Annotated in this window: 102 protein-coding genes and 2 tRNA genes (2 of these 104 running past the window's edge); 61 read left to right on the top strand and 43 right to left on the bottom strand. The window is 61.2% G+C overall.

From position 1 onward, the window contains the following. The 14 genes from hscA to P3S72_RS24970 all read left to right on the top strand — a co-directional run. On the top strand, positions 1-1274 hold the 3' portion of the coding sequence (gene hscA, locus P3S72_RS25035; RefSeq protein WP_276194729.1) for a Fe-S protein assembly chaperone HscA. It extends 589 nt beyond the left edge of the window; the window shows 1274 of its 1863 coding nt (coding positions 590-1863); its start codon lies off the left edge, out of view; it ends in the stop codon at positions 1272-1274. Positions 1275-1277: 3 nt separating this feature from the next. Beyond that, positions 1278-1619: an ISC system 2Fe-2S type ferredoxin gene (fdx, locus tag P3S72_RS25030; protein ID WP_247399833.1), complete on the top strand. Its 342-nt coding sequence runs from the start codon at positions 1278-1280 to the stop codon at positions 1617-1619. Positions 1620-1633: 14 nt separating this feature from the next. Then, positions 1634-1834 carry a Fe-S cluster assembly protein IscX gene (gene iscX / locus P3S72_RS25025; protein WP_276194727.1) on the top strand — a complete coding sequence of 67 codons (201 nt, stop codon included), beginning with the start codon at positions 1634-1636 and terminating at the stop codon, positions 1832-1834. Between the two features lie 88 nt (positions 1835-1922). Beyond that, complete coding sequence (ndk, locus tag P3S72_RS25020) at positions 1923-2348, top strand: nucleoside-diphosphate kinase (protein WP_017846179.1); 426 nt, start codon at positions 1923-1925, stop codon at positions 2346-2348. Positions 2349-2376: 28 nt separating this feature from the next. Then, complete coding sequence (gene rlmN, locus P3S72_RS25015) at positions 2377-3525, top strand: 23S rRNA (adenine(2503)-C(2))-methyltransferase RlmN (protein ID WP_276194724.1); 1149 nt, start codon at positions 2377-2379, stop codon at positions 3523-3525. A 12-nt stretch (positions 3526-3537) separates the two neighbouring features. After that, positions 3538-4296, top strand: a complete 759-nt coding sequence (gene pilW, locus P3S72_RS25010) for a type IV pilus biogenesis/stability protein PilW (protein WP_276194723.1) — start codon at positions 3538-3540, stop codon at positions 4294-4296. Further along, positions 4296-5303, top strand: coding sequence for a RodZ family helix-turn-helix domain-containing protein (locus tag P3S72_RS25005; protein WP_276194722.1), 1008 nt, complete (start codon positions 4296-4298; stop codon positions 5301-5303). The genes pilW and P3S72_RS25005 overlap by 1 nt, the downstream gene beginning before the upstream one ends. Positions 5304-5305: 2 nt before the next feature. After that, on the top strand, positions 5306-6415 hold the full coding sequence (gene ispG / locus P3S72_RS25000; protein WP_276194721.1) for a flavodoxin-dependent (E)-4-hydroxy-3-methylbut-2-enyl-diphosphate synthase: 1110 nt from the start codon (positions 5306-5308) through the stop codon (positions 6413-6415). Positions 6416-6438: 23 nt separating this feature from the next. Then, positions 6439-7728, top strand: a complete 1290-nt coding sequence (gene hisS, locus P3S72_RS24995; protein WP_247403069.1) for a histidine--tRNA ligase — start codon at positions 6439-6441, stop codon at positions 7726-7728. A 41-nt stretch (positions 7729-7769) separates the two neighbouring features. Further along, positions 7770-8411, top strand: coding sequence for a tetratricopeptide repeat protein (locus tag P3S72_RS24990; RefSeq protein WP_247403067.1), 642 nt, complete (start codon positions 7770-7772; stop codon positions 8409-8411). After that, positions 8404-9555 carry an outer membrane protein assembly factor BamB gene (gene bamB, locus P3S72_RS24985; RefSeq protein WP_017846172.1) on the top strand — a complete coding sequence of 384 codons (1152 nt, stop codon included), beginning with the start codon at positions 8404-8406 and terminating at the stop codon, positions 9553-9555. Before P3S72_RS24990 ends, bamB begins: the two co-directional genes overlap by 8 nt. Positions 9556-9694: 139 nt before the next feature. Beyond that, the gene (gene der / locus P3S72_RS24980; protein ID WP_247403065.1) at positions 9695-11164 is read left to right on the top strand and encodes a ribosome biogenesis GTPase Der; all 1470 of its coding nucleotides are present in this window, start codon (positions 9695-9697) and stop codon (positions 11162-11164) included. A 114-nt stretch (positions 11165-11278) separates the two neighbouring features. Then, the gene (locus P3S72_RS24975) at positions 11279-12427 is read left to right on the top strand and encodes a pyridoxal phosphate-dependent aminotransferase (RefSeq protein ID WP_253398716.1); all 1149 of its coding nucleotides are present in this window, start codon (positions 11279-11281) and stop codon (positions 12425-12427) included. Beyond that, positions 12415-13206 (top strand): amidohydrolase, encoded by a 792-nt coding sequence (locus P3S72_RS24970; protein WP_276194720.1) that lies wholly within the window; start codon positions 12415-12417, stop codon positions 13204-13206. The genes P3S72_RS24975 and P3S72_RS24970 overlap by 13 nt, the downstream gene beginning before the upstream one ends. A gap of 179 nt (positions 13207-13385) precedes the next feature. On the opposite strand, the gene leuA is transcribed toward P3S72_RS24970, so the two are convergent. From leuA to P3S72_RS24950, 4 genes are all read right to left on the bottom strand, one after another. Then, positions 13386-15065 (bottom strand): 2-isopropylmalate synthase, encoded by a 1680-nt coding sequence (leuA, locus tag P3S72_RS24965; RefSeq protein WP_276194719.1) that lies wholly within the window; start codon positions 15063-15065, stop codon positions 13386-13388. Between the two features lie 323 nt (positions 15066-15388). Further along, positions 15389-16210 carry a M23 family metallopeptidase gene (locus P3S72_RS24960; protein WP_276194718.1) on the bottom strand — a complete coding sequence of 274 codons (822 nt, stop codon included), beginning with the start codon at positions 16208-16210 and terminating at the stop codon, positions 15389-15391. Positions 16211-16213: 3 nt separating this feature from the next. Further along, the gene (gene xseA, locus P3S72_RS24955) at positions 16214-17593 is read right to left on the bottom strand and encodes an exodeoxyribonuclease VII large subunit (RefSeq protein ID WP_276194717.1); all 1380 of its coding nucleotides are present in this window, start codon (positions 17591-17593) and stop codon (positions 16214-16216) included. 30 nt (positions 17594-17623) lie between these two features. Beyond that, complete coding sequence (locus tag P3S72_RS24950; RefSeq protein WP_276194716.1) at positions 17624-18514, bottom strand: LysR family transcriptional regulator; 891 nt, start codon at positions 18512-18514, stop codon at positions 17624-17626. 99 nt (positions 18515-18613) lie between these two features. On the opposite strand from P3S72_RS24950, the gene P3S72_RS24945 reads away from it, so the two are divergent. From P3S72_RS24945 to guaA, 4 genes are all read left to right on the top strand, one after another. Then, positions 18614-19381: a sulfite exporter TauE/SafE family protein gene (locus P3S72_RS24945; RefSeq protein WP_276194715.1), complete on the top strand. Its 768-nt coding sequence runs from the start codon at positions 18614-18616 to the stop codon at positions 19379-19381. A gap of 162 nt (positions 19382-19543) precedes the next feature. Continuing rightward, the gene (locus tag P3S72_RS24940) at positions 19544-20092 is read left to right on the top strand and encodes a sugar ABC transporter ATPase (RefSeq protein WP_247402678.1); all 549 of its coding nucleotides are present in this window, start codon (positions 19544-19546) and stop codon (positions 20090-20092) included. A gap of 104 nt (positions 20093-20196) precedes the next feature. Continuing rightward, positions 20197-21666, top strand: a complete 1470-nt coding sequence (gene guaB, locus P3S72_RS24935) for an IMP dehydrogenase (RefSeq protein WP_247402674.1) — start codon at positions 20197-20199, stop codon at positions 21664-21666. Between the two features lie 82 nt (positions 21667-21748). Then, the gene (gene guaA / locus P3S72_RS24930; protein ID WP_247402671.1) at positions 21749-23326 is read left to right on the top strand and encodes a glutamine-hydrolyzing GMP synthase; all 1578 of its coding nucleotides are present in this window, start codon (positions 21749-21751) and stop codon (positions 23324-23326) included. Positions 23327-23413: 87 nt separating this feature from the next. On the opposite strand, the gene treR is transcribed toward guaA, so the two are convergent. Further along, positions 23414-24118, bottom strand: a complete 705-nt coding sequence (treR, locus tag P3S72_RS24925; RefSeq protein ID WP_276194714.1) for a trehalose operon repressor — start codon at positions 24116-24118, stop codon at positions 23414-23416. Positions 24119-24355: 237 nt separating this feature from the next. On the opposite strand from treR, the gene treP reads away from it, so the two are divergent. From treP to P3S72_RS24900, 5 genes are all read left to right on the top strand, one after another. Continuing rightward, positions 24356-25798 (top strand): PTS system trehalose-specific EIIBC component, encoded by a 1443-nt coding sequence (gene treP, locus P3S72_RS24920; RefSeq protein ID WP_247402663.1) that lies wholly within the window; start codon positions 24356-24358, stop codon positions 25796-25798. A gap of 117 nt (positions 25799-25915) precedes the next feature. Then, positions 25916-27562: an alpha,alpha-phosphotrehalase gene (treC, locus tag P3S72_RS24915; RefSeq protein ID WP_276194713.1), complete on the top strand. Its 1647-nt coding sequence runs from the start codon at positions 25916-25918 to the stop codon at positions 27560-27562. A 111-nt stretch (positions 27563-27673) separates the two neighbouring features. Beyond that, complete coding sequence (locus P3S72_RS24910) at positions 27674-28894, top strand: carbohydrate porin (protein WP_276194712.1); 1221 nt, start codon at positions 27674-27676, stop codon at positions 28892-28894. Between the two features lie 122 nt (positions 28895-29016). After that, the gene (gene ptsP / locus P3S72_RS24905) at positions 29017-31545 is read left to right on the top strand and encodes a phosphoenolpyruvate--protein phosphotransferase (protein WP_276194711.1); all 2529 of its coding nucleotides are present in this window, start codon (positions 29017-29019) and stop codon (positions 31543-31545) included. 2 nt (positions 31546-31547) lie between these two features. Further along, positions 31548-31844, top strand: coding sequence for a PTS transporter subunit EIIB (locus P3S72_RS24900; protein ID WP_276194710.1), 297 nt, complete (start codon positions 31548-31550; stop codon positions 31842-31844). 127 nt (positions 31845-31971) lie between these two features. Here P3S72_RS24900 and mltF read toward each other — a convergent pair whose 3' ends face one another. Next, complete coding sequence (mltF, locus tag P3S72_RS24895; RefSeq protein WP_276194709.1) at positions 31972-33432, bottom strand: membrane-bound lytic murein transglycosylase MltF; 1461 nt, start codon at positions 33430-33432, stop codon at positions 31972-31974. A 286-nt stretch (positions 33433-33718) separates the two neighbouring features. Here mltF and purL point away from each other — a divergent pair, with 286 nt between their 5' ends. After that, positions 33719-37615, top strand: coding sequence for a phosphoribosylformylglycinamidine synthase (gene purL, locus P3S72_RS24890; protein WP_276194708.1), 3897 nt, complete (start codon positions 33719-33721; stop codon positions 37613-37615). Between the two features lie 4 nt (positions 37616-37619). Then, complete coding sequence (locus P3S72_RS24885; RefSeq protein WP_247404083.1) at positions 37620-37931, top strand: NGG1p interacting factor NIF3; 312 nt, start codon at positions 37620-37622, stop codon at positions 37929-37931. Between the two features lie 180 nt (positions 37932-38111). On the opposite strand, the gene nagE is transcribed toward P3S72_RS24885, so the two are convergent. The 7 genes from nagE to P3S72_RS24850 all read right to left on the bottom strand — a co-directional run bounded on the left by nagE (position 38112) and on the right by P3S72_RS24850 (position 46621). Beyond that, positions 38112-39818, bottom strand: a complete 1707-nt coding sequence (nagE, locus tag P3S72_RS24880) for an N-acetylglucosamine-specific PTS transporter subunit IIBC (RefSeq protein ID WP_276194707.1) — start codon at positions 39816-39818, stop codon at positions 38112-38114. Between the two features lie 26 nt (positions 39819-39844). Further along, entirely contained in the window at positions 39845-42355 is a 2511-nt protein-coding gene (gene ptsP, locus P3S72_RS24875; protein WP_276194706.1) for a phosphoenolpyruvate--protein phosphotransferase, read from the bottom strand. 36 nt (positions 42356-42391) lie between these two features. Beyond that, positions 42392-43414, bottom strand: coding sequence for an SIS domain-containing protein (locus tag P3S72_RS24870; RefSeq protein WP_276194705.1), 1023 nt, complete (start codon positions 43412-43414; stop codon positions 42392-42394). Beyond that, positions 43395-44501, bottom strand: a complete 1107-nt coding sequence (gene nagA, locus P3S72_RS24865) for an N-acetylglucosamine-6-phosphate deacetylase (RefSeq protein WP_276194704.1) — start codon at positions 44499-44501, stop codon at positions 43395-43397. The genes P3S72_RS24870 and nagA overlap by 20 nt, the downstream gene beginning before the upstream one ends. 36 nt (positions 44502-44537) lie before the next feature. After that, positions 44538-45269 (bottom strand): GntR family transcriptional regulator, encoded by a 732-nt coding sequence (locus tag P3S72_RS24860; protein ID WP_276194703.1) that lies wholly within the window; start codon positions 45267-45269, stop codon positions 44538-44540. 262 nt (positions 45270-45531) lie between these two features. Further along, positions 45532-46035, bottom strand: a complete 504-nt coding sequence (locus tag P3S72_RS24855) for a L,D-transpeptidase family protein (RefSeq protein WP_276194702.1) — start codon at positions 46033-46035, stop codon at positions 45532-45534. 37 nt (positions 46036-46072) lie between these two features. Next, entirely contained in the window at positions 46073-46621 is a 549-nt protein-coding gene (locus tag P3S72_RS24850) for an NUDIX hydrolase (protein WP_276194701.1), read from the bottom strand. 146 nt (positions 46622-46767) lie between these two features. On the opposite strand from P3S72_RS24850, the gene P3S72_RS24845 reads away from it, so the two are divergent. The 5 genes from P3S72_RS24845 (at position 46768) to purT (ending at position 50036) form a co-directional block, all read left to right on the top strand. Further along, the gene (locus P3S72_RS24845) at positions 46768-47370 is read left to right on the top strand and encodes a CoA pyrophosphatase (RefSeq protein ID WP_247405466.1); all 603 of its coding nucleotides are present in this window, start codon (positions 46768-46770) and stop codon (positions 47368-47370) included. A gap of 35 nt (positions 47371-47405) precedes the next feature. Next, positions 47406-47930 carry a gamma carbonic anhydrase family protein gene (locus P3S72_RS24840; protein WP_276194700.1) on the top strand — a complete coding sequence of 175 codons (525 nt, stop codon included), beginning with the start codon at positions 47406-47408 and terminating at the stop codon, positions 47928-47930. After that, positions 47927-48142, top strand: a complete 216-nt coding sequence (locus tag P3S72_RS24835; protein ID WP_276194699.1) for a DUF1289 domain-containing protein — start codon at positions 47927-47929, stop codon at positions 48140-48142. Before P3S72_RS24840 ends, P3S72_RS24835 begins: the two co-directional genes overlap by 4 nt. Positions 48143-48317: 175 nt before the next feature. Further along, entirely contained in the window at positions 48318-48785 is a 468-nt protein-coding gene (locus P3S72_RS24830) for a VUT family protein (RefSeq protein ID WP_276194698.1), read from the top strand. A 69-nt stretch (positions 48786-48854) separates the two neighbouring features. Further along, on the top strand, positions 48855-50036 hold the full coding sequence (purT, locus tag P3S72_RS24825; protein ID WP_276194697.1) for a formate-dependent phosphoribosylglycinamide formyltransferase: 1182 nt from the start codon (positions 48855-48857) through the stop codon (positions 50034-50036). A gap of 107 nt (positions 50037-50143) precedes the next feature. On the opposite strand, the gene P3S72_RS24820 is transcribed toward purT, so the two are convergent. The 3 genes from P3S72_RS24820 to ccsA all read right to left on the bottom strand — a co-directional run bounded on the left by P3S72_RS24820 (position 50144) and on the right by ccsA (position 53730). Continuing rightward, a complete protein-coding gene (locus tag P3S72_RS24820; protein ID WP_276194696.1) occupies positions 50144-51454 on the bottom strand; it encodes an MFS transporter in 1311 nt (436 codons plus the stop codon). Between the two features lie 221 nt (positions 51455-51675). Beyond that, positions 51676-52914, bottom strand: a complete 1239-nt coding sequence (locus tag P3S72_RS24815) for a transporter associated domain-containing protein (protein WP_276194695.1) — start codon at positions 52912-52914, stop codon at positions 51676-51678. Positions 52915-52926: 12 nt separating this feature from the next. Next, on the bottom strand, positions 52927-53730 hold the full coding sequence (gene ccsA / locus P3S72_RS24810; protein WP_276194694.1) for a cytochrome c biogenesis protein CcsA: 804 nt from the start codon (positions 53728-53730) through the stop codon (positions 52927-52929). A 228-nt stretch (positions 53731-53958) separates the two neighbouring features. Here ccsA and ffh point away from each other — a divergent pair, with 228 nt between their 5' ends. The 9 genes from ffh to thrC all read left to right on the top strand — a co-directional run bounded on the left by ffh (position 53959) and on the right by thrC (position 62450). Further along, positions 53959-55335: a signal recognition particle protein gene (gene ffh / locus P3S72_RS24805; protein WP_276194693.1), complete on the top strand. Its 1377-nt coding sequence runs from the start codon at positions 53959-53961 to the stop codon at positions 55333-55335. Between the two features lie 251 nt (positions 55336-55586). Continuing rightward, the gene (gene rpsP / locus P3S72_RS24800) at positions 55587-55838 is read left to right on the top strand and encodes a 30S ribosomal protein S16 (protein WP_003175899.1); all 252 of its coding nucleotides are present in this window, start codon (positions 55587-55589) and stop codon (positions 55836-55838) included. Positions 55839-55843: 5 nt separating this feature from the next. Further along, on the top strand, positions 55844-56380 hold the full coding sequence (gene rimM, locus P3S72_RS24795) for a ribosome maturation factor RimM (protein ID WP_276194692.1): 537 nt from the start codon (positions 55844-55846) through the stop codon (positions 56378-56380). After that, the gene (gene trmD, locus P3S72_RS24790; RefSeq protein WP_024077235.1) at positions 56362-57135 is read left to right on the top strand and encodes a tRNA (guanosine(37)-N1)-methyltransferase TrmD; all 774 of its coding nucleotides are present in this window, start codon (positions 56362-56364) and stop codon (positions 57133-57135) included. Before rimM ends, trmD begins: the two co-directional genes overlap by 19 nt. A 45-nt stretch (positions 57136-57180) precedes the next feature. Further along, positions 57181-57531 (top strand): 50S ribosomal protein L19, encoded by a 351-nt coding sequence (gene rplS, locus P3S72_RS24785; RefSeq protein WP_003175895.1) that lies wholly within the window; start codon positions 57181-57183, stop codon positions 57529-57531. A 223-nt stretch (positions 57532-57754) separates the two neighbouring features. Beyond that, the gene (xerD, locus tag P3S72_RS24780) at positions 57755-58651 is read left to right on the top strand and encodes a site-specific tyrosine recombinase XerD (protein ID WP_276194682.1); all 897 of its coding nucleotides are present in this window, start codon (positions 57755-57757) and stop codon (positions 58649-58651) included. A 156-nt stretch (positions 58652-58807) separates the two neighbouring features. After that, complete coding sequence (locus P3S72_RS24775) at positions 58808-59539, top strand: thioredoxin fold domain-containing protein (RefSeq protein ID WP_010207987.1); 732 nt, start codon at positions 58808-58810, stop codon at positions 59537-59539. Between the two features lie 129 nt (positions 59540-59668). After that, positions 59669-60973, top strand: coding sequence for a homoserine dehydrogenase (locus tag P3S72_RS24770; protein ID WP_247396790.1), 1305 nt, complete (start codon positions 59669-59671; stop codon positions 60971-60973). A gap of 67 nt (positions 60974-61040) precedes the next feature. Beyond that, positions 61041-62450 carry a threonine synthase gene (gene thrC, locus P3S72_RS24765; RefSeq protein ID WP_253398599.1) on the top strand — a complete coding sequence of 470 codons (1410 nt, stop codon included), beginning with the start codon at positions 61041-61043 and terminating at the stop codon, positions 62448-62450. Between the two features lie 97 nt (positions 62451-62547). Here thrC and P3S72_RS24760 read toward each other — a convergent pair whose 3' ends face one another. After that, the gene (locus P3S72_RS24760; RefSeq protein ID WP_253400439.1) at positions 62548-62769 is read right to left on the bottom strand and encodes a hypothetical protein; all 222 of its coding nucleotides are present in this window, start codon (positions 62767-62769) and stop codon (positions 62548-62550) included. Positions 62770-63082: 313 nt separating this feature from the next. Between P3S72_RS24760 and P3S72_RS24755 the strand changes: the two genes are divergently transcribed. Next, positions 63083-63367 carry a DUF3509 domain-containing protein gene (locus P3S72_RS24755; RefSeq protein ID WP_276194681.1) on the top strand — a complete coding sequence of 95 codons (285 nt, stop codon included), beginning with the start codon at positions 63083-63085 and terminating at the stop codon, positions 63365-63367. Between the two features lie 170 nt (positions 63368-63537). Here P3S72_RS24755 and P3S72_RS24750 read toward each other — a convergent pair whose 3' ends face one another. Both P3S72_RS24750 and P3S72_RS24745 read right to left on the bottom strand, forming a co-directional pair. Continuing rightward, positions 63538-64407 (bottom strand): TIGR02285 family protein, encoded by an 870-nt coding sequence (locus P3S72_RS24750; RefSeq protein ID WP_276194680.1) that lies wholly within the window; start codon positions 64405-64407, stop codon positions 63538-63540. A 16-nt stretch (positions 64408-64423) separates the two neighbouring features. Further along, positions 64424-65623 carry a CaiB/BaiF CoA-transferase family protein gene (locus P3S72_RS24745; protein WP_276194679.1) on the bottom strand — a complete coding sequence of 400 codons (1200 nt, stop codon included), beginning with the start codon at positions 65621-65623 and terminating at the stop codon, positions 64424-64426. Between the two features lie 148 nt (positions 65624-65771). On the opposite strand from P3S72_RS24745, the gene P3S72_RS24740 reads away from it, so the two are divergent. Then, entirely contained in the window at positions 65772-66314 is a 543-nt protein-coding gene (locus tag P3S72_RS24740; RefSeq protein ID WP_276194678.1) for a YaeQ family protein, read from the top strand. A gap of 57 nt (positions 66315-66371) precedes the next feature. Continuing rightward, the gene (gene recJ, locus P3S72_RS24735; protein ID WP_276194677.1) at positions 66372-68081 is read left to right on the top strand and encodes a single-stranded-DNA-specific exonuclease RecJ; all 1710 of its coding nucleotides are present in this window, start codon (positions 66372-66374) and stop codon (positions 68079-68081) included. A 137-nt stretch (positions 68082-68218) separates the two neighbouring features. On the opposite strand, the gene P3S72_RS24730 is transcribed toward recJ, so the two are convergent. The 4 genes from P3S72_RS24730 to P3S72_RS24715 form a co-directional block, all read right to left on the bottom strand. Beyond that, complete coding sequence (locus tag P3S72_RS24730) at positions 68219-69499, bottom strand: AcvB/VirJ family lysyl-phosphatidylglycerol hydrolase (protein ID WP_276194676.1); 1281 nt, start codon at positions 69497-69499, stop codon at positions 68219-68221. Then, positions 69499-72141 (bottom strand): bifunctional lysylphosphatidylglycerol flippase/synthetase MprF, encoded by a 2643-nt coding sequence (gene mprF / locus P3S72_RS24725; protein ID WP_276194675.1) that lies wholly within the window; start codon positions 72139-72141, stop codon positions 69499-69501. Before mprF ends, P3S72_RS24730 begins: the two co-directional genes overlap by 1 nt. 267 nt (positions 72142-72408) lie before the next feature. After that, a tRNA-Met gene (locus tag P3S72_RS24720) sits at positions 72409-72485 on the bottom strand. A gap of 194 nt (positions 72486-72679) precedes the next feature. After that, positions 72680-72756 (bottom strand) — tRNA-Met (locus P3S72_RS24715). A gap of 281 nt (positions 72757-73037) precedes the next feature. Here P3S72_RS24715 and dinB point away from each other — a divergent pair. Continuing rightward, positions 73038-74096 carry a DNA polymerase IV gene (gene dinB / locus P3S72_RS24710; protein ID WP_276194674.1) on the top strand — a complete coding sequence of 353 codons (1059 nt, stop codon included), beginning with the start codon at positions 73038-73040 and terminating at the stop codon, positions 74094-74096. 68 nt (positions 74097-74164) lie between these two features. Here the strand turns inward: dinB and P3S72_RS24705 are convergent, their stop codons facing one another. From P3S72_RS24705 to P3S72_RS24690, 4 genes are all read right to left on the bottom strand, one after another. Further along, positions 74165-75118, bottom strand: coding sequence for a hypothetical protein (locus tag P3S72_RS24705; protein ID WP_276194673.1), 954 nt, complete (start codon positions 75116-75118; stop codon positions 74165-74167). 20 nt (positions 75119-75138) lie between these two features. Continuing rightward, the gene (locus P3S72_RS24700) at positions 75139-76854 is read right to left on the bottom strand and encodes a proline--tRNA ligase (RefSeq protein ID WP_276194672.1); all 1716 of its coding nucleotides are present in this window, start codon (positions 76852-76854) and stop codon (positions 75139-75141) included. 207 nt (positions 76855-77061) lie between these two features. Continuing rightward, the gene (locus P3S72_RS24695; protein WP_276194671.1) at positions 77062-78594 is read right to left on the bottom strand and encodes an AmpG family muropeptide MFS transporter; all 1533 of its coding nucleotides are present in this window, start codon (positions 78592-78594) and stop codon (positions 77062-77064) included. A gap of 43 nt (positions 78595-78637) precedes the next feature. Further along, positions 78638-78952: an MGMT family protein gene (locus P3S72_RS24690; RefSeq protein WP_276197994.1), complete on the bottom strand. Its 315-nt coding sequence runs from the start codon at positions 78950-78952 to the stop codon at positions 78638-78640. Between the two features lie 191 nt (positions 78953-79143). Here P3S72_RS24690 and P3S72_RS24685 point away from each other — a divergent pair, with 191 nt between their 5' ends. The 5 genes from P3S72_RS24685 to groL all read left to right on the top strand — a co-directional run bounded on the left by P3S72_RS24685 (position 79144) and on the right by groL (position 83768). Beyond that, on the top strand, positions 79144-80151 hold the full coding sequence (locus P3S72_RS24685; RefSeq protein ID WP_276194670.1) for a DUF481 domain-containing protein: 1008 nt from the start codon (positions 79144-79146) through the stop codon (positions 80149-80151). A 101-nt stretch (positions 80152-80252) separates the two neighbouring features. Continuing rightward, a complete protein-coding gene (locus P3S72_RS24680) occupies positions 80253-80984 on the top strand; it encodes a DUF2470 domain-containing protein (protein ID WP_276194669.1) in 732 nt (243 codons plus the stop codon). A 67-nt stretch (positions 80985-81051) separates the two neighbouring features. Next, on the top strand, positions 81052-81528 hold the full coding sequence (locus P3S72_RS24675; RefSeq protein ID WP_017846113.1) for an FxsA family protein: 477 nt from the start codon (positions 81052-81054) through the stop codon (positions 81526-81528). 247 nt (positions 81529-81775) lie between these two features. Continuing rightward, positions 81776-82072, top strand: a complete 297-nt coding sequence (locus P3S72_RS24670) for a co-chaperone GroES (RefSeq protein WP_094953007.1) — start codon at positions 81776-81778, stop codon at positions 82070-82072. 49 nt (positions 82073-82121) lie between these two features. After that, positions 82122-83768 carry a chaperonin GroEL gene (gene groL, locus P3S72_RS24665; RefSeq protein ID WP_247399719.1) on the top strand — a complete coding sequence of 549 codons (1647 nt, stop codon included), beginning with the start codon at positions 82122-82124 and terminating at the stop codon, positions 83766-83768. A gap of 115 nt (positions 83769-83883) precedes the next feature. Here the strand turns inward: groL and P3S72_RS24660 are convergent, their stop codons facing one another. Beyond that, a complete protein-coding gene (locus P3S72_RS24660) occupies positions 83884-85833 on the bottom strand; it encodes an LTA synthase family protein (RefSeq protein ID WP_276194668.1) in 1950 nt (649 codons plus the stop codon). Positions 85834-86036: 203 nt separating this feature from the next. Here P3S72_RS24660 and colR point away from each other — a divergent pair, with 203 nt between their 5' ends. The 5 genes from colR (at position 86037) to P3S72_RS24635 (ending at position 89806) form a co-directional block, all read left to right on the top strand. After that, positions 86037-86720, top strand: coding sequence for a two-component system response regulator ColR (colR, locus tag P3S72_RS24655; protein WP_046382217.1), 684 nt, complete (start codon positions 86037-86039; stop codon positions 86718-86720). Next, on the top strand, positions 86710-87990 hold the full coding sequence (locus P3S72_RS24650) for a HAMP domain-containing sensor histidine kinase (RefSeq protein ID WP_276194667.1): 1281 nt from the start codon (positions 86710-86712) through the stop codon (positions 87988-87990). The genes colR and P3S72_RS24650 overlap by 11 nt, the downstream gene beginning before the upstream one ends. Before the next feature lie 187 nt (positions 87991-88177). Beyond that, positions 88178-88858, top strand: coding sequence for a class I SAM-dependent methyltransferase (locus tag P3S72_RS24645; protein WP_276194666.1), 681 nt, complete (start codon positions 88178-88180; stop codon positions 88856-88858). Between the two features lie 4 nt (positions 88859-88862). Then, the gene (locus P3S72_RS24640; RefSeq protein WP_276194665.1) at positions 88863-89582 is read left to right on the top strand and encodes a lipopolysaccharide kinase InaA family protein; all 720 of its coding nucleotides are present in this window, start codon (positions 88863-88865) and stop codon (positions 89580-89582) included. Then, positions 89579-89806 carry a hypothetical protein gene (locus P3S72_RS24635; RefSeq protein ID WP_276194664.1) on the top strand — a complete coding sequence of 76 codons (228 nt, stop codon included), beginning with the start codon at positions 89579-89581 and terminating at the stop codon, positions 89804-89806. Before P3S72_RS24640 ends, P3S72_RS24635 begins: the two co-directional genes overlap by 4 nt. Before the next feature lie 104 nt (positions 89807-89910). On the opposite strand, the gene P3S72_RS24630 is transcribed toward P3S72_RS24635, so the two are convergent. From P3S72_RS24630 to P3S72_RS24620, 3 genes are read right to left on the bottom strand one after another with little or no spacing between them, the layout of a single operon-like run. Beyond that, on the bottom strand, positions 89911-91008 hold the full coding sequence (locus P3S72_RS24630; RefSeq protein WP_276197993.1) for a DUF1513 domain-containing protein: 1098 nt from the start codon (positions 91006-91008) through the stop codon (positions 89911-89913). Positions 91009-91010: 2 nt separating this feature from the next. Beyond that, entirely contained in the window at positions 91011-92075 is a 1065-nt protein-coding gene (locus P3S72_RS24625) for an imelysin family protein (protein ID WP_247399748.1), read from the bottom strand. Positions 92076-92106: 31 nt separating this feature from the next. After that, a complete protein-coding gene (locus tag P3S72_RS24620) occupies positions 92107-93534 on the bottom strand; it encodes a di-heme oxidoredictase family protein (RefSeq protein WP_276194663.1) in 1428 nt (475 codons plus the stop codon). 140 nt (positions 93535-93674) lie between these two features. Here P3S72_RS24620 and P3S72_RS24615 point away from each other — a divergent pair, with 140 nt between their 5' ends. Continuing rightward, positions 93675-94238 (top strand): nitroreductase family protein, encoded by a 564-nt coding sequence (locus P3S72_RS24615; RefSeq protein WP_276194662.1) that lies wholly within the window; start codon positions 93675-93677, stop codon positions 94236-94238. Positions 94239-94283: 45 nt separating this feature from the next. Here the strand turns inward: P3S72_RS24615 and P3S72_RS24610 are convergent, their stop codons facing one another. The 7 genes from P3S72_RS24610 to gap all read right to left on the bottom strand — a co-directional run bounded on the left by P3S72_RS24610 (position 94284) and on the right by gap (position 103200). Continuing rightward, positions 94284-96422: a methyl-accepting chemotaxis protein gene (locus P3S72_RS24610; protein ID WP_276194661.1), complete on the bottom strand. Its 2139-nt coding sequence runs from the start codon at positions 96420-96422 to the stop codon at positions 94284-94286. A gap of 135 nt (positions 96423-96557) precedes the next feature. Then, positions 96558-96959, bottom strand: a complete 402-nt coding sequence (locus P3S72_RS24605; RefSeq protein WP_247399755.1) for a YbaN family protein — start codon at positions 96957-96959, stop codon at positions 96558-96560. A gap of 99 nt (positions 96960-97058) precedes the next feature. After that, positions 97059-97667, bottom strand: a complete 609-nt coding sequence (locus P3S72_RS24600) for a biliverdin-producing heme oxygenase (RefSeq protein ID WP_276194660.1) — start codon at positions 97665-97667, stop codon at positions 97059-97061. Between the two features lie 141 nt (positions 97668-97808). After that, complete coding sequence (locus P3S72_RS24595) at positions 97809-100376, bottom strand: TonB-dependent receptor (RefSeq protein WP_276194659.1); 2568 nt, start codon at positions 100374-100376, stop codon at positions 97809-97811. 116 nt (positions 100377-100492) lie between these two features. Further along, positions 100493-101461, bottom strand: a complete 969-nt coding sequence (locus tag P3S72_RS24590; RefSeq protein WP_276194658.1) for a FecR domain-containing protein — start codon at positions 101459-101461, stop codon at positions 100493-100495. 74 nt (positions 101462-101535) lie between these two features. Beyond that, on the bottom strand, positions 101536-102054 hold the full coding sequence (locus P3S72_RS24585) for a sigma-70 family RNA polymerase sigma factor (protein WP_247406377.1): 519 nt from the start codon (positions 102052-102054) through the stop codon (positions 101536-101538). Between the two features lie 144 nt (positions 102055-102198). After that, positions 102199-103200 (bottom strand): type I glyceraldehyde-3-phosphate dehydrogenase, encoded by a 1002-nt coding sequence (gene gap, locus P3S72_RS24580; RefSeq protein WP_046490029.1) that lies wholly within the window; start codon positions 103198-103200, stop codon positions 102199-102201. Between the two features lie 221 nt (positions 103201-103421). Here gap and edd point away from each other — a divergent pair, with 221 nt between their 5' ends. The 4 genes from edd (at position 103422) to P3S72_RS24560 (ending at position 108521) form a co-directional block, all read left to right on the top strand. Next, the gene (gene edd, locus P3S72_RS24575; RefSeq protein WP_276194657.1) at positions 103422-105248 is read left to right on the top strand and encodes a phosphogluconate dehydratase; all 1827 of its coding nucleotides are present in this window, start codon (positions 103422-103424) and stop codon (positions 105246-105248) included. Beyond that, complete coding sequence (locus P3S72_RS24570; protein WP_276194655.1) at positions 105245-106204, top strand: glucokinase; 960 nt, start codon at positions 105245-105247, stop codon at positions 106202-106204. Before edd ends, P3S72_RS24570 begins: the two co-directional genes overlap by 4 nt. A gap of 123 nt (positions 106205-106327) precedes the next feature. After that, positions 106328-107062: a response regulator transcription factor gene (locus P3S72_RS24565; RefSeq protein WP_253398529.1), complete on the top strand. Its 735-nt coding sequence runs from the start codon at positions 106328-106330 to the stop codon at positions 107060-107062. A 31-nt stretch (positions 107063-107093) separates the two neighbouring features. Continuing rightward, positions 107094-108521, top strand: coding sequence for an ATP-binding protein (locus P3S72_RS24560; protein WP_276197992.1), 1428 nt, complete (start codon positions 107094-107096; stop codon positions 108519-108521). 138 nt (positions 108522-108659) lie between these two features. Here the strand turns inward: P3S72_RS24560 and P3S72_RS24555 are convergent, their stop codons facing one another. Beyond that, positions 108660-109589, bottom strand: coding sequence for an AraC family transcriptional regulator (locus P3S72_RS24555; protein ID WP_276194654.1), 930 nt, complete (start codon positions 109587-109589; stop codon positions 108660-108662). Between the two features lie 327 nt (positions 109590-109916). Between P3S72_RS24555 and P3S72_RS24550 the strand changes: the two genes are divergently transcribed. Both P3S72_RS24550 and P3S72_RS24545 read left to right on the top strand, forming a co-directional pair. After that, complete coding sequence (locus P3S72_RS24550; RefSeq protein WP_276194653.1) at positions 109917-110258, top strand: antibiotic biosynthesis monooxygenase family protein; 342 nt, start codon at positions 109917-109919, stop codon at positions 110256-110258. A 41-nt stretch (positions 110259-110299) separates the two neighbouring features. Beyond that, positions 110300-110545, top strand: coding sequence for a hypothetical protein (locus P3S72_RS24545; protein WP_247404446.1), 246 nt, complete (start codon positions 110300-110302; stop codon positions 110543-110545). Positions 110546-110670: 125 nt separating this feature from the next. Here P3S72_RS24545 and P3S72_RS24540 read toward each other — a convergent pair whose 3' ends face one another. After that, a complete protein-coding gene (locus tag P3S72_RS24540) occupies positions 110671-111303 on the bottom strand; it encodes a flavin reductase family protein (protein WP_276194652.1) in 633 nt (210 codons plus the stop codon). A 193-nt stretch (positions 111304-111496) separates the two neighbouring features. Here P3S72_RS24540 and P3S72_RS24535 point away from each other — a divergent pair, with 193 nt between their 5' ends. After that, positions 111497-112252, top strand: a complete 756-nt coding sequence (locus P3S72_RS24535) for a hypothetical protein (RefSeq protein WP_276194651.1) — start codon at positions 111497-111499, stop codon at positions 112250-112252. A 116-nt stretch (positions 112253-112368) separates the two neighbouring features. On the opposite strand, the gene P3S72_RS24530 is transcribed toward P3S72_RS24535, so the two are convergent. From P3S72_RS24530 to P3S72_RS24520, 3 genes are all read right to left on the bottom strand, one after another. After that, positions 112369-113688: an MFS transporter gene (locus P3S72_RS24530; RefSeq protein ID WP_276194650.1), complete on the bottom strand. Its 1320-nt coding sequence runs from the start codon at positions 113686-113688 to the stop codon at positions 112369-112371. Between the two features lie 216 nt (positions 113689-113904). Continuing rightward, positions 113905-115230: a sigma-54 dependent transcriptional regulator gene (locus P3S72_RS24525; protein ID WP_276194649.1), complete on the bottom strand. Its 1326-nt coding sequence runs from the start codon at positions 115228-115230 to the stop codon at positions 113905-113907. Next, positions 115224-115343, bottom strand: the end of a protein-coding gene (locus tag P3S72_RS24520) for an ATP-binding protein (RefSeq protein WP_276194648.1). 1647 nt of this gene lie beyond the right edge of the window; 120 of the gene's 1767 nt are visible here — the last part of the coding sequence; its start codon lies off the right edge, out of view — the gene reads right to left on this strand; its stop codon occupies positions 115224-115226. Before P3S72_RS24520 ends, P3S72_RS24525 begins: the two co-directional genes overlap by 7 nt.

Below are 115343 nucleotides of genomic sequence, written 5' to 3'. Positions count from 1 at the left end.
AGCATGCCGAAGGCTTGGTCGCAATTTACGACCTGGGCGGCGGCACCTTTGATATTTCAATCCTGCGCCTGACTGGCGGTGTCTTTGAGGTGTTGGCCACTGGTGGTGATACGGCCCTGGGCGGCGATGACTTCGACCACGCGATCGCCGGTTGGATCATCAACAGTGCCGGTTTGTCCGCTGACCTAGACCCCGGCGAGCAGCGCCATCTGCTGCAAACCGCCTGTGCCGCCAAGGAAGCCCTGACTGGCGCGGTCTCTGTTGACGTTTCCTACGGCAATTGGTCGGCCCAGCTGACCCGTGAAGCCTTCGATTCGTTGATCGAGCCGATGGTCGCCCGCAGCCTCAAGGCTTGCCGCCGCGCCGTGCGTGATTCCGGTGTTGAGTTGGAAGATGTCGCTGCCGTGGTGATGGTCGGTGGTTCGACCCGTGTGCCGCGCGTTCGCGACGCTGTTGCCGAAGCGTTTGGCCGTCAGCCGCTGACTGAAATCGATCCGGATCAAGTGGTGGCCATTGGTGCCGCGATCCAGGCCGATACCCTGGCAGGCAACAAGCGCGACGGTGGCGAACTGCTGCTGCTCGACGTGATTCCGTTGTCCCTGGGGCTGGAAACCATGGGTGGCCTGATGGAGAAGGTGATTCCACGCAACACCACCATCCCCGTCGCCCGCGCCCAGGACTTCACCACTTACAAAGATGGCCAGACGGCCATGATGATTCATGTGCTGCAAGGCGAGCGTGAGCTGATCAGCGACTGCCGCTCCCTGGCACGCTTTGAATTGCGCGGTATCCCGGCGATGGTTGCGGGTGCGGCGAAAATTCGCGTGACCTTCCAGGTCGACGCTGATGGCCTGCTCAGCGTGGCTGCGCGTGAATTGGGCTCGGGCGTTGAAGCCAGCATCCAGGTCAAGCCGTCCTACGGTCTGACCGATGGCGAAATCGCCAAGATGCTCAAGGATTCGTTCCAGTATGCCGGTGACGACAAGGTCGCCCGCGTACTGCGTGAGCAGCAAGTCGATGCCCGGCGCCTGCTCGAAGCGGTGCAGGGCGCACTGGAGGTCGACGGCGAACGCCTGCTGGATGCTGAAGAGCGCATGGTCATCGACCTGCAGATGCAGGAGCTGGCCGAATTGATGAAAGGCTCCGATGGCTATGCCATCGAGCAGCAGACCAAGCGCTTGTCGCAAGTGACCGATGCCTTCGCCGCCCGCCGCATGAACCAGACGGTAAAAGCCGCCCTGGCGGGCCGCAACCTGAATGAAATTGAGGAATAATTGATGCCGCAGGTCATTTTTCTGCCACACGCCGAGCATTGCCCGGACGGTATGGTCGTGGAGGCTGAGACCGGCAAGTCCATCCTCGAAGTTGCCCATGAGCACCACATCGAAATCGAGAGTGCGTGCGGTGGTGTCTGCGCTTGCACCACTTGCCACTGCATTATTCGCGAGGGTTTCGACTCTCTGGAAGAGGCGGACGAGTTGGAAGAAGACTTTCTTGACCGTGCCTGGGGCCTGGAGCCGACTTCTCGCCTAAGCTGTCAGGCCAAGGTCGGGACTGAAGACATCACCGTCGAAATTCCGAAATATTCGCTCAACCATGCGGCCGAAGCGGCGCACTGACTGGTGGTACTGTCATGAGTTACGGTTGGAATGATGTGCAGCGCATTGCTGAAGAACTGGCTGAAGCCAAGCCGGATGTGAGCCCGCTGATGGTCAACTTCGTCGACCTGCAGCAGTGGATCATGGAGCTTCCCGATTTCGACAATACTTCTGGCCGTTGCGGCGAGAAGGTCTTGGAAGCGGTCCAGGCTCTCTGGATCGAAGAAATAGACTGATCATCCCCGCAGGTTAGGCAATACCCAAGAACCCGCGTATAATTCGCGGGTTTAATTTTTCGTAAATTACCGTTTCTGGAGTTACACCATGGCTGTTCAACGTACTTTCTCCATCATCAAGCCTGACGCTGTTGCAAAAAACGTCATCGGCGAGATCACCACTCGTTTCGAAAAAGCCGGCCTGAAGGTTGTAGCTTCGAAACTCAAGCAACTGTCCAAGGCTGAAGCTGAAGGCTTCTACGCTGAGCACAGCGCTCGTGGCTTCTTCGGCGACCTGGTTGCCTTCATGATCTCCGGTCCTGTTGTTGTTCAGGTTCTGGAAGGCGAAAACGCTATCGCTCTGAACCGTGAGCTGATGGGCGCTACCAACCCTAAAGAAGCCGCTGCCGGCACCATCCGTGCTGATTTCGCTGATTCCATCGACGCCAACGCTGTACACGGTTCTGACTCCGAAGCCGCTGCTGCTCGCGAAATCTCGTACTTCTTCGCAGCTACTGAAGTAACCACTCGCTAAGCATTGGCTTAAGAGTGAAGGTGAATCCATGACTACATCGACTGTAAAAACCAACCTGCTGGGTCTGACTCAGCAGGAAATGGAAAAATTCTTCGACTCAATCGGGGAGAAGCGTTTCCGTGCCGGTCAGGTAATGAAGTGGATTCACCACTTTGGTGTCGACGATTTCGACGCCATGACGAACGTCAGCAAGGCCCTGCGCGACAAGCTCAAGGTTATTGCCGAGGTCCGTGGTCCCGAGGTTGTCAGCGAGGACATCTCCAGCGACGGCACCCGTAAGTGGGTGGTGCGCGTGGCGTCCGGCAGTTGCGTCGAGACCGTCTACATTCCCCAGGGCAAACGTGGCACCTTGTGCGTTTCGTCCCAGGCAGGCTGTGCCCTGGACTGCAGTTTCTGCTCCACCGGCAAGCAAGGCTTCAATAGCAACCTCACCGCCGCCGAAGTCATCGGCCAGGTGTGGATTGCCAACAAATCCTTTGGCAGCGTCCCGGCAACCGTCGACCGTGCCATCACCAACGTGGTGATGATGGGCATGGGTGAGCCGCTGCTGAACTTCGATAACGTCATCGCCGCCATGCACCTGATGATGGACGACCTGGGCTACGGCATCTCCAAGCGCCGTGTGACCCTGTCGACTTCCGGCGTGGTACCGATGATCGATGAGCTGTCCAAGCACATCGACGTCTCCCTGGCGTTATCGCTGCACGCACCCAATGACGCATTGCGTAACCAATTGGTGCCGATCAACAAGAAGTATCCGCTTAAGATGCTGCTCGAGTCTTGCCAGCGTTACATGGCGACCTTGGGCGAGAAGCGCGTGTTGACCATTGAGTACACTATGCTCAAGGACATCAACGACAAGGTCGAGCACGCGGTCGAGATGATCGAACTGCTCAAGAACACCCCGTGCAAGATCAACCTGATTCCTTTCAACCCGTTTCCACATTCTGGCTACGAGCGGCCGAGCAACAACGCCATCCGCCGTTTCCAGGATCAACTGCACCAGGCCGGCTACAACGTCACCGTGCGCACCACCCGTGGTGAAGACATCGACGCCGCTTGTGGCCAATTGGTAGGACAGGTGCTGGATCGCACCCGTCGCAGCGAACGTTATATCGCGGTGCGCGAACTGAGCGCCGCCGACGATATGCCGCAAAGCACTGCGACTCGAACCTGAGAGAGGATCTCTATGCCCTTGCGCCTTGCGCTGCTATTGCTTGTTACCGGTCTCGCGGCCGGTTGTGTTTCTTCGGGCCATGACAGCCCTTTGCAAACCGGCAAGGGTCGTGAAGAGGCGCGAGTGGCTTATGTGCAACTGGGCTTGGGTTACCTGCGCCAAGGCATGAGCGAGCAGGCCAAGGTGCCGCTGAAGAGGGCTCTTGAGCTGGATAGCGACGATGCCGACGCCAATGGCGCACTGGCCCTGGTGTTCCAGGCCCAGGCCGAGCCTGAGCTGGCCGATCAGTATTTCAACAAGGCCCTGGCTTCGCGCCCTGCCGATCCACGGCTGCTGAATAATTACGGCAGCTTCCTGTTCGAACAGAAACGCTATGAACAGGCGTCCCTTTATTTCCAGCAAGCCTGCGCCGATACCCTCTACCCAGAGCGGTCGCGGGTGTTCGAGAACCTTGGGGTGGCTTCCAAGCGTCTCGGCCAGCGTGATATCGCGCGCCAGCACCTGGAAAAAGCCCTGCACCTGAACAGTCGCCAGCCTCGCGCCTTGCTCGAAATGGCTGAGTTGTCTTACGAAGACAGGCATTATGTGCCGGCACGTGACTATTACGAGCGTTTTAGCCTGCTCAGCGGGCAAAATGCACGTAGTCTATTGCTCGGAGTGCGCCTGGCGACGGTTCATGAAGAACGCGACACGGCCGCACGTTATGGCCAGCAACTCGAACGACTCTATCCCGGTACCCCGGAATATCAGCAATACCTGTCGGAGCAATGATGAAAGCGGCGCACCCGGAAGTTGTAGCAGCTAATCGCGTAAACCCAGGCGACACCTTGCGTCAGGCCCGCGAAAGCAATGGTTGGTCTCTGGCGGAAGTGGCCCTCAAGCTCAATTTGACCACCACGTCCCTGGGCAACCTGGAAGCCGGCGCGTTCGACAAGCTGCCTGGGCATACCTTCGCCCGCGGCTATATCCGCGCCTACGCCAAATTACTGGGTATCGACCAGACCATATTGGTCCAGCAATTCGACCAGTTCACCGGCACCGACTCCCAGGGCAGCAATGTCCATGGTCTGGGGCGCATCGAAGAGCCGGTGCGGGTGTCCCACACGATCCTGCGCATCGTCAGCCTGTTGTTGCTGATCGCCGTGATTGGTGGCGGCTTCGTCTGGTGGCAGGACCAAGCCTCCCAGCGCACCAAGGACTTGACCAGCAACGCTCTGGAGCACGTCGAAGTCGAAAGCGCCGACGGCACCACGCAGATTCACCCATTGGACGAGCCGGAAGACCAGGCTGTCGCCGAAGGCCAGGCTGCGCCTGAAGCGCCAGTGACTGCCGAGCAACCCGCAGTGGAATCGGCCCCGGCGGCCATCGCTGCGGTGCCGGCTCCAGCTGTACCGGCGCATACCCCGGTCGTACCGCCTGCAACGGCGCACACCCCGGCTGCACCTGTGGCGCCGGCCGCTCCTGTGCAGACGCCAGCGCCTACCGCCCCTGCGGCGCCCGCGATTTCGCCGCCGACCACGCCTGTGTTGATCGCCGGTGACGGGCGCGTACATATTACTTTCGTCGCTGACTGCTGGACGCAACTCACCGATGGCAATGGCAAAGTGCTGTTTAGCGGTATGAAGCGTAAGGGAGATACGCTCGACCAGGGCGGCAAGCCTCCTTTGACGCTGCGTCTGGGCTTTGCCCGTGGTGCGCAAGTGGCCTACAACGGCCAGCTTGTCGACGTAGCGCCGTTCACCAGTGGCGAAACTGCTCGCCTGAAGTTGGGACAATAGTCATGCACGGCGAATCTCCAATCAAACGTCGCGTATCGCGCAAGATCTGGGTCGGCTCGGTGCCGGTGGGCGGCGACGCCCCCATCGCGGTACAGAGCATGACCAACAGCGACACCAATGATGTTGCTGCCACCGTCGCCCAGATCAATCGTCTGGAAGCTGCTGGCGTCGACATCGTGCGGATTTCCGTACCGGACATGGATGCCGCCGAAGCCTTCGGCCGCATCAAGCAACTGGTCAAGGTGCCGCTGGTTGCCGACATTCACTTCGACTACCGGATCGCTTTGCGCGTTGCGGAGTTGGGTGTTGATTGCCTGCGTATCAACCCGGGCAACATCGGTCGCGAAGACCGTGTGCGCGCGGTGGTGGATGCTGCCCGTGATCGCGGGATTCCGATCCGCATCGGCGTCAACGCCGGTTCCCTGGAAAAAGACCTGCAAAAGAAATACGGCGAGCCGACCCCCGCCGCGCTGGTTGAATCGGCGCTGCGCCACGTTGAACACCTTGAGCGCCTTAATTTCCAGGACTTCAAGGTCAGCGTAAAGGCCTCCGACGTGTTCATGGCGGTAGAGGCCTACCGCTTGCTGGCCAAGGAAATCGTGCAGCCGCTGCACCTGGGTATCACTGAAGCGGGCGGTTTGCGCTCAGGCACAGTGAAATCTGCGGTGGGTCTCGGTATGCTGCTCGCCGAAGGGATTGGCGATACTATCCGCATCTCCCTGGCGGCAGACCCGGTAGAGGAAGTGAAGGTCGGTTACGACATTCTCAAATCCCTGCATTTGCGTTCCCGTGGCATCAACTTTATTGCCTGCCCGAGCTGCTCGCGGCAGAACTTCGACGTGGTGAAAACCATGAACGAACTGGAAGGGCGCCTCGAAGACCTGCTGGTGCCGCTAGATGTTGCGGTGATCGGTTGCGTGGTCAACGGTCCGGGTGAAGCCAAGGAAGCCCATATCGGCTTGACCGGCGGCACCCCGAACCTGATTTACATCGACGGCAAGCCGTCGCAGAAACTGACGAATGACAATCTGGTGGATGAGCTCGAAAGACTGATCCGCCAGAAAGCGGCCGAGAAGGTCGAAGCTGACGCTGCAGTTATCGCGCGCGGCTGATCCAGCGAATTTAAGGAATAGATGTGAGCAAGTCTCTGCAAGCCATTCGTGGCATGAACGACATCCTTCCGGAGCAGACGCCGCTGTGGCGCTACTTCGAGAGCACCGTTGCGCGTCTGCTGGATAACTACGGTTATAAACAGATCCGTATGCCGATCGTCGAGTTCACCGAGCTGTTCAAGCGTTCCATCGGTGAAGTGACCGACATCGTCGAAAAAGAGATGTACACCTTCGAAGACCGCAACGGCGATTCGCTGACCCTGCGTCCGGAAGGCACCGCCGCGTGCGTGCGCGCCGTGCTCGAGCATGGCCTCAGCGGCGGTGGCCAGCCGCAGAAGCTGTGGTACATCGGGCCGATGTTCCGCCACGAGCGTCCACAGAAAGGCCGTTATCGCCAGTTCCACCAGATCGGCCTGGAAGTGTTCAACCTCGACGGTCCGGACATCGACGCCGAGCTGATCGTGCTGACCTGGCGCCTGTGGGGGCTGCTAGGCATCCGCGATGCGGTCAAGCTTGAACTCAACAGCCTGGGCACCAGCGAGTCCCGGGGCCGCTACCGCGTCGCCCTGGTCGAGTACCTGTCCGCCCACCTGGACAAGTTGGACGAAGACAGCCAGCGCCGTCTGAAAACCAACCCGTTGCGCGTCCTCGATACCAAGAACGCCGACACGCAAGCCGTACTGGTCAACGCGCCGAAGATGGCCGACTACCTGGACGACGAATCCCGTATCCACTTCGAGGGCCTCAAGGCGCGTCTGGATGCCGCCGGTATTCCATACGTGATCAACCCGAAACTGGTGCGTGGCCTCGATTACTACAGCAAGACCGTGTTCGAGTGGGTTACCGACAAACTCGGCGCGCAGGGCACCGTGTGTGCCGGTGGCCGTTACGACGGCCTGGTCGAGCAGATGGGTGGCAAGCCTACGCCCGGCGTGGGTTTTGCCATGGGTATCGAGCGGCTGATCCTGCTGCTGGAAACCCTTGAGCAGGTTCCGGAAGAAATCTCCCGGCAGGTGGATGTGTACCTGTGTGCCTTTGGCGAGGCCGCCGAACTGGCTGGCCTGGCCCTGAGCGAAAAAGTGCGCGACCAACTGCCGAACCTGCGCCTGCAGATCAATGCTGGCGCCGGCAGCTTCAAGAGCCAGTTCAAGAAGGCCGACAAGAGCGGTGCGCTGTACGCACTGATCCTCGGCGATGACGAATTGGCCCAGCAAGTGATAGGTTTCAAACCCCTGCGTGGCCAGGGCGAGCAACAGAACATTGCCTTTGATGCGCTCGCCGCGCACTTGGCCACCTGCGTCGTGCAGGGTTGAAGCTGTCGAACAGCCGAATTTAGCGATTGAGGAGTGTTGGGGTGTCGAGTACTGATGATGAGCAGTTGGCCGAGTTCAAGGACTGGTGGCAGCGTAATGGCAAGCCCCTGGTTACCGGTGGCCTGCTGGCTTTAGTGGTAGTGTTCGGCTGGCAAGCCTGGCACAAGTATCAGGCGAACCAGTCCCAAGGTGCCTCGATCCTCTATCAGCAATTGCTGGAAACCACGCTGACGCCGAGCGGCAAGCCCGATCCTGCGCAAGTGGCAGACCTGGCTGGTAAGCTCAAGAGCGAATTTGGCGGTAGCACCTACGCCCAATACGGCAGCCTGTTCGTCGCGAAAGTCGCGGTCGACACCGGCAAGCTGGATGATGCAGTCACCGAACTGAAGGCCATCGCCGACAAGCCGACCAACCCGACCCTGGGTGAAATCGCACGTCAGCGCCTGGCTCAGGTATTGGCGGCACAGAACAAGGCCGACGAAGCACTCAAACTGCTCGACGGTGATGCTGACAAGGCATTTGTAGCCACTCGCGAAGAGCTCAAGGGCGACCTGTTGGTCCAATTGGGTCGTACCGACGAAGCCAATGCTGCGTACCAAAAAGCCAAGGCGGCGCTGTCTGATGAAGCAGCGGTCGGTGGCTTACAAATCAAGCTCGACGACTTGGCCAAAGGGGATGCGTGACGTGATCCGTTGGAAACATGCAGCATTGCTGGCTCTGGCCGTTCTGGCCGCGGGTTGCAGCAGCAACAGTAAAAAAGAACTGCCTCCGGCCGAGCTGACCAGCTTCAAGGAAGAAGTGGTCCTGCAAAAGCAATGGAGCCGCTCCATCGGTGACGGTCAGGGCGAAACCTACAACATGTTGGTACCGGCAATCGACGGTGACAACATTGTGGCCGCTGACGTGACCGGCGTGGTGATCTCCATGGATCGCATGAATGGCGACGTGAAGTGGAAGAAAGACCTCGAACTGCCCGTATCCGGCGCCGTCGGCGTGGGTTACGGCATGGTTATGCTCGGCACGCTCAAAGGCGAAGTCGTGGCGCTGGATTCCAGCACCGGTGAAGAGAAATGGCGCGCTCGCGTGACCAGTGAAGTCCTCGCACCGCCTGCCACCAACGGCGACATCGTCGTGGTGCAAACCCAGGACGACCGTGTGATCGGCCTCGACGCCAGCACCGGCGCACAGCGCTGGCTGTACGACAGCACCCCTGCGGTGCTGACCCTGCGCGGTACCAGTGGTCCGGTTGTGACCAATAATCTGGCCGTTGCAGGCCTGTCGACCGGTAAAGTGGTCGCCCTGAATACCCAGAACGGCGTGCCGATCTGGGAAACGCGTGTGGCCATCCCGCAAGGTCGTTCGGAACTGGATCGCGTCGTCGACATCGACGGTGGCTTGCTGCTGTCCGGCGAAACCCTCTACGTCGCTACCTACCAGGGCCGTGTCGCGGCACTGGACCTGCAAAGCGGCCGCGTCAACTGGCAGCGTGATGCTTCCAGCTACGCCGGTGTCGCCCAAGGGTTTGGCAGCGTCTACGTAAGTCTGTCGTCTGGCACCGTTGAAAGTGTCGACGAACGTTCTACCACTGCGCTGTGGAGCAACGACTCTCTGGCCCGCCGTCAACTGTCGGCACCGGAAGTGTTCTCCAGCTACGTAGCGGTAGGCGACTTCGAAGGTTACCTGCACCTGCTGAGCCAGGTGGACGGTCGTTTTGTGGGTCGCGAGCGCATCGACAGCGACGGCCTGCGTGCGCGTCCGCTGGTCGTGGGTAACATGCTTTATGTGTTTGGCAACAGCGGCAAGCTGGAAGCCCTGACCATCAAGTAAAGGTTTGACTATGCTTGGGGTAATCCCCAGGCGGCCCCGCTTCGGCGGGGCATGCTGCATCTGACGATGCTGCCCCGAGCACCAGCCGCTGCCTTGCAGCGGCTTTTGTATTTTCTGAAATAACGAAGTGGAGAGCCGCATGGTTCCCGTAATCGCCCTGGTGGGCCGACCTAACGTCGGCAAGTCCACCTTGTTCAACCGCCTGACCAGGACTCGCGACGCCATTGTCGGCGACTTGTCCGGTTTGACCCGTGATCGCCAATACGGTGAGGCAAAGTGGCAAGGGCGCTCCTACATTATTGTCGACACCGGTGGTATCTCCGGTGACGAGCATGGCATGGACGAAAAGATGGCCGAGCAGTCGCTGCTGGCCATTGAAGAAGCCGATGTCGTGTTGTTTCTCGTGGACGCCCGCGCGGGCTACACCGCTGCCGACCAGATGATCGGCGAGCACCTGCGCAAGCGCAACAAGCGTTCCTATGTGGTGGCCAACAAGATCGACAACATCGATCCTGAAATGGCCCGTGCCGAATTCAGTCCGATGGGCCTGGGCGACGCGATTCCGATCGCCGGTGCCCACGGTCGCGGCATCACCCAGATGTTGGAAATCGCCCTGCGCGACTTCCCTAGGGATGACGCCGAGGAAGAAGAGGGCGAAGAAGAGGTCGTCGCCGAAGGTGAGGAAGCCAAGCGCATTCCTGGCCCGAGCGAAAAAGATGGTATCAAGATCGCCATCATCGGCCGCCCCAACGTCGGCAAGTCGACCCTGGTCAACCGCATGCTCGGTGAAGACCGTGTCATCGTGTACGACGAGCCCGGCACCACCCGCGACAGTATCTACATCCCGTTCGAGCGTAACGACGAGAAGTACACGCTGATTGACACCGCCGGTGTGCGCAAGCGCGGCAAGATCCACGAGGAAGTTGAAAAGTTCTCCGTGGTGAAAACCCTGCAGGCGATCAAAGACGCCAACGTGGTGATCTTCGTGATGGACGCCCGCGAAGGCGTGGTGGACCACGACCTCAACCTGCTGGGCTTCGCCCTGGAAGCCGGTCGGGCCCTGGTAATCGCGATCAACAAGTGGGACGGCATGACGCCGAGCGAGCGCGATTTCGTCAAGATCGAGCTGCAGCGTCGCCTGTTCTTCGTTGAGTTCGCCGATATCCACTTTATCTCGGCACTGCACGGCACCGGCGTGGGCAACCTCTACGCGTCCGTACAGAACTCGTTCAAGTCCGCGGTGACCCGCTGGCCGACCAACCGTCTGACCCAGATCCTCGAAGACGCGGTAGGCGAGCACGCACCGCCGATGGTCAACAACCGCCGGATCAAACTGCGTTACGCCCACTTGGGTGGTGCCAACCCGCCGATTATCGTGATCCACGGTAATCAGATCGAGAAGGTGCCCAAGTCCTACGTGCGTTACCTGGAAAACACCTACCGCCGTGTCTTGAAGCTGGTCGGTACGCCGATCCGTATCGAGTTCAAGGGTGGCGAGAACCCATACGAAGGCAACAAGAACACACTGACTGACCGTCAGGTGAACAAGAAGCGTCGTTTGATGACTCACCACAAGAAGGCCGACAAGAAGCGCCGCGACAAGCGCTGATTCCGACCTCGCAAAAAGGGCTCTTTACGAGCCCTTTTTTGTGCGCGGTGGTTTGCGCCTTGACCCGATGCAATTGGCAGCTTAAAACTTGGGGCTCACCTGCAGGGGCCTCCGATGATCAACAGCAAGCTGCCAAATGTCGGCACGACCATTTTCACCACCATGTCGCAACTCGCTGCCGAGACCGGCGCGCTTAACCTGTCCCAGGGGTTCCCCGATTTTAATGGCCCACAGGGCTTGCTCGATGCCGTGGGCAAGCATGTTGCCAGCGGCCATAACCAATACGCGCCGATGACCGGCCTGCCTGCCCTGCGCCAACAAGTGGCGGCCAAGATCGCTCGTAGCTATGGCGCCACGGTCAGCCCCGACAGCGAAGTGACCATCACCCCAGGCGCCACTGCGGCAATCTTCTGCGCGATTCAGGCGGTGATTCGCAGCGGTGACGAAGTCATCGTATTCGACCCGTGCTACGACAGCTATGAGCCCTCGGTCGAGTTGGCCGGCGGTCGTTGTGTGCACGTGCAACTGAACCTGAAAAACTTCACCCTCGACTTTGAAAAGATCCAGGCGGCGTTGTCTGCGCGCACGCGCATGATCATCCTGAACACACCGCATAACCCCACCGGCGCACTGATCAGTCGCGCCGAGCTGGACCTGTTGGCGGCCTTGATCCGCGACCGTGATATCTACCTGGTCAGCGACGAGGTCTACGAACACCTGGTGTTTGATGGCGTGCCCCACGTCAGCGTGCTGGCCCACGAAGAGCTGTATCAACGTGCGTTCGTGGTCAGCTCCTTCGGTAAGACCTACCACGTCACCGGCTGGAAAACCGGCTACGTGGTCGCGCCCCCGGCCCTGACCGCCGAATTGCGTAAGGTGCATCAATATGTCAACTTCTGCGGCGTGACCCCGTTGCAGTACGCGTTGGCCGATTTCATGGCTGAGCACCCGGAACACGTCGAAGAATTACCGGCCTTTTACCAGGCCAAGCGCGACCTGTTCTGCGACCTGCTGACGCCGTCGCGTTTCAGCTTTAATCGGGTCACCGGTACTTACTTCCAACTGGTGGATTACTCAGCGATTCGCCCGGACCTGGATGACGTCGCTATGTCCTTGTGGATGACCCGCGAGCATGGGGTAGCAACAATCCCGGTTTCGGTGTTCTACCAGCACCCACCCCAAGGCCAGCGCCTGGTGCGCCTGTGCTTTGCCAAACGCGAGGAGACGCTGCAACAAGCAGCCGAAAAACTATGCGTGATCTGAATGCACTGCCTGACCTGAACATCGCCCTGGTCCAGACCGGCCTGGCCTGGCACGACCGCAAGGCCAACCTCGATCACTTCGAATTGCTGCTGGAGCAGGCCCGGGGCGCTGACCTGATCATCCTGCCAGAGATGTTCACTACCGGTTTTTCCATGGACTCGGCCACCCTGGCCGAACCGGAAAGTGGCCCGACCCATCGCTGGCTCCAGGCCCAGGCGGCGAAGTACAACGCGGTGATCACCGGGAGTGTGATTATCCAGGCGGCCGACGGCAGCCATCGCAACCGTCTGTTATGGGCGCGGCCGGATGGCGAGGTGCTACATTACGACAAGCGCCATCTGTTCCGCATGGCCGGCGAGCACAATCACTACACGCCCGGCGAGCGCCAGGTGCAGTTCGAGATAAAGGGCTGGCGTATTCGCCCATTGATTTGCTACGACCTGCGCTTTCCGGTGTGGAGCCGTGATGCCCAGGACACCGATCTGCTGCTGTACACCGCCAACTGGCCAGGGGCGCGACGCCAGCATTGGAACCGGTTGCTGCCGGCGCGTGCGATCGAGAACCTGTGTTATGTGGCGGCGGTGAATCGGGTGGGTACGGACGGCAAGGGCTTTGTCTATACCGGAGATAGCCAGGTGCTGGATTTCCAGGGTGAGAACCTGCTGAGTGCGGGGGAGGCTGACGGGGTGTTCCAGGTGTGCCTGGACGCGGCTGAGCTGGCGGCGTATCGCAGCAAGTTTCCGGCGAATCTGGATGCTGATAACTTTCAGTTTGTCTGACAGAGCGCTATCGCGGGCAAACCCACTCCCATATGTTGACCGCGTTTTCCCTGTAGGAACACGGTCAAAATGTGGGAGTGGGCTTGCCCGCGATGAGGCCCTGACACACAACACAACTCCAAAGCCCAACAAAAAGGCCCCTGAGTTCTCACCCAGGGGCCTTTTGCATGTCGGCGGAGTTACGCCGCTTTCGCTTCCACCTGGCTCAGCGAGCGGTTCAGGGCGCTGAACACCGCCTTGAAGCTGGCCGTGGTGATGTTTTCATCAATACCCACGCCATGCACCGGACGCTCGCCGTTCACTCGCAGCTCGATGTAGGCCGCGGCCTTGGCGTTGGTGCCGGAACCGATCGCGTGTTCGTTGTAGTCCATGATCTCCACGCCAATCGGCAGGCCGGCGACCAGGGCTTCCAGCGCACCGTTGCCCTTGCCGTGCCAGCGCAGGTTGGTTTCGCCTTGGCCTTTGCTCGAGACTTCCACTTCCACCGTGCTGTTGCCGTTTTCTTCCTGCAGGCGATGGCTGACCAGCGCATACGGCGTGTTGGCTTGCAGGTATTCACGCTGCAACAGCGCGTGAATCTGCGAAGCGCTCATCTCCAGGCCCACACGGTCGGTTTCGGCCTGTACCACTTGGCTGAACTCGATCTGCATGCGACGCGGCAAGCTGATGCCGTATTCCTGCTCCAGCAGGTAGGCGATGCCGCCTTTGCCCGACTGGCTGTTCACCCGAATCACGGCCTCGTAGCTGCGGCCGATGTCGGCCGGGTCGATCGGCAAGTACGGCACTTCCCACAGGGCGTCGGTTTTTTGCTGGGCGAAGCCCTTGCGGATCGCGTCCTGGTGGGAGCCAGAGAACGCGGTGTGTACCAGGTCGCCGACATACGGATGGCGCGGATGCACCTGGATCTGGTTGCACTCCTCGACCACTTTGCGCACGCCGTCGATGTCGGAGAAGTCCAGCTCAGGGTGCACGCCCTGGGTATAGAGGTTCAACGCCACGGTGACCAGGTCGACGTTACCGGTACGCTCGCCGTTGCCGAACAGGCAGCCTTCGACACGGTCGGCGCCTGCCATCAGGCCCAGCTCGGTGGCGGCTACGCCGGTGCCACGGTCGTTGTGGGTGTGCAGGCTGATGATCACGCTGTCACGACGGTTGATATGACGACCGAACCACTCGATCTGGTCGGCATAGATGTTCGGCGTGGCGCATTCAACGGTGGCCGGCAGGTTGAGGATCATCTTGTGCTCAGGCGTCGGGTTCCACACCTCGATCACCGCGTCACACACTTCCTTGGCGAACTCCAATTCAGTGGCGCTGAAGGTCTCTGGCGAGTATTCGAACGTCCACTGGGTGTCTGGCTGCTGGGCGGCGTATTTGACGAACAGCTTGGCCGCGTTGACCGCGATGGCCTTGACCCCGTCCTTGTCCTGGTTGAACACGATGCGGCGGAAGGACGGCGAGGTGGCGTTGTACAGGTGGACGATGGCTTTTTTCGCGCCGCGCAGGGATTCGAAGGTGCGCTCGATCAAGTCTTCGCGGCCCTGGGTCAGCACCTGGATGGTGGTGTCCTCGGGGATGTGGTTGCCTTCGATCAGGGTGCGCACGAAGTCGAAGTCGGTTTGCGAAGCGGCCGGGAACGAGGCTTCGATTTCCTTCACGCCGACGGCGACCAAGGTCTTCCAGAAGCGCAGCTTTTTGACTGCATCCATGGGTTCGATCAGCGACTGGTTGCCATCACGTAGGTCGGAGCTGCACCAGATCGGCGCGCTGGTGATGGTTTTCGACGGCCAGGTGCGGTCCGGGATATCGATGGTTGGAAACGCGCGGTACTTCGAAGACGGGTCTTTGAGCATGCTCATCGGGAAATCCTTTGTAGTAGGGGCCGAAAAAAGGCGGCCTGCCGTGGAACTGTTATTGGGGATAAAGCGGGAGACGAGGCAGATCGATTCAGCCTGGCAGTCGTGCGCTGACAAGGCACAGGCTGCGGTGCTGACGGAGCAGAATGAGGGTGTGAGAAGTTTTCATAAGCTCAACCCTAACCCCAGAGGTGAAAGATGGCAAGTAGTGCGGAAAAATTGAGAGAAGTTCTTCTCTGTGCGTAGGAAACGAGATTTTATGCTTAGTAAATGGTTGTTGGCTTGCTTAAATTGCGCAGCCTTTGTTGGCCGCGCAATCGGGCCATTCAAGGTTGGAACGCGCCGATAAAGATCGCCGGATCTACCCGTGCATCGTTCAGGCTGACATTCCAGTGCATATGCGGCCCGGTCGCGCGGCCCGTCGCGCCGACCTTGCCCACCACTGCGCCGCGTGCCAGTGGCTGGCCCACGCTGACGTCGATCTTCGACATATGGCAGAACATGCTGATAAAGCCCTGGCCGTGGTCGACGAACACCGTGTTGCCGTTGAAGAAGTAGTTGCCGACCAGGATCACCTTGCCCGCCGCTGGGGTCTTGATCGGCGTGCCGGCCGGGACGGCGAAATCCAGGCCTGAATGCGGATTGCGTTCTTCGCCGTTGAAGAAACGACGCACGCCGAACTTGCTCGACAGCGGGCCGTTGACCGGTTTGTCCAGCACCAGGTTGCTTGGCTGGTTAGGGCTGAAACTGCGGTAAGCCTTGATCTGTACCGCCAGCTCCGCCTCGATGCGTTTGAGCTGCGCCGGGGCGGGGTTGACCTGGCTTTTGTTTTTCAGGGTGATGCGCTGTTCCGGGTACTGCTTGTAACCGACGATAAACGGCAGGTTGCGCCCACCGCTGCTGATGCGTTCGTTGCCCGGTTTGACCGTCAGCGGAATACCGACAATCGCCAGCCAGTTGGCCTGCTCCTTCACCACCAGGAGCGGCTTGCCCTGGTAGGTGGCTTTTGGTGCGGCGGCCGAGGAGCCCAGGTCGACGACTGCAACACCGCCAGGCACCGGCTTGTTCAAGGTCCGGGAGATGTAGCTGTCGGCGTGGGCGTTGACGGTCAGGCACAGCAGCATCAACAGGCTAAATAGACGTGGCATCGATCAATCCAATAACGAAAGGGTGACGGGTGTCAGATGGTTGTCTTCCACCCGCACTTGCAATTGGCCTTCACCGAGACGCGCGGTCAGGCGCTGGCCGGTGTAGGTCTGCGCGGCATTGCGAATCGCCTGGCCGCGTTCGTCGAGCAGGATGCTGTAGCCACGGCCGAGGGTCGCCAGCGGGCTGACCACTTGCAGCGTCTGCACCTGGCTTTGCAGTTGCAGGCGGCGCGCCTTGAGGCCCTCGCGCATGGCGCGGGGCAGGCGCTCGGCGAGGCTGTCCAGGCGTTGGCGTAGCAAGGCCAATTGGCGGCCGGGGTGTTGGCCGGCGAGGCGCGTTTCCAGGCGGATCAAGCGTTCGCGGCGGGTATTGAGGCTGCGTTCGAAGGCGCGGCGCAGGCGCATGTCCAAGTCATCCAGGCGTTGGGCCTGCTGGCGCAGACGTTCGCCGGGATGGCGCAGGCGGCGCGCCATGCCTTCGAGACGCAGGCGGTCGTGGGTCAGCCGGTTGCGCATCAGCAGCACCAGGCGACGGTGCAGGCTGTCGACCTGGCGCACCAGGCTGCTGGAGTCCGGGGCCAGCAGTTCTGCAGCGGCAGACGGCGTAGGCGCGCGCACGTCGGCGACAAAGTCGCTGATCGACACATCGGTCTCATGGCCGACGGCGCTGACGATCGGCGTCACGCAAGCATCCACCGCGCGGGCCACGGCTTCTTCGTTGAAGCACCAGAGGTCTTCCAGCGAGCCGCCGCCACGGGCCAGGATCAACGCGTCAAAGCCCCGCGCGTCGGCCAGCTTCAGCGCGCGCACAATCTGCGCCACCGCTTCGCGGCCTTGTACGGCCGTGGGGATGAGGGTGAGTTGCACCTGCGGCGCACGGCGGCGGAACACGCTGATGATGTCGCGGATCACCGCGCCGGTCGGCGAACTGATAATGCCGATGCGCTGCGGATGGGCCGGCAGTGCCACCTTGCGTTCGGCGCTGAACAGGCCTTCGGCACTGAGCTTTTCCTTCAACGCATCGAAGGCCAGGCGCAGCGCACCATCCCCCGCGGGCTCGACGGTATCGAGGATCAGTTGGTAGTCGCCACGGCCCTCGAACAGCGAGACCTTGCCGCGTACCTTCACCGCCAGGCCATCTTTCAAGGCCTGGCGCACCCGTGCGGCGTTCTGCCGGAACAGTGCGCAACGCACTTGGGCGCCGCTGTCCTTGAGGGTGAAATACACATGGCCGGAAGCCGGGCGGGCGAGGTTGGAGATCTCGCCTTCGACCCAGATATTGGTGAACACGTCTTCCAGCAACACCCGCGCACGGCCGTTGAGTTGGCTGACAGTCAGGACCTCGCGGTCCAGGCCCAAGCGGGCGAACGGGTCTTTAATCATGGAAAGAGATCTTTAGTCATGGGCGGCAGTTTATAGGCATTCGCGCAAGGTTTGACAGAATTGCTCCACCAACGCGCTGGGTGCGTGCGGGCAGGCCAGGGCCACGGTACTCAAACAGTCGGGGTCGGCCAGGGGCAGAAAATGCACAGCGGCCGGGGCAATGTCCTGCATCGATTTTGGTAGCAAGGCAATGCCGAAGCCGGCCTGGATCAACTGCAACTGTGTGGTCTTGCGCGACATGACCCGCGCAGGCTTGGGGAAAAATCCGGCACGCATGCACAACTCGGCCGACAGATAGCTCAGCCCGCCGCGCTGGGGATGTGGGACCGAGATAAACGCTTCGTCCCTGAGTTGCGCCCATTCGACCGGCGCCTGGCTGCGCGCTAACGGGTGGTTCGGCGGCACCGCCAGCAGTAGCTGCTCACTGTATAAAGGCACTACATGCACGCCTTCGCGCTGGCGCAGCACTGGCAGGCGCAGCAGGCCGACTTCCAGGCGACCGTCGGCGATTTCTTCCAGTTGGGCTTCGGAAGACAGTTTGGCGATATCCATCGATACGCCGGGGCAACGCTCCAGCCAGGTGCTGATGCCGCGCAACAACGGGCCGCTCATCGGCACGGTGCTCGAATGGCTCAGGCGCAGGGTGCCGACTTGGCCGTTACCCACTTGTGTCGCCATCTCGCTGGCCTTGTGCAGTTCACTCAGCAGGTTGCGTGCCCTGGGATAAAAGGCTTCACCGGCGGCCGTCAACCGAGGCTGGCGCGCGGTGCGTTCGAACAACGGGGTGTGCAGTTGGTTTTCCAGCGCTTTGATCTGCCGGCTCAGCGCCGACTGCGCGACAAACAGGCGCTCGGCGGCGGCGCTGAAGCTGCCGCTGTCGGCGATTTCGACGAAGTAGCGCAGTTGGCGGGTGGAAATCAAGACTCATGCCTTTTCGAGATGGGTAGAGGGCTTTGAAGATATTAGTCGCAAGTCTCACCGATGGCTAAAGTGATGGACATCTCTTTCAAGGAATTACCCATGAGCCCGGTTGAGCTGATGAGTCAGTGGTCGTTTGGCGGTATGGATTGGCTGGTGATCGGCCTGGGCATTGTCGTGGCCTACATCGTGTTTGGTATCGCCGGGTTCGGTACGGCACTGGTGGCGGGGCCGATCCTGCTGGTGTTCATGCCGCTGTCGAAGATCATCCCGCTGCTGGTGCTGCTGGACTTTGTTGCTGCCTTCGGCAACCTGCTGCAATCGCGGCGGGATGTGAACAAGCCGGAGCTGTTGCGACTGCTGCCGTGCATGGCGATCGGTTGCACCTTGGGCGTGGTGTTTTTGCTCAACCTGCATTCGGATCTGTTGCTGCTGTTGATGGGCCTGTTTATCAGCGCCTATGCGATTTACAGCTTGGCGGTGAAGGCTCGGCCGGCGCAACTGGCGGCGGGCTGGGCGATTCCCATGGGCACCGTCGGCGGCTTGTTCGGTGCGTTGTTCGGCAGTGGCGGCTTTTTATATGCGATCTACCTGAGCAGTCGTTTGCCCAAGGACGCCGCGCGCGCCACGCAAAGCGCGTTGATCAGTTGCAGCACCGTGGTGCGCCTCAGCCTGTTCCTGATCGCCGGGGTGTATGCCGACATGCCGCTGTTGCTGCTGGCGGTTTGCCTGTTGCCGGCGATGGCCCTGGGATTGTGGTGCGGGCGCAGGCTGACGCTGCGCATGTCCCGTGAGGCGTTTGTGCGATTGGTGACGTGGCTGGTGCTGGCCAGTGGCATTGCATTGATTGGGCGGTACTTGAGTACTTGACCTGATTTATTCAGGGATTAAGCTGCCAGCCTTCAGGGCCTCTTCGCGAGCAAGCCCGCTCCCACAGTTGACCGCATTTATCCTGCAGGATCGCGGTCGAATGGTGGGAGCGGGCTTGCTCGCGAAGGCGCCAGACGCTACACCGCAGGACTCTCAGGCCCCATGAACTCCCAAAGCATCCTTGTCCCGAAAATCTCCACCTTGCCTGTCCACGAACCCCGCGCCCGGGCGGTCGTGCGCTGGCTGGTGCGCAAGAACATCATCAAGGAAGAGCTGACCACGTGCGGACGCACCGGTAATCGCATGGCTTACGCCCTGGCGGATGGCGCCCGCGCCGTGGTACTGCACCCCGAGGCGCTGCCGTTCAACGAGCCGGTCAATGGCCTGGAAATCATCTACAAGCGTTGCATCTATACACCGGCCAAAGGCTTTCTCGAAGAAGCCGGCTGCCCGGAATGCCTCAAGGAAGTCGGCGAGGCGCTGTTCGACAGCCTGGAAGACTGGATGCCAGGCCACACCGACAACTTCACCTGCCCGCTGTGTGGGCATGAGGATGACATCAACGGCTTTCTGTTCCTGCAGGAATGCGGGTTTTCCAACCTCGGATTCATCTTCAACAACTGGGCCGAGGCGGGTTTCAAGCAGAGCTTTATCGACGAATTTGCTGATTGGTTGGACCAGAAGATCAGTTGGGTCAAAGTCGAGCTTTAATCCATCTATCAGTATTACCAAGTTTGTCAGAGTTTTACGTTGAGACCTGAGGGGTGTCTGAGTATAATGGCGCGCTTCCATTTTCCCGCTCGGGAGCCCCCGCGATGCTGCGTATCAGCCAAGAAGCTCTGACATTCGACGACATTCTCTTAGTGCCCGGTTATTCCGAGGTGCTTCCTAACGAAGTCAGTCTCAAGACCCGCCTAACCCGTGGCATCGAGCTGAATATTCCCCTGGTTTCCGCTGCCATGGATACCGTCACTGAAGCCCGTCTGGCCATCGCTATGGCTCAGGAAGGCGGCATTGGCATCATCCACAAGAACATGACCATCGAGCAGCAAGCTGCCGAAGTGCGCAAGGTCAAGCGTTACGAAGCCGGTGTGGTCAAGGACCCGATCACCATCGAAGCTGACGCCACCGTGCGTGAACTGTTCGAACTGACCCGCCTGCACAATATCTCCGGCGTTCCGGTGCTGCACAATGGCGACCTGGTCGGCATCGTCACCTCCCGTGACGTGCGTTTTGAGAACCGTCTTGAAGTCACCGTCCGCGAAGTGATGACGCCTAAAGAGCGTCTGGTCACGGTCAAGGAAGGCGCTGACAAGAACGACGTGCGCGAACTGTTGCACAAGCACCGCATCGAGCGCGTGCTGATCGTCGACGACAAATTTGCCCTCAAGGGCATGATGACCGTCAACGATATCGAAAAAGCCAAGGCTTACCCGCTGGCCAGCAAGGATGACCAAGGTCGTCTGCGCGTCGGCGCGGCAGTCGGCACCGGTAAAGACACCGGTGATCGCGTGGCGGCCCTGGTCGCTGCCGGCGTGGACGTGGTGGTGGTCGACACCGCCCACGGTCACTCCAAGGGCGTGATCGACCGCGTTCGTTGGGTCAAACAGAATTTCCCTGAAGTCCAGGTGATCGGCGGCAACATCGCCACCGGCGCTGCCGCCAAGGCCCTGGCCGACGCGGGCGCGGATGCGGTCAAGGTCGGTATCGGCCCTGGCTCGATCTGCACCACGCGTATCGTCGCGGGTGTGGGCGTGCCACAAATCAGCGCCATCGCCAACGTCGCCGAGGCCCTCGAAGGCACGGGCGTTCCGTTGATCGCCGACGGCGGTATCCGTTTCTCCGGTGACCTGTCCAAAGCCATCGTCGCCGGTGCTTCCTGCGTAATGATGGGTTCGATGTTCGCCGGTACTGAAGAAGCCCCGGGCGAGATCGAACTGTTCCAGGGCCGTTCGTACAAGGCCTACCGCGGCATGGGTTCGCTGGGCGCCATGTCCCAGGCGCAAGGCTCTTCCGACCGTTACTTCCAGGACTCCTCGGCAGGCGCCGAGAAACTCGTTCCGGAAGGCATCGAAGGCCGTGTGCCGTACAAAGGCACCCTGAGCGCGATCATCCATCAACTGATGGGCGGCCTGCGTTCCTCGATGGGCTACACCGGTAGCGCCGACATCGAAGAAATGCGCACCAAGCCAGAGTTCGTGCGGATCACCGGCGCCGGTATGGCCGAATCCCACGTCCATGACGTGCAGATCACCAAGGAAGCGCCGAACTACCGCGTAGGTTGAGGCTTCCAGCATAAAGTTAAGTAACCGGGGCTGTCTTATGCAGCCCCGAGTTGTTTCTGATTCATTAGACGAGACTGATCTCATGGCCCTCGACATTCACGCCCACCGTATCCTGATCCTCGATTTCGGTTCCCAGTACACCCAACTGATCGCCCGTCGCGTGCGTGAAATCGGCGTGTACTGCGAACTGCATCCGTTCGACATGGACGACGAAGCGATCCGCGAATTCGCACCGAAAGGCGTCATCCTTGCCGGCGGCCCCGAGTCTGTACACGAAGCCAACAGCCCGCGCTGCCCGCAAGCCGTATTCGACCTGGGCGTGCCGGTGTTTGGTATCTGCTATGGCATGCAAACCATGGCCGAGCAATTGGGCGGCAAGGTTGAAGGTTCCGAGCTGCGTGAATTCGGTTATGCGCGTGTCGACGTGGTCGGCAAGAGCCGCCTGTTGGACGGCATTGAAGACCATGTCGACGCCGACGGCCTGTTCGGCCTCGATGTGTGGATGAGCCACGGTGACAAAGTCACCAAGATGCCGGAAGACTTCCACATCCTGGCCAGCACCCCGAGCTGCCCGATCGCCGGTATGTTCAACGATGAGCGTGGTTACTACGGCGTGCAGTTCCACCCGGAAGTGACCCACACCAAGCAGGGCGGTCGCATCCTGTCGCGTTTCATCCTCGATATCTGCGCGTGTGAAGCCCTGTGGACCCCGTCGAAAATCGCAGAAGACGCGATCGCCAACGTGCGTGCCCAGGTCGGCACCGACAATGTGCTGCTCGGCCTGTCCGGCGGCGTCGACTCCTCCGTGGTAGCCGCGCTGCTGCACAAGGCCATTGGCGACCAGCTGACCTGCGTATTCGTCGACAACGGCCTGCTGCGCCTGCACGAAGGCGAGCAAGTGATGGCCATGTTCGCCGAGAACATGGGCGTCAAGGTGATCCGCGCCAACGCCGAGGAGCAGTTCCTCAACAACCTGGCCGGCGAGTCCGACCCGGAGAAAAAGCGCAAGATCATCGGCCGCACCTTCATCGACGTATTCGATGCCCAGTCCAACAAACTGGACAACATCAAGTACCTCGCCCAGGGCACCATCTACCCCGACGTGATCGAGTCGGCCGGCGCCAAGAGCGGCAAGGCCCACGTGATCAAGTCCCACCACAACGTAGGTGGCCTGCCCGAGGAAATGAACCTCAAGCTGGTCGAACCGCTGCGCGAACTGTTCAAGGACGAAGTCCGCCGTCTCGGCCTGGAACTGGGCCTGCCCTACGACATGGTCTACCGTCACCCATTCCCGGGCCCGGGCCTGGGCGTGCGCATCCTCGGTGAAGTGAAGAAGGAATACGCCGACCTGCTGCGTCGCGCCGACCACATCTTCATCGAAGAACTGCACAAGGCCGACTGGTATCACAAAGTCAGCCAGGCGTTCGTGGTGTTCCAGCCGGTGAAATCGGTAGGCGTGGTCGGCGACGGCCGTCGTTACGCGTGGGTCGTGGCCCTGCGTGCGGTGGAAACCATCGACTTCATGACCGCCCGTTGGGCACACCTGCCCTACGAACTTCTGGAAACCGTCAGCGGCCGTATCATCAATGAAATCGAAGGCATTTCGCGCGTGACGTATGACGTGTCGAGCAAGCCGCCGGCGACGATTGAGTGGGAATGATCCTGCCCTAGCAGATAAATGCTGAACAACAAAACCCCGGCCATGTGCCGGGGTTTTGTGTTTCTGGAATAGGGAAGATCAACGCCCTCATCGCCGCGCGATATCCGAAAAGTAAAACTTATCCAATGTGTGCCGCGACTCGGTGTACTCGAACTGCCGCCCGTCCTGCAAAAACGTCTGGTTGCTCACCACGATCACATGGCTTTGACCCTCGAGGTCGAGGTGCGCCTGGTCGTCTTTGCCGCGGGGCAGGGCTTCGATGGTGCGTTGGGCGTAGCTGATCTGTAACTGCAACGTCTGCTCGATGAAGGCGTAGATCGATTGCTCGGCGATGTCGCGGTCCAGGCCGGGGATCAGGTCGGCGACGAAGTGGTTGATGTCGAGGATCACCCGTTTGCCGCCGATGCGCCGCACCCGTTTGATGCGGGTGATCAGGCTGCCGGGTTCGGCCTCGATGTGCTGCAGCAGTGAACCTTCCAGCGGGAACTGGGTGAATTCGACGACGTCGGTGCATACGTCATCGCCCAGGTCGGCGTGGGTTTCGTGGAAACTGACGATGCCGCCCAGTTGGAACTCGATAGGGTTGGGCGACAACACAAACGTGCCCTTGCCGTGGATTTTTTGCGCAAACCCACGTTCCTGCAACTGCTCGATGGCCCGCCGCACGGTGCCACGACTGGCCTGGTAGGCATCCATCAGTTCGGTTTCAGAGGGAAGACGGGTGCCGCGTTGCAGGCGTTCAGTGGTGATATTGGCAAGCAGATCGGTATAGATCTGGTTGTATTTGCTCATGGGGATGGCTCTGTGCCGCGTTTGCGTTCAAGGCAGGAACCTTAGTGGCACGGCTGGGGTTTGTCCATTGGGCCCGTGGATATCTGTGGCCTGCGGGACGGCGAGGCCTACAAAAAATAAACAACATGTAACTCGTACAGACGAGTTGTTGCTTTAACTCGTCTGTACGAGTACTTTTGCCTTCGGCGTGCTGCCAATGACTGCCCTCAAATAAAAAAATCAAAGTGGAAACCAAGCATGAGCCACGACTATTCGAACATCGCCCGCGAGATTCTCGAGAACCTCGGGGGCCGCGACAACCTTGAGCAAGCTGCCCATTGCGTGACCCGCCTGCGCCTGGCGCTCAAGGACCCGAGCCTGGTCAACGGCAGTGCGTTGAACCAGGTCGACCTGGTCAAGGGTTCGTTCTTTACCGGTGGCCTGTTCCAGGTGGTGATCGGCCCCGGCGAAGTGGAAAAGGTCTACGCCGCCCTGCGCGAACAGACCGGCCTCGCCGCCGCCACTATCGCCGACGTCAAGAAGAAGGGCGCCGACAAGACCAACGCCATGCAGCGCCTGGTGCGGGTGTTCTCCGATGTATTCATGCCGATCCTGCCCGCGCTGATCATCGCCGGCCTGTTGATGGGCGTGAACAACCTGATGGGCGCCAAGGGCATGTTCATCGAAGGCAAGACGCTGCTGGAGGCCTACCCGAACCTGGATGGCCTGTGGAGCCTGATCAACCTGATGGCCAACACCTCGTTCGTGTTCCTGCCGGCGCTGGTGGGCTGGTCGGCAGCCAAGCGTTTTGGCGGCAGTGAAATCCTCGGCATTGTGCTCGGCCTGATGCTGGTCCACCCGGACCTGCTCAACGCCTGGAACTACGGCAAGGCGGTGGCCGGTCTCGATGGTCAGAGCCTGCCGTACTTCGACATTTTCGGCTGGTTCAAGATCGAGAAAGTCGGCTACCAGGGGCAGATCCTGCCGATCCTGATGGCGGCCTATGTGATGAGCGTCATCGAGAAATGGCTGCGTGCGCGGGTACCGAATGCCATTCAACTGCTGGTCGTGCCGATCACCACGATCGTCGTCACCGGCGTACTCGCGCTGGCGATCATCGGCCCGGTGACCCGTCACCTCGGCATCCTGATCACCGAAGGCGTGGTCACCCTGTTTGACCTGGCGCCAATGCTCGGCGGGGCGATTTTCGGCCTGCTGTATGCGCCGCTGGTGATCACCGGCATGCACCACATGTTCCTGGCGGTGGACCTGCAACTGATCTCCACCCAGGGCGGCACATTTATCTGGCCGATGATCGTCATGTCCAACCTGGCCCAGGGCAGCGCCGCGTTGGCGGTGTTCTACATGACCCGCAATGCGCGGGACAAAAGCATGGCCTCGACTTCCGCTATCTCGGCGTATTTCGGCATCACTGAGCCGGCGATGTTCGGGGTGAACCTGCGCTTCAAGTTTCCATTTTATGCCGCGTTGCTGGGGTCGGCACTGGGCAGCATTTTCCTCTCGCTGAACAAGGTGCAGGCCTCGGCCATCGGGGTCGGTGGCTTGCCTGGGTTTATCTCGATCGTGCCGCATGCGATCCCGATGTTTGTGATCGGGATGGTCATCGCGATGGTCGTGCCGTTTGTTCTGACCTGTGCATTGAGCATGAAGATTGTCCGGCCTGGGTATCGCGTTGCCTGAATTACCGCCTTCGCGAGCAAGCCCGCTCCCACAGTTGAAATGCGTTCCCCCTGTGGGAGGGGGCTTGCTCCCGATGAGGCCGAGCGGCTGGTACAAAATTTTACTGAAGGAACCCCCATGCAAAACTGGCAACACTCGGTGATCTACCAGATCTACCCCAAGAGCTTTCACAGCCACGCGGGTAACGCCACCGGAGACCTGCTGGGTATCGTGGACAAACTCGACTACCTGCAATGGCTGGGCGTCGACTGCCTGTGGATCACCCCGTTCCTGCGCTCGCCGCAGCGCGACAACGGCTACGACATCAGCGACTACTACGCCATCGACCCGAGCTACGGGACCATGGCCGATTGCGACCGGCTGATCAGCGAAGCGGCCACGCGCGGCATCAAGCTGATGCTCGATATCGTGGTCAACCACACCTCCATCGAGCACGAGTGGTTCCAGCAGGCGCGCAGCAGCCTCGACAACCCGTACCGCGACTTCTATATCTGGCGCGACCAGCCGAACAACTGGGAATCCAAGTTCGGCGGTTCGGCCTGGGAATACGAAGCGCAAACCGGCCAGTACTTCCTGCACCTGTTCGACCACACCCAGGCCGACCTGAATTGGGACAACCCCAAGGTGCGCGCCGAGGTGTTCAAGCTGATGCGCTTCTGGCGCGACAAAGGTGTGGGCGGTTTCCGCCTGGACGTGATCAACCTGATCTCCAAACCCGCCGACTTCCCCGAAGACGCCAGTGACGGCCGCCGTTTCTACACCGACGGTCCGAACGTGCACGAATACCTGCAGGAAATGCACCGCGAAGTCTTCGCAGGCCATGCCCTGATCAACGTCGGCGAGATGTCGTCCACCAGCCTGGAACACTGCATCCGCTACTCGCGGCCGGAGTCGAAAGAGCTGTCGATGACTTTCAACTTCCACCACCTGAAAGTTGACTACCCGAACCTGCAGAAGTGGGTGAAGGCCGACTTCGATTTCCTGCAGCTCAAGCAGATCTTTTCCGACTGGCAACTGGGTATGCAGGCCGGCGGCGGTTGGAACGCGCTGTTCTGGTGTAACCACGACCAGCCACGGGTGGTCTCGCGCTTTGGGGATGACGGTGAGCATCGTGTGGTCTCGGCCAAGATGCTCGCCACGGCGCTGCACTTCCTGCAGGGCACGCCGTATGTGTATCAGGGCGAAGAGTTGGGTATGACCAATCCGGGCTTCGACAAGATCGAACAGTACCGCGATGTCGAAACCCTCAACATCTACCGCCTCAAACGTGATGCCGGTGAGTCCGAGGCGTCGAGCATGGCGGCGATCATGCAGAAGTCGCGGGACAACGGGCGCACGCCGATGCAGTGGAATGCCTGCAAGCATGCCGGTTTCAGTAGCGCTGAACCGTGGATCGGCATCCCGGCCAATGCGGCGCAGATCAACGTCGACAGCCAACGGGATGACCCGGATTCGGTGCTGCATCACTACCGCAGCCTGATCGCCTTGCGTCGCCAGGAGCCGCTGATTCAAGACGGCGTTTATCGCGAATTGTTGCAGGACCATCTCCAGGTTTGGGCCTACCTACGCGAAGGCCATGGCGAGCGCCTGCTGGTGCTGAACAACTTCTACGGCAAACCCTGCGAAATCCAGCTGCCCGACAACGTCCTCAACGCAACGACGCGGCAGCGCCTGCTGATCAGCAACTACCCCGATTGCCAGGCAAGCGCGGGCACGCTGGCGTTACGGCCTTACGAATCCTTCGTGCTGCACCTCAAGGACTGATGCCTGGAGCGTTGTAGCAACGGTCGAGCGCGACGCTAAGCAGGAGATTAATTCCCCGTGTGGGGGCACCGGGCGCTTCACAAAAACATAATAAAAATATCGGAGTACTGCATGAAAAAAACAATAAAGCTGGGCCTCGTGGCGTCGTGTCTGAGCTTGCCGTTCGGCGCTCAGGCCCTGGAGTTTGCCGGTTACTTGCGCAGCGGCGCGGGGACTTCAACCGGCAGTGGCAAGCAGCAGTGTTTCCAACTGCCGGGCGCGCAAACCAAATACCGTTTGGGCAACGAATGTGAACAATACGGCGAACTGGAGCTGCGCCAGGACCTGCTGACCCTCGACGACGGCTCCGTGCTCAGCGTCGACGCCATGGCTTCTCTCTACAACAAGTACGACCGCGCGCTTAAATTCCAGGGCGAAGACAACGGCTCGGCGCGCATGCCGCAGATGTATGCGCAGTGGTCCAACCTGCCCAGCCTCAACGGCGGCTCGCTGTGGGCGGGGCGGCGCTACTACAAACGTAACGACATCCATATCTCCGACTTCTACTACTGGAACCAGAGCGCCACGGGCGGTGGCATCGAGGACGTGCTGATTGGCGACCTGAAATACAGCTACGCGCTTTCGCGCAAGGACAACCTGTACCAGAAGGAATATGCCACCCGTCACGATTTCAACGTGGCCGGCTTCAAGACCAACCCCGGCGGCAAGCTGGAACTGGGCTTGAGCTACATCGAAAAAGCCGGCGGGCGTGACGCCAACAGCGGTTGGGCGCTGACCGCGCAACATGTGCAAACACCGTTCCTCGGCGGCAAGAACAAGTTCGCCCTGCAGTACGGCGAAGGCCCCGGCACCGGCCTCGGCTACACCGGCAATACCGCCCTGGATAGCAGCAGCAAAAGCTACCGCGCCGTGGAGTTCTTCGACTGGCAACTCACCCCTCGTTTCGGTGGGCAGATCGAGGCGGTGTACCAGAAAGATATTCGCCCCGGCAGCCAGGACCAGACCTGGATGTCCATCGGTGTGCGTCCGGCATATGCGATCAGTGAACAGTTCAAACTGGTCACCGAGCTTGGCCATGATCAGGTCGACGCTACCGGCGGTACACGCAAGCTGAGCAAATTCACCTTCGCCCCGACCTGGTCGCCCAAGGGCCCGGATTTCTGGGCGCGCCCGGAAGTGCGTCTGTACTACACCTATGCGACTTGGAACGAAGCGGCCAAGCGCGCGGCGAATGAGCTGGCGGCTGGGTCGGCGTTGTCCGACACCGGCGCCTACGGCACTGCGCGGCATGGCTCGAACATCGGTGTGCAAGTCGAGTACTGGTGGAAGTGAATTTTCGGCGGTAGACAGGCTTAAATGTGGGAGGGGGCAAGCTCCTCCCACATTTGATCTTCGTCACCTCGGGATTTGTATCCACCCAATGATTTTTACAGAACAAAACAGCAGGTGACGTCATGACCGCAACTCAACCCCTGGAATTGCTTGCGCCCTTGTCGGGTGTGCTGCTGGCACTGGACAAGGTCCCCGACCCGGTGTTCTCCAGCCGCCTGATCGGCGACGGCCTGTGCATCGATCCCACCTCGCCGACCCTCTGCGCGCCATTGACCGGAGTGATCAGCAATATCCAGGAGAGTGGCCATGCGGTGAGCATTACCGACGACAACGGCGTCCAGGTGCTGCTGCATATCGGCCTGGACACCGTGAACCTGGCGGGCAAGGGCTTCAGCCGATTGGTCGAGGAAGGCCAGCGGGTGGTGGCCGGGCAGCCGCTGATCGAGTTCGACGCCGACTACGTTGCGCTCAACGCCCGCAGCCTGCTGACCTTGATGCTAGTGGTCAGCGGCGAGCCGTTTGCGCTACTGGCGCCGGCCAGCGGCCTGGTCGCGGTGGGCCAGCCGCTGTTGCGCCTGTCTCCAGGTGAGGCGGCAGAAACAGTGGACGAGGAGGGCGATGCGCTGTTCTCCAAGCCGCTGACGTTGCCCAATACCAACGGTTTGCACGCCCGCCCGGCGGCGGTGTTTGCCCAGGCGGCGAAGGGGTTCAATGCCAGCATCTATTTGCACAAGCAAATCCAGAGTGCCAACGCCAAGTCGCTGGTGGCGATCATGGCGCTGCAAACCGTGCAGGGCGACACCTTGCAGGTGAGCGCGGCGGGAGCGGATGCCAGCGCGGCGATCAAGGCCTTGGTGGCGCTGTTGGCCGAGGGGTGCGGCGAGACGATCGCGACGCTGGTCGAGGAGGCTGCGCCGCTTGCGTCTGTGTCATCCGCGAGGGTGTTTCGGGGCGTGTGTGCGTCGCCGGGCTCGGCGTTTGGTCAGGTGGTCCAGGTGGCGGAGCCGGCGCTGAGCATTCCCGAAGCGGGGGGCGGCGAAGCACTCGAACGCGCGGCGTTGGGGCGTGGCTTGCTGGCTGCAACCGAGGCCTTGCAAGCGCTGCAGGCCAAGGCGGTCGGCAGTGCCCAGGCGCAGATCTTCCGTGCCCATCAGGAACTGCTCGAAGACCCGACCCTGCTGGAGCACGCCCACTGCCTGCTAGCCGAGGGCAAAAGCGCCGCCTTTGCCTGGAACAACGCCACGCTCGCCACCGCCAAACTGTTCCAGGGCCTGGGCAATGCCCTGCTCGCCGAACGTGCGGCGGACTTGGCCGACGTCGGCCAGCGCGTGCTGAAACTGCTTCTCGGCATTCAGGATCGCGCATGGGAACTGCCTGAACGCGCGATCCTGATCGCTGAGCAACTGACGCCGTCGCAAACCGCCAGCCTCGATACGCACAAGGTGCTCGGGTTTGTCACCGTCGGCGGCGGCGCGACCAGCCACGTCGCGATCCTTGCTCGTGCGCTGGGGCTGCCGGCGATTTGCGGGGTGCCGCCGCAGGTGTTGGCGCTGGCCAATGGTCAACAGGTGCTGCTGGATGCCGACAAGGGCGAGCTGCACCTGAACCCGGACCTGGCCGAGATAGAGCAATTGCAGGCCACTCGCCGGGAGCAAGTGCTGCGGCACCAACGCGACGTCGCGCAGGCGTGCCTGGCGGCCATCACCCGCGACGGTCATCATGTCGAAGTCACGGCCAACGTCGCGTCGCTTCAGGAGGTCGAGCAATCCCTGAGCCTGGGCGGCGAAGGCGTGGGCCTGCTGCGTTCGGAGTTCCTCTACCTGGACCGCCATCGCGCGCCGAGCCCCGAAGAGCAAGCCGGCACCTACAGCGCCATCGCCCGCGCGCTGGGCCCGGAGCGCAACCTGGTGGTGCGCACGTTGGACGTCGGCGGTGACAAACCCTTGGCCTATGTGCCGATGGACGCCGAGACCAACCCGTTCCTGGGCCTGCGCGGTATTCGCCTGTGCCTGGAGCGCCCCGAATTGCTGCGCGAACAGTTCCGCGCAATCCTCGCCAGTGCCGGGCTGACGCGGCTGCATATCATGCTGCCGATGGTCAGCCTGCTCTCGGAGCTGCACCTGGCGCGCACGATTCTTGAAGAGGAAGCATCGGCCCTTGGGCTTACCGAGCTGCCGAAGTTGGGCATCATGATCGAGGTGCCGTCTGCGGCCTTGATGGCGGATGTATTCGCGCCCCATGTGGACTTCTTCTCCATCGGCACCAACGACCTGACCCAATACACCCTGGCGATGGACCGCGACCACCCACGCTTGGCCAGCCAGGCCGACAGCTTTCACCCGGCGGTGCTGCGCCTGATCGCCACCACCGTCAAGGCCGCCCATGCCCACGGCAAGTGGGTCGGCGTGTGCGGGGCGCTGGCGTCTGAAACGTTGGCGGTGCCGGTGTTGATCGGGTTGGGGGTGGACGAACTGTCGGTCAGCGTGCCGCTGATCCCGTCCATCAAGGCCACCGTGCGCGAGCTGGACCTGGCGGACTGCCAGATCATCGCCCGTCAGGTGCTGGGCCTGGAAGAAGCTGCGCAAGTACGCGAGGCCTTGCGCCTGTACCACGCGGCCACCGTTGAAACCTCACCTGTCGTGGAGCACTGAGCATGTTCGAGAAATTGCAGCGGGCGTTCTGGAAAGCCCTGACCCCGGACTTGATCGCCGAGACCGTCGCTGCGCCTGTGCCAGCGGGGGAGAACCTGTTGTCCGCCGACGTGCTGAATGCCCTCGGTGGCGCGGATAACCTCAAGTCGCAACAACGCGTGGCGCTGACGCGAGTGCGTGTGCAACTGCAGGATGCGGCACGGGTGGATGCGGCGGCGTTAAAGGCGGCGGGAGTGTCGGGAGTGATGGTGCTGGCGGGTGGGATCGTGCATCTGATCACCGGTCTCCAAGGCCAGTAGCGAGTCAAATGTGGGAGGGGGCTTGCTCCCGATGGCGGTGGGTCAGTTATAGAAAAGCTGACTGTCACACCGCTATCGGGGGCAAGCCCCCTCCCACATTGGGCGGTGGTGTTTGGGGGTGTCGGGTTTACAGCTGCGGGTTCTCTTCCGGCGGCTTGGTCTTGTTCACCCCAGGCACATGCAGGTTGCCTTCGACCACTTGGTTGCCTTCCAGCTGTGGCTGGGTCACCCAGGTAAGGATGTCGTAGTAGCGCCGGATGTTCGCCACAAAATGCACCGGCTCGCCGCCCCGGGCATAGCCGTAGCGGGTCTTGCTGTACCACTGCTTCTGCGACAGGCGTGGCAGCATCTTTTTTACGTCCAGCCACTTGTTCGGGTTCAGGCCGTCCTTCTGCGCCAGCTTGCGTGCGTCGTCCAGATGCCCGGTGCCCACGTTATAAGCAGCCAGGGCAAACCAGGTGCGATCCGGCTCGGCGATATCGTCGTCCAACTCATCCTTGATCTTGGCCAGGTACTTGGCGCCGCCCATGATGCTTTGCTTGGCGTCCAGGCGGTTGGATACGCCCATCGCCTGGGCGGTGTTCTGGGTCAGCATCATCAGGCCGCGCACGCCGGTCTTGGAGGTGACCGCGGGTTGCCAGAGTGATTCCTGATAGCCAATGGCGGCTAATAGGCGCCAGTCGACCTTTTCTTCCTTGGCGTAGGCCTTGAAGTGTTTCTCGTACTTGGGCAGGCGCTGCTGCAAGTGCTGGGCGAAAGTATAGGCGCCCATGTAGCCGAGCACGTCGACGTGCCCGTAGTAGCGATCTTTCAGGCGTTGCAAGGTGCCGTTCTTGCCGACCTTGTCCAGGTAGCTGTTGACCTCGTTGAGCAGGCTGTTGTCTTCGCCGGCGGCCACGGCCCAGCTCTGGTTGCTGGCATTGCCGAGGTCGAACGCCACGCGCACGTTGGGGAAGTACACCTGGTTCATCGCCACTTCGTTGGAGTCCACCAGGGTCAGGTCGATCTGGCCCTCGTCGACCATGCGCAGCAGGTCGACCACCTCAACGGCGTCGGATTCTTCGTATTCGATCGCAGGGTTCTGCTTTTTAAGCTCCGCCAGTTGTTCGGCGTGGGTGCTGCCCTTGAGCACTATGATCTTCTTGCCCGCCAGGTCCGCCGCGTTGGTGGGGCGCGACTGGCCGTTGCGGTAGATGATCTGCGGGGTGACTTCCAGGTACGGGTGGGAGAAGCGTACCTGCTGCTTGCGTTGCTCGCTGCTGACCAAACCGGCGGCGGCGAGCACCGGGCCGTTGGGTTTGCCGAGCTGGCCGAACAGGTCGTCGAGGTTGTCGGCGGTCTCGATTTCCAGTTTCACCCCCAGGTCGTCGGCAAAGCGCTTGACCAATTCGTATTCGAAACCGGTTTCACCGTTGCGGTCCTGGAAATACGTGGCCGGGCTGTTCCGGGTAATCACCCGCAATACGCCATCCTCCTTGATTCGCTCGAGCGTGCTGGGTTTATCAACACAGGCGCTGAGCATCAGGAAGAGTCCGGTTGCGATGAGCCATTTGGCGCATCGCGGGCGTAAAGCAGTTGGGGAGAACATCTGCGCAGTATACGCAAACGGCCCACGGCGCCATATCTCGACAGCAGGGGACTTGTCTGCTAGCCGCCTTGAAACTGTGCTGCAGCCCGCAGAAACGTGGCCTGGCGAGCGATTGTGACGGTTAAAATAACTGCGCCCAATGCTGTGGTTAACGCCCCGCTACCGTGCAAACCCTGCCAACTGACGTTCGGCAGCGGCCAGCGGTAGCGTTTCGGGTGCCGTTGACGACGGTTTACGCTAGAATGCACGGCCTCAAAGCACACCCCTTCCCGAGGCTGTCCCGAAGATGTTGATCCTGCGCGGCGCTCCTGCCCTTTCTGCCTTTCGCCACAGCAAACTCCTTGAGCAACTGAGCCAGAAGGTTCCAGCTGTTACAGGCTTGTATGCTGAATTTGCTCACTTCGCCGACGTGACTGGCGTCTTGACCGCCGACGAACAGCAAGTGCTGGCACGCCTTCTGAAGTACGGCCCAAGCGTTCCCGTTCAAGAGCCGACCGGCCGCTTGTTCCTGGTTCTGCCGCGGTTCGGCACCATCTCGCCCTGGTCGAGCAAGGCCAGCGATATCGCCCGCAACTGCGGCCTGGAAAAAATCCAGCGCCTGGAACGCGGTATTGGCTTCTATGTCGCGGGCCAGTTCAGCGATGCCGAGGCTGAGCTGATCGCCAGCAGCCTGCACGACCGCATGACCCAGATCATCGTCAGCCAGTTGGAACAGGCCGGCGGTCTGTTCAGTCACGCCGAGGCCAAGCCGCTGACCGCGATTGACGTGCTCGGCGGTGGCCGCGCCGCCCTCGCGAAGGCCAACACCGAACTGGGCCTGGCCCTGGCCGAAGACGAGATCGATTATCTGGTCAACGCCTTCAACGGCTTGAAGCGCAACCCGCACGACATCGAACTGATGATGTTCGCCCAGGCCAACTCCGAGCACTGCCGTCACAAGATCTTCAACGCCAGTTGGGACATCGACGGCGAAAGCCAGGAAAAAAGCCTGTTCGGCATGATCAAGAACACCTACGTGATGCACAGCGAAGGCGTTCTGTCGGCTTATAAGGACAACGCCTCGGTCATCGTCGGCAGCGTCGCCGGTCGTTTCTTCCCGGACCCTGAAACCCGCCAGTACGGCGCGGTGCAGGAACCGGTACACATCCTGATGAAAGTCGAGACCCACAACCACCCGACCGCGATTGCCCCGTTCCCGGGCGCAGCCACCGGTTCCGGCGGTGAGATCCGCGACGAAGGTGCTACCGGCCGTGGCGCCAAGCCCAAGGCCGGGTTGACCGGTTTCACCGTGTCCAACCTGCAGATCCCGGGCTTCGTACAGCCGTGGGAAGTGCCATACGGCAAGCCGGAGCGCATCGTCACCGCGCTGGACATCATGATTGAAGGCCCGCTGGGCGGCGCCGCGTTCAACAACGAATTCGGGCGTCCGGCGCTGACCGGCTATTTCCGTACCTTCGAGCAGTCGATCACCACTCCGCATGGCGACGAAGTGCGCGGTTACCACAAACCGATCATGTTGGCCGGCGGCATGGGCAACATCCGTGAAGAACACGTCAAGAAAGGCGAGATCCTGGTCGGCTCCAAGCTGATCGTGCTCGGCGGCCCGGCGATGTTGATCGGCCTGGGCGGCGGCGCGGCTTCCTCCATGGCCACCGGCACCAGCTCGGCGGACCTGGACTTCGCTTCCGTACAGCGCGAAAACCCAGAGATGGAGCGCCGCTGCCAGGAAGTCATCGACCGTTGCTGGCAGTTGGGTGACAAGAACCCGATCAGCTTTATCCACGACGTCGGCGCCGGCGGTTTGTCCAACGCCTTCCCGGAACTGGTCAACGATGGCGAGCGTGGCGGCCGTTTCGAACTGCGCAACATTCCAAACGACGAGCCGGGCATGGCCCCGCACGAAATCTGGAGTAACGAATCCCAGGAACGCTACGTCCTGGCTGTCGGCCCTGAAGACTTCGCGCGCTTCCAGGCCATCTGCGAACGTGAGCGTTGCCCGTTTGCCGTGGTCGGCGAAGCCACAGCCGAGCCGCATCTGACCGTCACCGACAGCCACTTCGGCAACAGCCCGGTGGACATGCCGCTCGAAGTGCTGCTGGGCAAAGCCCCGCGCATGCACCGTTCGGCGGTACGTGAAGCGGAGCTGGGCGATGACTTCGACCCAAGCACACTGGAATTGGCCGACAGCATCGAGCGCGTGCTGCACCACCCGGCGGTCGCGAGCAAAAGTTTCCTGATCACCATCGGCGACCGCACCATCACCGGCCTGGTTGCCCGTGACCAAATGGTCGGCCCGTGGCAAGTGCCGGTGGCCGACGTTGCCGTCACCGCCACCAGCTTCGACGTCTACACCGGTGAAGCCATGGCCATGGGCGAGCGCACGCCGCTGGCCCTGCTGGACGCTCCGGCGTCGGGCCGCATGGCCATTGGTGAAACCCTCACCAACATCGCCGCGTCCCGTATCGGCAAGCTGTCCGACATCAAATTGTCGGCCAACTGGATGTCCGCTGCCGGTCACCCCGGTGAAGACGCGCGCTTGTACGACACCGTCAAGGCTGTCGGCATGGAGCTGTGCCCGGAACTGGGGATCACCATTCCGGTGGGCAAGGACTCCATGTCCATGGCCACCCGTTGGAACGATGACGGCGTGGACAAGAGCGTCACCTCGCCGCTGTCGTTGATCGTCACCGGTTTCGCACCGGTCACCGACATCCGCCAGACCCTGACCCCGCAACTGCGCATGGACAAGGGCACCACTGATCTGATCCTGATCGACCTGGGCCGTGGCCAGAACCGCATGGGCGCCTCGATCCTCGCGCAAACCCATGGCAAGCTCGGCAAACACGCGCCGGACGTCGACGACGCCGAAGACCTGAAAGCCTTCTTCGCGGTGATCCAGGGCCTCAACGCCGACGGCCACCTGCTGGCCTACCACGACCGTTCCGACGGTGGTCTGTTGACCAGCGTGGTCGAAATGGCCTTCGCCGGTCACTGCGGCCTGAACCTGGTGCTCGACAGCGTTGCCGAGGACGCCTCTGAAATCAACGGCATCCTGTTCAACGAAGAACTGGGTGCGGTGATCCAGGTGCGCCAGGACGCGACGCCGGACGTATTGGCACAGTTCAGCGCCGCCGGCCTGGGCGATTGCGTGGCCGTGATCGGCCAGCCGATCAACAACGGTCAGATCGACATCGTCTTCAACGGCGACACCGTGTTCGAAGGCCAGCGCCGTCTGCTGCAACGCCAGTGGGCCGAGACCAGCTACCAGATCCAGCGCCTGCGTGATAACGCCGACTGCGCCGAGCAGGAATTCGACGTGATCCTGGAAGAAGACAACCCGGGCCTGAGCACCAAGCTCAGCTTCGACGTCAACCAGGACATCGCTGCGCCGTACATCAAGAAAGGCATTCGCCCACAGGTTGCCGTACTGCGTGAGCAGGGCGTCAACGGCCAGGTGGAAATGGCGGCCGCATTCGACCGTGCCGGCTTCAATGCGATCGACGTCCACATGAGCGACATCCTCGCCGGTCGCGTCGACCTCAACGAGTTCAAAGGCCTGGTGGCCTGCGGCGGTTTCTCTTACGGCGACGTGCTGGGTGCCGGTGAAGGCTGGGCCAAGTCGGCCCTGTTCAACAGCCGTGCCCGCGACGCGTTCCAGGGCTTCTTCGAGCGCAACGACAGCTTCACCCTGGGTGTGTGCAACGGTTGCCAGATGATGTCCAACCTCCACGAACTGATCCCGGGCAGTGAGTTCTGGCCGCACTTCGTGCGTAACCGTTCCGAACAGTTCGAAGCCCGTGTCGCCATGGTGCAGGTGCAGGAGTCCAACTCGATCTTCCTGCAAGGCATGGCCGGTTCGCGTATGCCAATCGCCATCGCCCACGGTGAAGGCCATGCCGAGTTCGCCAGCGAAGACGCCTTGCTCGAAGCCGACGTGTCCGGTTGCGTGGCCATGCGTTTCGTCGACAACCACGGCAAGGTCACCGAAAGCTACCCGGCCAACCCGAACGGCTCGCCGCGCGGGATCACCGGCCTCACCAGCCGCGACGGTCGCGTCACTATCATGATGCCGCACCCGGAGCGTGTATTCCGTGCCGTGCAGAACTCGTGGCGCCCGGAAGAGTGGAACGAAGACGGCGCGTGGATGCGCATGTTCCGCAACGCTCGCGTGTGGGTGAACTAAGGCGGTGTACAAGCTCGCTTTCTTTGTGCCCGCGAGCCACGTGGAGACGGTAAAAACCGCCGTCTTCGCAGCCGGCGGCGGGCGCATCGGCGACTACGACAGCTGCGCCTGGCAAGTGCTGGGCCAGGGCCAATTCCGCGCGTTGGACGGCAGCCAGCCGTTTCTCGGGCAAGTCGGCCAGGTTGAAGTGGTTGAAGAGTGGAAAGTTGAGCTGGTGGTGGCGGATGCGTTGATCGTGGCTGTTGTGGCCGCGTTGAAGCTGAGCCATCCCTATGAGACACCGGCGTATGAGGTATGGCAGTTGGCGGATTTTTGATTCGTTGATTGCATGAGCAAGAAACCCGCTGGGCCTGTTGGGGCAGCGGGTTTTTTGTTGCCTGTGAGGCCCAATCGCAGGCAAGCCTACTCCCACATTTGGCTGCGTTGCCAGGTCGGGCGCCGGTCAAATGTGGGAGGGGGCTTGCCCGCGATAAGGTCAGAGCAGCCACTACATCTCTTAAACCCCGGCGCTGACCTCACGGCCACTGACCATCTGCTCCAACGCCTCGCTCAAACCCGAGGCCTTGTCACCAATCAGCAGGTGCCAAACACCGCTATCGAGTTGGCTAACGCCTTGGCAACCAAGCGCTGTCAGTTGAGCCTCGGACACCACCGAGTCATCCCCCAATTCCACCCGCAACCGGGTCATCGCCACCGCTTCCAACTGGCGCACATTTTCCCGGCCACCCAATGCAATCAGCCATCTCTCGGCTTCCCGGACATCCACCGCAACCAACTTATCCACAGGCGCAACTGTCACGGGCGCATTGGCTACAAACGACGGCATCGCCAACCGGATCTCATCGGCAATGCTGTCCGCCATCGGCCCGACCACTACCTGCAAGCTCCCACCGTTACCCGGCCGAACCACGGCCATCGCACCGAGGGCTTTCAACTGTGCATCCACTGCTTTGTTGCGGTCGACCATGTCCAACCGCAACCGCGTGGTGCAGGCTCCCACGCTGAGCAGGTTGTCGGCACCCCCCAACGCCTGGATGTAAGCCGTGGCGCGCTGGTTATCGCTCATCACTTCGGCCTGCGCCACCGGGATATCTTCGCGGCCCGGCGTCTTCAGCTGGAAGCGGCGGATGCAGTAGTTGAACACGCTGTAGTAGATCACTGCGTAAGCCAAGCCGACCGGGAGGACCAGCCAGCCATTGGTGGACTTGCCCCAACCCAGCACCATGTCGATAAACCCACCGGAGAAGGTAAAGCCCAGGTGGATATCCAGCAGGTTAGTGACCGCCATCGACAGCCCGGTCAGCAACGCATGCAGCAGGTACAGGAACGGCGCGAGGAACATGAAGGCGAATTCGATCGGCTCGGTCACGCCGGTCAGGAACGAGGTCAGCGCCATCGACAGGAAAATCCCGCCCATCACTTTGCGTCGTTCCGGCAGGGCATTGCGGTACATCGCCAGGCACGCGGCGGGCAGGCCGAACAGCATCACCGGGAACATGCCGGTCATGAACTGGCCGCCTTTCGGGTCGCCGGCGAAGTAGCGGGTCAGGTCGCCGGTCACCACCGCGCCGGTCAGCGGGTCGGTAAAGCTGCCGAACACGAACCACGCCATGTTGTTGAGGATATGGTGCAGGCCGGTGACGATCAGCAGGCGGTTGAACACGCCAAACACGAAGGCACCCAGGCTGCCGCTTTCCATCAGCAATACGCCGAAGCTATTGATGCCGTGCTGGATCGGTGGCCAGATCAGGCCAAAGATCACGCCCAGGCCGACCGCGCTGAACCCGGTGACAATCGGTACAAATCGCCGCCCGCCAAAGAACGCCAGGTATTCCGGCAGCTTGATGTCCTTGAAGCGGTTGTACAGCCCGCCCGCCATCAAACCGCTGGCGATCCCGGCGAGCATGCCCATGTTGATGCTCGTATCCATCACCTTGAGGGTGGAGACCATCACCAGGTAACCAATCGCCCCGGCCAGGCCCGCGGTGCCGTTATTGTCGCGGGCAAAACCCACGGCGATGCCGATGGCGAAGATCAGCGCGAGGTTGGCGAAGATCGCCTGCCCGGCGTCGTGCATCACCGCGATGTTGAGCAGGTCGGTGTCGCCCAGGCGCAGCAGGAGGCCGGCGATCGGCAGGATCGCGATCGGCAGCATCAGCGCACGGCCCAGGCGTTGCAGGCCTTCGATAAAGTGTTGGTACATGGCGTGTCTCCCTTTTCTTGTTGTAGTCAGCTCAGCGGCCAGTGGTGTTGACAGGCTTGGCGTACCGCCTTGGCGCTGCTCAGGTCGAGCAGGCCCAGGCTCAGTTGCCGGCATTGCGCCGCGTCCAGGTGGCGGACGCGGTCCTTGATTTCGCCGATCTGTGGCGGGCTGACCGACAGCTCGCTGACCCCCAGGCCGACCAACACCGGCGTCGCCAATGGGTCGGACGCCAGGGCGCCGCACACGCCGACCCAGCGCCCGTGTTTGGCTGCGCCCGTGCAGGTCTGGGCGATCAACCGCAGCAGCGCCGGGTGCAGCGCATCGACCCGTGCGGCGAGGCCGGCGTGGTCGCGGTCCATGGCCAGGGTGTACTGGGACAGGTCATTGGTGCCGATGGACAAGAAGTCCGCATGCTCGGCCAGTTGTTCGGCCATCAGCGCAGCGGCGGGCACTTCGATCATCACCCCCAGTTCCGGACGCTGGGTCAGTTTCAGCTCGACGCACAGTTCATCCAGGCGCTGGCGGATCTGCAGCAGTTCGTCGACTTCACTGACCATCGGCAGCAGGATGCGGCAGCGCGCCAGCGGGCTGACTTGCAGCAGTGCGCGCAGTTGCTGGTCGAGCACCTCGGGGCGCACCTGGGCCAGGCGAATGCCGCGCAGGCCCAGCACCGGGTTGGCCTCGACCGGCAGCGGCAGGTAGTCGAGCTGTTTGTCGCCGCCCACGTCGATGGTGCGGATGATCACCGACTTGTCGCCCATTGCATCCAGCACCGCTTGATAGGCCTGGCGCTGTTCCTGTTCGTCCGGTGCGGTGCGGCGGTCGACGAAGAGGAATTCGGTGCGCAGCAGGCCGATGCCATCGGCGCCGTTTTCAAATGCCACTTGGGCCTCGGCGCTGGAGGCGACATTGGCGGCGACTTCAATGGTCATGCCATCGCGGGTGTTCGCCGGCAGTCGCGCCTGGGTCTGTTGTGCTTGGCGGCGCAGGTTCTGCGTGTCGCGAATCCGGTGGACTTCGGCGTGGCGCGCCTCGCTGGGCGCCAGTTCCAGGCGACCGTTGGCGGCGTCGAGTACCACGCGTTGGCCTTGGGGCACATCGAGCACCTCGGCGCCCAGCGCCACCACGCATGGCAAACCTTTGCCCCGGGCCAGGATCGCGACATGGGAGGTGGCGCCGCCCTCGGCCATGCAGATGCCGGCGGCCTGTTGCGCGCTCAGTTGCAGCAGGTCCGAGGGCGTCAGCTCATGGGCGCTGACAATCGCCCCGGCGGGTAACTCGAGGTGCCACGCTTCACCCAGCAGCGCGCGCAGTACGCGTTGTTGCAGGTCGCGCAGGTCGTTGGCGCGTTCGGCCAACAACGGCTTGCTCAGGCCCAGCAACACCGCGCATTGCGCCTGGATCGCATCGCGCCAGGCGTGGGTGGCGGCGCTGCCGTGTTCGATGGCGCGGGTGGCGGCGTCCAGCAGGGTCGGGTCTTCCAACAGTGCGAGGTGGGCGGCGAAGATCTCTTCTTCGTCGACGGCCTTGCGCTGGCGGGCGAGGTCCAGGGTGGTGCGGATTTCGTTGCGCACCTGCTCAAGCGCCGCATCCAGCCGCTGCAGTTGCTCGTCGGCGCAATGCTGGGCGGTATCGTCTGGCAGCTCGATCCCGCTCAGGCGGAACAGCGGCCCGCAGACCAAGCCCGGCGCCGCGCATACGCCTTGCAATACACCGGCTTCGGTAGGCGTGCGACGGGGTGCGACGGCCACCGGTGCGGGAGGTTCGTCGCTGATCGCTACCGACAGCGCGGCAACCAGTGCCTGCACTGCCGCCGCACAATCCTTGCCACGGCTGGTGACGCGGACCTCATCGTCTTCGCCGATGCCCAGCCCCATCAGGGCAACCAGGCTGTCGCACGCTGCCGACTTGCCGGCGAAATGCAACTGCGTCTGGCTGCTGAACGCCTGGGCGGTCTTGCGGATCAATGCTGCCGGACGCGCATGCAGGCCGCCGCGATGGGTGATGCGCACGCTGGCGCTGGCTTGCGCGACGGAGTTATCCACAGCTGTTTGCGGCGCTACGCTGGAACGCAGCGCCACGCGCGCCAGCGGTTCACCGCGCTTGATCGAATGGAGCGCCAGCGGTGTCAGTTCGAAGCGCTCGCTGTTGGTGAGAATGATCAGGCTGACCAGGCTCTTGCACTGGCGCGCAATCCGGTCCAGGTCAAACTGCATCAGCGCCTGGCCCTTGCTCACCCGCGCGCCGTTCTTCACCAGCAGGGTGAACCCTTCGCCGTTCAATTCCACCGTGTCGATGCCCACATGCATCAATAGCTCGGCGCCGTTCTGCGCACGAATCGTCAGCGCATGCCCGGTGCGCGCCACATGGATGATCTCGCCGTCGCACGGTGCGTACAGGCAATCGTTCAGCGGGTCGATGGCCAGGCCGTCGCCCATGGCGCCGCTGGCGAAGACTTCGTCGGGGACGTTGTCCAAGGCCAGCACCGGCCCGCTGAGGGGGGCGCTGAGGGTCAATTCATTATTGTTGTTGGACATGGGCACGGTACTCATCAGGAAATCGCGGTACGCCACTCAGTGGGTGCGGGTGACTTTGCTCAGGTGGCGCGGCTGGTCAGGGTTCATGCCCCGGGCGACCGCCAGGCCGGCGGCCATGACATAGAAACTCTGGATGGCCAGGATCGGGTCCAGGCTCGGGTGTTCGGCGCGGCTCAGGGTCAGGTCGCGTTCGGCGATATCGTCCGGCGCGGCCAGCAACACGCGGGCGCCGCGTTGGCGCATATCGGCAGCCAGGCTCAATAGCCCGGCTTGCTCGGCGCCGCGTGGGGCGAAGATCAGCAGCGGGTAGTTGTTGCCGATCAAGGCCATCGGCCCGTGACGCACCTCGGCGCTGCTGAAGGCTTCGGCCTGGATCGCCGAGGTTTCCTTGAGCTTGAGCGCGGCTTCCTGGGCGATGGCAAACCCGGCGCCACGGCCGATCACCATCAATTGCTGGCAGTCGCGCAGGGCGTCGATGGCTTGCGTCCAGTCCTGCTTGGCTGCTTCGCGCAGGCCCTCGGGCAACGCACGGCAGGCGTGCAGCGGGTCGGCTTCCTGGTTCCAGTGGCCGATCAACAGCGCGCTGGCGCTGAGGGTCGCGATAAAGCTCTTGGTCGCGGCCACACTGAGTTCCGGGCCGGCGCACAGCGGCACATGGAATTCGCAGGCGGCTTCCAGGGGTGAATCTTCGGCATTGACCAGCGAGATGCTCAAGGCGCCGCGTTTGCGCAGTTGGCGCAGGCTGTCGACCAGGTCCGGGCTCTGGCCCGACTGAGAGAAACCGAACACGACCTGGCCGCTGACCTGCAACGGCGCTTGCAGCAGGGTCACCACCGACATCGGCAACGACGCCACCGGAATGCCTACGTGCTGCATGGCCAGGTAGGCGAAGTAGCTCGCGGCGTGGTCCGAGCTGCCACGGGCGATGGTCATCGCCACTTGCGGCGGCTGACGGCGCAGGCGGTCGGTGATGTCTTGCAGACGCGGGTCCAGGCGTTGCAGCTGCGCGGCTACGGCGTCACAGGAGGCGAGGGCCTCTTCAAGCATTTTTGAGGACAATGGTTTCTCCTTCGACCATGACGTCGGTGAGGTGCAGGGAGCGGTCCAGGCGCACGCAGTCGGCAAAGCTGCCGGGTTGCAGGCGGCCGCGTTCTTCCAGGCCCAGGTAGTCCGCCGGAAATTGCGACAGGCGTTGTGAGGCTTCGCTGATGGGCAGGCCGATCTTCACCAGGTTGCGCAGCGCCTGATCCATGGTCAGGGTGCTGCCGGCCAGGGTGCCGTCGGCCAGGCGCACGCCGCCCAGGCATTTGGTCACGGTGTGGCTGCCCAGCTTGTATTCGCCGTCGGGCATGCCGGCGGCGGCGGTGGAGTCGGTGACGCAGTACAGGCACGGGATCGCGCGCAGGGCCACGCGCATGGCACCGGGGTGTACGTGGAGCAAATCCGGGATCAATTCCGCGTACTGGGCGTGGGCCAACGCCGCGCCGACGATGCCCGGCTCGCGGTGATGCAGCGGGCTCATGGCGTTGTACAAATGCGTGAAGCTGGTGGCGCCGGCGGCGAGGGCGGCGACGCCTTCTTCATAGCTGCCCAGGGTGTGGCCGATCTGCATACGCACGCCGCGTGTACTGAGGGCGCGGATCAGGCCGTCATGCCCGGCGATTTCCGGGGCGATGGTGATCACCCGGATCGGCGCCAGGCGCAGGTAGGTTTCCACTTCTTCCATCAATGCGGTGTGGGCGAAGTTGGGTTGCGCGCCGAGTTTGCCCGGATTGATGTAGGGGCCTTCCAGGTGCACGCCAAGGACCCGGGCACTGCCGCTCGGGCGCTGCTCGCAGAAGCTGCCGAGCTGGCCGAGTACGCTGGAAATCTCGTCCACCGGCGCGGTCATGGTGGTGGCCAGCAGCGAGGTAGTGCCAAAGCGCACGTGGGTGCGGGTGATGGTTTCGAAGGCGTTGGCACCTTCCATGATGTCTTTGCCGCCGCCGCCGTGGACGTGCAGGTCGATAAACCCCGGCAGCAGGTAGGGCAAGTCGTTGTCGGCCGGGTTGCAAGGCGCGCCTTCGATGGCGATCACCTTGCCGTGTTCATGCACCAGGCGGCCGCGAATCCAGCCATGGGGTGTAAGGATATTGTCTTCGGACATGGGCAGTTCTCTAAGGCCGCGGTGCGCGGCAAAGGCCTATCGCCGCAGCTCTGCGACAAAGTCGTAGTAGTCGTTGCGGCAGTAGGTGTCGGTGATTTCGATCGGTGTGTTGTCGGCGGTGTAGCCGACGCGGGTCATCAGCAGCATGGCGGTGCCGGGGGCGATGCCGACCAGTGCGGCGAACTCGTCCGAGGCGTTGATCGCCTGGATATGCTGCAGGGCGCGCACGATGGGTTTGCCGATGCCCTCCAGGTACTCGTAGAGGGAGTGGCCGATGGCTTGCGGTTGTGGCAGCACCGAGGCGGGCATGGCGGTCATTTCGATTGCCATCACCGTGTCGTCGGCTTTGCGCAGGCGTTTGAGGCGCGTCACCTTGTCGTTCGGCGACAGGCCCAGGCGGATCAATTCTTCATGGGTCGGCGCGCTGATGTCGCGTTCCAGCCACTGGGAACTGGGCACAAACCCCTTGAGTCGCAGCATCTCGCTGAACCCTGACAGGCGCGACAGCGGCTGTTCCAGGCGTGGGGTGATAAAGGTGCCGGAGCCTTGGCTGCGACGGATCAGGCCTTGGGCAAGCAAGACTTCCAGCGCTTTGCGGGCGGTGACGCGCGAAAGGCTTAACTGCTCGCTGAGGGCGCGTTCCGACGGCAGGGCCTGTTCGGATTTCCACTGGCCGGCGTGGATCGCCGCTTCCAGGTTGCGGGCCAGTTGCAGGTACAGCGGCGTGGATTGTTTGTCGTCGGGACGCAGCGTCAGGATGGGGTTCATCTGTCAGGTTTCCGATGCGGTTATTAGAGTGTTGTCGCCCGCTATTGGCCGGAAACTAATACCACTTAAATACCATGTCAATGCTGCTAAAACGCTTTAGGTCCAGGTTTCAGGGCGCCTTAACGGTAGCTGGCATCAAGTGGTATTAGAGAGGTCTTTAAGGCGCGCAGAGCTGCGCAGCCTGCGGGGTGAATTGGTATTCACCGGCAGGCGCTATCGAGGGCAGGAAACTTTTTTTAATTAATTTGCCAAGGGGCGAGGGCTACGGCCGAATCTCGATCAGGGTGCCGTCTTTGACCAGGTTCCAGATTTCGCGCATGTCGACGTTGCGCATGCCGATGCAGCCGTCGGTCCAGTCCAGGGTGTGGAACCACTGCTCCGGGTATTCTTCACTGTCGGGCGTGCCGTGAATCATGATCATGCTGCCGGGCTTCACGCCTTCGCGGCGGGCACGGGCGGAGTCGCTGATATTGGGGTAGGAAATGTGCATGGCCAGGTTGTAGCGGTCACTGGTTTTGCGCCAGTCGATCCAATACAAGCCTTCCGGCGTGCGGCGGTCGCCTTCGAACAGTTTGGTGCCCTTGGGGTTTTTGCCCAGGGAGATGCGGTAGGTCTTGAGGGGTTTGCCGTCGTTGATCAGTTGCAACTGATGGGCGGACTTGAGCACCAGAATTTTTTCGACCGTTTTGCCGCCCAGGGTTTCCAGAGTGGTGGCTGAGGACAACGTGGCGAACGACAGGCAGAGCAGAGCAAGCAACCAACGCATTAAAACGATTTCCCTTGGACGACGATCTGCCGGTTTGTTATTGGGCGGGCTTGGACAGCGGCGGCACAGCTTCGCTGCGCACCGGGAACGATTGTTGGCGACGGTCGGCGAAGAAGTATTCTAAGGTACGCCCGACCGTGCGGAAAGCCAGCTCGGACCAAGGGATGTCGGCTTCGTCGAACAGTTGCACTTCCAGGCTTTCGGGGCCTGCGGCGAAGTCCAGGTCAATCAGTTCGGCGCGGTAGAAGACATGCACCTGGCTGATATGCGGCACATCGATCAGGGTGTAGAGGCTCAGGTTGCGCACGTGGGCGCAGGCTTCTTCCATGGTTTCGCGCATGGCGGCCTGTTCCATGGTCTCGCCGTTCTCCATGAAGCCGGCGGGCAGGGTCCAGTAACCCCGGCGGGGCTCGATGGCGCGGCGGCACAGCAGTACTTGATCGCCCCACACTGGCACCGTGCCGGCGACGATATTGGGGTTCTGGTAGTGAATGGTCTGACAATGATCGCAGACAAAACGCAGGCGTGCGTCGCCTTCGGGAATGCGTTGGGTGACCGGTTTACCGCACTGGCTGCAGAAATTCATGCTGGGGTTCCTGGAAAGTCTGCCTATCTTGGCGTGGGCGGCAGGGCCCTGCAAGTTGTCGTTTCGCGACAGCCCTCAGGTTTTGGGGTTGGGCACCCGCGCGCTTTGGTGCATGATGCAAGGTAGCCAACAGATCGAGATGACTCATGCTGGACGAGCTACTTCGCCGGGTAAGCAATCACACACCGCAACTGCTTGAGACCGACGGGCGTTTCCCCGAGGCCGCCGTGCTGGTGCCGATTACCCGCAGTGACGAACCCGAGCTGATCCTGACGCTGCGCGCCAGCGGCCTGTCCACCCACGGTGGCGAAGTGGCCTTTCCCGGCGGGCGCCGCGACCCCGAAGACCCCGACCTGATCTTCACCGCCCTGCGCGAAGCCGAAGAAGAAATCGGCCTGCCGCCCGGCCTGGTCGAGGTGATCGGCCCGTTGAGCCCGTTGGTTTCCCTGCATGGCATTCGGGTCACGCCCTACGTTGGCGTCATCCCGGACTACGTCGAATACCTGGCCAACGACGCCGAAATCGCTGCGGTCTTCAGCGTGCCCTTGGAGTTTTTCCGCCAAGACCCGCGCGAACATACCCATCGCATCGATTACCAGGGTCGCAGTTGGTACGTGCCGAGCTATCGGTTCGGCGAATACAAGATCTGGGGTTTGACGGCGATCATGATCGTCGAACTGATCAACCTGCTTTATGACGATGCCAACATCAGCCTGCACCAGCCGCCCAAGAGCTTCATCCATCTATAAGCCATCGTTTAAATGGCCAGCCGTGAGGACACATCATGAAATACCGCCTGGGCGACGCCCGCGTCGAGACGCATCCACACAGCTGGGTGGCGCCGAATGCCACGTTGGTGGGCAAGGTCAAGCTGGAGGAGGGCGCCAATGTCTGGTTCAACGCGGTGTTGCGTGGCGACAACGAACTGATCCTGATCGGCAAGAACAGCAATGTGCAGGACGGCAGCGTGATGCACACCGACATGGGTTACCCGCTGACCCTGGGCACCGGTGTGACCATCGGCCATAACGCCATGCTGCATGGCTGCACCGTCGGCGACTACAGCCTGATCGGCATCAATGCGGTGATCCTCAACGGCGCGAAGATCGGCAAGTACTGCATCATCGGCGCCAATTCGCTGATCGGCGAAGGCAAGGACATTCCCGATGGTTCCCTGGTCATGGGCTCGCCGGGCAAAGTGGTGCGCGAATTGACCGACGCGCAGAAGAAGATGCTCGAGGCCAGCGCTGCGCACTATGTGCATAACGCCCAGCGTTATGCGCGGGATCTGGTTGAGCAGGAAGAATGAACCCGTCAGAGCGCCCTGTCGCCTCGCCGTGCGTGAACATTTGCGCGCTGGATGACGACGATATATGCATCGGCTGCCAGCGTAGCGTGGAAGAAATCACGCGCTGGAGCCGCATGGACAACGCCGAGCGCCGGGTGGTGCTGGGGGTGTGTCATGAGCGGGCGAAGGCGAGTGGGTTGGTGTGGGTGATGCCTAAGAGTTCCGGTGCCTGATCGACTGCCATCGGGGGCAAGCCCCCTCCCACACTTAACCGCATTTAATCTGTAGGAATGCGGTCACATGTGGGAGGGGCGGTGCGACGATTCGACTTGCCCCCGATAGGGCCACCCCAGACGACATCCCTGTAATTGTGTACCCTGTGCGGCATTACCCACAGGTCCATCCCCCATGCTCTTCCTGATCGCCTACATCAGCAGCGTCGTGCTGATCAATTTTGCCTTTTCCACTGCCCCGCACCTGGACGTCATCTGGTCCGCCTGGGGCGGTCTGGTGTTCATCCTGCGCGACATGGTGCAAACCCGCTTCGGCCACGGCGCGATCCTCGCCATGCTGGCGGCGCTCGCGCTGTCGTATATCACCTCCGACCCGTCCATCGCCCTGGCCAGCGCCACGGCGTTCGCGGTGTCCGAGTGCATCGACTGGCTGGTGTTCAGCATCACCAAACGCCCGCTCCACGATCGCCTGTGGATAAGTTCGGCGCTGAGCATTCCCCTCGATACTTTTATCTTTTTCGGCTTGATCGGTGCACTTACGCCCGCCGTGGTGGGCACCGCCCTGGCGTCGAAATTCGCCGGGGTCACGGTGGTCTGGCTGATCATGGCCTGGCGTATCCGCAAACGGGCCGTCGCCAACTGAAGCCAATCTGCACAGTTCATGTAAAATGCCGGCCTTTCTCCCCATGATCCGCTCCCCTGAGGACCTGAGATGACCCGAATCGGAACTCCATTGTCGCCAACCGCGACCCGCGTTTTGCTGTGTGGCTGCGGTGAGCTGGGCAAGGAAGTGGTAATCGAGCTGCAACGCTTGGGCGTTGAAGTGATTGCCGTGGATCGCTATGCCAACGCGCCGGCCATGCAGGTTGCCCATCGCAGCCATGTGATCAACATGCTCGACGGCGCCGCCCTGCGTGCGGTGATCGAAGCCGAGAAGCCGCACTTCATCGTGCCGGAAATCGAAGCCATCGCCACCGCCACCCTGGTGGAGCTGGAGGCCGAAGGTTTCACCGTGATCCCGACCGCGCGCGCCGCATCGCTGACCATGAACCGCGAAGGCATCCGTCGCCTGGCCGCTGAAGAGCTGGACCTGCCGACCTCGCCGTATCACTTCGCTGATACCTTCGAAGACTACAGCAAGGCCGTGCACGACCTGGGCTTCCCGTGCGTGGTCAAGCCGGTGATGAGCTCGTCGGGCAAGGGCCAGAGCCTGCTGCGCAGTACCGAGGACGTGCAGAAAGCCTGGGATTACGCCCAGGAAGGCGGGCGTGCCGGGAAGGGCCGGGTGATCATCGAAGGCTTTATCGACTTCGACTACGAAATCACCCTGTTGACCGTGCGCCACATCGGCGGCACGACCTTCTGCGCGCCGGTCGGCCATCGTCAGGAGAAGGGCGATTACCAGGAATCCTGGCAGCCTCAGGCCATGAGCCCGATTGCCCTGGCAGAATCCGAGCGCGTGGCCAAGGCCGTGACTGAATCCTTGGGTGGCCGTGGCTTGTTTGGCGTGGAGTTGTTCATCAAGGGCGATCAGGTGTGGTTCAGCGAAGTGTCGCCACGCCCGCATGACACCGGTTTGGTCACCTTGATTTCCCAGGACCTGTCGCAGTTCGCCCTGCACGCGCGCGCCATCCTGGGCCTGCCGATCCCGTTGATCCGGCAGTTCGGGCCGTCGGCGTCGGCGGTGATCTTGGTGGAAGGGCAATCGACCCAGACCGCATTCGCTAACCTCGGCGCGGCCTTGAGCGAACCGGACACGGCGTTGCGTCTGTTCGGCAAGCCGGAAGTGAATGGCCAGCGCCGCATGGGCGTGGCATTGGCGCGGGATGAGTCGATTGAAGCGGCTCGCGCCAAGGCGACCCGTGCGGCTCAGGCGGTTGTTGTAGAGCTTTAAACCGCGTCGCGCCTATCGGGGGCAAGCCCCCTCCCACATTTTGACCGCACTCCTACAGATTGAACGCGGTTAAGTGTGGGAGGGGGCTTGCCCCCGATAGCGGTCTATCAGTCGACCTTGTTCAAATCGTTATCCCGCGTCTCTTTCAGGCACAGCACCGCAATCAAGCTAATCAATGCTGCCGCCGACACATACCCGCCGACATAACTCAGCCCACCCATCGCCACCAGCTTGGTCGCGAAGAACGGTGCGGCCGACGCGCCGACGATCCCACCCAGGTTATAGGCCGCCGAAGCGCCGGTATAACGCACGCGGGTCGGGAACAGTTCCGGCAGCATCGCGCCCATCGGGGCGAAGGTCACGCCCATCAGGAACAGCTCCAGGGCCAGGAATAGCGCCACAGCCCAGGTCGAACCGTATGTCAGCAATGGCTCCATGGTGAAACCCGACAGAATGGCCAGCACCGTACCGACAATCAGCACCGGCTTGCGCCCGAATCGATCGCTGGCCAAGGCTGCCAGCGGCGTCGCCAGGCCCATGAACAACACGGCAAAACACAGCAGCCCGAGGAATGTCTCGCGGCTGTAGCCCAAGGTCGACACGCCGTAGCTCAAGGAAAATGCCGTGGTGATATAGAACAGCGCATAGCACACCACCATCGACGCGGCGCCCAGCAGCACCGGCATCCAATGCTGGCTGAACAGCTCGAACAACGGCACTTTTACCGGCGCTTCTTTCGCCACGGCATTGGCGAACACCGGGGTTTCATGCAGCTTGAGCCGCGCATATAGGCCGACCATCACCAGTGCGGCGCTGAGGATGAACGGGATGCGCCAGCCCCAACTGCGGAACTGCTCGTCGTTCAGGTTCATGGCCAGGATCAGGAACAGGCCGTTGGCCGCGAGGAAGCCAATCGAAGGGCCGAGTTGCGGGAACATGCCGAACCAGGCGCGCTTGCCCTTGGGCGCGTTCTCGGTCGCCAGCAACGCCGCCCCGCCCCATTCCCCGCCCAGCCCCAGGCCCTGGCCGAAACGCAGCACGCACAACAGAATCGGGGCCCAGGCACCAATGCTGTCATACCCCGGCAGCAAGCCGATCAGCGTGGTACACACCCCCATCAGCAGCAGCGAAGCCACCAGCGTGGATTTGCGGCCGATACGGTCGCCAAAGTGGCCGAACAGCGCCGAACCCAGCGGGCGGGCGATGAATGCGATGCCAAAGGTCAGGAATGACGCGAGCATCTGCGCCGTGCCGGAGGTCTGCGGGAAGAACACGGGGCCGATCACCAGCGCGGCCGCAGTGGCATAGATATAGAAATCGTAGAACTCGATGGCAGTGCCGACGATGCTGGCGGTGGCGACGCGGGCGGTCGAGTTGGTCGGGGCGGCGGTCGCAGCCTCGTTATAAGTGGTGCTCATGGAGGTATCCCTGACGGTCAGTGCGCGTTTGGACGCGGATTATTATTGGTCGAACACCCCAGGATCAGGGTTGTGAGCGGAGCGGCTCGGGATGGGAGCGAACACCGGTAAGACATGGCAAGGCGGTGCCTGGACGCGCTCGGTGCGGGTAGCACGCGGTCGGGCGGGGCTTGGGTAAGCCGACCCGATTATAGGAAGCGGTTTGCGCATCCAACAAGGGGTTACGCGGCGACCGGCACGCGGCTGGTGTGCCAGATCAGCACCTTGCTCACGCGGTTGTCCTCGGTCTCGAGGGTTTCCAGGCGGTAGCGGCCGATTTTCAAGCACACCGCGCAATCGGGAATGGTTTCCAGCGCTTCGGTCACCAGGCCGTTGAGGGTCTTGGGGCCGTCGCAGGGCAGGTGCCAGCCCAGGCTCTTGTTCAATTCGCGGATCGAGGCGGCGCCGTCGATGATATAGCGGCCGTCCGGTTGCGCTTCGATATGCGGGTTGTCAGCACTCTGTTCGCTTTCGAATTCGCCGACGATTTCTTCAAGAATGTCTTCCAGGGTGACGATGCCCAGCACTTCGCCGTACTCGTCCACCACCATGCCCAGGCGCCGCTGCTGCTTGTGGAAGTTCAGCAATTGCAGTTGCAGGGGCGTGCTTTCCGGGACGAAGTAGGGTTCGTAGCAGGCGGCGAGCAAGGTCTCCTTGGTCAGGCTGGCATCCAGCAACAGGTGCTGGATCAGCCGGGTGTTGAGCACGGCTTCGACCTGGTTGATGTCGCTGTGGAACACCGGCAGGCGGGTGCGCTGGGAACTGCGCAGTTGCTCGATGATCGCTTCGAGCGAGTCGTCAAGGTTAATGCCGTCCACTTCGCTGCGTGGCACCAGGATGTCGTTGACAGTGATGTTGTCCAGCGCGTGGATGCCGGGCATGCCGGGCGTGCGATTTTCATCGGCCTCTGGCTCGGGTTCGTCATCATGGTCGGGTTGCGGGTCGTCGCTTTTTTTCACCACGCCGGGCGTGCGTGCAAAGGGGCGTAGCAACAGCAGGCTGATGCCATTGAGCAGCCAGGCGAGGGGATAAAGGATTTTCAGCGGCACGCCCAGCAGGGCATTGCCGAAGCCCAGCACCGCTTGCGGATGGCGGGTGGCCAGGGCGCGGGGTAGGTAATCGGCCAGCACCAGCAGGATGCTGCAGGAGACCAGCCAGCCAAGCCACGCGCCGTTTTGCGCCCAGGCGTAGATCGCCAGCAGAGTACAGAGGATCACCACGCCAGCACGGCACAGGGTGTTGCAGAGGATCATGCTGTGGCGTGGGAAGTTCAGGCGGGCGGCGGCCTTGTCGCCCTGGCGTGTACCGGGGCGCAGGGCCAGCAGGTGTTGTTGTGCGGCTTCGATGGCGGTAAATAGCGCCGCCCACAAAACCAGCAAGGCGATTACCGCGAGCATCGGCCCTAAGGGCAAGTTATCCATGATCGCTGCCCGTCAGATATGCAGGATGTATTCGCGAACCAGCTTGCTGCCGAAATAGGCCAGCATCAGCAGGCAGAAACCGGCCAGGGTCCAGCGGATCGCCTTGTGCCCGCGCCAGCCAAGGCGGTTGCGGCCCCACAGCAGCACGCTGAACACCACCCACGCCAGGCACGCCAGCAGGGTTTTATGCACCAGGTGCTGGGCGAACAGGTTTTCGACGAACAGCCAGCCGGAGATCAGCGACAGCGACAGCAGCGTCCAGCCGGCCCACAGGAAGCCGAACAGCAGGCTTTCCATGGTTTGCAGCGGCGGGAAGTTCTTGATCAGGCCGGACGGGTGCTTGTGCTTGAGCTGGTGGTCCTGCACGAGCAAGAGCAACGCCTGGAACACCGCGATGGTGAACATGCCGTAGGCCAGGATCGACAGCAGGATATGCGCAAGAATGCCCGGCTCTTCATCGATCACCTGCACCGTGCCGGCGGGCGCGAATTGCGCCAGCAGCACCGTCAGCATCCCCAGGGGAAACAGCAGCACCAGCAGGTTTTCCACCGGGATGCGTGCGCAGGCGATCAGCGTGAGGGCGATCACTGCGGCGGCGATCAGGCTGGCGGCGCTGAAAAAATCCAGGCCCAGGCCGACCGGCGTCATCAAGTGGGTGAACAGGCTCGCGGCATGGGCCAGCAGGGCGAGGACGCCAAGGCCTGCCAGCAGGCGCGTTTCGGCCTTGGCGCCTTGCGCCAGGCGCGTGCCTTGGTAGAGGGTCGCAGCGGCATACAAAAAGGCGGCGGCGAGGCTGGGTAGTAAACTGGGTGACAAAGGGAGCATAAATCCTGTTAGGCAAGCCCGAAAGGCGCTGAGTTTGGCATACACCTGCGTTCCACGAAAGACTCTAGGGCCAGACAGCGGGTGTGCATGTGCGCAGTCTTCGCTATAATCCGCGACCTGCCCACGCCGCAGGCTCGCCGAGCGCTGTTTTTAATAGCGATTTACCACAGCCTGGGCCGCCATTACCTCGGTCTACCATAGGGCCTGAAAGGATCGCGCATGTTTGAAAACTTGACTGACCGTCTCTCGCAGACGCTGCGCCACGTAACCGGCAAGGCCAAGCTGACCGAGGACAATATTAAAGACACCCTGCGTGAAGTGCGCATGGCGTTGCTGGAAGCCGACGTGGCCTTGCCTGTGGTCAAGGACTTCGTCAACTCGGTCAAAGAGCGCGCGGTCGGCACCGAAGTGTCCCGCAGCCTGACGCCGGGCCAGGCCTTTGTGAAGATCGTCCAGGCCGAACTCGAAAGCCTGATGGGCGCGGCCAACGAAGACCTGAACCTCAGCGCCGTGCCGCCGGCCGTCGTGCTGATGGCCGGTCTGCAAGGTGCGGGCAAGACCACCACCGCCGGCAAGCTGGCGCGCTTCCTTAAAGAGCGCAAGAAAAAAACCGTGATGGTGGTGTCGGCCGACGTGTACCGTCCGGCGGCCATCAAGCAACTGGAAATGCTTGCCGGCGAAGTGGGCGTGACCTTCTTCCCGTCGGACCTGAGCCAGAAGCCGGTCGATATCGCCAATGCGGCGATCAAAGAAGCCAAGCTGAAATTCATCGACGTGGTCATCGTCGACACCGCCGGTCGCCTGCACATCGACGAAGAGATGATGGGCGAGATCAAGGCGCTGCATGCCGCGATCAACCCGGTCGAGACACTGTTCGTGGTCGACGCGATGACCGGCCAGGATGCGGCCAACACCGCCAAGGCCTTTGGTGACGCACTGCCGCTGACCGGCGTGATCCTGACCAAGGTCGACGGCGACGCCCGTGGTGGTGCCGCGCTGTCGGTGCGCGCCATCACCGGCAAGCCGATCAAGTTCATCGGTATGGGCGAGAAGAGCGACGCGCTCGAACCGTTCCACCCTGAGCGTATCGCTTCGCGTATCCTCGGCATGGGTGACGTACTCAGCCTGATCGAGCAAGCCGAAGCGACACTCGACAAGGACAAGGCCGATAAACTGGCCAAGAAGCTGAAGAAGGGCAAGGGCTTCGACCTCGAAGACTTCCGCGATCAGTTGCAACAAATGAAGAACATGGGCGGCCTTGGCGGCCTGATGGACAAGCTGCCGAACATGGGCGGTGTGAACCTGGCGCAAATGGGCAATGCCCAGGGCGCGGCAGAGAAACAGTTCAAGCAGATGGAAGCCATCATCAACTCCATGACCCCGGCCGAGCGCCGCGACCCTGAGCTGATCAGCGGTTCGCGCAAGCGTCGGATCGCCATGGGCTCCGGCACCCAGGTGCAGGACATCGGTCGCTTGATCAAGCAACACAAGCAGATGCAGAAGATGATGAAGAAATTCTCCGCCAAAGGCGGAATGGCCAAGATGATGCGCGGCATGGGCGGTATGTTGCCCGGCGGCGGCATGCCCAAGATGTAAAGAATTCGAGCGGGAGCGTGCTCCTGCTCCGACCCACAGGGATGTGGGATCTCCAGCAAACCCGCCGTCTGGCGGGAGCTGACTTGCCGTTTTAACCGACGGCTCTATAGCAGATCTGAATGGCACGCTGATAGGCGCCAGAAAAAGACATTTGCAAAAGTCCGGATATTCCTTAGAATATGCGGCCTTTCGGGCACCTATGCCCGCTGTGCATTTAGATTTGCAGCACCGACTACAGGAACGATGTTCACATGCTAACAATCCGTCTTGCCCTTGGCGGCTCCAAAAAGCGCCCGTTTTACCACTTGACCGTAACCGACAGCCGCAACCCGCGTGACGGTTCGCACAAGGAACAGGTTGGTTTCTTCAACCCTGTTGCTCGTGGTCAAGAAGTTCGTCTGTCCGTGAACCAAGAGCGCGTAGCCTACTGGCTGAGCGTTGGTGCACAGCCTTCCGAGCGTGTTGCCAAGTTGTTGAAGGACTCGGCTAAGGCCGCAGCCTGAGCAATATGAACGCGACGCCAGCTGTTGCTGATGATTTGATCGTTATCGGCAAGATTTATTCTGTTCATGGCGTTCGCGGCGAAGTGAAGGTGTATTCCTTTACTGATCCGACAGAAAACCTGTTGCAGTACAAAACCTGGACGCTCAAGCGCGAGGGGAATGTGAAACAGGTCGAGCTGGTCAGTGGACGCGGGAACGACAAGTTCCTGGTCGCAAAGCTCAAGGGTCTTGATGATCGTGAAGAAGCTCGTCTTCTGGCCGGTTATGAGATCTGCGTGCCGCGCAACCTGTTCCCTGAATTGACCGACGGCGAGTACTACTGGTACCAGCTGGAAGGTCTGAAGGTTATTGATCAACTCGGGCAATTGTTCGGGAAAATTGATCATCTTCTGGAAACCGGCGCCAATGATGTAATGGTGGTCAAGCCTTGCGCTGGCAGCCTGGATGATCGCGAGCGCCTATTGCCCTATACCGAGCAATGCGTGTTGGCCATCGACCTGGCCGCGGGCGAGATGAAGGTGGAATGGGACGCGGACTTCTAAGCGTGGCTAATTTGCGCATTGAAGTGATCAGTTTGTTTCCCGAGATGTTCTCCGCCATCAGCGAGTACGGCATCACCAGTCGGGCGGTGAAACAGGGGCTGTTGCAGCTCACCTGTTGGAACCCGCGAGACTACACGACGGATCGACATCACACTGTGGACGATCGCCCATTTGGCGGTGGCCCGGGCATGGTGATGAAGATCAAGCCCCTGGAAGACGCGTTGGTTCAGGCCAAGGCTGCCGCTGGGGAGAAGGCGAAGGTAATTTACCTGTCCCCTCAAGGCCGTCAGCTGAAACAGGCGGCGGTACGCGAACTGGCGAATGAGGAAGCACTGATCCTGATTGCCGGTCGCTATGAAGGCATTGACGAGCGGTTTATTGAAGCTCATGTCGATGAAGAGTGGTCGATTGGGGACTATGTCCTGTCTGGCGGTGAGCTGCCGGCGATGGTCCTGATAGATGCGGTTACACGACTGCTGCCTGGAGCTTTAGGGCATGCGGACTCCGCGGAGGAAGATTCCTTCACGGATGGTTTGCTGGATTGCCCGCACTACACCCGACCGGAGGTGTATGCGGATCAGCGTGTTCCCGACGTATTGCTAAGTGGCAATCACGCACACATCCGGCGTTGGCGTTTACAGCAGTCCCTTGGTCGGACCTATGAACGACGCGCCGATCTTCTGGAAAGCCGCTCGCTTTCTGGAGAAGAGAAGAAGCTGCTCGAGGAATACATCCTCGCGCGGGACGATAGTTAACAACGTATCGATGGTAGGTCCATTGACTTACCTTAGGAGCACAGCATGACTAACAAAATCATCCTTGCACTCGAAGCAGAGCAGATGACCAAAGAGATCCCTACCTTTGCCCCGGGCGACACCATTGTCGTTCAGGTGAAAGTGAAGGAAGGCGACCGTTCGCGTCTGCAAGCGTTCGAAGGCGTGGTAATTGCCAAGCGTAACCGTGGTGTGAACAGTGCTTTCACTGTTCGTAAAATCTCCAACGGTGTTGGCGTAGAGCGTACTTTCCAGACCTACAGCCCGCAAATCGACAGCATGGCCGTTAAACGTCGCGGTGACGTGCGTAAAGCCAAGCTGTACTACCTGCGTGACCTGTCCGGTAAAGCAGCTCGCATCAAGGAAAAACTGGCTTAAGTCCAGCTTCCCGATGCAGAAAAAAAGCAGCCTGCGGGCTGCTTTTTTTGTGCCTGGAATTTGTTGGCTGATCCGAGGCCGAGTCGCAGCTATCGCGGGCAAGCCAATTCCCACATTTGATTATCAGTGGTCATAAAATCGATGTGCGACACAAATCCCATGTGGGAGCTGGCTTGCCTGCGATAGGATCTACCAGACATCCCAGTAGTCAACCTGAGCCCACATGCCCGCCATCGACCACCCTCTGATCGACCGCTTCCTCGACGCCCTATGGCTGGAAAAAGGCCTGTCGGACAACACCCGCCATGCCTACCGCAGCGATCTGGCCCTGTTCAACGGCTGGTTGCAGGAAAAAAACCTCGAGCTGATCAATGCCGGCCGTGAGTTGATCCTCGATCACTTGGCCTGGCGTCTGGAGCAGAACTACAAGCCGCGTTCCACGGCACGATTCCTTTCTGGTGTGCGTGGCTTTTATCGCTACCTGCTGCGGGAAAAACTCATCGCCCTCGACCCGACGTTACAGGTCGATATGCCGCAATTGGGGCGGCCATTGCCCAAATCCCTGTCGGAAGCGGATGTCGACGCCTTGCTCGCCGCCCCGGACTTGAGCGAAGCCATCGGCCAGCGCGACCGTGCCATGCTCGAAGTGCTGTACGCCTGCGGCCTGCGGGTGACCGAGCTGATCAGCCTGACCCTTGAGCAAGTCAACCTGCGTCAGGGCGTGCTGCGGGTAATGGGTAAGGGCAGCAAGGAGCGGCTGGTGCCGATGGGGGAAGAAGCGATTGTGTGGATCGAGCGCTACATGCGTGATGCGCGCAGCGAATTGCTCGGTGGGCGCCCCAGTGATGTGCTGTTCCCCAGCCTACGGGGTGAGCAGATGACCCGCCAGACCTTCTGGCACCGCATCAAGCACCAGGCCAAGGTGGCGGGGATCGGCAAGAGCCTGTCGCCGCATACGTTGCGTCACGCGTTTGCCACGCATTTGCTCAACCACGGCGCGGATTTGCGCGTGGTGCAAATGCTCCTTGGCCACAGCGACTTATCCACAACCCAGATCTACACCCATGTGGCACGGGCGCGCTTGCAGGATATGCATGCCAAGCACCATCCGCGTGGCTGAAAACCGCCAAATTATCCCGCCACGGGCTGCCCTGCGGCCCAACTGTGGTAGGCTTTGCCGGTTAGCAAAGGGTACGGCGTGACTTGTGATGACAGCCCCGTGTTTCCAGATCGGTGTTCCGCACGCCCGTCCCTGCATCTGCCTTCAGGAGTTCCCATGCGCTTGACCCAGATTATTGCCGCCGCAGCCATTGCGTTGGTTTCCACCTTTGCCTTCGCCGATGACGCTGCCGAGCAGACTATTCGCAAGAGCCTGGCCAACCTGCAACTCGATACACCGATCGAAAGCATCAGTGCCAGCCCGATGGCCGGCCTGTACGAAGTCAAGCTCAAGGGCAGCCGCGTGCTGTATGCCAGTGCCGACGGCCAGTACATTGTCCAGGGCTACCTGTTCCAGTTGAAGGATGGTAAGCCGGTCAACCTGACCGAGAAAGCCGAGCGGCTGGGCGTGTCCAAGCTGATCAACGGCATTCCGGTAGCTGAAACCGTGGTTTACCCGGCCATTGGCGAGACCAAGACGCACATCACCGTGTTCACCGACACCACCTGCCCGTACTGCCATAAGCTGCACGCCGAAGTGCCGGCGCTGAACAAGCTCGGTGTGGAAGTGCGCTACGTCGCGTTCCCGCGCCAGGGCCTCGGCTCGCCGGGTGACGAGCAGTTGCAGGCAGTCTGGTGCTCGGCCGACAAGAAAGCGGCCATGGACAAGATGGTCGACGGCAAGGAAATCAAGGCGGCCAAGTGCGCCAATCCGGTTTCCAAGCAGTTTGCCCTGGGCCAGTCCATTGGTGTGAACGGTACACCGGCCATCGTTTTGGCTGACGGCCAGGTGATTCCGGGCTATCAGCCGGCACCGCAAGTTGCCAAACTGGCGCTGAGTGCCAAATAAACCAGCATCGTCGAACCTTTGACGATCATGGCCCTTTGATAAGTCGATGGGCCATTAATTGAAAGCCGCAGTTGTGCGGCTGTTTTCCACGGCCGACCTCGCGTCGGCCGTTTCATGGGGAGTTCTTCAGTGAAACCGGTCAAAGTAGGCATCTGTGGGTTAGGGACCGTCGGTGGCGGCACCTTAAACGTACTTCAGCGTAATGCTGAAGAAATTTCCCGCCGTGCAGGGCGCGGGATTGAAGTGGCGCAGATTGCCACGCGTTCGCCAAAGCCTCAGTTCGAAACGACCGGTATTGCGATTACCAACGATGTCTTCGCCGTGGCGACCAACCCTGACATCGATATCGTCATCGAGTTGGTCGGCGGCTACACCGTGGCCCGCGAGCTGGTGCTCAAGGCGATTGAAAACGGCAAGCATGTGGTCACTGCCAACAAGGCGCTGATCGCCGTGCACGGCAACGAGATCTTCGCCAAGGCGCGTGAGAAGGGCGTTATCGTGGCGTTCGAAGCTGCGGTGGCCGGCGGTATTCCGGTGATCAAGGCGATCCGTGAAGGCCTGTCCGCCAACCGCATCAACTGGGTGGCCGGCATCATCAACGGCACCGGTAACTTCATCCTCACCGAAATGCGCGAGAAGGGCCGTACCTTCGAAGACGTGCTGGCCGAAGCCCAGGCCCTGGGTTACGCCGAAGCCGACCCGACCTTCGACGTTGAAGGTATCGACGCGGCGCACAAGCTGACCATCCTCGCGTCCATTGCCTTTGGTATCCCGTTGCAGTTCGAGAAGGCCTACACCGAAGGCATCACCAAGCTGACCACAGCCGACGTGAACTACGCTGAAGCCCTGGGTTACCGCATCAAGCACCTGGGCGTGGCGCGCAGCACACCGGCCGGTATCGAGTTGCGTGTACACCCGACGCTGATCCCGGCCGACCGCCTGATCGCCAACGTCAATGGCGTGATGAACGCCGTGATGGTCAACGGTGACGCCGCCGGTTCGACCCTGTTCTACGGCGCCGGCGCCGGCATGGAGCCGACCGCTTCGTCGGTGATCGCCGACTTGGTGGACGTGGTTCGCGCCATGACCTGCGACCCGGAAAACCGCGTGCCGCACCTGGCATTCCAGCCGGATTCGCTGTCGGCCCACCCGATCCTGCCGATCGAAGCGTGCGAAAGCGCCTACTACCTGCGGATACAGGCCAAGGATCACCCGGGCGTATTGGCCCAGGTTGCCAGCATCTTGTCGGAACGCGGCATCAACATCGAGTCGATCATGCAGAAGGAAGTCGAGGAGCAGAACGGCCAGGTGCCGATGATCCTGCTGACTCACCGCGTGCTTGAGCAGCACATCAACGATGCCATCACCGCCCTGGAAGCCTTGCAAGGCGTAGTGGGGCCTGTGGTACGGATTCGCGTCGAACACCTGAACTAACCGATTTGTTCCAGGGGCCCCGTGTGATCGGCGGCCTCTGTTCGAGAATGTTTTTGAGGAGCCAGTCATGCGTTACATCAGCACCCGCGGCCAGGCACCGGCCCTGAATTTCGAAGACGTCCTGTTGGCAGGCCTTGCCACCGACGGCGGCCTGTATGTGCCGGAAAACCTGCCACGCTTCACCCAGGAAGAAATCGCTTCCTGGGCTGGCCTGCCGTATCACGAACTGGCGTTCCGGGTGATGCGCCCGTTCGTCACTGGCAGCATTCCGGATGCGGATTTCAAAAAGATCCTGGAAGAGACATACGGCGTGTTTTCCCACAGCGCCATCGCTCCTCTGCGCCAACTGAATGGCAACGAGTGGGTCCTTGAGCTGTTTCACGGCCCGACCCTGGCGTTCAAGGACTTTGCCCTGCAACTGCTGGGTCGCCTGCTCGATTACGTGCTGGAGAAGCGCGGCGAGCGCGTGGTGATCGTCGGCGCCACCTCCGGTGATACTGGCTCGGCGGCCATCGAAGGCTGCAAGCATTGCGAAAACGTCGACATCTTCATCCTGCACCCGCACAAGCGTGTGTCGGAAGTACAGCGTCGGCAGATGACCACCATTTTTGGTGAGAACATCCACAACATCGCCATCGAAGGCAACTTCGACGACTGCCAGGAAATGGTCAAGAACAGCTTCGCTGACCAGAGCTTCCTCAAGGGCACGCGCCTGGTCGCGGTGAACTCGATCAACTGGGCGCGGATCATGGCCCAGATCGTCTACTACTTCCACGCCGCGCTGCAGTTGGGTGGCCCGGCACGTTCAGTGTCGTTTTCGGTGCCGACCGGCAACTTCGGCGACATCTTCGCTGGCTACCTGGCGCGTAACATGGGCCTGCCGATCAACCAGTTGATCGTCGCTACCAACCGCAACGATATCCTGCACCGCTTCATGAGCGGCAACCAGTACGTCAAGGAAACGCTGCACGCCACACTGTCGCCGTCGATGGACATCATGGTGTCGTCGAACTTCGAGCGCCTGTTGTTCGACATGCACGGTCGCAACGGCGCTGCCATCGCCGAGCTGATGAACAGCTTCAAGAGCGGTGGTGGTTTCAGCGTCGATCAAGAGCGCTGGACCGAAACCCGCAAGCTGTTCGACTCCCTGGCTGTGGACGATGCACAAACGTGCGAAACCATCGCTGAAGTCTATGCCCAGACCGGCGAACTGCTGGACCCGCACACCGCTATCGGCGTGAAGGCCGCGCGCGAATGCCGTCGTAGCCTGGACATTCCGATGGTGATCCTCGGCACCGCGCACCCGGTCAAATTCCCGGAAGCGGTGGAGAAAGCGGGCGTTGGCAAGGCGCTGGAGTTGCCGGAGCATCTGGCCGACTTGTTCGAGCGTGAAGAACGTTGCACCGTGCTGCCGAATGACTTGAAGGCGATGCAGGCGTTTGTCAGCCAGCATGGCAATCGTGGTAAGCCGCTGTAAGGCAAACTGCTGGCGCTTCGGCGCAGACAAAAACGCCGCTTTCCCTTCCTTGGGTCAGCGGCGTTTTTTGTTTCTGGCAGGCCCAACAGTGTGCTGGTTACAACAGTAATTTAATGGCCATTCCGGTAATTGAAGCAATTGTGGCGACAACGGCCATCGCTACGCCCATGGGGTACCAAAACGTCTCACAGGTTATCTTCAAGGACTCCGCGTTGAGCTTGCCTTGCTCGGCATGCATGCGTGAAATTTCGGCATAGATGCGAGATACGTCAGCATGCATCTTCTCCATCGACGCTTGTTGTTCGTTGTGTTCCACCATCATGTTCATCCTTAGCAATAAGGGCCTTTGACATGCACTTCTAGCTGTGTGACAGCGTGATCAGCGCTTACTGAGTATAGGGTTCACCCTCAGCCGCGCTGCAGGGCGAACCCTGAAACGGCAACCCATTGCGTAAGCAGTTATGTGCGGCCGTTTTTTCGTTGTCATGTTGCAAGCGCATGCTGTTCCAAGTCACTCCCCCGCGGCCTCATAAAGACGAAAAAGCGAACTTTCCTACGTCACAACCCGTCACTTAGGAGAGAGGCAGCCCCCGTTGAAACGATTGTTCCCGAACTATTGAGTGGTGATCGAAATGGAAAGTATCAGCCTATTGCTCGAAGAAGCACTGAGCCCTTATCAGGTTACGCTGACCACCGCTGGTGTGCAGGGCGAGTGCCTGGTGACCGTAAAGAATCCTGCCGGTGCTATCGTGGTCGAGCGTGATGTCGACCGGGCGCAACTGACCGACAAGCGCGTGCTGGTGGATGTCGTCGATTGCCTGCTGCGCGACCTGAAAATTGCCGAAGGGCGCCTGGAACCCTCGGTGATCGCCGCCTTGCGCAACGCTGCCCAGACCCGCAGCAGCGCCCTTGCATGAAGAATTGTTTATCGGCGGAAACTTCCTACTGCGTGGCTGGTCTGATTTAGTAACAGCAAGAGCAGACATTGTGCTCCGGTGTTTGTGACTTGCTGTACTGGTCTTTGTAGGCCACGTTTAACCCCGAAGTGTTTCCCCACTCTTCGGGGTTTCTTTTTGCCCGCGATTTATCACGGGGTGGGCGCTTCTTCATAGAATCGCTGATGATCCAGCAGGTATTGCTCACCCAGGGCCGGGCCGAGCCATGACGCGTAGGCACGTAGCAACTGCGCCTGCGGCAGGTCGCCCAGCAACTGGTTGATACGCGTCATGACCTGGCGCCCCTCGGGCGTATCCGAACAGCCGATATGGATGTGCTGATAGGGCGTGGTGCCGGCAATCGGATAAAACGCCAGCGCCTCGGGATCAATACCTTGCTGCAATGCGTGATAGCGAATTTCGGTCCAGTAACCCAGTACCCCTTCCAGGCGTCCCAGGCGCTGCATTTGCAGCAGGCTGCCCAAGGCGTCGTTGCCGTAGTGCATCACCCGATTGTGCGTGTCGCCATGCCGCAACATGCCGTCGATGAATGGCCCGTAACTGCGCTCGGCGATGATGCCCAGGCGTGTGCTCTTGTCCCGTAGCATCGCTTGCAGGTCGACCTTGCCTCGCGCGACAAAGGGCGCCAACACTTCACGGTTTTGCTGGCGAACGACTACGCCATTGCTCACCACGGAAAAAGCCTGGTCGGAATATACAATCCATTGGGTCCGCTCCGGCGTCCACATCAGGGTAGGGTCGCAGGTGAGGGAGGGCGCCTGGAGCATCTGCATGCTCCTGGCACGGTTGACGTGCTGGACCTGGTGCTGATACTCCGGCAGGCGCTCCATCAGCATCGGCAACAATTCGTCGATGGCGCCCTGGCCTTTTTGCGGACCTTCGAAGATCGTCAGTGGTGGCAGGTCTCGCACCAGCCAGATCAAGGTTTGCGCCGCCTGGGTCGGCAGCGGCAAAAGTCCCAGCAAAGGGGCGCACAGGTGCAACAGCCAGCGGTGAGCCACTATCTTGAGCGCACCATCAGATCGCTCCTTGCTCACGCAAGCGGATGATGGCAGCCGCGTCATAGCCCAATTCTCCCAGTACTACGCCGTTGTGTTCACCCAGTTGCGGCCCCACCCACTCACAACTGCCCGGCGTGTCGGAGAGCTTGGGCACGATACCTGGCATCTTGAAGGCCTTGCCGTCGGGCAGTTGCGCGTTGAGGAACATTTCCCGCGCCAGAAATTGCGGATCCCCGAGCATGTCTTCGGCGCTGTAGATGCGGCTGGCTGGCACCTCAGCCTTGTTGAGCTGCTCAATCACGTGTTCCAGCGATAGCGAATTGACCCAGCGATCAATCACGCCATACAGCTCGTCGCGGCGCTCGTCACGCCCGTCATTACTGGCCAATTGCGGGTCGTTGGCCAAATCTTCGCGGCCGATGGCGGACATGAAGCGTTTGAAGATCGCATCGCCATTTGCGCCGATCTGCACATGCTTGCCGTCCGCGCTGGTGTGGATCGAGGATGGTGTGATGCCGGGCATGATGTTGCCGGTGCGCTCGCGAATGAACCCGAACACATCGAACTCCGGGATCATGCTTTCCATCATGGCGAAGATGGCTTCATACAGTGCCACATCAACCACCTGGCCCAGCCCGCCGTTGACCTCGCGGTGTCGCAACGCCATCAGCGCGCCGATCACCGCCCACAGGGCGGCAATGGAGTCGCCGATGGAAATACCGGTGCGCACCGGCGGGCGGTCTTCAAAACCGGTGATGTAACGCAGCCCGCCCATCGATTCGCCTACCGCGCCAAACCCCGGCTGATCTTTCATCGGCCCGGTCTGGCCAAAGCCCGAGAGGCGCACCATTACCAGTTTCGGGTTCAGCGCATGTAAGGTGTCCCAGCTCAGGCCGAGCTTTTCCAGGACGCCAGGGCGGAAGTTTTCGATCAGGATGTCGGCGTCCGCCAGCAACTGCTTGAGGATCGCCAGGCCGTCCGGGTGCTTGAGGTTCAGCGTCAGTGATTTTTTGTTGCGCGCCTGCACGAACCACCACAGCGAGGTGCCTTCGTACAGCTTGCGCCATTTGCGCAGCGGGTCGCCGCCGTCCGGGGATTCGACCTTGATCACTTCGGCGCCAAACTCGGCGCAAATGCGTGAGGCGAACGGGCCGGCGATCAGGGTGCCGAGTTCGATGACCTTCAGGCCGGCAAGCGGTTTGGCGTTAAACGACATGAGGAACCTTTCATACGCAGCACAGTGGTGTGATGCCTTTTAACATAGCCGAGGGGGGCAGGGATAAGGATGATGCAGCGCAGCATTCGTTGAATCGCCTCGCCATCGGTTAGACTGCCAGCCTTTTCCTGTCTCTAGAAGTCCGTTCATGGCCCAGCCGTCCACGACCTACAAATTCGAACTCAACCTCACCGACCTCGATCGCTCGGTGTACGAGAGCGTCAAACAGACCATCGCCCGCCACCCTTCGGAAACCGAAGAACGCATGACCGTGCGTCTGCTGGCCTATGCCCTTTGGTACAACGAGCAACTGTCGTTCGGCCGTGGCCTGTCAGATGTAGACGAGCCAGCCCTGTGGGAAAAAAGTCTGGATGATCGGGTTTTGCACTGGATCGAAGTCGGCCAGCCCGATGCCGACCGCCTGACCTGGTGCTCGCGTCGCACCGAACGCACCAGTCTGTTGGCTTACGGCAGCCTGCGCGTGTGGGAAGGCAAAGTGGTTCCGGTGGCGAAAAACCTGAAAAACGTACACATCGCTGCCGTACCGCAAGAGGTCCTCGAGACCTTGGCCAAGGACATGCCCCGCGTGATCAAGTGGGACGTGATGATCAGCGAAGGCACGATCTTCGTCACCGACGACCGCGGCCAGCATGAAGTGCAACTGCAATGGCTGGTCGGCGAGCGCGATTGAGCTAGCGCTTGAAGCCTGCCGCTAATATTTCCCCTACAGAGAATTCCCCAGCGTCCCATGCGTATCGATCCCCGCCCGTTACCTGCTGTCCTGCCGTTTCTCGGTGAACTGCCACCGCTGTTGACCCGCCTCTACGCCGCGCGCGGGGTACAGACGGAGGCCGAACTGGACAAGAGCCTGGCGCGGTTGATCCCTTATCAACAACTCAAGGGCATCGACGCGGCGGTAGACCTGCTGGTGACGGCCTTGGAGCAACGCCAGCGCATCCTTATCGTCGGCGACTTCGACGCCGATGGCGCCACAGCCAGTACGGTGGGCACTCTGGGCCTGCGCTTGCTCGGTGCGGCCCATGTCGATTACCTGGTGCCCAACCGCTTTGAGTACGGCTACGGCCTGACGCCGGAAATCGTCGCCGTGGCCCTGCAGCGCGAGCCGCAGTTGCTGATCACCGTGGATAACGGCATCTCCAGCGTCGAAGGCGTGGCGGCAGCGAAGGCGGCGGGGCTCAAAGTGCTGGTGACCGACCACCACTTGCCGGGGGATGAATTGCCGGCGGCGGACGCTATCGTCAACCCCAACCAGCCGGGCTGTGAGTTTCCCAGCAAGGCGTTGGCTGGGGTCGGGGTGATCTTTTATGTCTTGATGGCCCTGCGTGCGCGTTTGCGCAGTTTGGGCTGGTACGCGAACAAACAGCAGCCGAACCTCGGCGAGTTGCTCGACCTCGTCGCCCTGGGCAGCGTCGCCGATGTGGTGCCGTTGGATGCCAACAACCGCATTCTGGTCCACCAGGGCCTGGAGCGCATCCGCGCCGGTCGCGCGCGGCCGGGGATCAAGGCGATCCTCGAAGTGGCCAAGCGTGACCATGCGCGCATCACGTCCACCGACCTCGGTTTTATCCTCGGGCCACGGCTCAATGCCGCCGGGCGCCTGGACGATATGAGCCTGGGCATCGAATGCCTGCTCACCACGGATTTCGCCGCCGCACGGGAAATGGCCGCGCAACTGGACGGCATGAACCAGGACCGCAAATCCATCGAACAAGGCATGCAACGCGAAGCCCTGGCCCAGCTCAAGGACTTGCCGCTGGAGTCGATGCCGTATGGCTTGTGCCTGTTCGACCCGGAGTGGCACCAAGGCGTGATCGGGATTCTGGCGTCGCGCATGAAAGAACGCTATTTCCGTCCGACCATCGCCTTTGCCGACGCCGGTGATGGCCTGCTCAAGGGTTCAGGCCGCTCTGTGCAGGGCTTTCACATCCGGGATGCGCTGGCGGTGGTGGCAAGCCAGCATCCCAACCTGATCAGCAAATACGGCGGCCACGCCATGGCGGCCGGCCTGACATTGCCCGAGGCGAACTTCCCCCTGTTTGCCGAAGCCTTTGATGCCGAAGTGCGTCGGCAACTGCGCGAAGAAGACTTGACCGGGCGGCTGTTGTCGGACGGCACCCTGGCGGTGGAAGAGTTTCACTTGGAGTTGGCGCGCGCGCTGCGGCATGCCGGCCCATGGGGGCAGCTCTTCCCCGAGCCGTTGTTTCATGGGGTGTTTCAGCTGGTAGAGCAGCGTGTGGTGGGGGAGCGGCACCTGAAAGTGGTGCTCAAGAGCGAATGCGGGTCAGTGAAACTCGACGGTATTGCGTTTGGGGTGGACCGTGAGGTCTGGCCGAACCCGACCGTGCGTTGGGTGGAGTTGGCCTACAAGCTCGACGTGAACGAGTTCCGTGGCCAGGAAACCGTGCAGTTGATGATTGCGCATATCGAACCGCGCTAGGCGCTAACCAACACCGCAAACCAATGTGGGAGGGGGCTTGCTCCCGATAGCTGAGTGTCAGTCAATGATCTTATGACTGACCCATCGCTATCTGGAGCAAGCCCCCTCCCACATTGGGTTTTGCGTACAGCGTAGGATTACTCGGTCTTGGCCTGGTGCTTGACGATGATATCCACCAGGCGCTTGGCCAGCGCCGGGTAGTTCTCGTCGAAGTGGTGCCCGCCTGGCAGTTTTATCGCTTCGCCCACGGCGGTCTTGTCGGTGCAGCCGCTCTCGTCGACCTCTTCGGCACCGTAGATGCAGACCACCTTGTCCGCCGGTAGCTTGGCCATTTCAGGGCCGGTCGCGGCTTCTTTGCCGGCATTGCCCAGCCATCCTTCTACTTCGATTTCAAAGCTGCCGGTGCGCGCAAACGCCAGCAGGATGATCGCGTCGACGCGTTGCTGCTCGTTTTCCGGCATACGGTTGTAGATGGCCGGCAATACGTCGGCACCGAACGAATAACCGGTCAGCACAAAGCGCTTGGTGCCCCATTTCTGCCGATAGTGCTGCATCAGCTCGCTGAGGTCCTTGGCGCTTTGCTCCGGGGTCTTGTGCTGCCAGTAGTAGCGCAGGGTGTCGATGCCTACGACCGGGTAGCCGATCTTGGCCATTTCACCGGCTACGTCGCGGTCGAGGTCACGCCAGCCGCCGTCACCGGAGAGGAACAGGGTCACGGTGTCCTTGGCCTGGCCGGCGGGGACTTCCACGACCGGAATCGCCAGGCCGCCGTTGTCCGAACCCACCAGTTGCTTGCGCAGTTCGTTATTCAGCACTTGCGGGTAGTGAATGTCGTAGTCGCTGATGCTGGTGGTGGCGCGAGGGGTGTCGCGCACGAAACTGGCGCTTTCATCGTCAGGGTTGTCGTTCCATGCCACCAGCCAATTGCCATGGGCGGCGGTCTTTGGCAGAGGGTCTTTACAGCCTTCCTGTACCAGGGCGAAGCCGACGGAGATCGCATTTGCCTTGTCGTCGTTCTGTGTAGCCAGCCAGCGCCAGGCGAGGGCGGCGCCAGGGCCGATGCCGCTGACCAGGGTAGCGGGGCCCTTGAGCTGGCTCAGGGCGCCTTGCAGTGCCTGTTGCTGCAGCGTGCAGTCATCCTTGGGCAGGATCACCTGGACGATCTGCGCCTTGCCGCCCTGGCTCAGGGCAATCAGTTGGCTGTCAGTCAGGGTCTCGTCGGCCATTACCGCCACGGCCACGCGGGCTTTCGGGGTGCCAGCGGGGGTTACGCGGGTCATCACCGAGCCATCTGCCTGGGGCAACTGCTCCAGAGTCGGCTGCGGGGCAGGGCGGTTCCAGTACCAATAGCCTCCACCCAGCGCCACGGCGAGCACCACCACAAAAGCCAATACATACCGCCAGGAGCGTCGAATCATCAGCGTTTCACCAATCCAGTCAAGCCGCCCGCGATCAGGGCGGCGGTATCGGCCAGTGCCACCAGCGGATCAAGTCCTGCGGGCACGGCCATGTAACGGGGTTCCCAGTCAGGCTGGAACTTGTCTTTGAAACGGCGCAAACCTTGGAAGTTATAGAGTTGCTCGCCGCGACGGAACACCATCGAGCCCAGGCGTTGGGTCAGCGGCGCGCCACGGCGAGGTTGCAGGCCAGACAATGGCACCATGCCGAGGCTGAAGCGAGCATAACCATGATTCTTATAGTGTTGAATCAGGCCGACCATCATGAATTCCATGGTCAGCTTAGGCGCATCGGGGTGGGCGCGCATCAGGTCGAGGCTGGCCAGGTCGTGGTTGTAGGTCTCGAGCAGGTTGGCGAAGGCAACCGGGTGTCCTTCGAAGCGAATGATCGCGATGCGAAAGTGCTTGAGGTAGTCGTCGCTGAAACGTCCCAGGGAAAAGCCCTTTTCCCGCACGTTCTTGCCGGTCAGCCAGGCGTCGGAAATGACCTTGAGTTCGTCCATCGGCGCTGTGCCCGGTTCGTGGATTTCCAGGGACAAGCCGTCCCGGGTTCCACGGTTCCAGGTGTAGCGCAAATCCTTCATCTCTTTGCCCTTGGCTTCCAGGTCAAAGCGTTTCAGGTCGACGCGGGCTTCTTCGCCCAGCTTGATCGCGGTCAGGCCGATGTCCATGTAGTACGGCAGGTTTTCCGCGCGTACCTGGTAGAACACCGGGCGCGCATGGTGGATGTCGCACAGGTCGCGGAACTGCCAGATCATCTCGGCACGGGGTTGGGTCGGGCCGATCGGGTCGTACAAGGCCACCAGGCTGCGCCCGCGACGGGCGTACATCAGGAAGGCTTCATCTTTGGGGTGGAACAGCAGCGCCTTGTCGCCGGTCAGCGCCAGGCCGCCGTCGGGTTGCGATGAGGCCATCAGGATCTTGGTGGCGCGTTCCATTTCTTCCGGAGTCGGCAGGTGGATCACCGGGCGCGCGGTACGCAGCAGCCAGGTCAGCGACACGATCACCAGCAGCACCGCCGCCCCCAGCAGCGAGCGCAGGCCGCGTGGGGCGTTGGCGTCGAGGGTGAACTGCCACCACAATTGGTGGCTATACGGTACGTCTTGATAGGCAAACAGCAGCAGCCAGATAGACGCTCCCAGCACGCACACACTGGCCACCAGGTACAGCGGCGAGAACGGCAATTCGGTCAAGCGGCTGGCGCGGTAAAAGGAGCGGCGGAAGATCGCCAGCAACACCGCAGTCATGGTCATCAGGCTGGCTTCTTCCCAGTCGAAGCCCTTGAGCAGTGAGAGCAGGGCGCCGGTCAACAGCAGCACCATGGTCAACATCCAGGCTGCCGATAAGCGTCGACGCAGACCCTGGGCCAACAACAGGCACAACACGCCGATCAGGCTCGCGCCAAAGTGCGAGGCGTCAATCAGGCGGTGGGGAATCAGGAAACCGATGTTTTCCAGGCGTGAGTCGATCTCTGGCGTGGCGCCGGAAAACAGCAGGACCACGCCGGACAAAAAAACCAGTACGGCCAGTACCGGCGCTGCGAAGCCTGAAGCCACGCGCAAACTCTGCTGGGTCTGGAACAGCCGCTGGGCTTCATTGACCAACAGGAACACACAGGCGATCAGCAGCGGCAGCACCACATAGATCATGCGATACAGCAGCAGGGCAGCGGCCAATGGCGCGGCACCGAGTTTGTCGGCAAAGGCTGCGAGCAGGATCGCCTCGAACACCCCGACGCCACCCGGCACATGGCTGAGTACGCCGGCGGCCAGCGCCAACAGGTACACCAGCAGGAACGGGCCGAAGGGTGGCGCTTCCGGTAGCAGCAAATAAAGGACGGTGGCGGCAGCGGCGACATCCAGCGCGGTGATGATCAGTTGCAGGAACGTCAGGCGCCGACCGGGCAGGCGCAGTGTGCGGCGGCCAACCTTGACCAGCAGGTTGTCCGGGTAGGGTTGTTCTGGCAGGCGCCGGCGATAAATACCGATGCACAGCGCGGCCGACAACAGCAACACGGCACCGGAGATAGCGCCGAGCAAGCCTTGCGACACATGCAAGGCGGCGGACGCGGCGGGCAAGTTGCTCAAGGTGGCCAATGCAGCCAGCGGTGGCAGGGCGCAGCCCAGGGCGAGGCTGGCGAACACGGTCATGCGGGCGACTTCCGAAGCCCCGATGCCATGACGCGCATATAAACGGTAACGCACCGAACCGCCCGAGAGCATCGACAGGCCAATGGCGTTGCCGATGGCAAAGGCGGTAAAGCCGCCGAGGGCGAGGGTCTTGGCGGGCAGTTTCACCCCGGCATAGCGCGCGCCGGAAAACTCATAGCCCAATAGAATGATGAAACCGCCGATGGCGGCAGCTAACGCGCCCAGCAATGCCGGCTTGGGCACTTCCAGGATCGAGTCGTGGAGGGCGTAGAGATCCAGTTCCAGCAGCAGGTGTCGGCAGGCGATCAGGGCGATTGCGAACAGCAGCAGCGTCACGGCCAGCCCAATGGGTTGCCGATACTTGCTTAACAGATCCAGCCAGCGCAAACGGGTGGGAGTGATCGGTTGTGTCGCTGTGACGGAGTCTTGTGGTTCAGACGAGTTGGCGCGCATCAATCACCTCGTGGATTGTGCGCGACAGGATGGGGGTATCCAGCCAAGTTACCAATCCCTATGGACAAAATAATTACAAATATTAACGCGGATCGCCGGATGCGGCGACTGCGGCCATTGGTCGTAGAAGGATTAAGCATGGCGTGCGATGAAATGGACTCCACGAACCGTCTACGGTTTCATGAAAGATGCCATGCCATTGTTTCAGAAGAGCTTTTTTGTCAGATACAAAAAAGGCCACTCTTTCGAGTAGCCTTTTTTGATGTTTGGTTGCGGGAGCCGGATTTGAACCGACGACCTTCGGGTTATGAGCCCGACGAGCTACCAGACTGCTCCATCCCGCGTCTGTGGGCGGCATTCTACAGCCAAGTGGCGGGGTGTCAACCGTTAATGGGCCGATAGGTCAAATAAGTGTGAATGAGCGCGTATTTGTCCGCTGCGAGCGGTAAGTGCGCGATGGGGAAAGATTTTTTGTCCGACAATCAAAAACGAGCACGCACAAAAAAGGCCACTCTTTCGAGTAGCCTTTTTTGATGTTTGGTTGCGGGAGCCGGATTTGAACCGACGACCTTCGGGTTATGAGCCCGACGAGCTACCAGACTGCTCCATCCCGCGTCTGTGTGTCGGCATTCTACAGCGGAACGCAGGGGTGTCAACCTATGAATCGAAGAAAAGCGCTTGTGGTTCAATCGCTTACCTCTCCATCACGGTTGTTGAAATGGCTACGGGCCAGTCGGGCCGAGGCTTTCAGCTCTATTGGTAGGCTGATTTCGATTGAGAAAATAAATCTACCTGGGCTATTTCCTACCGCTTGCGCGGAAGATTCAAACTACTGGTGCTATATACAGGTGTGAGTGCGATACTGGCCGCCCGTTGGATTGCACTCCCTTCTATATATGACGCAGCGCAAAATCATCCATGTCGACTGTGATTGCTTCTACGCCGCCATCGAGATGCGCGATAACCCGAGCCTGGCGCAAAAGCCCCTGGCGGTGGGCGGTTCGGCGGATCGGCGCGGCGTGATTGCCACCTGTAACTACGAAGCGCGGGCCTACGGGGTTCGTTCGGCCATGTCGTCGCGTCATGCCTTGAAGCTCTGCCCGGACCTGACCATCGTCAAGCCGCGCATGGATGCTTATAAAGAAGCGTCGAAAGAAATCCAGAGCATCTTTCGCGACTACACCGACCTGATCGAGCCGCTCTCCCTGGATGAGGCCTACCTGGATGTTTCCGACAGCCCGCATTTTGGCGGCAGCGCCACGCGTATCGCCCAGGACATCCGGCGCCGGGTCTCCAATCAATTGCACATCACCGTGTCCGCCGGTGTGGCGCCCAACAAGTTTTTGGCCAAGATCGCCAGTGACTGGAAGAAACCCAACGGCTTGTTTGTGATCACGCCGGACCAGGTCGAAGACTTTGTGTCGATACTGCCGGTAAAAAAACTGCACGGCGTGGGCAAGGTGACCGCCGACAAGCTGGGGCGCATGGGGATCGAAGACTGCCTGCAATTGCGCGAATGGAACAAGCTGGCGCTGGTGCGCGAATTCGGCAGTTTTGGCGAGCGGCTGTGGAGTCTGGCCCGTGGGATAGATGACCGCGTGGTGCAGAACGACAATCGCCGGCAATCGATCAGTGTGGAAAACACCTACGATGAGGATCTACCGGATCTCTCAAGTTGTCTGGCGAAACTGCCCGAGCTGATGGAAACCCTGGCTGGGCGTATAGCGCGCATCGACAGCAGCTACCGCGCGGGTAAGCCGTTCGTCAAAGTGAAGTTTCATGACTTTACCCAGACCACCCTGGAGCAGGCGGGGGCAGGGCGGGACCTGGAGAGTTATCAACAACTGATGACCCAGGCGTTCAATCGCGGTGGCAAGCCGGTGCGATTGCTGGGGATTGGCGTGCGGTTGCTCGACTTGAGCAGCGGTAACGAACAGCTCGAGCTCTCGTGGTAGAACCCGGAAACAAAAATGTGGGGAGGGGCAAGCCCTTCCCACATTAGCCCTTTAGTGCTTCTGAGGGCTCAGCGCGCGCCAGGATCTGCGACGAGTCTCCCCGCATCCTTGGTCAGCGCTTGCAGGAACTCCTGCTGTAACTCTGGATCATTGCGGGTCAGTTCGATCAGGCTCTGTTCCAGTTCACTGGCTTCTTCCTCCAGGCCCAGCTCCGACAGACGCTTGACGCGGTGTACCCACTGGCTGACTTCGTCGTCTTCCAAGTCGTCGTAGATCAGTCTGTGGGCTTCCAGCAACTTGCCGCGCAGTGTGTTGCTCACGGCCAGGGTCGAGTCCGAATGCACGTCGTCCTGGCTATCTTCCACGCTGATCTTCAAGGTGCTGATGCGGTTCAGATCCTGCTCGGCGAACGGGCTGTCCAACAGGTTCAGGCGCAGTACGCCGTTGCGGTCGGTGGTCAGTTCATGCTCTTGCTTGCCGGCGGTGACCTGTACCGGGCGCTCGCTCCAGGGCAGGCTCGAATACTCCACACGCTTGTCGCGCTGGACTTCATCGATACCCGCCAGGTTCTGTTGCGCGCGCCCATGGGATTGCACGTTCATGAACGGGTTGAGGCCGTCGATGCCGTAGCTCAGCCAATCGTGCGTCATGCTGGTCGGCAGGTTGCCGAGGGCGAAGATATTCGCCACGTTGGCGCCCGCGCCTGCCACCAAAGCGACCGCGCCCAGCGGCAGCTCATAGAGTTTGCGCCAGGGCTGGTAGGGGGTGTAGCGGTCATAACGACGGGTGACTTCGAATTCGGTGACCTCGAAGGTCTTTTGCTCGTGAATGCGAACCCGGCGTTGCGGCAGCTCCAGCACTTTGGGTTCGCCTACATCGATCTGCAGGCTGTGGTCGAGCAATTTACGCTCGACCCGCTCCTCGTGCTCACTGCGTTGCGACATCTGGTTGGCGCAGCCGCTGACCAGCAGGGCACCGCACAAGGCGGCGCCCCCCAGGGCTCTGGTGTTTCGCTTGAACATGACTTCTCTTGATCTGGTTTTCAGCGACGAATACGCGCCTGAAGGAAAGACAGCACGTCAGCCACCGGCAACGGTTGGGCTTCGGCTTCGGTCCGGCTCTTGTATTCCAGATTGCCATCGGCCAGGCCACGGTCGCTGACCACGATCCGGTGCGGGATGCCAATCAGTTCCATGTCGGCGAACTTGATGCCTGGGCTGGTTTTCTTGTCGCGGTCATCCAGCAGCACTTCAAAACCGGCGGCCGTCAGTTCGGCATACAGTTTGTCGGTGGCTTCACGGACCTGCTCGGTTTCATAGCGCAGCGGCACCAGGGCGACCTGGAACGGCGCCAGGGCGTCACTCCAGATAATGCCTTTCTCGTCGTTGTTCTGCTCGATGGCAGCGGCAACCACGCGCGATACGCCAATGCCGTAGCAACCCATTTCCAGGGTGATCGGCTTGCCGTTTTCGCCCAGCACTTCGCACTTCATCGCCTTGCTGTACTTGTTGCCCAACTGGAAGATGTGCCCGACTTCAATGCCGCGCTTGATTTCCAGGGTGCCCTTGCCATCCGGGCTTGGGTCACCGGCGACCACGTTACGCAGGTCGGCCACGGTCGGCACCGGCAAGTCGCGTTCCCAGTTCACGCCGAAGTAGTGCTTGTCGTCGATGTTCGCGCCGATACCGAAGTCGCTCATCAGCTCGACCGAACGGTCGATGATGATCGGCAGCGGCAGGTTCAGCGGGCCCAGGGAGCCGGCACCGGCGCCAATGGCGTCGCGCAATTCGGCATCGGAGGCCATGACCAGCGGGCTGGCCACGCCAGGTTGCTGGGCCGCCTTGATCTCGTTGAGTTCGTGGTCGCCACGGATCACCAGGGCGATCAGCTTGCCGGCTTCCTCGGCGTGAACGATCAGGGTCTTGATGGTCTTTTCAATCGGCAGATTGAATTTTTCCACCAGGGCCGCGATGGTCTTGGTGTCCGGGGTGTCCACCAGGCGCAGCTCTTCAGCCGGCGCTGGGCGGGAGGTTTCCCGTGGCACGGCTTCGGCTTTCTCGATGTTCGCCGCGTAGTCGGAACCGTTGCTGAACACGATATCGTCTTCGCCGGATTCGGCCAGTACGTGGAATTCGTGGGAGCCGGCGCCGCCGATGGAACCGTTGTCCGCTTCAACCGGGCGGAATTTCAGGCCCAGGCGCGTGAACACGTTGCAGTAGGCGGTATGCATGCGGTCGTAGGTGATCTGCAAGGACGCCTGGTCGGGGTGGAACGAATACGCATCCTTCATGATGAACTCGCGGCCGCGCATCAAGCCGAAGCGTGGACGGATCTCATCACGGAACTTGGTCTGGATCTGATACAGGTTGAGGGGCAGCTGTTTGTAGCTGCTCAACTCATTGCGCATCAGGTCGGTGATGACTTCTTCGTGGGTCGGGCCGGCGCAGAAGTCGCGGCCATGACGGTCCTTGAAACGCAGCAATTCCGGGCCGTACTCTTCCCAGCGCCCGGATTCCTGCCACAGCTCAGCCGGTTGGGTGCTCGGCATCAACACTTCCAGAGAACCGGCAGCGTTCATTTCTTCGCGAACGATTGCTTCAACCTTGCGCATCACCTTCAAGCCCATGGGCAACCAGGTGTACAGGCCGGAAGCCAGCTTGCGGATCATACCGGCGCGCAGCATCAGCTGATGGCTGATCACAACCGCGTCGGAAGGCGTTTCTTTCAGTGTGGCGAGCAAATATTGACTGGTACGCATGGTAGGCCGTTGTCGGTTGCTTGGACTTGAAGTGACTTGGGATTGTACGGGCGCTGGCTGCTGGAGTACAGGCATCAGAATGCAGAGGGGGGTTGGGAGGGGGCGTGCCCCCGATGCAGGCAACTCGGTGCTTCAGTCACACCGCGATGATCCTATCGGGAGCAAGTCGAATCGTCGCACCGCCCCTCTCACATTGAACGAGTTGTTTCAGTCTTCTGCCGGCGGGTTCAAGCGAATCCGCCGGTTTTCCTGGAACCAATGCAGCGCAATCAGCAGCAACGTCGGCACGCCCAGCACGCAGGTGATCAGGAAGAAGTTGTGATAGCCGAACTTCTCCACCATCACCCCCGAATACCCGCCGATCAGGCGCGGCAGCAACAGCATGATCGAGCTGAGCAGCGCGTATTGGGTGGCGGAGAACTTGAGGTTGGTCAGGCTCGACAGGTAGGCGACAAACGCCGAAGTGGCGAGGCCTGAGCTGAAGTTGTCCAGGGAGATGGTGAAGATCAGCATCTGCAGGTCCGGGCCCATGTCGGCGAGCATCACGAACAGCAGGTTGGTGGCGGCCGAGGCGATGCCGCCGATGAACAGGATCGGCAGGATGCCGAAGCGCACGATCAACAGGCCGCCCATACCGGCGCCGACCAGGGTCATGATCAGGCCGAAGATCTTGCTGACCCCGGCGATCTGGTCCTTGGTAAAGCCCTGGTCGATATAGAACACGTTGGCCATCACGCCCATCACCGTATCGGACATGCGATAGGTGGCGATCAGCCCAAGTAGCAGCAACGCCTGCCAGCGGTAGCGCAGGATGAAGTCGTTGACCGGCGTCAGCACCGGCGCCAGGCCTCGGCGGCCCATGGCCGACAGGCACAGCGCAGTCAGGGTGATATAGAGGATCGCGCGCAGGAACGCGCGGTCTTCCATCAACAGTTCCCACAGGCTTACGCCGTGGAACAGCACGCTGGCGAAGTCGGTGTTGTACAACTGGGTGAACATCGCCGGCACCGACACCAACAGCACAATCAGTACAAACACCGACACCAATTGGTGCATGAAGCTGTAGCGCCCCGCCTGCAACTGAGTCCGCAGTGGCACATTGGGCTCGCGCATAAACAGGGTGGTCAGCAGCGCCGGAATCATCAGTGCGCCGAACAGCACATAGGTGCCGGTCCACGCCGAATGTTTATAGTTGAAACCGGTAGAGCCAAAACCTTCGGCAAAAAACAGCGCGCCAGCCGTGGCCAGCAGGGCGGCGATGCGATAGCCGGACATGTAGCTGGCGGCCAGGGCAGCCTGGCGGCTGTCATCGGCGATTTCCAGGCGATAGGCATCAACCGCAATATCCTGGGTAGCCGAAGCGAAGGCGACGATCACCGCGATAGCGATCAGCCAGGACAAGTGTTTTTGCGGGTCGCAGAAACCCATGCCGATCAATCCGAGGATCACCAGCGATTGGGCCAGTACCAGCCAGGAGCGACGACGTCCGAGTTTGCCGAGCAGCGGCAGGCGCCATTGATCGAGCAGTGGCGACCACACCCATTTGAAGGCATACGCCAAACCGATCAGGCTCGCATAGCCGATGGTCTCGCGGGCCACACCGGCCTCACGCAACCAGACCGAAAGCGTCGAGAACACCAACATGTAAGGCAAGCCGGCGGCAAAGCCGAGCAACAACAGCACTAACGTCGAGGGGCTGGCATAGGCGGCGAGCGCGGCGCGCCAGGTTTTACGGGGCATGGGCTGGAGTCTGCCTCAGATTCACGGAAACAAAGCGCGCACTCTAACCGCTGTGCTCTACCGGGCGCCAGCCATGACGCTGAATATCCACGCGGTTGTTCAGGATAGCGACACCTTCGTCGCGTAAACGCGCACGTTGTTCGTCGCCTGAGGCGCTGCCCACCGGCAGGCTTATCCGACCACCGGCGCCCAGCACGCGGTGCCAGGGCAAGCGCGTGTCTTCGGGCAGTTGGCTCAGCGTGCGCCCGACCCAGCGCGCCGCGCGCCCAAGCCCGGCGAGGTGCGCCAGTTCGCCATAACTCACCACGCAGCCTTTGGGGACTTGCGCCAGCGTCAGGTACAGCGCGGTGCGGCGCATCTCGGCAGGGCTTTGCGGGGCTTCGGCGGGTGGTTTCACGGTGGATATATCCGTTCAGAGCGTCGTTTTTTTGTAAGAAACGTCTGTAAATATGCAGATGAGAACTGAACTCAACACAATTCCTTGAGTCAGTCCTTGCTATCTAACACGATAACGCCCCTTTTTCGCCAACCCTGAGCCCCTATCTGCTTATGTTGTCCAGAACCTTGCTGTGCCTTGCTGTTTTCAGCGCCTCCACCCCCTTGCTCGCCGATACGGTCTGGTTAAAGAACGGCGACCGTCTGACCGGCAAGATCAAGGTCTTCGACGGTGGCAAGTTGCTGATCCAGACCGACTATGCTGGGGCTATACCGGTGGACTGGAAACAGGTGAAAACCCTGGAAAGCGATCAGGAATTGCTGGTCAAGCAGGATGCCTACACCGGAGAGAAAGCCAAATCCTTGCAGGCGGCGGACGATGGCAAAGTGGTGCTGGCCAATGGCGAGGCGCCCAAGACGGTGGAATTGGCCAGCATCCAGCAGATCATCAAGCCCAAGCCGGTGATCGAAGACCTGGTGTGGAAAGGCAACGTCGACATGGCGCTGGACTACAAGCGCGCCGAGAAAGACACCAACGACTACGACATCGACTTCAAGACTTCCGCCCGCCATGGCCAATGGCGCCACACCGGGCAGGGCGAGTACAACCGCGAATTCCAGGACGACGTCACCACCACCGACAACTGGTCCCTGGAATATGACCTCGACCGGTTCATCACCGAGCACTGGTTCTGGCAGGGTCGCCTGACCTACAAGCGCGACAGGGTGGAAGACCTGTCCCGCCAGCGCACGGTCGGCACTGGCCCGGGCTACCAGTTCTGGGACGATGAGCTCGGCGCATTCTCCCTGGGTTCGCTGGTTAACCGCACCGATTACGAATATTCCGACGGCGGCAAGGACAACTTCTATTCCTTGGCCATGAAGTGGGACTACAACCGCTACCTGATCGGCAAGAAGGTTGAGTTTTTCACCTCCGGCGAATTGGGCAAGCCTATCGGCGGGCCGGCCGAATACGCCCTCGAAGCGCAAATGGGCCTGCGCTACAAGGTCACCGAGTGGGCGTCGCTCAATCTCAAGGCCGAGCGTGACGTGATCAGTGGCGACTCGGAAAGCAGCTTGAGCAAGACCCGCTACACCGCAGGGTTTGGCGTGGCCTGGTAATCGGCCTCAAGCTCGCTGGCAACCTGCGCGGTTATTGATTACCTTGGCTTGAGATCCATTCCCATACGCCATGGGCGACTGAATTCCCGAGGAGTCATACGTTGAGCGCGCACGTTGCCAAAAACGCCCGAGAGCTGTTGCTCAAGGAATACCGTGGGGCTCTCTCCACATTGTCCAAAGCCATGCCCGGCTTTCCCTTCGGTTCGGTCGTGCCGTACTGTCTGGACGAGCAGGGTCGGCCGCTGATCCTGATCAGCCGGATTGCCCAACACACCCATAACCTGCAGAAAGACCCCAAGTGTTCGTTGCTGGTCGGCGAGCGTGAAGCGGATGATGTGCAGGCGGTTGGGCGCCTGACTTACCTGGCCGAGGCCGAGCAATTGCACGACGTCGCCGCGATTGAAGCGGCGGCCGAGCGCTATTACCGCTACTTCCCCGAATCGGCTAACTATCACAAGGCCCACGATTTCGACTTCTGGGTGCTCAAGCCGGTACGTCACCGCTATATCGGCGGCTTTGGCGCGATTCACTGGCTTGACCGGTTGACCCTGGGCAACCCGTTCGCCGGCCCGACCGAGCGCAGCATGGTCGAGCACATGAACGCGGACCACGCCAAGGCCATCGCCCATTACGTCGAGTTGGCCGGCTTGCCCACCCATGAACCGGCGCAATTGGCCGGGATCGACAGTGAAGGCATGCACCTGCGCATAGGCCATGCGCTGCACTGGTTGCCGTTCGCCGAGTCTTGCAACACGTCGACACAAGTACGCGAGGCTCTGGTTTCATTGGCTCATGCTGCGGTCTGGCCGAAAAAAAGCGCGGCTGAAGCTTGAATTCACGAAATGGCGACGTCATCTAAGGTGGACTGGCAAGGCAATCTTGCGTTGAGGAAACCATTTGATGCGCCCTTTTTTATTGCTCTTTCTACTGTTCCCGGTGTTGGAGCTGTTCGTATTCGTAAAAGTCAGCGGTGCGATCGGGTTTTTCCCGGCGCTGCTGCTGATCATTCTCGGCTCGATGCTCGGCGTTCTGGTGCTGCGCGTCGCCGGTCTGGCCACGGCGTTGCGTGCCCGTGAAAGCCTGAATCGTGGTGAATTGCCGGCACAAACCATGCTCGAAGGCCTGATGATGGCCCTGGCCGGAGGCCTGTTGATCCTGCCGGGCTTTATCAGCGATGTGCTCGGCCTGGTCATGTTGCTGCCCTTCACCCGCAAGCTGTTGGCGGGCAAAATGCGCCAGCGTGCCGAAGAGGCTGCGATTCGCCAGCGCGCGTTCGCAGACGACCTGCAACCCCGTGGCGGCCCGGCTCCGCGCCAGCCGTTGGGACGCGAAGGTGATGTGATCGAAGGTGAGTTCGAGCATCGCGACAGTAAATAACGGCTTCACTGGCACGGCACCTTCGGGTGCCGTGTTGTTTTTATGGGCTGGCAGACGCAAAAAAATTCATCCCCCGCCCCTTGTAATATGCTTATGCGCCCTTATGTAACGGTCACCGCAAGGTTTCTGGTGGCGACACCAGACAGACTTCCGCGTCTTGCTTGGCGAGGCGCGACCGGCACCGCCGGAATACAACTTGCCGGTATTGACACCGGCCGATGAAAAACACAATTAGGAGAGATCGACAATGAGCAAGCTTCGTCCTCTGCACGACCGCGTCGTAATCCGTCGCAGCGAAGAAGAAAAGAAAACCGCTGGCGGTATCGTTCTGCCAGGTTCGGCTGCTGAAAAGGCCAACCACGGTGTGATCATCGCTGCTGGCCCAGGCAAGGCTCTGGAAAACGGTGAAGTACGTGCGCTGGCTGTGAAAGTGGGTGACAAGGTTGTTTTCGGCCCTTACTCCGGCAGCAACACCGTGAAAGTCGACGGCGAAGACCTGCTGGTAATGAGCGAGAACGAAATTCTCGCCGTTCTGGAAGACTGATTCCCCGCTCATTTTCCCGTTACTACAAAGTATTTAAGGAATATCGATCATGGCTGCTAAAGAAGTTAAATTCGGCGATTCCGCCCGCAAGAAAATGCTCACAGGTGTCAACATCCTGGCTGACGCAGTAAAAGCGACCCTGGGCCCGAAAGGCCGTAACGTGATCATCGAGAAGAGCTTCGGCGCTCCGACCATCACCAAGGACGGCGTTTCCGTAGCCAAAGAAATCGAACTGGAAGACCGTTTCGAAAACATGGGCGCGCAGCTGGTCAAAGACGTTGCCTCCCGTGCCAACGATGACGCAGGCGACGGCACCACCACCGCCACCGTTCTGGCTCAGGCAATCGTCAACGAAGGCTACAAAGCCGTCGCTGCCGGCATGAACCCGATGGACCTCAAGCGCGGCATCGACAAGGCGACCATCGCCATCGTCGCTGAGCTGAAAAACCTGTCCAAGCCATGCGCTGACACCAAGGCTATCGCTCAGGTAGGCACCATCTCCGCCAACTCCGACAACTCCATCGGCGACATCATTGCCGAAGCCATGGAAAAAGTCGGTAAAGAAGGCGTGATCACTGTTGAAGAAGGCACCGGCCTGGAAAACGAACTGTCGGTTGTAGAAGGCATGCAGTTCGACCGTGGCTACCTGTCCCCGTACTTCGTCAACAAGCCGGAAACCATGGTTGCCGAGCTGGAAAACCCGCTGATCCTGCTGGTCGACAAAAAGATCTCCAACATCCGCGAAATGCTGCCGGTGCTGGAAGCTGTTGCCAAAGCCGGTCGCCCACTGCTGATCGTTTCCGAAGACGTTGAAGGCGAAGCCCTGGCGACTCTGGTTGTGAACAACATGCGTGGCATCGTCAAAGTTGCAGCCGTCAAGGCTCCAGGCTTCGGCGACCGTCGCAAGGCCATGCTGCAGGACATCGCCGTTCTGACCGGCGGTACCGTTATCTCCGAAGAGATCGGCCTGAGCCTGGAAAGCGCCACCCTGGAAAACCTGGGTAGCGCCAAGCGTGTGACCATCTCCAAGGAAAACACCATCGTCGTCGACGGTGCTGGCGTAGAGGCCGACATTCAGGCGCGCATCACTCAGATCCGTGCCCAGGTTGCCGAAACTTCCTCGGACTACGACCGTGAAAAACTGCAAGAGCGTCTGGCCAAGCTGTCCGGCGGCGTTGCAGTGATCAAGGTTGGCGCTGGTTCCGAAGTTGAAATGAAAGAGAAGAAAGCCCGCGTTGAAGACGCCCTGCATGCAACCCGTGCGGCCGTTGAAGAAGGCGTGGTACCTGGCGGTGGCGTTGCGCTGATCCGTGCTCTGGAAGCCCTGACCAACCTGACCGGCGACAATGCTGACCAGAACGTCGGTATCGCTGTACTGCGTCGTGCTGTTGAAGCACCGCTGCGTCAGATCGCTGCCAACTCCGGCGACGAGCCAAGCGTTGTGGTCAACGAAGTCAAGAACGGCAAAGGTAACTACGGTTACAACGCTGCGACTGGCGAGTACGGCGACATGATCGAAATGGGCATCCTGGACCCTACCAAGGTGACTCGTTCCGCGCTGCAAGCAGCTTCCTCCATCGGCGGTCTGATCCTGACCACCGAAGCGGCGATCGCTGATGCACCGAAGAAAGACGGCTCGGCTGGCGGCGGTATGCCAGACATGGGCGGCATGGGTGGCATGGGCGGCATGATGTAAGCCAGCCTTACCCGGCGACTGAAAAACCCCGCCTGCAGCGATGCAGGCGGGGTTTTTTATGCGGGTGTGTAAACCTATAAAGAAGTCCCGTACTTGGCAGTAAGGGACGTTTTGCTTAGCGCGTGCTCACTGCCGGGGCCTCTTCCTTGGGGACCCTCCAGCTCAGCAGTTGTTGTTTGAAACCATAACTGGCGGCCTGGTAGTAGGTGATCGCCCGCAGGATCAGCGGGTCATCGCTGCCGACCCGCAATTCCTGGCTCTCACCCAGCGCCTCGTCGTGGCGGCGCAGGCCCTGGCGTGGGCTGAGAATCGCCAGGTCTTTGCCGTCGAATAACCCCAGGTGCTGGTAGTTGCCGACTACGACCCGAGGGGGCAATGGGTTGTCCTGCAACAGGTCGCGGCCAAAGAAGGTCGATTCATAGTTCAGGTTGATCAGGCCCAGCAGGGTCGGCGCCAGGTCGATCTGGCTGGCCAGTTGTGCCGATTCCCGTGCGTCGATCAGCTTGGGCGCATAGATGAACAGTGGAATCTGATAGTTGGCAATGGGCAGGTCTTCCTTGCCCGCACTGCCGGCAGTGTGGTCGGCGACGAAGACGAAGATGGTGTTATCGAACCAGGGTTTCTGCCGCGCCGCTTCCAGGAATTGGCCGATGGCATGATCGGTGTACTTCACCGCACCGTCGCGGCCATTGCCGGATTTGATATCGATGCGCCCGTCCGGGTAGGTGTAAGGGCGATGGTTGGACGTGGTCATCAGTTGCAGCAAAAACGGCTGCTGTTTGGCGTAGTCCGCATCGGCCAGCTTCAGGGTCTGTTTGTACAGATCCTCGTCAGCCATACCCCAGGCGTTCTTGAACGAGATTTCTGCCTCGGGCACGCTGCTCTGGTCCACGACGCGATAACCGTTGCCGCTGAAGAACGCATTCATGTTGTCGAAATAACCACGCCCGCCATACACAAACACGCTGTCGTAACCGATGGCCGTGAGTTGTTGCCCCAGGCTCGCGAAGCCGCTTTCCCGGCCAATACGTTTGACGATAGAGCGTCCCGGCGTCGGTGGGATTGCCAGGGTGATCGCCTCCAGGCCACGGTCGGTGCGGGTACCGGTGGCGTAGAAGTTATTGAAGTACAGGCTTTGTTGACGCAAGACGTCGAGATTCGGCGTGAGGTTGCGCCCGTCGCCATTGCTGCCCATGTATTTGGCGCTGAAACTTTCGATGGTCACCAGCACGATATTGGGTTTGCGCAGGGGGCCCGGGTGGGTAATGGCGCGGCGGATATCCAGCGGGTCCTGGCCGATAAAGCGCGCATTGGGCTCGCTGAGTTCGGCGCGCAACTGCTTGGCCACGACGTCGGTCGGCAGGCTCTTGTAGAACTGTGAGTAGTCCAGTTCGTTGTTACGGAAGGCGGCGAAAAACTGATACGGGCCATTGCTCGCCAGTTCGTTCTTGTAGGCGTTGCCGCCTTGCGCGCGCGGGCTGTCCTGGCTGATCAACTGCAGGCTCAGACCCCCGACGACCAACAGTGCCAAGGCATTCAACAGGCGGCCGCGCATGGGCGGCAGCGGAGCATTCATTGCGGCATTGAACGGCTTGCGCAAAGCCAGGCTCAACACGATGGCCAGCATCGCCAGCAAACTGAGCAACTTGCCGATGGGGTAGGATTCCAGCAGGTTGTTCAGGACTTCATCGGAGTACACCAGGTAGTCGACGGCGATAAAGTTGAAGCGCACGCCGAATTCGTCCCAGAACAGCCATTCGGCCACCGAGGTGAACAGCATTGCGAACAGGCTGACGGTGAGCACCGCCTGCAGGAACCAGCGATGGCCACGGCGGCGCCACAGCGCGGGCGGACACAGCAACAGGTACAGCCCCAGAGGCAGGGCGGCATAGGCGAGAAAACCGAGGTCATACAGCAGACCCACGCCAAATACCGGCAGCAGATTGCCGCCGACTTCATCCAGGTGCGTAACCAGCAATACGCTGCGGGTAAGCAGGAAAATAGCCAGCCAGGCACCCGTTACCAACAGCAAATAGCGCATCGGCGCTGTTTTGAGAAACCCCATGTCCCGCTTCCTTATATCAATGGGTGCGATCTTCGCCCTGACACTGTAATCAGTTTGTGAAGCTATAGTGAAAAACTCATTCGGCGCCCCAATCGGTTGAAAACCTTTATTGACCAACGGTTAGGCTCTATCCCTGAGCATCACTTGGCCTTAAGCTGCGCGAGCCAACACACGGCTGGCACGAAAGTACGGAGACACTGCCCATGCGAATTTTATTGGTTGAAGACAACCGCGATATTCTGGCCAACCTGGCGGATTACCTGGGGCTCAAAGGCTACACCGTGGACTGCGCGCAGGACGGTTTGTCGGGCCTGCACCTGGCCGCCACCGAGCACTACGACTTGATCGTGCTCGACATCATGCTGCCTGGCATCGATGGCTACACCTTGTGCAAACGCCTGCGTGAAGACGCGCGCCGCGACACGCCGGTGATCATGCTCACCGCCCGCGATCAGTTGGATGACCGGCTGCAGGGCTTCAAGTCCGGCGCCGATGACTACTTGCTCAAGCCGTTTGCCCTGTCGGAACTGGCCGCGCGCATCGAAGCCGTGCTGCGCCGCGCCCACGGCGGCGGACGCCGTGCCCTGCAGGTGGCCGACCTGCATTACGACCTCGATACCCTGGAAGTCACCCGAGAAGGGCGCCTGCTCAAACTCAACCCGGTGGGCCTGAAGCTGTTGGCGGTGTTGATGCAGAAAAGTCCCCACGTACTGCGTCGGGAAATTCTCGAAGAAGCGCTATGGGGGGATGATTGTCCCGACAGTGACAGCCTGCGCAGTCACGTCCATCAGTTGCGCCAAGTGATCGATAAACCTTTCGCCAAACCATTGCTGCAAACGGTACACGGTGTGGGTTACCGCCTGGCCGAGGGTCGTGATGGAGTTTAAGCAAAGTCTTGCCCAGCGGATCATCATCGCCTTTGCCTTGATGAGCGCGTTGGTGGCAGGCGCCTTCGCCATAGGTATCATCGCGACGGTGCATCTGGTGGAAGAGAAGCTGATTTCGGCCGGTTTGGGCGGCGACTTGCAGCGCCTGCTGCTGATGGACAGCGTCGAAGACTGGAGCCACCGACCCGAGCCGGATCAGTTGTTCTATTTCAGCGGCGGGCGCGGGGATTTTGAGCTGCCCAAGGACCTGCGGCACCTGGAACCCGGTTTCCATGAAGTGTTCCGCGAGGCGTTGTCGTACCACGCCATGGTCGAAGTGGTTGACGGGCGGCGCTATGTGCTGCTGCAGGACCAGAGTGATTTCGAAGAACGCGAGCGCGTGCTGTTCGCGGTGGTGCTGGTGGGCTTCGTGCTCAGCCTGGCGTTGGCGGTCTTCCTTGGCTGGGTGCTGGCCCGCAAGGTGATGGCACCGGTGGTGCGCCTGGCGCGCCAGGTGCGTCATCGTGACCAGTTGCTCGGCCTGGCGCCGCCCCTGGCGCCGGATTACGCTGCTGATGAAGTGGGCGAGCTGGCCGTGGCCTTCGACGCCACGTTGGGCCGTTTACGCCAGGCACTGTCCCGCGAGCAGTTGTTTACCAGTGACGTGAGCCACGAATTGCGCACGCCGTTGATGGTCCTGGCCAGTTCCTGCGAGTTGCTGCTGGAAAACCCGGCCATCGACGAGCGCGGGCGCAACCAGGTGCTGCGCATCGCCAGGGCCTGCGAAGAAATGCGCGAACTGGTGCAGACCTTCCTGATGCTGGCGCGCGCCCAGCACAACGACGCCACCATGTCGCCCCGAGTAACCCTCACACAGGTGGCGGATGATTTGCTTGGCCTCTGGCGCGAGCCGATCGAGCATAAAGGCCTGCAACTGATCTATCAGCCGGGCAACCCCCTGGACACACGCTACAACACCACCTTCCTGCATGCGGTGATGGGCAACTTGCTGCGTAATGCACTGCATTACACCGAGCAGGGCTTTATCCGACTCACCTTGGAACCGAGTGGTTTTGTCGTGGAAGACTCTGGCGTCGGCATCCCCGAAGACAAGCGCGAAGCCATGTTCGAGCCCTTCGTGCGCGGCAGCGAAAAGCGCGGTGAAGGCCTTGGCCTGGGGTTGTCGCTGGTGCAGCGTATCTGCGAGAACCAGGGCTGGAGCGTCAGTTTGAGCACCATGGAGCCCAATGGTTGCCGCTTTCACGTCCAGTTGAGTCAGGTCAAACCCTGATCTTCCGTGCTACCGCTGTGCTGGCAACGATCGGTGTAATTCGACGAAGATGGCCCGTTAACATTATTTATGTCTGTAAAGTCTTGAAATGTATGAGCGTGGACAGGACAAGTTTTTCACAACGAGTTGACCTGTTGGTCACACTTCGCAACCTAAGGTCGTAGGCATCAGTAAACGGAGACGTAAGATGCCTACCCCGATTAAGCTCGAATTTTCCGATAAGTACGACGATGAGCATGCGCAGAATTATTTGCTCAAGCATCAGGACAATTTGGCTCGCCGGCTGTCCCACAAACGTGACGAGCAATTGGCACGCGGCGCATTGGCCATGGCCGGTGAGCCCGGCCTAGTTTTGGACCTACCTTGTGGTGCTGGGCGTTTCTGGCCGCTGCTGGCTGAAAAACCTAACCGGGTGATTATCGGCGCCGACAATTCGGAGTCGATGTTGAAGGTCGCGACGTTCTCCCAGCCGGCGGATGTGGTGAAACGGGTACGACCCTTGCAGACATCGGCCTTTGATATCGATTTGCCAGATAACTCGGTCGACAGCATCTTCTGCATGCGCCTGATGCACCATATTGGTGATCCTGAGCACCGGCTGGCAATACTGCGGGAATTTCATCGCGTTACCCGCGACAGCGTGATCATCTCGTTGTGGGTGGATGGCAACTTCAAGGCCTGGAAACGCAAGCGTGTCGAAGTAAAACGTCGTAACAACGGTGAGCAGGGAAGTTACCAAAACCGGTTTGTATTGCCGGCGGCTACTGTAGAGGCAGAGTTTGAGCAAGCCGGTTTCCGTGTTCAGGAATCCCTGGACTTCATCCCGCTCTACGCCATGTGGCGGGTGTATGTATTGCGCAAGAGGTAATAGGATGGCAGTTGAGTGCGTAGCAGGCAGTCACGTAGCTCCCGAAGAGCGATTTGATTATTTCTGGCGCCTGCAGGGCGAGTGGGTCGAAGAGCCCAATCGTCGGCGCGGTGGTGAAAGTGGTGTGCAGCGTGTGGCGGGCCCCACCGGGCGCCTGCTCTACAGCAAGCGTCAGACCGGGCATATCTACCGCAGTTGGCTCCATCCGTTTGGACGCCCGACTGTGTTGCGCGAACGGGATGCCATCAAGGGCCTGCGCTCGTTGAATGTGCGGGTGCCGGAGATGGTGTTCTGCGAGGCGCGTCGTGATCCGCAACACCAATGGAAGGCATTGTTGGTGACGGCTTCGCTGGACGGTTTCGACGAAATCGAAAAATGGTACGCCGCCGGTGGCCGTGAACAGTACGGTGAGGCGGTCCATGAGCGCCTGCTCAAGGAACTCGCAGCGACGTTGGCGCGCATGCACAAGGGGCGCTGGCAACATGGTTGCCTGTACATCAAGCATATCTTTGTGCGAGTCACGGGTGAGCCCGACTCGGCCACCGTGGAAGTCGCGCTGCTGGACTTTGAGAAGTGCCGCCAGCGCCTGACCGCTTATCGGGCGGCCTCCCATGACATGCTGCAACTGCGCCGCCATTCGTCGTGGAGCGATGGCGACTGGGCAAAACTCAGCTACTTTTACGAGACGGCGTTTGGCAGCGCTATCAAGGGTTTAACCAAATGAAGCTAGAAATAGCTCGAGGTCTGTTTCTGGTCGGGGCGTTGGGCGTTGCTGCCCTGGCCCTGGTTGCATGGGAACAACCTCGGACACAGGTCCTCAGTGCGGTGCAAAGCGGCGGGCAATGCTTGCTGCCGCGCATCGCGAAGGCGACGGTGACGGTCAAGCCCGATCATGACCTACTGTTGTTCATGTTCGGGATGTCACGAGGGGTGGGGCCACAAAGTTGAAACGATCGAAACCACCCGAAAAGGGCCTTGTGAAACGAGGCCCTTTTTTTCGCCTGCGATCTGGCTGTCAGGCGCAGTGCGGGATTAGCCTGAGCGGCTGACCGTCAGATCAGATGCAGATGGTTATCCCAAAGCCCTGCCGGCAATTCCAACGGTTTTGCGATCAGTTGTTCCTGGCGACAGTCATAGAATCGACAGCGCCCCTGGCCGGATGTCACGACAAACCCGTCCGCTACCGCACCCACACCCGCGCAGTCCGGCAAAGGTCCGTCCAGGCGCAATTTGCCGCTGTCCATGTCCCAGATAAAGAAGCGGTTACCGCGCGGCGCGGTCAATGCCACCAGGCGCAATTCGCTGTGTACCGCGACGCTGGCGGTGTAATGCCCCATTGCCTGCAGTTGCTCATCGGCCACCGGAAATGCCACGAATGGCTGCCCCGGCCGCTTGATCGCGAGCAACTCGGAACGCTCCTGAGACGGCCCCATGAACTGCTGCCCGGTGAGGATGGTGCCATCGCTTGCGATGCCCATATGGCGCACGCTATTCATCGGCTGGCCGAGGATTTCCTTGCTGATCAGGCTGCCGTCGCGTTGCATCAGCACCAGGCTCGGCTCCATGGCGTTGAGGTTCATGTCCACCCGGCTTTCGGCCTCGGTGCGGATGCCGCCGTTGGCCACCACCAGGGTTTCGCCGTCGGGCATCCACGACACCTGATGCGGGCCGATGCCATGGGTGGAAATCTCGCCGCTGTGCACTAGCCGCTCGCCTTCGAACCGGTACACACCGAGCAGGCCACGGCCCGGGTCGGAGGTGTCGTTTTCGGTGGCGTACAGCCAGTCGCCACTGTTGTGAATCACCGCGTGGCCATAGAAGTGCCGGCCAGCGTTCGAGCTGATGGTTTGCAGCAGCGCGCCATCACGCAGGTCGATCAGGTAACTCTCGGTGCCCGGGCGACGGGCGACAAACAGCGCGATCGGCAGCGTCGGGTGGTTGATGATGTCGTGGCAGCGCTGACCGACCTGCGTGGCGAACACCCGCTGGCCGTCCAGGCGATAGCCAACGGCATAGTGTTTGCCGTCTGCATCATCGCGCGCCGACAGCAGCAGCGGGCCCTTGTCTTTGTGCTTGAACAACGTCCAGCCGCCCAACGTGAGTGCGCCGAGCAGCGCGCTGCCAATGGCCAAAGCCTGTCGCCTGAGCATCATCAGTCACCGTCGTTGGCGTTAAAGCCCAGTTGGATGCCCAGCGCCTTGGCCAACTCGCCTTCGTGCAGGCGGTGGACGACATTGAGGCTGTCGTAGAGATCGTTGAGCTGCTGGCGCCCGGCGTCGTCACCCAACAGTTCGTTGAGGGTGCGCTGGTTGCTGGCGAACAGTTTCAGGGACGCGGCGTAGGCGGCGTCGATCTTCTCGGCCAGCGCCTTTTGATCGGACGGCAACAAGCCCCGCAGGCCTTTGTTGTCGACGCCGACCCATACCGTCTGGGCCGCAGCGAGGCTGGCTTCCAGACTTTGCAGGGACGACTGGCTGCGCCACGCATCGGCCTGGAACGGCTGCGGGATGCCCTTGGTCTGGCGACCCATCGGCGTGCCGAGCTTTTTCTTCAGGGTGTCCAGTGCGGTCACTTGCACGCGCAGCAGGTCGGCGATGGCTTCGTGGGAATCAGCGTAACGCTGATTGGGAAACTTGCTCATCTGCGCGAGCATGCCGTCGGTGCTGTTCCAACTGGCGAGGATCTCTTCGGCCAGGGCTTTCTGGCGCTCGCCGATGGCCATCAGTAGCGGGCAGTACCGGGCTTTCTGCGCGGCGTCGGCGATGTCGGTCTTGGCGTCGTAGAGGATGTATTCATAGGCCGACAGGCCCTGCACCACCACGCTGGACTTGGCCAGGGCAGCGGCATCGATCTGCGGCTGGGCGGTGACCAGTTGCTCGACCTGGCGACCGACCAGGTTTTTCTTGTCGGGCCAGAACTGCACCTGCCACGAACGGTTGCCCTCGGCCAACGGGCCGATCAGCAGCGGTTGCAGTTCGGCCCAAGCTTTTTGGGCGTGAAGGAAGTCGGCACGCGCGGTGTCCAGGCTTTCCTTGCCTTGGCAGTACGCCAGGGCACTCACGGCCAATTGGCGGTCGGCTTCCACCCAGCGGCTGTAGGTCGGCAAGATCACTTGCTTGGCGATGGCTGCCGAGGTCACCGCTTGTGGGTCTTGCGGTGAGCAGGCGCCGAGGGCGAGGGCGGCCAGGCTGGTGAACAACAACTTGGGACGGAACATGTCGAGCTCCCTTCGGTAAGTGGGTCGAGGCTTATAAAGAATTCAGGAACGCCAGCAGCGCAGCGCGCTGTTCGGCATTGAAGGACAACACATGCTGCTGCGCCGCGTGTGCTTCACCGCCGTGCCATAGCACGGCTTCCAGCAGGTTGCGGGCGCGGCCGTCATGCAAGAACTGGGTGTGGCCACTGACGGTTTGCGTCAGGCCGATGCCCCACAACGGCGGCGTGCGCCAGTCGCGGCCACTGGCCTTGAATTCGCTGCGGTGATCGGCCAGGCCGTCGCCCATGTCATGCAGCAGCAGATCGCTGTAGGGGCGGATCACCTGGTTGGCCAGTTCAGGTTCGGCGGCATTGGCTGGCGTGGTGAACGACGGCGTGTGACAGCCCTGGCAACCGGCTTGGTAGAACAGGTTTTTCCCGGCCAGCACCTGGGGCGCGTTGACGTCGCGACGCACGGGCACCGCCAGGTTGCGGGTGTAGAACAGCACCAATCGCAGGATGTTATCGCTGACTTCCGGTTCGCCATCGGGACCGTTGCCGTTGGGCGCCTGCTTGCAGGCGACCTGGGCGTCAGTGCAGTCATCGACGGGCTTCAGCGACGTGGTGAGGCCCATATCACCGGAAAAGGCGTGAACGTTTTGTTGATTGAGGTTGGGTTGCCCGGCTTTCCAGCCGAAACGTCCGAGCACGGTTTTCTGCCGGGCGTCATCCCAGACCCAATTCGCGCGGCCGACGATGGCTTCCTTGTCGGCGGTCTTCGGGTCGGTGTTGCGCAGGATGTCCGCGTCGGCAATCGCTTCGAGCAGGCCCAGGCCGATCATCGGCGGGGCGATGCGTGCGGAGAAACGTGTGTCCGGATGCATCGGGCCGTAGCCGAGTTGGGTGATTTGCAGGTTGGGCTTGCGCAGTTCGACGACGCTGCCGTCCTTGAACGTGACGTTGACCGGCGTGTAGTCGACCCGCACCTTGCCCTCTGGCGTCACGCCGGGTATGGCCATGTCCTGCAATTGCCCGCCGTAGACCGGCTCGGGCACTACGCCGAGGTGCTCGATGAGCTTGGCATACGGCGGCGCATCCGGGATCGACAGGCGCACCAGCATCGACACCGCGTTCTGCGCGTCGGCCAGCGGCGGGTGGCCACGGCCGTCCTTGATATGGCAGTTCTGGCAGGCATTGGTGTTGAACAGCGGCCCCAGCCCATCGCGTGCGGTGGTGGTGGACGGCGCGATCACCCAGGGGCTGCGGAAGAAACTATTACCGACGCTGAAATCCAGGCGGCGGGTCGGCGACAGGTTGGCCGAGGGTAGGGAAAAGGCATTCTGGTCGCGCTTGTTCACCGTCGTTGCACCGCCGGCCCGCGCTTCTCCCGGCTCAGCCTGGGTAAACCGGGGGGCGTCATCGCAGGCAGCCAGGCTCATGGCCATTAGTCCTGCAGACAGGCAAAGAAGCGAACGGAACATCGAGTTTCCTGAAAAAAGGCGAAAAACAAGGTCGCAAAGTCTAACAGGGCGGGGCGGTTTGAATAATAGCAATTATCGTTTGATGGCATGCCGATTCATTCCCGCTAGAATGACCGCACATTTTTCTCTGGAGGTGGCCAATGCAGGCTCTCGACGCTTTGCTCAACCGTGTTTCCGTGCCGCGCCTGCTGGAACCGGCACCGACCCAGGAGCAGCGTGATGTGCTGTTCGCCGCGGCCATGCGTGCGCCGGACCACGGCCAGTTGCGTCCTTGGCGGTTCCTCACCGTGGAAGGCGCGGCCCGTGAGCAGATGGGCACGTTGCTGGTCGAAGCCGCCCGCCTGCAAGACCCCGACGCCCCGCAGGCCGCCCTCGACAAGGCCCAGAACGGCCCGATGCGCGCGCCGCTGGTGGTGGTGGTGATTGCTCGCCTGCAGGAGCATTTCAAGGTGCCGAAATCCGAGCAGTTGCTGGCGGCGGCGTGTGCGGCCCATGGCATCCTGCTGGCGGCCTACGCCCAGGGGATTGGTGCGGTGTGGCGCACCGGGGATTTGTCCTACTCGGCCCATGTGGCCAAGGGCCTGGGGCTGACGGCGGGAGAGGAGGTGATCGGCTTCTTGTATCTGGGCACGCCGCAGAACCCACCGCGTACCGCGCCGAAAGAAGACTTGGCGGCGTTTGTGCAGGCTTGGCCTGGTCTCTAAATGTGTAGGGAGCAAGCTCCCTCCCACATTGGTCCTGTGGTGTTTTTACACCTTGAACTGATCCATCAACTTCATCTGCTGAGTGGCCAAGGCATTGAGTTGGCTGCTGATGGCCGCCGACTCCGTGGCCTGGCCGGTGAGGGTCTCGGTCACGCTGCGGATCGCCGACACGTTGCGGTTGACCTCTTCGGCCACGGCGCTCTGTTGTTCGGCGGCGCTGGCGATCTGCAGGTTCATGTCGCTGATCACCGTCACCGCGTCGCTGATCTTGCCCAGCGCCTGAACGGCCTGATGGATCTGCCCGGCGTTGCTCTGGGCCTGCTGCTGGCTGGAGTGCATGGTCGCCACCACGCCACGGGTGCCGTTCTGGATGCGTTCGATCACCTGACGAATTTCCTCCACCGAATCCTGGGTGCGTTTGGCCAGGTTGCGCACTTCGTCGGCCACCACCGCAAACCCGCGGCCGCTTTCCCCGGCGCGTGCCGCTTCGATGGCCGCGTTGAGCGCCAGCAGGTTGGTCTGCTCGGCAATGCTGCGGATCACTTCCAGCACTGAACCGATTTGCTCGCTGTTGACGGCCAGCGTTTCGACTTCGCTGACGGCCTTGCTGACTTCATTGGCGAGGGTGGTGATATCGCGGGTGCTCTGCTCGATGATCGACATGCCTTCGCGCGCCGACTGATCGGCCCCGCGCGCCGCGCTGGCGGCGTTGGAGGCGCTGTTGGCCACCTCATGGGCGGTGGCGCTCATTTCGTTGGACGCAGTGGCCACCTGGTCGATCTCGCGGAACTGCACCTGCATGCCTTCGCTGGTCTGGCGCGCAATGGCTGAAGACTGGTCGGCCGTGCCACGGGCTTCGGTGATACTTTGCTTGATCTGCGCGATGGTCGGTTGCAGCTTGTCGAGGAAGCGGTTGAACCAGTTCACCAGCTCGCCCAGCTCATCTTTCTTGGCATAGGCCAGGCGCTGGGTGAGGTCGCCGTCGCCGCTGGCGATATCCTTGAGCATGGCGGCCACGCTGTTGATCGGCCGGGTCACGCCGGTGGCGGTCAGCCAGACCAGCAACAGCCCGAGCAATGCGGCGACGGCCGCCACCAGCAAAGTCTTGAGCATGCCGCTGGCCTGGGCCTTGTCGAGTACGGCTTGCAGCTTGACGTTGTCGGCCAGCAGCACGGCCTTGGACAACTTGATCACCACGCCCCAGGACTTGGCGTCGGCAATCGGCTTGACCGGGTACACCGCGCGAATGGTGTCGTCCTGTTCGCTAATCGTGCGGTTGTCACTGGCCAGCAGTTGCACGATGCCTTTGCCTTCGGCGCCCAGAGTGTCGATCAGGTTCTTGCCGACTTTAGCCGGTTCGCCACTGTAGGCGGCGATCAAACCGGTGCTGGAGATAATTCGCAGTTGCGCCATACCGTTGAACAGGTCTTTCTGCGTGGCATCGGTGCTGGCTTGTAAGGAGTCGAGGGCAATGTCGACGCCGATGACGCCGATGACTTTGCCGTCCACCAGTAGCGGCAGGGCGATGGTAGTCATCAACACAGACTTGCCGGCCACCGTGTCTTCATACGGGTCCAGCAGGCAAGTGCGGCGGGTGTCGCGTGGGCAGGTGTACCAGATGTTGTAGGGCGTGCCGTTGAGGTTGGGGGTGGTCTTGTTCAGGTCGTCTTCGATCAGGATCGTGTTCAAGCCTTCGCCACCGGCGCGGCTCCAGTAGCTGGAGAAACGGCCTTTTCCGTTGGAGGCACGCGCCTTGTCGTCGACAAACTCGCTGTCCTTGCCCTCCAGCCCGTTGGGTTCGAACGCCAGCCAGATCCCCAGCACCTTGCTGTTGCGTTCGAACGCGGTTTTCAGGCTCTGGTTGAGATCTTCACGCAGCGCGCCGGGTTCGAGGGACCGCTTGGCGCCCAGGTTGCGCAGGTCTTTGACCTGATCGGCGAGGGCGGTCAAGGCCACCAGGCTGTCGCCGAAGGTTCTCTGCAATTGCACCGCTTGTTCGGCGGCCTTGGCTTGCAGCAGTTGTTCGACACTGGCGGTGAGCATTCGTGAGCTTGAGTCGCTGACCAACGCGTCGTTCTGCGCGGTGTTGTAAATATTGATGCCGACTACCAGCCCAATCACTCCCAGCAGGCAGAGGCCGGACAGCAGGACGATTTTCAAGCGGATGGAGAGGGTATCGAACATAGGTTCACTCACGAATGGACTTGTTTGTATGCGAGCTGGGCCAAGTCCATTCGGCGCATTATCCGGAACATCGGCGCAACCTGGGCTTTCATGAGCGGTAAGCGATGAGCGGTAGGAGAGTGCCTACATCCAGCGTTATATAGGGCGTGCGAGCCGTTCCGGACGGGACCAGATCCACAGGTTGCCCAGGCTCATTCCGGCGATGGCCAGGTAGATCGGCCAGCCGTGATCGAGCATCACCAGCATCAGGCCGGCGCAGAGCAGCATGCTGGCGGTGGCGCTGATTTTGGCGCGGCGCGCGATGATCTTGCCGTTGCGCCAGTTGAACAGGATCGGCCCGAACAGGCGGTGGTTTTCCAGCCAGGCGCTGAGGCGCGGCGAGCTTTTGGTGGCGGCCCAGGCGGCCAGCAGGATGAATTCGGTGGTGGGCAAACCCGGCACGACAATCGCGACCAACCCGATGCCCAGGCTGACATAGGCCAGCAGGCCGAAGAGGAGCTGGGCGATTTTCGAGGTGGATTGGGGTTTGCCGGTCATGGGTGCGTGCAACGTAGGGATAACAAAAAATCGGCTTGGAATGAGATCTAATTGTGGGAGGGAGAAAGCCCCTCCCACCGATCACATTTCAATCGAGTATCAGGCCAGTTCAGGGGCTGTAGCGTAAGCCTGTTCGAGCAACACAGTGAAGCGCATAAACGCATTGATCGCGCCTTTTTCCACAGCGGCTTCTTCTTCGGCGCTGAATTCCAGGCTGTCGAGGGTGCGGGTGAAGCGCTTCCAGCCTTCGGCGCGACCGCCGGCCGGCTCGCCGAGGTGGCGGGCGCCGAAGGTTTCGCTCAGGCCCAGGCCCACGGCACGCTTGATCAGGAACGCGGCGCCCAGCTTGGAGCCTTCGGAGACGAACAGCCAGCCCAGGGCTTCGGCTTTGCTCGGGTTCTGCACGGCGCCGGGGACGGGGGCCGGGACGTCGGTGCCCAGGTCGGCCAGGTCCAGCCTGGCGGCGTCGGCGCGGCAGCGTTCGGCCAGGTCGGGAACGATCTTGATCAGGTCGGCATCGTTGTACAGCGCCACTAGTTCCGACTGGAACAGGTACTGCGCCACCACGAAACGCGCGAAGTTGGGCTGGGTTTCAAACGGCGCGTGCGCCTTGACCAGCGCGTCGAGCCGGGTGTGCGGCGCGGTGGTGATCTGGTTCAGGCGCTGGGAGCGCAGGCTTGGGCGTTCTGCGGAAGGAGAAACGGTCATGAAAAAGTCCTTGAGAAGGGGAGCGCCGTGATGCCCTGGGGCGTGGCTGGGCGGTTAGTAACTAGACGAACAAGAAGACGCGGCACAGTAAAAAATCCTCACCTCATCGCTGATTAATTCCGACGAGGCGAGGCGGGTTGATCAGATGTCCCAGACCACATTGATCGCGAAGTTGCGACCGGGCTGGGTCAGGCGGTCAAGGTTGGCCGGGCCGGTGACACTGGCTTCGCCGACGCTGTCGTAGCTGCGCACGTCATCCCAGTTCCAGTACTTCTTGTCGGTGAGGTTGTAGAGGCCGCCGTTGAGCGTCACGTCTTGGGTGACTTTGTAGAAGGCGGTCAGGTCGACCACACCGAAGCCAGGGGTCTTGAACGGGCCGTCGGTGCTGCCGTCGGGAGCGTGGAAGCTGCTGCTGTCGACGCGATCCTGCTTTTTCACCAGCGTCCAGCTCAGCAGGCCACCGTAGTTGTCCTGTTCGTAACCCAGGCCGAATACGCCTTTGAGTGGGTTGACGCTGTTCAGCGGCTCGCCGCTATCGTCGTTGCGCCCATAGGCGTAGGCAATCGACCCCTGGGTATACAGGCCCTGGGGCGCGCCGAAGGCATCGAGGTTCAAGCGGCCCTTGGCTTCCGCGCCCTTGATGGTTGCGCGCTTGATATTGACCGCCTGGAACTGTTCGACGGTGCCGCCGACGACCGCGTTGTCTTCGTCGATAAAGTCGCGGTACTTGGTGTAAAACACCGCGATGTCGAAGGAGCCCGCGTCGAACTTGCCGCGAATCCCGGTTTCAATGCCTTTGCTGGTTTCCGGCTTGAGGTCGGGGTTGGGCTCGACGGTGTAGCCCAGGTTCAGGTTTTCAAAGCGTCCATACAGCGCCTTGGCCGAGGGCGTGCGAAAGCCTTCGGCGTATTGGCCAAACACGGTGTAGTGATCGGTCAGCGCGTAAGTCAGGCCGAACTTGGGGGTGACACGGTGCCAGGTTTTTTCCTTGTCGCTCACCGGGTATTGGCCGGTCGGGTTGACGCTGCTAAGGAATTCCTGGGTCAGCTTGGGTTTGAGCTGGGTGTAGTCATAACGCACGCTGGGCAGGAAGGTCCATTTGTCCCAAGCGATCTGATCCTGGGCAAACAGCGAATAGGTGTTGATGGTCGGGTCGGGGAAGTCACTGGTCTTCGTCACGCTGTCGCTGGCCGTTGGGCTGGGCGCGCCAATGGCTGTGCAACCGGCGCCGACGGCGAGGCAAGTGGCCGCGCCCTCGCGGGAGCCAGTGACTTTCTGCTGCTTGAGCGTGGTGCCGTAGGTCACTTGGTGATCGGTCTCGCCGAGGCTGAAAGCCTTGTCCAACTGGGCATCGAATACCCACTGTTTTTCTTCGTAAAGCGTGTCGCGGGTGCGCAATACCCGACGGCCCGCCTGGTAGATTTCTGCGGTGGTCTGGTCGGTCTTGGCGATCTGGTAATTGAGGCTGGTCTTGATGCGATCAGTCACGGGCGAGTCGAGGGCGAAAGTGTTTTCCAGGCCGAAACGTTCGCGGGTGATGGTGTCGTTGCCCCGTCGGTCACGGTAGAGATTGAAGCCTTGGCCGCCGACGAACGGGCCTCCCACCGCATTCTTCAGGTTGACGTCGCGATCGTCCTTGTACTTCTCGTAAGTCAGGCCCAGACGGTTGTCATCGCCATAATTCCAGCCCAGCTTGGCCAGCACGTTGGTGGTGCGCGCCTCCTCGGGGTTGGCGCCGGTGCGGGCCAGGCCGGTGGCGTTGTTGCCGTCGTAGGCTTCGGTTTCATGGCCATTGCGTTGGCTCAGGTGCAGCAAACCGTCGACGTCCTGCACGCGGCCGGCGACGGTGGCGGAGGTCAGCCAGCTTTCATCGGCGGAGCTGTAGCCGGTCTTGAGGCGGGCGCCGATGTCCTGGCCGGGTTTGATGATGTCGTCCGGATCGAGGGTGAAATAGCTCACCGCCCCGCCGATGGCGCTGCTGCCGTACAGGGCCGACGCCGGGCCGCGCAGGATTTCGACGCGCTTGACGATTTCCGGGTCGACGTAGTTGCGACGGGTCTTGGCGTAGGGGCCGTTGAAGAAGTTGTCCGGCACTTCCACGCCATCGACCTGGGTAAGGATGCGGTCGCCGTCGATACCGCGAATGTTGTAGCCCGCGTTGCCGGCGCGAGTGCCGGCGCCACCGACCGAGACGCCGGGTTCGTAGCGCACCAACTCACGGATGTTGTTGACGTTCTGGCGGTCCAGCGTTGCACGCTCATGCACGCTGACGGTGTTCGGTACGCTGTTGACGTCCTGCTCGTTACGAGTGGCGCTGATGGTCAGCTGTTGCAGGTTGAGGACGCTGCCAGCAGCGCGCTTTTCCAGGGCAATGCTGTTGTTGCCGAGTTTGCGGTAGCTCAGGTTGGTCCCCACCAACAAGCGCTCCAGGGCTTTTTCCGGCGACAGCGCACCGCGCACGCCAGGCGACGACACACCCTGGCCCAGCTCGGCCGGCAGGCCGACTTGCCAGCCGGTCACGGCGGTGAAGGCATTGAGTGCCGCAACCAGCGGCTGCTGTTCGATGCTGAAGCTGAAGCTGTAGTTGCCGTGGCTGCGGGCGGTGGGTTCGGCGGCGGCGACCATCACCGGCGTACCGGCCAGCAGGATGGCGGCGGTCAGCAAGGACAGCACGGGTGAAGAAGACCGGCGATTGAAACGAGAAGACATCGAAAGCGCTCCGGAGATACGAATCTTATAGTTGCGAACCGATTCAAATGGGAATCAGTTGCATTGGCTAAGACGAGACGTACCGCCGATCACTATCGAGTAAAAATAATTCTCATTTAGTTCAAGATCACCAGTGCCGGGTATTCAGAGAGCTTGGCCGAGGTGATGTGGGCCAGGGAGCGCACCACGTCCAACGGCTGGTCGAGGCGGTAGTTGCCGGTGACGGCGACGCTGGCGAGTTGCTCGTTGGTGTTGAGGATCCAGCCGGGGTAATAGCGGCGTAGTTCGGCGAGCACTTCGCTCATCGGGCAGTTTTCGAAGATCAGCCGGCCCTGGACCCAGGCCAGGTCTTTGTTGGCGTCGAGTCTGGCGGGTTGGCCGAAGCCCTTGGGGCCGATGCGGATGCTTTGCCCGGCGCTCAGGCGCACGCGGGCATCGTCGAAGGTGTTGCTCAGGTCGACATCGCCGCGCTGCACCTGCACCTGGGCTTCGCCATTGAGGTAACGCACGGCGAACGCGGTGTCGCGCACGCTGGCGCGCACGGGGCCGGCGTCGACTTCCAGCGGCAGGCCGCGGTTGGGCATGACCTCGAAAAACGCTTCGCCCTGGTAGAGGCGGGCGATGCGCTGGTGGTCTTTGATGCTGCTGGAGAACGCCGAATCGGTGTTCAGCAAGACGTTCGAGCCCTCGTCCAATTGCAGGCGCTGGCGTTCACCCACCACGGTGAGGTGGTCGGCTTGCAGGCGTACCGGCAGGTTGCTGAAGCTGAACAGCCCGAGCATCAATACGGCGGCGGTGGCCAGTGGTTTCCAATGTGGCTTGATGCGGCGCCAGGCGCTGGGCTTGCGCGGTGCCGCCAGGGCGACGGCGGCGCTGTGGACGGGCGCACCACCCCAGGCCGCCTGGGCTTTGCCGAAGGCCTGGGCGCGCGCCGGATCGCCGGCCAGCCAGGCTTCGAACGCGGCCTGCTGCCCCGGTTGCGGGCACTGCAAGGCGATCAGCCAGTCGAGGGCCTGGTCCATCGCCGGGTCTTGCAGCACCTCATGAGCCAGCGCATGGGGGCGCAGTTTATTCGGGTCCGTCACGGTGTGCCTCGGGTCTTCGCGGCGTTCTATTTATCTTTCCTACAGCCTGGATCGACATTTCTGTCGGATGAAGCTTAAGGCTGATCCAGCCGTTCGGCCACACCTACACAGATGGCCATGATCAATTTCAGTTCCTTTTGCACCGTACTCAAGGACACTTCCAACTGATCGGCAATCTCCTGGTAGCTGCAACCGTGCAGGCGGCTGAGGATGAATATCTGCTGCTGGCGCGCGCTCAACTGGCCGAGGCTGATGCTCAGGTGCTCAAGCAGTTGCTCGGCCTGGGTCGCGTCTTCGGGCGTGCTGATGGGGGCGGCGACACTTTGCAGGACGTCCAGCGGGACATCTTCCTGCAGTGTGCGGGCCTGTATCCTGCGCGAACGCAAGTGATCCAGCGCGAGGTTGCGCGCGGTCTGGTAGACGAAGGGTTCGAGGTGATCGATCGGCCGCTCGCTCAGGGCCCGGGTGACGCGCAGGTAGGTTTCCTGCAACAGGTCCTCGGCGGTGCTGTGGTTGTTCACCATCCGCTGCAAGGTGCGTAGCAGAATCACCCGTTGGGTGAGAAAGACTTGATTGAAGCGAGATTGGCTCACAGTGATACCGGACCGATTTGCAGTTAATGATAATGCGTATCATCAACACAAATGGCAAGTGGCTATTTCTGCGGACTTGCGCAGGTCAAATGTGGGAGGGGGCAAGTCGAACCGCCCCTCCCACAAACGCCCTCTAGCAAGGGATTACTCGGCGTTGCAGAGCGCCAGGCAGTTATCCAGCATGCGGTTGGAGAAGCCCCACTCGTTGTCGTACCAGGCCAGTACTTTCAGCAGTTTGCCGCTGGACTTGGTGTGGTTGGCGTCGAAGATCGACGACAGCGGGTTGTGGTTGAAGTCACTGGAAACCAGCGGCAGGGTGTTGTAGCCGAGGATTTTCGAGTGCTGGCTGGCTTCCTTGAGCAGCGCGTTGACTTCCTCGGCCGTGGCGTCTTTTTTCAACTGTACGGTGAGGTCCACCAGCGATACGTTGATCACCGGCACCCGCACGGCCATGCCGGTCAGCTTGCCCGCCAGTTCCGGCAGCACCAGGCCGACCGCTTCGGCGGCGCCGGTCTTGCTCGGGATCATGTTCTGGGTGGCCGAGCGCGCGCGGTAGGGGTCGGTGTGGTAGACGTCGGTGAGGTTCTGGTCGTTGGTGTAGGCATGGATGGTGGTCATCAGGCCGCTTTCGATGCCCAGCTCGCGGTGCAGCACCTGGGCCACCGGCGCCAGGCAGTTGGTGGTGCAGGAAGCGTTGGAGATGATCTGGTGGGATTGACGCAAAATGTCATGGTTTACCCCGTAGACCACGGTGGCATCCGCGCCTTTGGCCGGGGCGGAGATGATCACCTTGCGCGCGCCGGCGCTAATATGGGCCGCAGCCTTGGCACGGTCGGTGAACAGGCCGGTGCATTCGAACACCACGTCGATATTGTGCGCAGCCCAGGGCAGGTCGGCCGGGTTGCGAATGGCACTGACGGCGATCCGGTCACCATTGACGGTCAGGCTTTCCTGATCGTGAGCGACCTCTGCATCGAAAGTACCGTGGACGGTGTCATATTTGAGCAGGTGGGCATTGATCGAGCTGTCGCCCAAGTCATTGATGGCGACGATCTGCAAATCCTGGCGATAGCCTTGGGTATACAGTGCGCGCAAGACATTGCGGCCGATACGGCCAAAACCATTGATTGCGATTCGAAGAGTCATTGGAAGCTGCCTGTCGTCGATTTGTTGTAAGAATTACAAGATTATTCGCATAAAAATAGAAAACAAGCCTTTTTAATGGCAATATTTTGTTCAATCTACAACGAGTGACCTGAATCAACTGGTCCGATGATCCAAACGACTCCCTGCCATCCCATGTGCTGCGGGCGTTTGATCAGCATAGACGCTCAGGTCGCCACATCCGCTAGCCTGGAGTTCTACACATGCATCCCCGCGTTCTTGAGGTCACCGAACGGCTTATCGCCCGCAGTCGTGCTACCCGCGAGGCTTACCTTGCGCTCATTCGCGGCGCAGCCAGCGACGGCCCGATGCGCGGCAAGCTGCAATGCGCCAACTTTGCCCACGGCGTGGCCGGTTGCGGCACCGAAGATAAAAATAGCCTGCGCATGATGAACGCCGCCAACGTGGCAATTGTTTCGTCATATAACGACATGCTCTCGGCGCACCAGCCGTATGAACATTTCCCTGAACAGATCAAAAAGGCCCTGCGCGAAGTCGGTTCGGTCGGCCAGTTCGCCGGCGGCACGCCCGCCATGTGCGACGGCGTGACCCAGGGCGAACCGGGCATGGAGCTGAGCCTGCTCAGCCGCGAAGTCATTGCCATGTCCACGGCGGTAGCGCTGTCCCACAACATGTTCGATGCTGCGCTGATGCTGGGCATCTGCGACAAGATCGTCCCCGGCCTGATGATGGGCGCCCTGCGCTACGGCCATCTACCGATGATCTTTGTCCCCGGCGGGCCAATGCCCTCGGGCATCTCCAACAAGCAGAAGGCCGACGTGCGCCAGCGCTACGCCGAAGGCAAGGCCAGCCGCGAAGAGCTGTTGGAATCGGAGATGAAGTCCTACCACAGCCCCGGCACCTGCACCTTTTATGGCACCGCCAATACCAACCAGTTGCTGATGGAAGTGATGGGCCTGCATTTGCCCGGTGCCTCGTTCGTCAACCCATACACGCCGCTGCGTGACGCGCTGACCCGCGAAGCCGCGCATCAGGTCACGCGTCTGACCAAGGCCAACGGCAACTTCACGCCGATCGGCGAGATCGTCGACGAAAAATCCATCGTCAACGCCATCGTCGCGCTCAACGCCACCGGCGGGTCCACCAACCACACCCTGCACATGCCGGCTATCGCCATGTCGGCGGGTATCATCCTGACCTGGCAGGACATGGCCGACCTCTCTGCAGTGGTGCCGACCCTGTCGCACGTGTATCCAAACGGCAAGGCCGACATCAACCACTTCCAGGCGGCGGGCGGCATGTCGTTCCTGATCCGCGAACTGCTCGAAGCCGGCCTGCTGCACGAAGACGTCAACACTGTGGCCGGCAAGGGCCTGAGCCGCTACACGCAGGAACCGTTCCTGGTCGACGGCGAGCTGATCTGGCGCGAGGGCCCGATCGAAAGCCTCGACGAAACCATCCTGCGCCCCGTGGCCCGTGCGTTCTCGCCGGAAGGCGGCTTGCGCGTGATGGAAGGCAACCTCGGCCGTGGCGTGATGAAGGTCTCCGCCGTGGCCCCCGAGCACCAGATCGTCGAAGCCCCGGCGGTGGTGTTCCAGGACCAGCAGGATCTGGCCGATGCGTTCAAGGCCGGCCAGTTGGAAAAAGACTTTGTCGCGGTGATGCGCTTCCAGGGGCCGCGCTCCAACGGCATGCCCGAATTGCACAAGATGACCCCGTTCCTTGGCGTGTTGCAGGACCGTGGTTTCAACGTGGCGCTGGTGACAGACGGGCGGATGTCCGGCGCCTCGGGTAAGATCCCCGCCGCGATCCATGTCAACCCCGAAGCCCACAGCGGCGGTCCGCTGGCTCGCGTGCGCGATGGCGATATCATTCGCGTGGATGGCGTCAAAGGCACCTTGGAGCTTAAGGTGGACGCCGAAGAATTTGCAGCGCGCACACCTGCCACGGGCCTGTTGGGCAATAACGTGGGGGCCGGTCGCGAGCTGTTTGCATTTATGCGCTTGGCCGCAAGCTCCGCAGAGCAGGGCGCCAGCGCCTTTACCTGTGCCTTGGAGACGCTTAAGTGAAACTTGCGCTGGTCGGTGACATCGGCGGTACCAACGCCCGTTTTGCGTTGTGGCGGGATCAGGCACTGCATTCGATCCGGGTGCATGCCACCGCGGATCATAAATGCCCTGAGGACGCGATCAAGGTCTACCTCAAGGAAGAAGGCCTGGCGATCGGCGACATCGGCGCGGTGTGCCTGTCGGTGGCCGGGCCGGTGAGCGGTGATGAATTTAAATTCACCAACAACCACTGGCGCCTGAGCAAGACTGCGTTTTGCAACACCTTGCAAGTGGATGAACTGCTACTGGTGAATGACTTCTCGGCCATGGCCCTGGGCATGACCCGCTTGAAGCCCGACGAATTCCGTGTGGTCTGCCCTGGCACGCCGGAACCGTTGCGCCCGGCGGTGGTGATCGGTCCGGGCACCGGCCTGGGCGTCGGCACCTTGCTCGACCTGGGCGGCGGCCGTTGGGCCGCGTTGCCGGGGGAGGGCGGGCATGTCGACCTGCCCCTGAGCAGCCCACGGGAAGCCCAGCTGTGGCAGCACATTTACACTGAGATCGGCCATGTCAGCGCTGAAAGCGCCTTGAGTGGTGCAGGTTTGCCACGGGTGTATCGGGCGATCTGTGCGGTGGATGGTCACACGCCGGTGCTGGATACGCCGGAAGCGATCACGGCGGCAGGCTTGGCCGGCGACCCTGTCGCGATGGAAGTGTTGAACCAGTTCAGTATCTGGCTGGGCCGCGTAGCCGGTAACAACGTGCTGACCACCGGCGCACGGGGCGGTGTGTATATCGTCGGCGGGGTGATCCCGCGGTTTGCCGACTTCTTTATCCACAGCGATTTTGCCAAGAGCTTCAGTGACAAAGGCTGCATGAGCGACTACTTCAAGGGCATTCCGGTATGGCTGGTAACCGCGCCGTATTCCGGGTTGACCGGGGCTGGGGTGGCGCTCGAACAGGCATTCGCCCTGTAGGAGCGAGCTTGCTCGCGAAGAATGTTGACGATAACGAAGCGCATCAGGTGATACGCGGCAGCCTCAGGATTTTCGCGAGCAAGCTCGCTCCTACAGCATGGCCATAACAACAAGGAGGACCCCGTGAGCGTATTCAGTAAATCGATTCTCCTCGTCGACGACGACCAGGAAATCCGCGAATTGCTGCAAACCTACCTCAGTCGCGCCGGTTTCCAGGTACGTGGCGTGCCGGACGGTGCGGGGTTCCGTCAGGCGATGGACGAGGCTCCGTGCGACCTGGTCATCCTCGATGTGATGTTGCCGGACGAAGACGGCTTCAGCCTGTGTCGCTGGATTCGCCAGCACCCGCGCCAGGCGCAGGTGCCGATCATCATGCTCACCGCCAGTTCCGACGAAGCCGACCGCGTGATCGGCCTGGAACTGGGCGCCGATGACTATATCGGCAAGCCTTTCAGCCCCCGCGAGTTGCAGGCGCGGATCAAGGCCCTGTTGCGCCGCTGCCAGTTCGGCCAGGAGCGCAGCGGCAATGGCGACGTGTTGGCGTTCGATGAATGGCGCCTGGACACGATCAGCCACCGACTGTTTCACGTCGACGGCGAAGAGGTGATCCTCTCCGGTGCCGACTTTGCCCTGCTCAAGCTGTTTCTCGACCACCCGCAACAAATCCTCGACCGCGACACCATCGGCAACGCCACACGTGGCCGCGACCTGATGCCGCTCGACCGGATTGTCGACATGGCCGTCAGCCGCCTGCGCCAACGCCTGCGCGACACGGAAAAACCGCCGAGGTTGATCCGCACCGTGCGCGGCAGCGGCTATCAACTGGCAGCCAGCGTGGTTGCCGGCAATGCCCACTGAACACCTGAGCGAACGGCGCCGCCGCTTGCCGGTGCCGCGCTCGCTGCTCGGGCGCATGCTGCTGCTGACGCTGCTCGCGGTGCTGTTCGCCCAGGCGCTGTCCAGCGTGATCTGGGTTTCGCAATTGCGCGCCACCCAGCTCGAAGGGCTGGTCACCAGCGCCCGTAGCCTGGCGCATTCGATGACGGCCAGCGTGAGCTATTTCCGCTCGTTGCCGGTGGCTTATCGCCCGTTGGTTCTCGACCAATTGCGCAGCATGGGCGGCACACGTTTTGTGGTGACGCTCAATGACCGCCCGCTGGACATGGCGATCTTGCCGCAGACCCCGCGCAAGCAAGCGGTGCTCAAAGCGGTCGATGAAGTGCTGCGCCAGACCTTGGGCGCCGATGTGCATATCTCGGTGGAATTTGTCAGCGCCGAAGACCTGCGCATCTTCAATGCCGGGTTGAAGCTCGATGAACTGCCACGTTCCTGGGCGCATTACGCGCTGACCCTGGAACCGGTGAACCCGCCAGTGCTGGTCACCCAGATCCAACTCGCTCCCGGCGAATGGCTGTACATCGCCTCGCTGTTGCCCGAGCCGTACACCAGTCTCGAGGAACAAGGCCTGCCCTCGCAGCAAGTGTGGTTTATCGTGCTGACCAGCGGCTTTTTGCTGCTGTTCATCGGTCTGTTGGTCCACTGGCAGAGCCGGCCGCTCAAGCGCCTGGCGCGGGCAGCGCGGGACATGTCGCTGGGCGCCGACGTGGAACCGGTGGCCGAAGGCGGCGGCAGTGAAGTGGTCGAAGTGGGGCGCGCATTCAATGCCATGCGCGAACGCATCAGCCGTTACCTCATTGAGCGCAGCCAGTTGTTCAGCGCGATCTCCCACGACTTGCGCACACCGATCACGCGCCTGCGCCTGCGGGTTGAATTGCTCGAAGATGAAAACCTGCAAAGCAAATTCGGCCGCGACCTGGACGAGTTGGAGTTGCTGGTCAAAGGCGCGCTGCAGTGCGTGAAAGACACCGACATCCACGAAAATATCGAACCGGTCGACCTCAACCATGTGCTCGACTGCCTGGTGGAGCCGTACCTGGCGCCCAACGGCAACGGCCGCGTGACCCAGCATGGGCGGGCCTTGGCGCCGTATCCGGGCAAGCCGCTGGCGCTCAAGCGCTGCATCGGCAACCTGATCGACAACGCATTGAAGTACGGGCAGAACGCCCATTTGCATATCGAGGACGATGGCGCGGAGTTCATCCTGCACGTCGACGACGAAGGCCCGGGGGTACCGGAACAGCGCCTGGAGCAGGTCTTCGAACCGCATTTCCGCCTCGCCGGCCAGCAGCAGGGCTACGGCCTGGGCCTGGGCATCGCACGTAACATTGCGCACAGCCATGGCGGCGAAGTGAGTTTGCAGAATTTGCGCGAGGGTGGCTTGCGGGTCACCTTGCAGCTCCCCCGAACCCTCGACTGAAGAACACCATTGGGCAAATGTGGGAGGGGGCTTGCTCCCGATTGCGGTGGTTCAGATAAAACAGCTGTGACTGACACGCCGCAATCGGGAGCAAGTCGAACCGTCGCACCACCCCTCCCACATCTGATCGGCAGTGAATCACACGCTCTGACGCAACCTGGCCAAATCCCTCAGCGGCGGCGCACCAAACAACCGGCTGTACTCGCGGCTGAACTGCGACGGGCTTTCATACCCCACCCGATACCCGGCCGCCGAGGCTTCCAGCCCTTCGGCGATCATCAGCCGACGCGCCTCCTGCAAGCGCAACTGCTTCTGGTATTGCAGCGGGCTCATGGCGGTGATGGCCTTGAAGCGGTGGTGCAAGGTCGAGACGCTCAGGTTCACTTCCTTGGCCAGGTCATCGATGCGCAGCGGCTGTTCGTAGTTGCCATTGAGCCATTTGATCGCCTGGCTGACCCGATGACTCTGACTGTTGGCCACGGCGATTTCATACAGCCGGTAACCCTGTGGCCCACGCAACAAGCGGTAGAGAATTTCGCGGCTGATTAACGGCGCCAGCATGGCGATGTCTTTGGGCGAATCGAGCAGGCGCGTCAAGCGCAGTACGGCGTCGAGCAGTTGGTTGTCGATGCGGTCGACGTACATCCCACGCGGGGTCGGGCGCGACGGCACGCCCATCGGCCCGGCTTCTGCGATCAGGGCCGTGAGCTGCGCCGGGTCGATGTTGATGCGGATCGACAGGTTAGGGTCTTGCGGGGTGGCATCGATGATCCGCCCGGCCACCGGCATCGACACCGAAAACACCAGGTAATTGAGCGGGTCATAGGCAAAGATTTCGTCGGCCAGGCGCACTTCCTTGCGGCCGTTGGCCAGGATGCACAGGGCGGGTTCCACGAGCACCGGGCTGAAGTCGCGCGGCGTGTTGTGGCGGTTCAGGAACAGTGACGTGATCGCCGTACCGTAGGAGCCGTCTTCCCAGGTATGCCGATGCACGATGCTGGCCAGTTCGGCGCGCTGTTTTTCCATCTCGGCATCGAGGGGCTCGGACTTAGGTTCGGGCGACGACATGGGACGTCCTCTGCAGGCTTTTTTGATGGGCTCAGCTTAGCGGCGGCTGTTCAAACCGTGGTATGTCGATTCTGCACAATCCTTGCCTGATCCTGCGGCACATCGTGAATCAGGCAAGCAGGAGAACTGTCATCGCCCTGAAACATGGCGCCTGCCTTTGGAATAAAGCCGGCGGGCAAGCGTCCTGTCTAGGCTTTTCGCAGGATTGTGCAATAAGCCGGCAGGAATCGACTAACCGCGCCTCGACCTGCGCCGTTATCTTTGATCCTGTGGCAACACGCCCTCACCGTGCTTGCCGAGCATCACTTCTCAACGGGAGAGTCGAACATGTCCACCCCCATTCCCGCGAGCCATATGGCCTTTATCCGCGCCCGCAGCGGTTGCAGCACCGAACTCGGTGCTCGCTTGAGCAGTTTGATCGAACCGGGCCGTCAGGCTCAGGGTTGCCTGCAGTTTTCGTTGCAGCATTCCCGGGTCGACCCTGATGTCTGGCTGGTCTCGGGCTTCTGGAGCAGCGAACAGGCGATGAGTGCCTACTTCAACTCGCCGGCCCTGATGATCTTCTCCGAGCTGTTGAACGACATGGTCGTGCGCAGCATGGACTTCCAGACCTTCACCGATGCATCCGCCACCAATGCCTACGGCGAGTACCTGCAACTCGCCGGTTAGGGTTTAGAATGGCCGACTTTCCATTGGCCAGGACCTGCAACATGGCACGTAAACAATTTGCTCACCACGAAGCCGTTTCCGCCGTAGTACCGGGCGAAGGGGGCTACAGCGCCGCCGTCGCCGTCAAGGCGCTGGATGGCATGGGCGCACCGCAGTTTCACAAGATCCTGGATGGACAGACGTTCAAGACGGCGTCCGATGCCGACGATGCGGCGACGCTGCAACTTGAGTTGTTGACCGACGTCGATGCAGAAGGTCAGTTGACCTGGGCAACTGCCACAAACTGACGCACGCCGTCGATCCAGTGTGGGAGGGGGCTTGCCCCCGATAGCGGTGTTTCAGCTACAGATAGGCTGACTGACACACCGCCATCGGGGGCAAGCCCCCTCCCACATTTTTTATTGCATTGCAGTCAGGCTTGGGTGGCGCCTGGGCGATACATTTTGAACAGCGCCTCAGGGCCCACTTTGAAGTAATCCGCCGGGCCACCGCCACGCAGGATCGGTTCGGCGGCGGCGGTGTCGTAGATCCCATCCTTGAGCAGCCACTTGGCAATATGCACCGCGACCACCTCGCCCAGCACCAGCCAACTGGGTACCAGTACCTGGTCGGCACGCTGCAGTTGGATGATCTGCGTGACCTTGCACTCGAACGACACCGGGCTCTCGCCCACCCGCGGCACGCCGACGATCTTCGAGGCCACTGGCGTCAGGCCGGACAACTCGAACTCATTCACCTCTGGTGGTACGGCGGCACAGCTCTGGTTCATCTGCTCGGCCAACGGGCGAGTGGCCAGGTTCCACACAAACTCGCCGGTCTGTTCGATATTGTTCAGGCTGTCTTTGCGCCCGACACTGGAAAACCCAATGATCGGCGGAATGTAGTTGAACGCATTGAAGAAACTGTAGGGCGCCAGGTTCAGGCGACCTTCGCGGTCGTGAGACGAAATCCAACCGATCGGCCGTGGGCCGACGATGGCATTGAACGGGTCATGGGGCAGGCCGTGGCCCTTGGCGGGTTCATAGTAATAGCTGTCGTCAGACATGGCCGGGGTTCCTGCTGTGCTTTTCTGGGGGCCGTCATAGTGCAAGCCATGGCGGCGAATTTCCATCGGCCCTATGGAATTTTCATTCAGCGCCCACCTATTTTTCACAGCGCCCCGTTCAGTCTGCGCGCCAGGTCGACACCCCCCTATAAGTCGGCCCATTGATAGATTGAGCTTCGGAGCCTTGCACTGCATGAACAAACTTCCTCAGATCACCCTGGCGTTCTGGGTCATGAAAATCTGCGCGACGACCCTGGGCGAAACCGCCGGGGACTTGCTGTCGATGACCCTGAACGTCGGTTATGCCATCAGCTCGATGATCCTGATCAGCGTGTTCCTGGTCACCCTGGTGACGCAACTCTGGTCGAAAGCCTACAACCCGGTGCTGTACTGGATCGTGATCCTGTCCACCAGCACCGCCGGCACCACCATGTCCGACTTCATGGACCGCAGCCTCGGCCTGGGCTACGCCACGGGGTCGATGATCCTGATCGTGATCCTGATGATCATCTTCGCGTTGTGGCACCTCAGCGGTGATTCGCTGAACGTGAACAAGGTGCAAACCTTTCGCGGCGAGTTGTTCTACTGGATGGCGATCCTGTTCTCCAACACCTTGGGCACTGCTCTGGGCGACTTCCTTGCCGACGATTCGGGGCTCGGCTTCGCCGGTGGCGCCTTGTTGATCGGCTCGACTATCGCGGCGGTGGTGGCGCTCAAGTACTTCACGCGGATTTCGTCGGTGTTGCTGTTCTGGGTGGCGTTCGTATTGACCCGCCCATTTGGCGCGACCCTGGGCGACTTCCTGACCAAACCCCATGAAAAGGGCGGGCTGGACTTCGGCACCATCGGCTCGTCGGCGGTATTGGCGGCGGTGTTGTTGGTGATGATTGTCGGGGCTTTGTATGTTCAGCGGCGCTATGTGCGGCGCGAAGTGGCAGAGTTGTCCTGATTGCACATGTGGGAGGGGGCTTGCTCCCGATGGCAGTGGGTCAGCTTGAGATAAGTTGACTGATACACCGCGATCGGGGGCAAGCCCCCTCCCACATTGGTTACTGCGTTCAGCGGTTAGTTCGTGGTGATCCGCGAATGCTTGCGGGTGTCCTTCATGGTCACGTAGACCACCAACGACACCGCGATACACGCGGTCACGTACCAGTAGTAGCCGGTTTCCATGCCGATGCTCTTGAACCACAGTGCGATGTATTCAGCGGTGCCGCCGAAGATCGATACGGTCAGCGCATACGGCAGGCCCACGCCCAGCGCACGGATTTCGGTGGGGAACAGCTCAGCCTTCACCACCGCGTTGATCGAGGTGTAGCCGCTGACAATGATCAGCGCCGCCATGATCAGGAAGAACGCGCCCCACCAGCTCTGGATGGTGTGCAGGGTGGTGAGGATCGGCACGGTGAACAGCGTGCCGAGGATGCCGAAGGCGATCAGGATCGGCCGCCGGCCGACCTTGTCCGACAGCGCGCCGACCAGGGGTTGCAGGCACATGAACAGAAACAGCGTCGCTGCCGAGATGGTGGTGGAGTCGGAAATGCTCATGCCGACGGTGTTCACTAGGTACTTCTGCATGTAGGTGGTGTAGGTGTAGAAGGCCAGGGTGCCGCCCATGGTCAGGCCGACCACGGTCATCAGTTCCTTGGGGTGGCGCATCAAGGTGCGCATCGCGCTTTCCTTGGCTTTTTCCTTCTTGGTGAACGACTCGGTTTCTTCCATGCCGCGACGCAGGTACAACGCGACCACTGCACACAGGGCGCCGATGGCGAACGGGATACGCCAGCCCCAATCGTACAGTTGCTCGGTGGTGAGGGTCTGTTGCAGCACGATCAGCACCGCCAGGGCAATGAGCTGGCCGGAGATCAGGGTCACGTACTGGAAGCTGGAGAAGAAACCGCGACGTTCCTTGGTCGCCATTTCACTCAGGTAAGTGGCCGAGGTGCCGTATTCGCCACCCACCGACAAGCCTTGCAGCAGGCGGGCGAACACCAGCAGGATCGGCGCACCGACGCCGATGGTTTCATAGCCCGGGCTCAGGGCGATGATCAGCGAGCCGAAGCACATCAACAGTACCGAGGCCATCAAGGCGGCTTTACGACCGGCGCGGTCGGCGTACAGGCCCATCAGCCAGCCGCCGATTGGGCGCATCAGGAAGCCCACGGCGAAGATCGCAGCGGTGTTGAGCAGTTGGGCGGTGGTGTCGCCTTTGGGGAAGAAGGCTTTGGCGAAGTACAGCGAGAACGCCGCGTAGACGTACCAGTCGTACCACTCGACCATGTTGCCGACCGATCCGCTGAAGATCGATTTGATGCGGCTGGAGGTGGTGCGTTCTTTCGCCGGCGCAGCCGCCGACCCCAGAGGCAGGGTATTGGAGTTATCCATTGAAGGATCCTTCAGATAGTTGTTTTTATGGAGCGTGCCTGGGCACAGCCTGATTGGGGCTATAGCAGGAGCTGTGCCAGGCGGGGGAAGGCGCGGTCTAGAAGGGTTTGCAGGTTTTTTTGAGCGGAAAGTCGCTGATGGTTTTGGGCTGGGTGAGCGGAAATCCGCTTATGGCTTGCCTGCGCTGGCGTCTTTGGAAGTAACCCAGGGCATGGCCTAGAGAAACATCTCCCGCACCAACCCATGCCGCTGCATTTTCTCATTGAAGGTGCGCCGGGGCAGTTGCAGTTCGGCCAGCACCGCCTTGATATCGCCTTTGTGTCGGGTCAGTGCGGCTTTCAGGCAGTGGGCCTCGAAGGCTTCCTGTTGTGCCGCCAATGATTGCCCGGCCTCGATGCCTTCGGGCTCTGGCTCGCCAAGCCCCAACACCTGGCGTTCGGCGACGTTGGCGAGTTCGCGCACGTTGCCCGGCCAGTCATGGCTGAGCAGGCGCCCCAATTGCGCGCCACTCAGCGGTTCAACGTGGCGGCCCAGGCGTTCGGCGGCGCTTTGCGCAAAGTGATCGAACAGCAGCGGTATATCTTCACGACGCTCGCGCAGGGGCGGCAGGCGCAGTTGTGCGACGTTCAGCCGATAGGCCAGGTCTTCGCGAAAACGCCCGGCGCGGGCCTCGTCCAACAGGTCCGGCTTGGTCGCGGCAATGATGCGCAGGTCGACGTGGATACTTTGGTTGGAGCCCAGTCGCTCCAACTTTTGCTCCTGCAACACGCGCAGCAATTTGACTTGCTGGGCCAGGGGCATGCTTTCGATTTCATCCAGAAACAGCGTGCCACCGTGGGCGTATTCCAGCTTGCCGATACGCTTGCCCTGGGCCCCCGTAAACGCGCCGCTCTCGTGGCCGAACAGCTCGGCTTCAAACAGTTGCTCGGGGATCGCCGCGCAATTGAGCGCGACAAAGGCTTTTTTCGCCCGCGGGCCGAAGTCGTGCAGGCAGCGGGCGACCAGTTCCTTGCCGCTGCCGGTCTCGCCGCGGATCAGCACGTTGACTGGGAGCGTCGCCAGGTCCAGCACCTGGCGGCGCAGGTTCTGCAAACTGCGGGACACGCCCAGCAGGCTGTTTTCCAATTGTGTCCGATGATCGGCCTGTTGATGCAGGCGGCGGTTTTCCAGGATCAGCCCACGTTTATCGAGGGCGCGGCGCAGGCTGTTGAGCAGGGCTTCGGGGCTGAAGGGTTTTTCCAGGAAGTCGTAGGCCCCGTCGCGCATGGCTTCGACGGCCATCGGCACATCGCCATGGCCGGTCAGCAGGATCACCGGCAAGTCGGCATCGCGCCGCCGCACTTCGGCCAGCAGCTCCAGGCCGCTGAGGCCGGGCATGCGCACGTCGCTCAAAATCACCCCGGGAAAGTCCTTGGGCAGTTGCGCGAGACAGGCCTCAGCGCGACTGAACAACTGCACTTCAAATCCCGACAGGCTCAACCATTGCTCGACGGCCGTGCGAATGCTGGCTTCGTCATCGATCACAATCACCGCGTTCAACATAGCTCCGGCGTCTCCAGCGCGATAGGCAGCGTCAGGGTAAACACCGCGCCGTCGCCACGGTTACCGGCGCTCAGGCGCCCACCCAGTTCGTGCACGATAGCGTAGGACACCGC

Source organism: Pseudomonas sp. D3 (assembly GCF_029320995.1).
Taxonomy (GTDB): domain Bacteria; phylum Pseudomonadota; class Gammaproteobacteria; order Pseudomonadales; family Pseudomonadaceae; genus Aquipseudomonas; species Aquipseudomonas paraveronii.
This window is presented reverse-complemented; position numbering and strand designations above follow the sequence as displayed.

Coding starts and splice junctions, on each gene's coding strand:
- colR (WP_046382217.1), top strand. CDS start 86,037: ATGCGAATTTTATTGGTTGAAGACAACCGCGATATTCTGGCCAACCTG.
- ptsP (WP_276194706.1), bottom strand. CDS start 42,355: ATGTCCAACAACAATAATGAATTGACCCTCAGCGCCCCCCTCAGCGGG.
- P3S72_RS24960 (WP_276194718.1), bottom strand. CDS start 16,210: ATGCCACGTCTATTTAGCCTGTTGATGCTGCTGTGCCTGACCGTCAAC.
- P3S72_RS24535 (WP_276194651.1), top strand. CDS start 111,497: ATGAACAAACTTCCTCAGATCACCCTGGCGTTCTGGGTCATGAAAATC.
- fdx (WP_247399833.1), top strand. CDS start 1,278: ATGCCGCAGGTCATTTTTCTGCCACACGCCGAGCATTGCCCGGACGGT.
- ispG (WP_276194721.1), top strand. CDS start 5,306: ATGCACGGCGAATCTCCAATCAAACGTCGCGTATCGCGCAAGATCTGG.
- gap (WP_046490029.1), bottom strand. CDS start 103,200: ATGACTCTTCGAATCGCAATCAATGGTTTTGGCCGTATCGGCCGCAAT.
- P3S72_RS24675 (WP_017846113.1), top strand. CDS start 81,052: ATGCGCCCTTTTTTATTGCTCTTTCTACTGTTCCCGGTGTTGGAGCTG.
- mprF (WP_276194675.1), bottom strand. CDS start 72,141: ATGCGCGCCAACTCGTCTGAACCACAAGACTCCGTCACAGCGACACAA.
- P3S72_RS24670 (WP_094953007.1), top strand. CDS start 81,776: ATGAGCAAGCTTCGTCCTCTGCACGACCGCGTCGTAATCCGTCGCAGC.
- P3S72_RS24760 (WP_253400439.1), bottom strand. CDS start 62,769: ATGGTGGAACACAACGAACAACAAGCGTCGATGGAGAAGATGCATGCT.
- guaB (WP_247402674.1), top strand. CDS start 20,197: ATGCTGCGTATCAGCCAAGAAGCTCTGACATTCGACGACATTCTCTTA.
- P3S72_RS24970 (WP_276194720.1), top strand. CDS start 12,415: ATGCGTGATCTGAATGCACTGCCTGACCTGAACATCGCCCTGGTCCAG.
- der (WP_247403065.1), top strand. CDS start 9,695: ATGGTTCCCGTAATCGCCCTGGTGGGCCGACCTAACGTCGGCAAGTCC.
- bamB (WP_017846172.1), top strand. CDS start 8,404: ATGCGTGACGTGATCCGTTGGAAACATGCAGCATTGCTGGCTCTGGCC.
- P3S72_RS24900 (WP_276194710.1), top strand. CDS start 31,548: ATGTTCGAGAAATTGCAGCGGGCGTTCTGGAAAGCCCTGACCCCGGAC.
- P3S72_RS24850 (WP_276194701.1), bottom strand. CDS start 46,621: ATGAATTTCTGCAGCCAGTGCGGTAAACCGGTCACCCAACGCATTCCC.
- P3S72_RS24540 (WP_276194652.1), bottom strand. CDS start 111,303: ATGTCTGACGACAGCTATTACTATGAACCCGCCAAGGGCCACGGCCTG.
- ndk (WP_017846179.1), top strand. CDS start 1,923: ATGGCTGTTCAACGTACTTTCTCCATCATCAAGCCTGACGCTGTTGCA.
- P3S72_RS24820 (WP_276194696.1), bottom strand. CDS start 51,454: ATGAGCACCACTTATAACGAGGCTGCGACCGCCGCCCCGACCAACTCG.
- P3S72_RS24635 (WP_276194664.1), top strand. CDS start 89,579: ATGAAGCTAGAAATAGCTCGAGGTCTGTTTCTGGTCGGGGCGTTGGGC.
- edd (WP_276194657.1), top strand. CDS start 103,422: ATGCATCCCCGCGTTCTTGAGGTCACCGAACGGCTTATCGCCCGCAGT.
- P3S72_RS24650 (WP_276194667.1), top strand. CDS start 86,710: ATGGAGTTTAAGCAAAGTCTTGCCCAGCGGATCATCATCGCCTTTGCC.
- ptsP (WP_276194711.1), top strand. CDS start 29,017: ATGACCGCAACTCAACCCCTGGAATTGCTTGCGCCCTTGTCGGGTGTG.
- rplS (WP_003175895.1), top strand. CDS start 57,181: ATGACTAACAAAATCATCCTTGCACTCGAAGCAGAGCAGATGACCAAA.
- rlmN (WP_276194724.1), top strand. CDS start 2,377: ATGACTACATCGACTGTAAAAACCAACCTGCTGGGTCTGACTCAGCAG.
- P3S72_RS24685 (WP_276194670.1), top strand. CDS start 79,144: ATGTTGTCCAGAACCTTGCTGTGCCTTGCTGTTTTCAGCGCCTCCACC.
- P3S72_RS24660 (WP_276194668.1), bottom strand. CDS start 85,833: ATGGGGTTTCTCAAAACAGCGCCGATGCGCTATTTGCTGTTGGTAACG.
- dinB (WP_276194674.1), top strand. CDS start 73,038: ATGACGCAGCGCAAAATCATCCATGTCGACTGTGATTGCTTCTACGCC.
- P3S72_RS25005 (WP_276194722.1), top strand. CDS start 4,296: ATGAAAGCGGCGCACCCGGAAGTTGTAGCAGCTAATCGCGTAAACCCA.
- P3S72_RS24855 (WP_276194702.1), bottom strand. CDS start 46,035: ATGCGTTGGTTGCTTGCTCTGCTCTGCCTGTCGTTCGCCACGTTGTCC.
- P3S72_RS24745 (WP_276194679.1), bottom strand. CDS start 65,623: ATGTCGTTTAACGCCAAACCGCTTGCCGGCCTGAAGGTCATCGAACTC.
- P3S72_RS24605 (WP_247399755.1), bottom strand. CDS start 96,959: ATGACCGGCAAACCCCAATCCACCTCGAAAATCGCCCAGCTCCTCTTC.
- P3S72_RS24775 (WP_010207987.1), top strand. CDS start 58,808: ATGCGCTTGACCCAGATTATTGCCGCCGCAGCCATTGCGTTGGTTTCC.
- ffh (WP_276194693.1), top strand. CDS start 53,959: ATGTTTGAAAACTTGACTGACCGTCTCTCGCAGACGCTGCGCCACGTA.
- treP (WP_247402663.1), top strand. CDS start 24,356: ATGAGCCACGACTATTCGAACATCGCCCGCGAGATTCTCGAGAACCTC.
- P3S72_RS24625 (WP_247399748.1), bottom strand. CDS start 92,075: ATGTTCCGTCCCAAGTTGTTGTTCACCAGCCTGGCCGCCCTCGCCCTC.
- P3S72_RS24695 (WP_276194671.1), bottom strand. CDS start 78,594: ATGCCCCGTAAAACCTGGCGCGCCGCGCTCGCCGCCTATGCCAGCCCC.
- guaA (WP_247402671.1), top strand. CDS start 21,749: ATGGCCCTCGACATTCACGCCCACCGTATCCTGATCCTCGATTTCGGT.
- mltF (WP_276194709.1), bottom strand. CDS start 33,432: ATGTTCTCCCCAACTGCTTTACGCCCGCGATGCGCCAAATGGCTCATC.
- P3S72_RS24530 (WP_276194650.1), bottom strand. CDS start 113,688: ATGGATAACTCCAATACCCTGCCTCTGGGGTCGGCGGCTGCGCCGGCG.
- rimM (WP_276194692.1), top strand. CDS start 55,844: ATGAACGCGACGCCAGCTGTTGCTGATGATTTGATCGTTATCGGCAAG.
- purL (WP_276194708.1), top strand. CDS start 33,719: ATGTTGATCCTGCGCGGCGCTCCTGCCCTTTCTGCCTTTCGCCACAGC.
- P3S72_RS24815 (WP_276194695.1), bottom strand. CDS start 52,914: ATGGATAACTTGCCCTTAGGGCCGATGCTCGCGGTAATCGCCTTGCTG.
- P3S72_RS24700 (WP_276194672.1), bottom strand. CDS start 76,854: ATGCGTACCAGTCAATATTTGCTCGCCACACTGAAAGAAACGCCTTCC.
- groL (WP_247399719.1), top strand. CDS start 82,122: ATGGCTGCTAAAGAAGTTAAATTCGGCGATTCCGCCCGCAAGAAAATG.
- iscX (WP_276194727.1), top strand. CDS start 1,634: ATGAGTTACGGTTGGAATGATGTGCAGCGCATTGCTGAAGAACTGGCT.
- recJ (WP_276194677.1), top strand. CDS start 66,372: ATGCGTATCGATCCCCGCCCGTTACCTGCTGTCCTGCCGTTTCTCGGT.
- P3S72_RS24640 (WP_276194665.1), top strand. CDS start 88,863: ATGGCAGTTGAGTGCGTAGCAGGCAGTCACGTAGCTCCCGAAGAGCGA.
- treR (WP_276194714.1), bottom strand. CDS start 24,118: ATGAGCAAATACAACCAGATCTATACCGATCTGCTTGCCAATATCACC.
- P3S72_RS24860 (WP_276194703.1), bottom strand. CDS start 45,269: ATGAACCCCATCCTGACGCTGCGTCCCGACGACAAACAATCCACGCCG.
- P3S72_RS24620 (WP_276194663.1), bottom strand. CDS start 93,534: ATGTTCCGTTCGCTTCTTTGCCTGTCTGCAGGACTAATGGCCATGAGC.
- pilW (WP_276194723.1), top strand. CDS start 3,538: ATGCCCTTGCGCCTTGCGCTGCTATTGCTTGTTACCGGTCTCGCGGCC.
- P3S72_RS24615 (WP_276194662.1), top strand. CDS start 93,675: ATGCAGGCTCTCGACGCTTTGCTCAACCGTGTTTCCGTGCCGCGCCTG.
- P3S72_RS24940 (WP_247402678.1), top strand. CDS start 19,544: ATGAACTCCCAAAGCATCCTTGTCCCGAAAATCTCCACCTTGCCTGTC.
- P3S72_RS24845 (WP_247405466.1), top strand. CDS start 46,768: ATGCTGGACGAGCTACTTCGCCGGGTAAGCAATCACACACCGCAACTG.
- P3S72_RS24555 (WP_276194654.1), bottom strand. CDS start 109,589: ATGTCGTCGCCCGAACCTAAGTCCGAGCCCCTCGATGCCGAGATGGAA.
- P3S72_RS24595 (WP_276194659.1), bottom strand. CDS start 100,376: ATGTCTTCTCGTTTCAATCGCCGGTCTTCTTCACCCGTGCTGTCCTTG.
- P3S72_RS24690 (WP_276197994.1), bottom strand. CDS start 78,952: ATGCGCCGCACCGCGCTGTACCTGACGCTGGCGCAAGTCCCCAAAGGC.
- P3S72_RS24740 (WP_276194678.1), top strand. CDS start 65,772: ATGGCCCAGCCGTCCACGACCTACAAATTCGAACTCAACCTCACCGAC.
- P3S72_RS24550 (WP_276194653.1), top strand. CDS start 109,917: ATGTCCACCCCCATTCCCGCGAGCCATATGGCCTTTATCCGCGCCCGC.
- xerD (WP_276194682.1), top strand. CDS start 57,755: ATGCCCGCCATCGACCACCCTCTGATCGACCGCTTCCTCGACGCCCTA.
- P3S72_RS24840 (WP_276194700.1), top strand. CDS start 47,406: ATGAAATACCGCCTGGGCGACGCCCGCGTCGAGACGCATCCACACAGC.
- nagA (WP_276194704.1), bottom strand. CDS start 44,501: ATGTCCGAAGACAATATCCTTACACCCCATGGCTGGATTCGCGGCCGC.
- P3S72_RS24730 (WP_276194676.1), bottom strand. CDS start 69,499: ATGATTCGACGCTCCTGGCGGTATGTATTGGCTTTTGTGGTGGTGCTC.
- P3S72_RS24600 (WP_276194660.1), bottom strand. CDS start 97,667: ATGACCGTTTCTCCTTCCGCAGAACGCCCAAGCCTGCGCTCCCAGCGC.
- P3S72_RS24910 (WP_276194712.1), top strand. CDS start 27,674: ATGAAAAAAACAATAAAGCTGGGCCTCGTGGCGTCGTGTCTGAGCTTG.
- P3S72_RS24645 (WP_276194666.1), top strand. CDS start 88,178: ATGCCTACCCCGATTAAGCTCGAATTTTCCGATAAGTACGACGATGAG.
- P3S72_RS24610 (WP_276194661.1), bottom strand. CDS start 96,422: ATGTTCGATACCCTCTCCATCCGCTTGAAAATCGTCCTGCTGTCCGGC.
- thrC (WP_253398599.1), top strand. CDS start 61,041: ATGCGTTACATCAGCACCCGCGGCCAGGCACCGGCCCTGAATTTCGAA.
- P3S72_RS24705 (WP_276194673.1), bottom strand. CDS start 75,118: ATGTTCAAGCGAAACACCAGAGCCCTGGGGGGCGCCGCCTTGTGCGGT.
- P3S72_RS24835 (WP_276194699.1), top strand. CDS start 47,927: ATGAACCCGTCAGAGCGCCCTGTCGCCTCGCCGTGCGTGAACATTTGC.
- P3S72_RS24975 (WP_253398716.1), top strand. CDS start 11,279: ATGATCAACAGCAAGCTGCCAAATGTCGGCACGACCATTTTCACCACC.
- P3S72_RS24755 (WP_276194681.1), top strand. CDS start 63,083: ATGGAAAGTATCAGCCTATTGCTCGAAGAAGCACTGAGCCCTTATCAG.
- trmD (WP_024077235.1), top strand. CDS start 56,362: ATGGGACGCGGACTTCTAAGCGTGGCTAATTTGCGCATTGAAGTGATC.
- P3S72_RS24945 (WP_276194715.1), top strand. CDS start 18,614: ATGAGCCCGGTTGAGCTGATGAGTCAGTGGTCGTTTGGCGGTATGGAT.
- P3S72_RS24630 (WP_276197993.1), bottom strand. CDS start 91,008: ATGCTCAGGCGACAGGCTTTGGCCATTGGCAGCGCGCTGCTCGGCGCA.
- P3S72_RS24830 (WP_276194698.1), top strand. CDS start 48,318: ATGCTCTTCCTGATCGCCTACATCAGCAGCGTCGTGCTGATCAATTTT.
- rpsP (WP_003175899.1), top strand. CDS start 55,587: ATGCTAACAATCCGTCTTGCCCTTGGCGGCTCCAAAAAGCGCCCGTTT.
- purT (WP_276194697.1), top strand. CDS start 48,855: ATGACCCGAATCGGAACTCCATTGTCGCCAACCGCGACCCGCGTTTTG.
- leuA (WP_276194719.1), bottom strand. CDS start 15,065: ATGAGCATGCTCAAAGACCCGTCTTCGAAGTACCGCGCGTTTCCAACC.
- xseA (WP_276194717.1), bottom strand. CDS start 17,593: ATGATTAAAGACCCGTTCGCCCGCTTGGGCCTGGACCGCGAGGTCCTG.
- treC (WP_276194713.1), top strand. CDS start 25,916: ATGCAAAACTGGCAACACTCGGTGATCTACCAGATCTACCCCAAGAGC.
- P3S72_RS24545 (WP_247404446.1), top strand. CDS start 110,300: ATGGCACGTAAACAATTTGCTCACCACGAAGCCGTTTCCGCCGTAGTA.
- P3S72_RS24525 (WP_276194649.1), bottom strand. CDS start 115,230: ATGTTGAACGCGGTGATTGTGATCGATGACGAAGCCAGCATTCGCACG.
- nagE (WP_276194707.1), bottom strand. CDS start 39,818: ATGTACCAACACTTTATCGAAGGCCTGCAACGCCTGGGCCGTGCGCTG.